Here is a 115343-nt window from a genome sequence, read left to right as displayed (position 1 = left end):
TGCCCCCGTCATCCCGGCGCGCTTTTGGCCGGGATCCACGAAACCCGCTGGAGTGCAGCAGGTGTGGATCCCGGCCAAAAGCATGCCGGGATGACGAAGGTGTCATGCCGGTATGGCGGAGGGCGCTACGTCGGGATGACGAAGGTGTCGTGCCGGAGTGGCGGAGGGTGTCAGACGCGGGCGCGAATGAACTTGTAGACCAGCAGGATGATGACCGCGCCGACGATCGCACCGAGGAAGGTGTGCTGGACGGGCGGGTGCACGCTGAATTTGTGGTCGCCGAAGAGCATGCTGCCCAGGGTGCCGCCGACGTAACCGCCGACAATGCCGAGCAGAATCGTGCCGATCCAGCCGAAATCTTCCTTACCGGGTACGAGGAGGCGGGCGATGGCTCCGGCGATGAGGCCGATAATGATCATGGCGATAATGCCCATGGCGTGCTCCTAGACCTTGCGGGGTGTCGCGAACTCGACGGTAGCAAAGCAAACCAGACCGGAGAGCGTGTCGCATTACATCAGCGCGTCAGGTGGGCGAACAGCCGGTTCCGGACAGCCCCGCGCGATGCCGGACCGGTTGCGCTCCGAGCGCTTTCGGCCCACGCAAAGCCGCTGTCCCAGAACAGGTGTCACCCATGGCCCGCGATGTCGCGGACCTCACCGCCGCGCTACTTCGCCGTGCGTACCTTCTCGACGGCGGCGGTGAAGAATTTTTCGAAGGCGGTCTGGTCCGGGACGCCGGACAGGGCGGCGGATCGGGCGGTTACGGTGAGTCCGCGCAGAGTGGCCCAGCCCTGGAATGCGGTGCGGGTCATGGGGGCGGCGCCGGGTAGGACCGAGGTGCTGGTGGCGCGGTAGGCCACCGAATCTACGCCGTTCAAGGCGGGCAGCTTTTCCATATCGACCGTGGTGTTCACCTGTTTGCCGTCGACGGTGCTGGTCGAGGTCAGGTGCGCGCATTTGGTATTGGTGTCCATCATGAGATTCAGGTCCAGGGTCTTGGCCGAGACGAATTCGATGTAGACGTCCATATCCGCGGTCGCGGCGGCGGCGATGGCGGAGTCACCGAGCAGATCATTGGTGAGCGCCGCCAGATCCACCTGCGGCCCACGGCATTCCGGCGGTGTCACCGTGGAGTTGGCCATGATGTCGCCGAGATCGGTGACGCTGGAGCGCAGTTTGTCCGGCGGAAGGTCCAGCGGTTTGGTGCCCGCCGGGAACTCCGCCGCGGTCAGCACCAGCTGATCGCGCGGCGTACTCGGTTGCGGGGCGCCGGAAACGGCCTTCGAATCGGTGCTCTTCCCGCAACCGGCGGTGACCAGCACCGCGCACGTCACCACTGAAATCCATACTCCCTTGGTCGTCACGCGCAACAGCATGCCAGGAGGTCCCAGGAAAAGGGGGACGTGCCCGGTATGTGAGGGTCGGCCCGTCAGATGTGAACGGGGAAGGCCGCCAGGTCATTCTGGGTCAGCACCGGCAGGTGCGCGATCTCCTCATCCGCGATCGCGAGCTTCAGGCCAGGGAAGCGCTCGAAGAGCGCGGGCAGGCCGACGGCCGCCTCCAGTCGCGCGAGCGCCGCGCCCGGGCAGATATGCGGACCGTAGCCGAAGGAGATATTGCGGCTCGCGGTCGGACGGGTGATGTCGTACTCGTCGGCATCCTCCCCGTGCACCGCGGTATCGCGGCCCACGGCCCGGTAGGAGATCACCACGCCCTCGCCCTTCTCGATCACGGTGTCGCCCACCGCGATATCCTCGGTCGCGAAGCGCATGAGCAGATGCGTCACCGGCCCGTCATAGCGCAGGGTCTCCTCGATGGCCTGCTTCCACGACACATCACCCGAGCGCAGCCGATCCAACTGTTCGGGGCGGGAGAGCAAGGCGCGCACCGTATTCACGATCAGGCTGACCGTGGTCTCGTGGCCCGCGGCGACCAGCGCCTTGAGATTGCCGACCACCTCCTCCTCGGTGAGCGGGTCGCCGCCCTCATCGGCCAGGATGAGCGCACTGGTGAGATCGTCACCCGGGGCCGCGGTCTTGCGGCGCACCATCTCGGTGAAGTACGCGTCCAGCGCGTCGATGACCCGCAACCGCTCATCCTGCGGGGTCATCATGGAGAAGAACTTCTTGTACCAGTCCAGCAGCATGGGCTGATCCGCGCGCTCCACACCCATGAGCTCGCTGATCACCCCCATGGGCAGCGGATAGGCGAAAACCTGCTTCAGATCGACGATCTCGCCCTCGCGTCCGGCGGCCTCGAGATTGTCGAGCAGCTCCGCGGTGAGCGCCTCGATGAAGGGCCGCAGCGCCTCCAACCGGCGCGCCGTCAGCGCCTGGGTGGTCTTGATCCGCAGTCGCCGATGCTCGGCCCCGTCCACGGTGAACATGGAGCGGCCCGCGTCGATCATGCCGATCAGCGGCCACTGCCGCGTCACCGCGCCCGAGTTCCACAGGCCCCAGGCGTTGATGTCCTTGACCAGGCGCGTATCGGTGAGCAGCTGCCGGGCCAGCGCGTGTTCGGTGACGGTCCAGGCTGGTACGCCGAGCAATTCGATGCGGGTGAGCGGTCCGGCCTCACGCAGGCGTGCGGTCTCCCCGGCCAGATCGGCGACCATCGGATCGATGGGCATGGCATGTGGGCAAGTCACTGGAAACCTCCGACGGCGCGAACTGGGCTGAAATGAACTGGCAGCGAAGCCATTCCATGCATGAAGGGAGACGGTCGGCGCATCAGGTTCTGCGCGGGCACGCTCAGGTCGATATCGGGCAGCCGGTCCAGCAGCACCTCGATGCCGGTCCTGGCGATGATCTCGGCGATCTGCTGCGCCGGGAACGGGCAGCGGTACTCGCCGTGACTGAAGGCGAAGTGCGCGTTGTTGCCGGTGTGCACGGACTCCGAAACATGCTGGCGCACATGCGGATCGGTATTCGCCGCGGCCAATCCCAGCAGCAGCAGGTCACCGGCGCGAATCACCTTGTCCGCCAAGCGGGTGTCGCGCGCCGCCCAGCGTCCGGCCAGAATCGAGGTGGGGCTCTCCTCCCACAGCACCTCGTTCATGGCCTGGCTGATACTGCGCCGCCCGCCACCGAGCGCGGCGGCGAAGCGATCATCGGTGAGCATGAGCCGCACCGAGTTTCCGAGCCAGTCACAGGTCGTCAAATGCCCGGCGGCGGTGATCGCCATCAGGTCGTTGACGTATTCCTCATCGGTGAACGGGGCCGGATAGGCCAGCATGCGCGAGACCAGATCATCGCCCGGCACGGCCTTCTTGAGCGCGACCAGGCGCTGCATATGACCCATGAATTGCAGATGCGCCGCCTGCGCGTCCGCACCGCCGTCGGCCATCACCTTCATGGACCAGGCCAGGTGCGGGCCGTCCGCATCGGCGAAGCCCAGCAGGGCGGCCAGGGCCAGCACCGGCAGCGGTTCGGCGAACTCGGCCATCAGATCGGCGCTGCCGCGCCCGCAGAACGCGTCGATCAGCCGATCCGCCAAATTCTCACAGACCCTGCGTAATTCGAACGGATCCACCGACTCCAGCGCGGGCTCCACCATGGCCAGATGGCGGCGATGCTCCGCACCCGCGGTGAAGTAGATGGACGGCATGGGCTGGCCCACCATGGGCAGCAGCGGCCAGTCGTCCGGAATGCTGCCCCACTGGTTCCACAGGCTCACATCGCGCGGGAACAGTTCGGGATTGTTGGTGACCTGATGCATCTCCCGATAGCCGACCACGAGCCACGCGGGCACACCGCCGGGCAGCTCGACCGCGACCACCGCACCGTGTTCGCGCCGCATCTCGTTGTACAGGTGATGCGGATCGGTGTGAAAGCGCGGGCCGCTCAGCGGAACCACTCCCGGCCGCACCGGGCACTGCTGTTGCTCGGGCGAGGTCATCAGACGGTCTCCGGGGTGTAGAGGTATTCGACCAGGGCGATCAGCACCTGCTTGCACGAATCACGGTGCCGGGCATCGCAATCGATGAGCGGGACGTGCGAATCCAGATCCAGCGCGTCGCGCACCTCATGCGGGCGGAAGGCCGCGCCGAAGTTGTTGCACGCCACGATGAACGGGGTGCCCTGATGTTCGAGACGGTCGATCGCGTACCAGGAGTCGGAGATTCGGCGCTGATCGACCAGCACGATCGCGCCGAGCGCACCGGTGAAGAGGCGATCCCACAGGAACCAGAAGCGCTCCTGCCCGGGTGCGCCGAACAGATACAGCACATGTTCGGTATCGATGGTGATGCGGCCGAAGTCGAAGGCGACCGTGGTGGTCGTCTTACCGGGCGCACCCGTCGGATCGTCGACGCCGTAACCCACCTGGGTCATGGTGGCCTCGGTGTCCAGCGGCCGGATCTCGCTGACCGCGCGCACCATGGTGGTCTTGCCGACGCCGAAACCGCCGACGATGACGATCTTCAGACCGGTGTGGGCGGAGGCGTGCAGGGGCGCGTCGGCGCGGGACGGCCGAGGATCATAGGTTGCGGAGTCCAACGAGCACCTTCTCCAGGGTGGTGGTGTCGGGCAGCGAATGCCATTGCGAGGCGGGGTTGTGCCGCGGATGCCGCACGGTGATCTTGCCCGCGTGCAGCAGGTCCGACAGCAGAATGGTGGCGATGCCGACCGGTAGTCGCAGCTCCGCCGCGATCTCCACCACGGCGGTGGGGGAGCGGCAGATCTCCAGGATCGCGGCATGCTCGGATTGCATGCCCGGCGCCGGATCGCATTCGCTCACCACGAGAGTGACCAGATCGAAGGCGTCCGAATCCGGTCGGCTGCGGCCGCCGGTCAGCGTGTACAGCCGATCCGGATCCTCGTCTGGCCTGGTCACGACACGCTCGCTCCCCGGGTATCGCGCACCCGCGGCTGCGCGGCCAGGTGCTCGCCGAGCTGCTCGACCAGTTCGCGCATATTGTGCCCGACCAGTCCGGCATCGGCGTCCTCGGCGGCGACCACCGCGATATGCGCGCCGACGCCCGCCTCGACGATGAACAGGATGCCGCCGTAGAACTCGGTCATGGACTGGCGCACCCCACCCCGGCCGTCACCGAACTCCACCGATGCGCCGTGCGAAAGACTCTGCATCCCAGCGGCTATCGCGGCCAGCTGATCGGCGCTGTCATTGCCCAACTCGGAGGTGTGGCAGATCTTCAGCCCGTCCCCCGACAGCAGCAGGGCATGCCTGGCGCGCGGGGTACGGGTGAGCAGCTGCTCTAGCAGCCAGCCCAGCTGTGTCGCGGACGGGATCATTTATCGCTCTCCAAGGCCGAAGGATTGGCGGCGCCGGCGTCCTCACGCCCACTGACCGCCCGTTGAAAAGCCCCCATGGCCGCCGGTGAAACCGGCCGCGCCACCCCGCCTGCCGGAATGTCCGGCGCGGCAAGCCCTTCCGGATGCACTGCCGCCAAGGTCTTGCCCCGCTGCCGCTTGGGCAGCCGGGTTTCGGCGGGCGGCGCCACCGCGTCGATTCGATTCGCATCGACCAGGCGATCGGCCAAAACCGCTGTGCTGCCGGAGAACCCGGTGGTGGTATCGGAGTGCTGCCGATCCTGTCCGTCGGTGCCGGAACGGGTATCGGCCGTACTCGCGATTGGCGGGGTGCCGGGGGACGTCGGCATCGCGGTGGGCTGATCGATCCCGAACGATACGGGCTTGCTGGATTCGGTTGCGCCGGCGGTGCTTTCCGCACCGGGAACCGCGGGTGTAGGGGATTCGGTGAACGCGACTACCGACGTTGTGCCGGAATAGATCTCGGCGCGGCGGGGGAGCGGACCGGTGGGGGTGGGATCGGCACCGGCGAGGCTCACGCGGGTGGGAGCGGTATGGGTGATGTCGACGGTGAGCAGGGCCGGGGCGGTATCGGAACGGCCCGCGGTGTTCGCCGGAGCCGGGGACGCGCCGGGGGTGAGTTCGGCGGGTGAGCGAGCGGGCAGCGAGACCGAACCGAGTGCGCCCGGGGTGCAGTCTATCCGGGTGGTGAGTTCGCGGGGCACGACCACGACCACCGCGGTGCCGCCGATGGCGGAGGGGCGGTAGGAGACGGTGAGTTCGTGCTTGCGCGCCAGATAACCGACCACGGCCAGGCCCAGCCGGGTGCCCGAGAGCGAGGAGAGATCGGAGATGCCGGGCGCATCGCCGCTCGAACCGGAAGCGCCGCTCGAACCGGAGGCGTGCGGGCCGCCGCCGAACCCCGCGGCATTGCCGCCCTTGCCGGAGACCGTCAATTCGGCTCGGCGCAAGGCGGATTCGCTCATGACCAGGCCGCTGTCCTCGATGGTGATCACAACGCCCGCGGGGACCTCGGCGGCGTAGACGTGCACCTCGGTGGTGGGCGGGGAGAAGTTGCAGGCATTGTCGAGTAGTTCGGCGAGCGCGTGCATGACCCCCTCGGCCGCGTGCCCGGCGATGGCGATCTCGGTGACCGCGCGCAGTCGCACCCGCTGATAGCCCGCGACTCGGCCCATGGCGCCGCGCAGAATCGATTCCATCGCAATGGGTTTGGCCCAGCGCCGCCCGGAGCGCGCACCACTGAGCACCGCGATGCTGTCCGCGAGCCGTCCGGCCTGTGCGGTGCGGTGATCGAGTTCGAGCAGATCGGCCAGCACTTTGGGATCGGCGTGCCGATGCTCCATCTCGCGCAGCTCCGCCAGCATGGAGGTACTCATGGCCTGCATGCGCCCGGCCGCGCCGGCGAAGGCCGCCATGGCCGCCGCGCGCCGATTCTCACTCTCCTTGGCCGCCCGCGCCTTGTCGGCGCTCTCCCGGGTGAGCGCCTGAATTCGCTGCTGCCCCTCCGCGAGTCGCGCCTCGGCCTCGGTGATGATGGCCGCGGTCCGCGCCTCGGCCTGCCCGGCGCGGGTCGCGCCCTCGCGCCGCGCCAGCTCGACCTGCGAGCGGTAGTGCACCGCCGCGGTGATCGCGGCGCAGAGCAGCACCGCCGCGATGCCGCCGCCGATCGCCACCCCGATTCGCGCATTGCCGGGCGTCGCGAAAACCGCGCCGCCCACCGCCAGCGCGGCTATCGCGACGCAGCCCGCCAGCGCCCCGAACGGTAGCCGCGCACCGGTGGCGGGATTCGACTCGCCACCCCTGGGATTCGATGACTCCGACAAGCTTTGCACTTCCGAACGCACGTGCACCGAGACGAACGCCCCGGTGCGACCGCATCCACTCGCGCGCAGCGCATGCCAAATATGCGCACCGGCAAGCGGATTCGGATCTAGCGGACGAGCATATGCGTCCGGCATGGCGCGCGCTACCCGAGCGCGGCCCACCCGGCAACGCGGCATCCCGGCAGTTGGGACGCCCGTCGATTGACCGTAATCGGTTGTACAGAGTCAGTTTTCGATTCGCTCCGGAGTCGTCCGCATATGCGTACTCGCCAGTAGGGAGCCGAGCGCGAAGGCGAATACCGATCAAGCAAGGTATGAACCGAAGTCAAGAACGCCTGTCTCGAAATGAATCAGATAGCCATGGGTTGTCTCGCCGGGAAATCCGGTGATCCGCCGGATGCTCGATTCCGCTCGCGGCGAACTCCGCCCGTGGGCCTTGACCTCAACCCTTGTCGAGGTTGGAGGGTGGGAACCGGCAGTCCTACGAATCGGCAAGAGAGGCAAGGCGATGCGCGCAGTGGAGGCCAAGGCGTTCGGGGAACCCGACGTGCTGGCGGTTACGGAGATCGCGGACCCGGTCGCCGGGGCCGGGGAGGTGGTGGTCGCGGTGGCCGCCGCCGATGTGATGTTCCTGGACACGCTGCTGCGCAGCGGTCGCGGCAGGGACTACTTCCCGGTGCGGCCGCCCTTCGTGCCGGGCGGTGCGGTCTCGGGAATCGTGAAATCGGCCGGCCCCGGCGTCGACACCGCATGGATCGGGCGACGGGTCGCCACCCCGACCGCGGCCAGTGGAATCGGTTCGGGGACGCCGACGGGCGGATACGCGGAGAAGGTCCTGGCCAAGGTCGACGCCCTGGCTGCCGTGCCGGACGCATTGAGCCTGGAACAGGCCGTGGCGCTGGTCCACGACGGTCGCACCGCACTCGCGGTCGCGGACCGGGCGAATCTGACATCGGGGGAGTGGGTGCTGATCACCGCCGCCGCGGGCGGACTGGGCACCCTGCTCATCCAACTCGCCCGATCGGCGGGCGCGCGGGTCATCGCCGCTGCCCGCGGTGAGGCGAAACTCGCACTCGCGCAACGACTCGGGGCCGAGGCCGTCGTCGACTACTCCGAGGACGGCTGGGTCGGGAAGGTGCGCGAGCGGACCGGCGGCGTGCAGGCGGTCCTGGACGGTGCGGGCGGTGATATCGGCCGGGACAGCCTCGGGGCCATGGCGTCCGGCGGCCGTCTCATCGGATATGGCAACGCGGCAGGCGGATTCGCCGCTATCGATGTGGAAGCCGCAGCGGCACAGGATATTACGGTCATCACACTGTTCGAGATCACCTCCGAGGCCACCGACTGGAGTGCGCTGCACGACCGCGCGCAGACCGAAGCCGCCAGCGGTCGCCTCGAAGTCGTGATCGGCCAGCGCTTCGCCCTCGCCGATGCCGCCGCCGCGCATACCGCCATCGAATCCCGGGCGGCGGCCGGGCGCACCATCCTCACCGTCTGACCGCCGCCGCGCCCGCACTGCCGCGCGGTCGGCGTATCGGGTGCGCCGCGCCGGGAATCGCGGGCGAGCTGACAGGCGGGCGGGGCTCGGCGCGGAGGTTGGCAATGGGCAACTGGACAGCGCTGATCGGTGCCATGGCGGCCGGGGCGTGCCTGTGTTCGGCGCCGGCGGTCGCGCGGGAACCCAAGCCTGAGCAGCCGGGGCGGCATGCCCAGCTGCCCGCGCGCATCTCGATCTCGCTGCGGTCGGTGGTGCCGGGCATCAAATGGGGCACCGAGAACGAGACGCGAGCGCGGGGCGGTCTCTCCCTCGCCAAGCTCTACCTCGCCGACTACGCGCTGCGGCACGGTGACGGGTCGGCGGAGGGCGTCCCCGGGCCGCCGCGGAAGTGACCTGGCACACGGCCCTTGCCCTCGAATAGTTTTAGTTTCACAATCGTTGTGTGAATACAACGGTTGGCGAGCTCGGCAAAGAGCGCAAGACGATCATCCTGATCACCTGCTGTCTCAGCTTGCTGATCTCCTCCATGGACGCGACCATCGTGAACGTCGCCATTCCGACGATTCGCACCGATCTCGCCGCGCCGCTCACCCGGTTGCAGTGGATCGTCGACATCTACACCCTCACCCTGGCCAGCCTGCTCATGCTCTCGGGCGCGCTGGCCGACCGCTTCGGCCGTAAACGCCTCTTCCGCATCGGCCTGTTCGTCTTCGCCCTCGGCTCACTGCTGTGCAGTGTCGCGCCCACCATCGAATTCCTCATCGGCGCACGGTTTTTGCAGGCCATCGGCGGTTCCATGCTGAATCCCGTTGCCATGTCCATCATTACCACCGTCTTCACCGGGCGGATGGAACGCGCACGCGCCGTGGGTGTCTGGGGCGCGGTGGTCGGCATCTCGACGGCGATGGGCCCGCTGGTCGGCGGTGTGTTGATCGATTCGCTCGGCTGGCAGTCGGTGTTCTGGATCAATCTCCCGATCGTCGCGATCGCGCTCGTGCTGACGACCCTGTTCGTACCCGAGTCCAAGTCACAGCATCCGCGCGGAATGGATTGGGCCGGACAGCTTTTGGCCATCGCCTTCATGTTCACCCTGGTCTTCGGGCTGATCGAGCACAAACCGATCATCTTCGTGCTGACCGCCGCCGCGCTCGCGGCCTTCCTCCGGCATGAGAGCCGGCATCCGACGCCCTTCATCGATCTGCGCTTCTTCCGCAGCTTCCCGTTCGCCTCGGCCACCCTGACCGCCGTCTGCGCCTTCGCGGCGCTGGGCGCGTTCCTATTCGACGTCTCGCTGTATCTGCAAGGGACTCGGCACTTCTCGGCCGTGCACACCGGCCTGCTCTACCTGCCGATGGCCCTGGGCATGCTGGTCTTCTCGCCGATCTCGGGCCGATTGGTCGGCCGCTACGGCACCCGGCCGTCGCTGCTCGTGGCGGGCGTGTTCATGACCGCGGCGGCGGTCGGTCTCACCCGGATGGCGCCGGACACCGCCGTCTGGCAGCTGGTCGTGCTCTTCGCGCTGTTCGGCATCGGCTTCGGCATGGTCAATGCCCCCATCACCACCGCGGCCGTCAGCGGGATGCCGCTGGATCGCGCGGGCGCGGCCTCGGCGGTCGCCTCCACCAGCCGTCAGGTCGGGGTGAGTCTCGGTGTGGCACTGTGCGGTGCGCTCACCGGGGCGGGGCTGTGGTGGACCATTGCCGCGCTCGCGCTCGCCATCCCCATGCTCGGTGTAGCGGCGAATACCCCGTGGGCGTACCGTACCCGCGATCGTGTCGCACCCCTGCTCGAACAGAAGGTCCCCGCCCATGTCTGAGGTACCCACCCCCGATGAGGTCTGGGGGCAGCTCACCCACCTGGTGATGGACAGCCGGGATGGCTGGCGGCGCGCGATCGTCGAGCGAACCGGATTGCCATTCAGCAGATTTCGCGTCATGAAGCGGTTGCTGCCCGGCCCGATCTCGGTCAAACAGCTCGCGGTCGCGGCCACCATGGACGCACCCGCCGCCACCGTCACCATCAATGATCTGGAGGAGCGCGGGCTGGTGGTGCGCGAGGTCGATCCGAATAATCGGCGAACCAAACTGGTCTCGCTCACCGCGGCCGGGCGGGAACTCATTCTGGACGCGCTCGCCACGCCCGATCCCGCGCCCGCCGCGGTCGCCGCTCTCACCCCGGCCGAACTGCGCACACTCGCGGAGTTGCTGCGCAAGCTCGAGGAGTGACTCCACGCCGCGCGCCCCGGCCCGTAGGGTGGGGCGGGTGCGTAACCGACACGGAAAAGCAATGGCGGCCATCTGCGGTGCACTACTGATCGCGGCGGGGGGAACCGGAGCGGCGGCGACGCCCGCGCAACCCAGGGCGGAATGGCCCGCGCTGCCGGTCTTTCCGATCGCCGAGCGGACGGTGGTGCTCGATCCCGGCCATAACGGCGGTACCGCCGGGCACCTCGATGAGATCAACGCCCAGGTCCCCGATGGCCGCGGGGGTACGAAGGCGTGCAACACCACCGGCACCAATGCCGCCGACGGCTATTCCGAGCACGAATTCAACTTCGATGTGGCGCTGCGCATGCGGGATCTGCTCAGCGCGCGCGGGCTTCGCGTGGTGATGAGTCGCGACAACGACACCGGGGTCGGACCGTGCGTCGACGAGCGCGGAACGCTCGGACAGCGGGTGGGCGCGGCGGCCGTGGTCTCCATTCACGCCGATGGCGCGCCCGCGGGTGCGCACGGCTTCCACGTGGCGTACTCCTCGCCCGCGGTGAATGATTCGCAGGGTGAGCCGTCCAGCCGATTGGCGAGCACGCTGCGCGACGGATTGGTCGGCGCGGGCTTCACCACGTCGACCTACGTCGGTTCGAACGGTCTGAACCCGCGTGCCGATCTCGCCGGGTTGAATCTCGCCGAGCGTCCGGCGGCACTGGTCGAATGCGGCAACATGCGCGATCCGGACGATGCCGCCGTGCTCGAATCCCCCGATGGCCGTGCCCGATTGGCGACGGCGCTCACCAATGCCGTCCTGGCGTACCTCGGCTAGCGCGAGGATCGTTCCCGGCTAGCACAGCCGCCCGCGCGACTCGCGGCGCGGGGTGTGTCAGTGCCCGGTTTGCCCTGAGTACATTGTCCACGACTATTCGGCCAATTCCGGGGAACCGGACACACGGGTTCCGGGGAGGATTCTCTTGACCACGACCCAGGCGCAGCCACGTTCGCGATTCGCGGCCTGGCTGCTGGAGGACGCGGGGGAGCAACACTCCCAAATTCCCGGACCCATGGCCAAGCGCGCGCCCAAAGAGCATCAGCATTCCTGGTGGAAGGTGATGTGCCTGACGGGTGTCGACTATTTCTCGACGCTCGGCTATCAACCCGGCATCGCGGCGCTGGCCGCGGGCGTGCTGTCACCGCTCGCCACGCTGGTGCTGGTGGCGCTGACCCTGTTGGGTGCGCTACCGGTGTATCGCCGGGTGGCCAAGGAGAGCCCGCACGGCGGCGGCTCCATCGCCATGCTCGCCAAATTCCTGCCGAACTGGTGGGGCAAGATTCTGATTCTGGTGCTGCTGGGCTTCGCGGCGACCGACTTCACCATCACCATGACGCTCTCCGCGGCCGACGGCGCGGCGCATATCGTCGAGAATCCGCTGATGCCCGAGGTGCTGCACGGGCACAATATGATCATCACGCTGGTGCTGCTGGCCCTGCTGGCCGCGGTATTCCTCAAGGGGTTCAGCGAGGCGATCAGCATCGCGGTGGTGCTGGTCGGGGTCTACCTCTCGCTGAATCTGGTTGTCGCCGTGGTCGGTGTGGCGCAGGTGATCACGCACGGGTCCATGGTGACCGACTGGACGCACGCGCTGACGGCGCAGCACGGCAATCCGATCGCCATGATCGGCGTCGCGCTGCTGGTGTTCCCGAAACTCGCGCTGGGCATGTCGGGATTCGAGACCGGTGTTGCGGTCATGCCGCAGATCAAGGGCTGCCCGGAGGACACCGAGGAGTATCCGCGCATGCGGATCATCGGCGCGCGCAAACTGCTCACCACCGCGGCGTTGATCATGAGCGGCTTCCTCATCGTGTCGAGCTTCATCACCACCATCCTGATTCCGGAGAAGGCGTTCGAGGTCGGCGGTCCGGCCAATGGGCGCGCGCTGGCGTACCTGGCGCATGAGCATCTGGGCAATGCCTTCGGCACCGTGTACGACATCAGCACCATCGCCATCCTGTGGTTCGCGGGCGCGTCGGCCATGGCGGGCCTGTTGAATCTGGTGCCGCGGTATCTGCCGCGCTTCGGCATGGCGCCGGAGTGGGCGCGCCAGATCCGGCCGCTGGTACTGGTTTTCGCGACGGTGTCCTTCGGTATCACCTGGTACTTCGATGCCAGCGTCGATGCGCAGGGCGCGGCGTACGCGACCGGTGTGCTGGTGCTCATCACCTCCGCCGCGGTCGCGGTGACGCTCTCGGCGGCGCGTCAGCAGCAGCGGTCGCGGGTGATCGGTTTCAGCGTGGTGACGCTGATTCTGATCTACACCACCATCGACAATGTGATCGAGAAGCCCGAGGGCGCGCAGCTGGCCCTGCTGTTCGTCATCGCGACGCTGGTCGTCTCGTTCGCCTCGCGCTTCCGCCGCGCCTTCGAATTGCGTGCTGTCACAGTCACCTTCGATGAGAAGGCGGCCGCCATGATCGATTCGCTGGCCGCGCGCGGTGAGGTCCGAATCGTGACGCACGACATCGACAAGCGCGAGCCGCAGGAGTACGCGGAGAAGGAAGCCGATCAACGCCGGGAAAGCCATATCCCCGATGCGGAACCCATTCTGTTCCTCGAGGTGATCGTCAAGGACCCGTCGGAATTCAGCACCGAACTGCTCGTCACCGAATTGGAGATCGGCAAGTACCACATTCTGTCGGTCGAGGCAGCCGCGGTGCCCAACTGCATCGCCGCCATCCTGCTGGCGATTCGCGACCGCACCGGCGCGCCCCCGCACGTGTATTTCGAATGGACCGAAGGCAATCCGCTCACCAATCTGGTGCGCTTCATGTTCTTCGGTGAGGGCGAAGTGGCCCCGGTGACCCGGGAAATCCTGCGCCGCGCCGTCCCACGCCGGTCCCAGCGCCCGCACGTGCACGTGGACAGCTGACTTCAGCGCGGGTGGCCGGTCTCCTCGCGGAAGATGCGCAGGCCCTCGCCGATTTTGCCCGCGGCGTTCTCGAGTTGTTCGGGGGTCATGTACTTCCCGAAGGCGGCGGCGTCGAGCAGCTGGTGCCGCACCTGCTCGAGGTTCATCGTCGCCCAGTCGAGGCGAGACAGTTCCGGCATGGGACGGGAGATTACCTCGAGTCGAACCTTTGTTCGATACCGAGCGGTCTTTCGTCGGAATCAGGCGCGCAGGGACTCGATGCGCTGGCGTAGGTGATCGAGGAGCTTGTCCGGATCGTCGAAGTCGGCGGGGTTGATCGGGTCGCCGAAATGAATGGTGACCTGCTGACGGCGGTCGAATTTCGGGCCGTCGCCGCGGAGCCGGCGCATGGGGAGCACGCGATCGGTGCCGGTGGTGCCGACCGGGATGATCGGAACACCGGTCGCCAGAGCCAGTTTCGCGACACCCGGCTTGTACGGTTCATTCTCCCCGGGGGCGACCAGGCGGCCCTCCGGATAGATGATCAGCACGCCGCCGTGCCGGAGAATCCGCTCGGCCTGTGAGAGCGCCGACGCACCGGAGTCATTGTCCTTGCGCACCACCGGAATCTGGCCCAGACGCCGCACCAGCCAGCCGACCACCGGCCAGGACCACAGCTCGGCCATGGCGATGGCGACGGCGCGGCGGCGCAGCGCGCCCCAGAGAAAGACCGCGTCCAGCATGGAGATGTGATTGCTCGCGATGATGACCGGACCGGTCGCCGGGACCAACCCCCGGCCCAGCACGGTGACGTGCACGAAGTTCGACCAGGCCAGCGTGCGCAGAATGCGCCGTACGAAATGCGTGACCACCCAGGCGCGCTTGCCCAGACCCTTGGGCCGCAGTCCCGAATCCATTATCTACCCCCGCACTCGATTGTCCGCGAACGGATTCCATCCTTGTCGCCGGTCCAGGAGCACGAAACCGGGTAACTACTCAGCCGTGCAGGCGGATGATTGCCTGCACCGAACACAACCTCCATGAGAGAGCGAGGCGGAATGTCGTTCGCGGCACTCCCGGCGACGGCGGCCTGGTCGCACCGGGATACACGATCGGGCTTCGAGGTCGTCTACTTCGAACGACTCGATGACGGCGGTCTTCGAATAGACGGCTGCACCACCGCGCTCGACGAGGACGGTACCTGGTTCGTCGAATACAGCATTACGGTCGCCGCCGATTGGCATACCCGGGCCGCGCGGGTGACCGGGCGATCGTGGTCCGGGCGGCGCGAGGTGGTGCTCGAATCCACCGGGATCGGGCATTGGCTGGTGGATGGGAAACCCGCGCAGCGGCTCAATGGATGCCTGGATGTGGATTTGGAGTCCTCGGCATTGACCAATGCGCTGCCGATTCATCGGATGGATCCGCCGGTCGGCACCCGGGTGGCGACGCCCGCGGCGTATGTCCGCGCGAGCGACCTGTCGGTGCACCGGCTCGAACAGCAGTATCAGCGAACCGCGGACACCAATGGGCATTACCGCTATGAGTACCTCGCTCCGGCCTTCGATTTCACCAGCCAATTGATCTATGACGAGGCCGGATTGGTACTGGAATACCCGGGCATCGCGACGCGGGCGGGTTGATCTCGCCGGTGATGTCGAGAACTGTCGATCGGCTCCGTCCCAGGGATAGCGAGCGGAGGGACCGCTCGGCAGCCTCGAAGGAGCGATCACCATGGAGCAGAGCCGGATCACCTAGATTCTGAACCGTCCGAACAGCCGGGAGCTGCTGGCCCGGGATGTCACCCGGCTGGCGTACGTGGCCACCGACGGCACCCCGCGCCGCATCCCCATCTCGTTCGTCTGGATTGGTGCGCAGATCGTGCTGTGCACCACCAAGAACGCGCCGAAACTGCCTGCGCTGCGCGAGAATCCGGCGGTCGCCCGCACCATCGGCACCGAGGTGCATCCGCCCGAGATCCTGCTCATTCGCGGCACCGTCGAACTGGATGAGGTCGACGGGATTCCGGACGAGTACCTCCAGATCAACGGCGGCTACCAGATGACACCCGAACAGCGGGTGGAGTGGGAGGCCGAGGTGCGTTCGCTCTACTACGGCATGGTGCGCATTGTCGTCACCCCGACCTGGGTGAAGCTCATCGACTTCGAGGAGACCTTGCCGTCGGCGTGGGAGGAACTGGTCCGGGAGCGGGCCGAACGCCAGAACGCGTGATCGCTCAGGAGCGGCGGGCCAGGACTTGGACGGCGCGGAGTCTGCCGTCGGCGAGGGCGGTGGTGAGGTTCTTCAGTTTGTCGGGGAAGTTGGGATTGAAGACGTGCAGGCCGAGAGGGTTGGGCGGCATGGCGATAATGGCCCGCATGGTGGTGGCGGCCTGGTCGGTGAGATCGTTCCACTGATCGATCTCGAAGCCGGATTCGGTGATGAGAGAACGTAGTCGGCTCTGATCGACCAGGTGGCCGAGGGCGGGGACATCGGCCCAGGGGAGTGGATACTCGGGGTCCGGTCCGCCGGTGGTGATATCCCACATGGCCAGTTGCCCACCGTCTTTCAGCACGCGGCGGGCCTCACGGTAGAGGCGCGGTTTATCGGCGATGTTCATCTGCACGTGCTGGCTGAAGAGGACGTCGTAACCGGCGTCGGCGAACGGCAGCGCGGTGACGTCACCCTGGTGGACGGTGATTCGATCATCGAGTCCGACAAGGTGATTGAGCCATCGCGAGGTGTGGCAGTAGTCCTCGGTGAGATCGACAGCCGTCACTCGGCATCCGAATCGCTCGGCGAGATACCGTGCCGTGCCGCCGATTCCGCTTCCGGCGTCGAGGACCTCGGCATCGGCGTCGATATTGGTGAGATCCGCGAGTTGGACCGTCGCGAAGCGGCCCATGGTGTGGAAGTCCTCGACGAGCATGAGATCCGCCGGGCGCAGATCGTTCAGGTCCTTACCCGCTGCTACGAGAGCGTCCTCGATATTGCGGCGGGAGTTCCCGTTCGAGTACTGAATCACGCTGTCGCTCAACATATTCCCGGGATCTACCGTTCCATCGATCTGCCCTGTGGTCGGCACTCGATTCCGAGCCATCGGATTTCCTTCCGCATCGATAGCGATCCGTGAAACCAGCAAAGTGACCGCTGGTCACATCAAGTGTGTGCGCGAATGTGACCGCTGTCAACACCGCGGCCCGCATATGCCATCCTTGACCCCATGAGCCCAGCCGATGCTTCGCCGGATCGCCGCAGGACCTATCACCACGGCTCCCTGCGCACGGCCCTCATCGACGCGGGCGTCGCCCTGGCTCGCGAAGGTGGTCCGGACAGCGTCGTCCTTCGTGAGGCGGCCCGCATCGCGGGCGTGTCCCACTCCGCGGCCTACCGTCACTTCGCCGACCGCGAAGCCCTGCTGGCGGAAGTCTCTCGTCACGCGCGCGCCGAACTCGCCGCTCAGATGCGCCGAGGCATCGACGCGGCCCCCGAACCCCTGACGCGATTGGGCGCGGTGGGCACCGCCTATGTCACGTTCGCGCTGGCCAACCCCGGTCTGTTTCGCACCGCCTTCTACGCGCATCCCGTCGCGTCGTCCGAAAAGCAAGACACCCCAATGGATTCCGCCCGGGAAGAGCCCTTCGACATTCTCGGACAAGTGCTGGACGAGGCCCAGTCCACCGGTCTACTGGACCCGAATCGCAGGCCCGGCGCCGCGATCGCCGCCTGGTCGGCCGTGCACGGACTCGCGGGGCTGCTGATCGACGGACCGCTCCCCACCGCGCGGGCGGATGTCGATTTCGCTCTCGCGCAGGTCCTCGAGTTGGTGGCTCGCGGTCTGCTGCGACCGCCCGCGTAGCGCTCAGCCGCGGCGCGATGGGGTCAGTGCCGGGGCGACCCAGGTCGTCAGGTACGCGCGCAGTTCCGCGCCGCTGCGCGGTGGCCGTCCGGGGTCGATGACGAATGACTGCACAATCCGCAGCATGTGCTCGGCGAGTTGATCCAGCTCGTCGATACCGGCGGCGGACCAGTCGACGGCGTAGCGATTGAGCATCGAACGGCCGAATTCCAGTGCGGTGTCCGAGGTTACGCCCGCGGAGAAGGCGCTCGCGCGCCCCGGCGCCAGCAGCAGACCGAGGTATTTCTCGTGTGGCAGGCGTTCCAGGGTGTAGGCGATGCCCTCCACGACGGCTGTTGCCGGATCGCGGATCTCGCTCAAATGCGCGGCGAGGACATCCAGGAAATGCCCGGTCTGTGCGATGGACGTCGCGGTCAAAAGCGCTTCCGCACTGGGGAAGTAGCGATACACCGTCTGCCGGGTGACTCCCAGATCGCGGGCCACCTCGGCAATGCCGAAGTCGCTACCCGAGCGGTCGATCGCCCGTCGTGCGGCGGCCAGAATCCGATCGACGGCCTCCGCATCGTCCGAGGGTGCGGCCCCCGACCAGCCATGCGTGCGCACCGAATCACTCCTTCGCCTCCAACGGTCGCCGCCGAGGTTACCCCGCACCCTTGACCATACACCCATGCCTAGATGTATGGTCTGACAATGACGACCACCCCGCCGCGCCCCAAACAACTGGACTCACCCGTCCTGCCGAAGATCTTCAAATACGTTGGCAGAGCACAGGTGTGGATCTACCGCCGCACCGGTGGACGCATCGGCGGTAAATGGCGCATCGGCGCGGGCTTCCGCAAACCGGTCCCCACCCTCCTGCTCGAGCACCGCGGCCGGAAATCCGGCACCGTCTACACCACCCCGCTGCTCTACATCACCGACGGCGCCGACACCATCATCGTCGCCTCCCAGGGCGGACTCCCCGCAAATCCCCAGTGGTACAACAACCTTCGCGCCCACCCCAACACCCGAATCCAAATCCGCCGCGACATCCACGAAGTCCACGCGATCACCGCCAACCCCCAGGACCGCGCCCGCCTCTGGCCCCAACTCGTCGCCGCCTACGCCGACTTCGACACCTACCAAGCCTGGGCCGACCGGGAAATCCCAGTCGTCATCCTGCGCCCCCGCAACCCCGCCGATCGCGCATAACCCGCGCCGGTACTGCACGCTGGAGCCATGACCTCGGTGACGATTCGCAAGGCGCGCGGCTCGGACGATACGGCCCTGGCCGATCTCTACCGGCACACGTGGTCTCCCCAATCCGAAATCGTTCCGCGTCCGCCGCGCGGCAGCAGCTTCTTCGGTGAGGCCGGCTCGCCCGAGCACTATCTGGTGGCGGAGCTGGATTCCGAGGTCGTCGGCTACCTCCGTCTGGTCCAGCCGATCCCGGTCCCGAGCGCCGCCCACGTCCGCACGATCCAGGGCCTCGCGGTCGCCCAATCCGCGCGCGGTCGCGGCGTGGGTCGGGCCCTGCTCGACCAGGCGGTACTGGAAACCAAAAGCCAGGGCGGCACCCGCCTGACCCTGCGGGCGGGTAATGGGGGTCCCCGGGGCATCTGCCCGATACCGCTCGGGGACCCCTGCCTGGCAGCGTGATTGGAGTTCAATCACCAATCCGGAGGAGTCAGTACTCGATGCGAAATCTGCGTAGCTCTGTGACGGTCACGATCGCGCTGGCTGCCGTCGGCGCGGCCTGGAACGCCCCCGCCGCGTCCGCCGACATCGGAATCCAGGTCTATATCGACAGCGGCGTCATCGGCACCGGCTACGGCACCGGTTGCACCTACAGCGTCATCGGCAACGGCACCGACCCCGATGCCATGAGCTTCTACGACAACGGCCTCCGCTTCGCCGTCACCCCGGGTGGCAAAACAACGCAGGTGGCGCAGTGGACGCCGACCACGCCCGGCACCCACGAGATCCGAATCACGCAGAGCTTCGACTCCAACACCGTCGTGCTCACCGTCGGCACCGGCATCAACGCCGGCAGCTTCTGCCAGGCAATCTAGGGTTTCGTCGACATGGCGGTCGAGGTATCGAACTCGACGCGATTCCGAATGACCGCCGAACACCGATAATTTCAGCTGAGTGAAATTATCGGTGTATCGAAACCGGCCGATCCCGCCAGTTCTTACAAGCACCACGCCGGATCCGCCGATCCCGGCATCGGGACCGTGAAACAGATACCCACGGACCCGTCCACCGGTTCGACACGCGGGTCGCCGGCGGACGCGGCCGACGCCCCGATCCCGGTCGGCGACAAGGCAACTGCGGTCAGGGCTGTCGAACCTACGATTCTCGCGATCACGGTCATCAACTCCCGCTCATCAACTCCCGCTCCGTGAGATCGAATCTGAAATGACTGTCCCTCTCACGGTAGGCATCCCACCCCTGCACGCATGACCATCCCGGCTGGCCCGGATAGGAGTCGCCACTCGACAGTGCGCATGCCGAGGTCGGTGGATCGCAAGCCGAATGTGCGGGATTACCGCTGATCAGAAGGGAGAGATGGTGGGGCGGGCGGGGCTCGAACCCGCGACCAATGGATTATGAGTCCACGGCTCTAACCGACTGAGCTACCGCCCCGGGCCGCAGGGTGAAGCTGCGGGCCTCGCGATGCTACCTCGACCCTGTGGGGGATGCCTAGTTGGGGGCTACGGTGTCGTAGCTTTGGGTCGGAATCCCCCGTGGCGACGGGTCGGCAGGGGGTGGTTTGACCGAATTGGCCTCGGGGAGATGGGGTTCCGTCAGCGGGCGTAGTGGGTGGCGATCTTGTTGAGTTCCAGCTGGTAGTAGAGGATGCCCAGGCCGAAGACGAAGTTCAGGAGGAAGGCCACTGCCGGGTTGCAGGTGGGCTCGAGGCCTGCGGCCTCTTGGGATTGGTTGATGCGGGTGCCGGTGCGCCAGAAGCTGATGATGGCGGCGATGCCTGTCCAGGACAGGAAGATCATGACCAATAATGGGCCCGCTACCGGGGCTTCGGGGTCGCGGCGGAGTTCGGCCATTTCCTTGTGGATCTTGTAGTACCAGACGAAGAAGTAGATGCCGAGGGTGATCAGGGGCCAGACCAGCCAGACCAGGACGGGGTTGCGCTCTTCGATGGGGGTGGCCACCTGGGTGGGGTTCATGTGGATCCTGTTGGTGTCGAGGTGAATTCGGGCCCGGGTAGCCGGGGTGAGGCGACCGTAATGGTGGCTTCGTGATCAGATCGTGAAGCGAATAGGCTGGCGTTAACCACTCGGCTGGAGGGAATCATGGCGAATCTGTTCGTGAACGTGCTTCGTGGACATCAGTTCCTCTATGAGAAGAGCGGCGGGCTGGTGGGGCATCGGCTGCTGTTCGGGAATCCGACGCTGCTGCTGCGCACGGTGGGGCGCAAGACGGGGCAGCCGCGGACCTCGGCGCTGACCTATGCCACCGAGGGCAAGGATTATCTGGTGACGGCCTCCAATGGCGGCTCGTCGCGGCCGCCGGGGTGGCTGGCGAATGTGAAGGCCAAGCCGGACTGTGAGATTCAGGTGGGGACCAGGAAGATTCCGGTCACCGCGCGGGCCACCTATCCGGACGATCCGGACTATGCGCGCCGGTTCGCATTGGTCGACAAGGTCAATAAGGGGCGGTACACGGAGTATCAGGAGAAGACCTCTCGGCAGATTGCCGTGGTCGTGCTCAGCCCCAGGTAGAAGCGGGTGAACCGCGGTCGGGACGGTGAACGCCCTGGCGCGGTGAGTTGGACATCCGAGCTAAGACTCGGCTATCCTCGGTGCCGAGGGGAGTACTTCCCAAGAATCATTCCGGTCAGTACGGATCGCGCCGTCGTGATCCCCGGGTGATCGCCCAGGGCTGTGTAGGTCGAACTGCACGGGTGAAGGAGACCTCAGGCGGTTTTTCCTGCCCGAGGAGGTCCCTGTGAGTACTGATCTAGCTGTCCTGGCGAGCCCCGCCGCCATCGAATCCGTTGGTACGCCCTGGTTGTGGGCTGGAACCATCGGCGTGGTGCTGGCGCTGCTGGTGCTCGACTTCGCCATCACCCGTCGCCCGCACGAGGTTTCCATGCGCGAGGCGATCGGCTGGACGGTCTTCTACATCGCGCTGCCGGTCGCCTTCGGCATCTTTCTGTGGACGCGCAATGGCACGAATACCGGCATGGAATTCTTCACTGGATATTTGCTGGAGAAATCGCTCTCGGTCGATAATCTCTTCGTCTTCATGCTGCTGCTGTCCGCCTTCGCGGTCCCGGCGGCGCTGGCCCAGCGCGTGCTGCTCTACGGCATCGCCGGTGCGCTGGTGCTGCGCGGCATCTTCATCGCGCTCGGCGCGGCGGCCCTGGCGACCCTCGACTGGGCGTTCCTGCTCTTCGGACTGATCCTGCTGATCACCGCCGTGAAACTGCTGGCCGACGCCGCGGGCGGACACGACCAGGAGGTCGACGTCTCGAATATGAAGTCGGTCAAACTGCTGCGCAGGTTCATGCCGGTGACCGACGACTACCGCGGCACCAAGATGACCGTCCGGGAGGCCGGGCGCCGGGCTCTCACCCCGTTGGCGCTGGTCGTCGCCGCGGTCATGGCCACCGACCTGGTCTTCGCCGTCGACTCGGTGCCCGCCGTCTACGGCGTCACCGGTGATCCGTTCCTGGTGTTCGCCACCAACGCCTTCGCGCTACTCGGTTTGCGCGCACTGTATTTCGTCTTGCACGCGGCGCTCTCGCGACTGGTGCACCTGGCGTACGGGCTGGCCGCCATCCTCGCCTTCATCGGCGTGAAACTGGTGCTGCACTGGGCGCACGGCGTCTGGAGCGGTGTGCCGACCATCCCGACGGTCGCCTCGCTCGTGGTGATCGTGGTGGTGCTGGCGACGGTCACGTTCACCAGCCTGCGCGCGACCCGCGGTCGGAGCGGCGACGAGATCGAACCCGTCAACTGAGCGGGATCCCCCCAGAACCGAGGCCATGTCCCCGAACATCCTTCCGACGTACCGTGAATCATGATGCTGCAACGTTTCCGGCCGATCGGTGTCGACAGGATCAACCGCGTGGTCGACGAATTGGTGCTTCCCGAGGCCGTGTACAAGACCTGCCCGTGGCAGCCCCGCGAACTGGTGGAAACCGGGCTGCGGCAATGGCTTCGCTGCTGCGGCGCGGCCATGCGGGACGGACAGGTGATCGGTATGCCGTCCTTCGCGGTCGATGAGGCCTGGCACGGACTCATCCTGTGCACCGTGCGGTATCAGCGCTTCTGCGATGCCGCGTACGGCCGCTTCCTGCACCACTTCCCGGCCGGTGAGGGCTCGGGCGATCCGAAGGACCCCATGGTCGATCAGCTCGGCCGCACCGTGGTCGCCTGGGCGATGGTGGCGCGGCCGGATGAGGAATGCGTGCTGTGGGATCTGGATGCGGTTGTGGGAGTGGATGATCCGTGGGGCATCGCCCGGGATCGGGTCGATCTCATCGAAACGGCGCTGCGGGCCCAAGCCTGAAACCCGCAGCGCCGCACTCGGAGTGAGCGGTGGCGCTCAGCTGCCGCCGCCTCCGCCGCAACCGCCTCCGCCGCCGCAACCACCGCCTCCGCCGCAGCCCCCGCCGCCGCAGCCGCCATGGCCGTGCCCACCCCCGCCACAGCCCCCACCGCCGTCGTAGTACGTCGGGCTGCTCGAACCGCCGGCGAGGCCGTGGCGATAACTCGAACGGTGATTGCGCGGCCGCCGCGTCTCGATCTCCGCGGTGCGGCTCAACCGGACGAACACCCCGGTCGCCCCCACGAGCGCCAGGAAGATCACCAAAACGATAAGAGCGTCCATTGCGAGTCGCCATCCTCCCCGGTGTGAATCGTTGTAGCTGAAAGCTACTGCGATGCGCGAGAATTCGCCATACCTAGCAATTCGGGGAATGAGAATGGGTGTGAAAACCTCCGGAAGTGGGTACCGGCAATTCTGGTAGTGATACGAAAAACGCCCCTCGCGTATATCCGCGAGGGGCGCTTGCTTATTTCGTGTTACGTGAGCTTCACGCGCGCCGCGAAGAACCGCGCCACGGCCGGGGCGAACCGGTTGAAGCGGTACTGCAGCCACGCCTCGGGCGTCACCGGAACCACGTCCCGATCCTGCTCAACGGCCTTGAGGATCTGCGCGGCGACCTTCTCCGGCCCGTATCGGCGCGCGGCGTACAGCTTGTCGAAACGCTGCTGCTTGGCGGCCTCCTCCTCGGCCGAGACGCCCGAGAACCGGGTGGTGGCGACAATATTCGTATGCACGATTCCCGGGCAGATGGTATGCACGCCAATTCCCTTGCCGGACAGTTCGGCCCGCAGGCAATCGGAGAACATGAAGACCGCCGACTTACTCGTCGAATACGCCGAGAATCCGCGCTGCGGCGTATAAGCCGCCATCGAGGACAGATTCACGATATGCCCGCCGAGCCCGCGATCGGCCATGGCCTTTCCGAAGGCACGGCAGCCGTTGATCACGCCGTAGAGATTGATATTGAGCACGCGATCGAACTCCGCCGCCGGCGTGTCGAAGAAATCGCCCGCCTGCCCGATCCCCGCATTGTTGATCAGGATGTCCGGCACCCCGTGCGCGGCGATCACCGTCGCGGCGTGTTCGGTGACGGCCGCCTCGGAGGAGACGTCCAGCTGATACGCGTGTGCCGTACCCCCTTCGCGCGCAATGAGTTCCGCGGTCTCCTTGGCCGAATCGAGGTTGATGTCCGAGAGCACCACCTCCGCGCCCTGCCGGGCGAAGGCCAGTGCGGTCTCGCGCCCGATACCGCTGCCGCCACCGGTGATCACCAGCAGCTGATCCTCGAAACTCCGCTGCTCCCTGCCGACTTCGGCCCGCCGCAGCGCCCGCGAGGTCTCCCCGGTGCGCAGTGCGTCGATGAGCTCGACGGTCGAGGTCGCGAGCAGTTCCGGATGCGAGAACGGCAGCCAGTGCCCGCCGCCGACCTCACGCCGATACAGGTTGGGCGCCCACTCCTGAGTGTCGGCATAGGGTGCGGGCCGCACCGCCACATCGCGCCGCGCGATGATCAACTGCACCGGCACGTCGGTGCGCCGCTCACGCGGACCCGTCACGCGCTGCAGGATATTCGCGCGGTAGATCCGCATCCCGTCGAAGAAGTCGCGGCGGAATTCCGGACCGAATTTGATGTTCTCGGGCGAGGTGTCGTTCATCAGCCCGACGAACCGCGACCACACCTTCTCGGTGCCCAGCGGGCGCAGCAGTACGCGCGGCAGCACCGGGGTCATGAACAGCCCGGTGTAGGTCGAGGACAGCAACTGGGTGAACGGCCCCCACAGCTTGCCGCGCGCGACATTCTTCTGCATCCACGCGCCCATATGATCCAGGTTCGGACCCGAGACCGAGGTGAAAGACGCTATGCGCGAAGCGGCTTGGGGTTCACACACCGCCTCCCACATCTCCACCGAACCCCAGTCGTGTGCCAGCACGTGCACGGGCGCGTCGGGGCTCACGGCCGCGGCGACGGCGAAGAAATCGGCGGCGAAATGTTCCAGCCGGTAGTCCTCGGTGCGATCGGTGCGGGTGGAGCGACCGTGCCCGCGGGTGTCGTAGGTGACGACGTGGAAGCGGTCGCCCAGCAGCGGCACGACCCGATCCCAGAGGTGATTGTCATCGGGCCAGCCGTGCACCAGCACAATGGTTTCCGCTGACGGCTCACCGTATTCGTAGACGGCGATATCGAATTCGCCACTGCGGACGATCCGCTCGGAGGCGGGAATGATGGTCTCGGTCACGATCTTCTCCATGGGGCTAGAGGATGGAGCCGCGGGGCGGTCAGAGGTCCAGCACCAAACGGTCGCCGGTGCAACGGGATACGCAGATGAGCATGTCGCCCGCGGCCCGCTCGGAATCGGTGAGTACGGTGTCCCGGTGCTCGACCGCACTGCCGAGCGTTCGCACCTTGCAGGTGCGGCAGAAGCCCTGGCGGCACGAGTACGGGCTGTCCGGACGGACTTTCAGCACTTCCTCGAGCACCGACTTGTCCGCGGGCACATCGATGATCTCGCCGGTGCGGGCCAGCTCCACCTGGAAGGCGGCGCCGTTCACCACCGGCGGCGGTGAGAAGCGCTCGGAATACATTTCCACGCCGGGCATCTCGCGCACGGTATCGGCGATCGCCTGGGTCATGACGACCGGCCCGCAGCAGTAGATCGAGGTGTCGGCGCCGACCCCGGCCAGCAGATCGGCCGCGGTGGGCAGCCCGTGTTCGTCATCGGTGCGCACGGTGACGCGCGATCCGAACGATTCCACCTCCGCCAGAAAGGGAATGGCGTCCCGGCTGCGCCCGGCATAGGTCATGGTCCAGTCCACGCCGAGTCGATGCGCCATCCGCACCATAGGCAGAATCGGCGTGATGCCGATACCGCCGGCCACGAAATGCACTCGGGCGGCGGAGGATCCGTAACCGGGGAGCACGAACGGGAACGCGTTGCGCGGCCCGCGCACCGTCACCGGCGTGCCCACGGTCAGCGCTTCGTGCACCTCCAGGGAACCGCCGCCACCATTCGGTATGCGGCGCACCGCGATTCGATACGCGTGCCGATCGGCCGGATCACCGCAGAGCGAGTACTGCCGCACGCGCCCGGACGGCAATTCCAGATCCAGATGCGCACCGGGACGCCACACCGGCAGCGCGCGCCCGTCCGGTGCGGTGAACATCAGGCTGATCACATCGGTGTCGTGCGCCTCCACCCGGCGCTCGACCAGCATCAGCGGAATCCGACGATCGTCGACCGGTGCTGGCGGCCGCTTCCGGTTCACGAAAGTGGTCCAGCGCAAACGGGATTCGGCGATCAGGTCCAAGACCCGGGTCGCCCGGTCGGAGCGCGCCTTTCCGTACAGATCCGGTGGCGGCTCGACGGGCACGGGCCGAATGAGGTTCATCTCGGGCTCGCGAACGGCGGTCACGACGCCATGATCCGCGCCGCCGGGGACTGCGCCAGGTAGGCCAGGGCCTGTGCGGTGGAGCCGACCGGTTCGGGCGAGTAGCCGGGCTTGAAGGTGGACAGCGCGCTGATCAGCAGCGATGGAATGCCGGGCACCGAACCCCGCCACATGGCCGCGAAGATCCGCCCGACCAGCATGGGATACCGGTGATTGGGCAGTGTCGGATCCTGATGGACCAGATACTTGGTCCCGCGCAGCAGCAGTGCGATGAAGATCGGGAACACGATCAGCATGAGCGCCCCGCGCCGCAGATAGCCGACCCCGAAGTACTCGGCCACATCGTGCGCGACCATGCGGTGCTCGACCTCTTCGGCCCCGTGCCAGCGGAACAGATCCAGCATCTGCGGGTCGGCGTCGAACTTCTCCAGATCGGCATTGAGAATCCAGTCGCCGAGGAAGGCGAAGAAATGCTCGAGCGTCGCGATCACGCCGAGGCGTTCGACCAGCACCTGCTGCTGGGCCGCGGCGGTCGGCATATCGCGGTGTCCCAGGGTCTTGCGGAAGAGGAATTCCGCCTGTCGCACAAAGGGTTCCACATCGATGCCGTGCGCGGCGAGCACCTGTTCGAGCGCGCCGTTATGGCTCTCGGCGTGCATGGACTCCTGGCCGATGAAGCCGATCATGGCCTCGCGCAGCTTCTCATCGCGCACCAGTTCCAGGGCTTCGCCGTAGGTGACCAGGAACATGCGCTCGCCCTCGGGCAGCAGCATGCTCAGCGCGTTCAGGACATGGGAGGCGATCGGTTCCGCGGTCATCCACACGGGGGCGGTCCGCGACCAGTCGAACTGCACATTTCGGGCGTGCAGGGCTACCTCACCGGGTTCGGTCACCTCGCGGCGCGCCAGCTTCGGAAGTAGCTTCATCGATACTCCTGGTTCGTTCCAATGACACAGCTTCATGGCGTCGACGGCGGGTCCAGCAGACCGCGGCCACTTTTGCTGCGTGAGCGTAGCAATATTCTACGCATATATGGAACCCACGGTTACAGCTAAAAACGCGACCGTGGTGCCGCGAGGGTCAGTGCACCGTAGCGAGGTGTTCGCCGTAGAAGAGCATCAGGCCCACACCTGCGGATATGCCGCCCAGCAGCCAGAAACGGATGATCACGGCGGTTTCCGGCCAGGCGCTGAGCTCGAAATGATGATGGAACGGGGCCATTTTGAACAGGCGGGTGCGGGTGGTGCGGAAGACCGCGATCTGCAGGGCCACCGAGAGGATCTCGGCGACGAAGAGCGCGCCGATGACCGCCATCAGCAGTTCGGTGCGGGTGGTGATGGAGATGCCCGCGATCAGGCCGCCCAGCGCCAGCGAACCGGTATCGCCCATGAAGATCTTGGCGGGATTGGCATTCCACCACAGGAAGCCGATACAGGCCGCCGCGCCCGAGGCGCACACCAGGGCCAGATCCAGCGGATCGCGGACCGAATAGCAGGCCGGGCCGGGCTTGATCGAACAGGCGTTGGTGTACTGCCAGAGCGTGACGATCACGTACGCGCCGAGCGCCAGCGCCATGGAACCTGCGGCCAGACCGTCCAGTCCGTCGGTGATATTGACGGCGTTCGACCACGCCACCACGAGGAATACCGCGAAGATCAGGAAGACGATCACGCTGAAGTACAGGAAGTTGTAGTCGCGGACATACGACAGATGACGGCTCGCCGGAGTCAGACCGGAATTGTTCGGAAAGCGCAGTGCCAGTACGCCGAAGACCACCGCCGCGGTGACCTGCCCGAGGTACTTGCCCTTGGCGGTGAGGCCGAGATTGCGGCGCTTGCTCAGCTTGATGTAGTCGTCCAGGAACCCGACGACGCCCAGCGCGGTGGCCAGGCCGAGCACCAGCAGGCCCGAGACCGTCAAACCCTCTGCGTCATAGCGGATTCCGATCAGATGTGAGCCCAGATATCCGGCCCACATGCCGACGATGATGGCGATACCGCCCATGGTCGGGGTGCCGCGCTTGGCCTGATGACTGGCCGGGCCGTCGGACCGGATCTCCTGTCCGACATTCCTTTTCGCGAACAGCCTGATCAGCAACGGTGTCAAGGTGATCGACACCGCCAGCGCGATCATCACCGCGAAAAGAATCTGCCTCATCTGACCACCTCATGCTGCCGAACGTTCGCCTTGACGCTATCGCCAGCCCCTATCACGGTTCACAACTGGGTTCGGCTCACCGGATGGTCATGGGGTATTTGCTGGAAAGACGCTCGATCAGAGCACCGCCTGCGTCTGGGTGACCTTGGCGACGAGTTTGCCCGCGTCATCGCGGATCTCGGTCTCCACCACGATGAAGCTGCGGCCCGCGTGCAGCGGTCGCGCCGTCGCGGTGGCATGACCTGAGCGCACACCGCGCAGGAAATTCGTCTTCGACTCCACCGTCGTGGTGCCCTGCTTGCCCTCGGGCAGATTCAGGAACGCGCAGACCGCGCCGGTGGAATCGGCCAGCGCCATCAGGACGCCGCCGTGCAGGCCGCCGCCCAGCGTGCACAGCGATTCGTCCCAGGCGAGCCGGGCACGCACCTGCTCCGCTCCGTGTTCGAGCACCTCGATGCCGAGCCGGTCGGCGAACGGCATGGTGCTGAAGAGTTTGGCGCCGATCGGGTCGACGGGGAATTCAGTCATGGAAGCTACTGTGCCCGAACCCCGTCCGCCCGTCGATTACCTCGCGGGTAATGCGCACTCCGCGGATCTCTCCGCGATCGGATGGATTCCGCCCGTGCGGTTCTGCCAGACTCGGCGGGTGCGGGTAGGTGTGCTGGGGCCGGTGGAGGTTTGGACCGAGGAGGGGGCCTCGGTTGAGATCGGCGGCGTCCGGGTGCGCATGCTGCTGGCCAGACTCGCGCTGGAGGCCGGGGGAGCGGTGCCGGTCGAGGCGCTCATCGACGGGCTGTGGGGTGCGGAGCCACCCGCCGAGGCGGCGGGCGCACTACAGGCATTGGTGTCGCGACTGCGGCGCGCGCTGCGCGGGGTGGGGACCGTCGAACTGACCGCGGGCGGGTATCGGCTGCCCGATGTCGAGGTGGATGCGGCGCGGTTCGAGGAGCTTCGCACGCGCGGGCGGCGCGAACTCGCGGCCGGGCGCGCCGATACCGCCTCGGCCGTGCTGGCGGAGGCGCTCGGATTGTGGCGCGGATCGGTGCTCGGTGATGTGCGGGACGCACCCTACGCGCAGGCGGTGGCGGCGCGGCTGGAGGATATGCGGGCCTCGGTCGTGGAGGATCGATTCGCCGCCGAACTCCAATTGGGGCGATACGCGGAGATTCTCGTGGATCTCGAGGTGGCCGGCGTCGAACATCCGCTCGGTGAGCGGTTGGCTGCGCTGCGCATGCGCGCCCTGGCCGCCGCCGGACGGCAGTCCGACGCCCTCGCGGTGTACGAGGATATGCGCGAGCGACTCGGTGAGGAGCTCGGTATCGACCCCTCGGCCGAACTCCGCGAAACACACCTCGCGCTGCTGCGCGGTGAGCTCGAAAGTCCGGTCGCCCGAAGGGAACCCGTCGGGAGCGCGTTACCCGCGCGGCTGACCAGCTTCGTGGGTCGCGACCGCGAACTCGAGACGGTGGCCCGGCTGCTCGCGGACTCCCGGCTGGTGACGATTGTCGGACCGGGCGGGGCGGGCAAGACCAGGCTGTCGCTCGAAGCCATGTCCCGATACGAGGGCGGCCCGGTATTCTTCGTACCGCTCGCCGAGATCGGCACGCCCGATCGGCTCGCCGATGCCGTCGCCGGTGCGCTGGACAGTGCCGACGGGCTCCCCGCCGAGAAGTCCGACCGCCTGGCCGAACTGCTGGATGTCGGTGCGGCGGTTCTGGTTCTGGACAATTGCGAACACCTCATCGCCGCCGCGGCCGAACTCGCCGACCATCTGCTGGACCGATTGCCGCGGCTGCGCATTCTCGCCACCGGTCGCGAACCGCTCGCCATCACCGGTGAGGCGCTCTGTCATCTCGGCCCGCTGGCCGTTCCCCCCGCGGCGACCGAATCCGCTGTGGCACAGCGCTCTCCGGCGGTGCGACTGTTCCTGGACCGCGCCGCCGCGGTGCGACCCGGCTTCGAGCTGGACGATCGCACGACCGGGCCGGTGGTGGAGATCTGCCGCCAACTCGACGGCATCCCACTGGCTTTGGAGTTGGCCGCCGCGAAACTCCGGTCCATGACCGTGGATCAGATCGCGCGCCGCCTCGACGACCGGTTCCGCCTGCTCACCTCCGGCAGCCGCACCGCGCTGCCCCGCCAGCGCACGCTGCTCGCCCTCGTCGAATGGAGCTGGGACCTGCTCGAGGACGCCGAGCGCGTGCTGGCGCGCCGACTCTCGATATTCCCCGGCGGTGCGACAATCGAAGCGCTGGAAGCCATCTGCGCCGATGATCTGCTCCCGGCCGCCGATATCGTCTACGTCCTGGGCGCGCTGGTCGAGAAGTCGCTGGTGCAGGTCGCCGACGGCGATCAGCCCCGGTATCGGATGCTCGAGACCATTCGGGCCTTCGCCGCCGAACGGCTCACGGCGTCCAGCGACGATCTCGAAGATGGTTTCATCCACCACCATCTGATTCTCGCCGAACGACTCGAACCCCTGCTGCGCACCGGCGAACAGCTCAGCGCCATAGCTATTTTCGATGCCGAACACGCCAATATGGCTGCCGCGCTGCGCATGGTGCCCGGCCCCGCTCCGCGAGCGGTGCGCGCTGCGTCGGTCGATCGCGGGGCGGCGGTGCCCGCGGATCCCGCGCGCATCGTCGCGGACGCGCGGCGGGCGAGCCGGTTCGCGCGAGCCATGTTCTGGTACTGGGGAATTCGGGGGATGAGCAGTCAGTTCGAGACCGCCATCGCCGGGGTGCTGCGATTCGGGGACGCGCTACCGGAGGACGCGCTGGCCGCGTTCCGGGTGATCCAGTTGATGGCCGGTGCGCCCGGGGACGAATCGGTTCCGGTGCCCGAGCTGATCGCGGAGTGCGCGCGCACGGGCGCGCTGGAATTCCATCCCGCACTGCCGTTGTGGACCTCGTTGCTGGCATTCCAGGTCGGCGATGAGCAGCTGGGGGAGCGGCAACTGGAATGGGCGCTGGAGTACCCGGATCCGTGGTTGCGGGCGAGTGCGCATCTCGCCCGGGATCTGGCCCTGACCGGGCGCGGTGAATTGCTCGCCGGTGCCGCCGAACGCCGGGAAGCGTTGCGCGACTTCGAAATCGCCGGTGACCGCTGGGGGTTGGGCATGGCCCTGATCGCGGTCGGCCGTGATCACTCGCTGCGCGGCGCGCATCAGGAGGCGATGGCGGCCTTCGGGCGCGCGGTGGTCATCGCCTCCGAACTCGGGCTGGAGGACGATGTGGTGACCAGCCGGGCCGAACTCACCCGCGAGCGCATGCGCAGCGATGACCTGGCCGGAGCCGAATCCGATATCCGGGCCGCGCAACGGCTCGCCGAAGACCTCGGTTACACCCGCATGAGCGCCGAAATTGGCTTCAGCCTGGCCGAATTACACCGCCGCACAGGCGATGTGGCACAGGCGGACCGCGATCTCGAACTGCTCGAACAGCGCATCCGCCGCCTCCCGATCCCCGAGGGCATCGTCCTGAACCGAATCGCCGTGGCCCGCATGGCCGATCGCCTCGCCGACGGCTCCGCCGCCGCGGCCCGCGCACTGCTCCCCGAAGTGATCGACGGCTCCTTCGTCTACGGGGACGTGGCGGCGGTGGCCCAGGCCCTCGCCCGGGCCGCCGAACTACTGGCCGAACTCCTACTGCTGGAAGGCGATCCGACCGGCTCCGCCGCCGCCCTCGGCATGAGCGCGGTAGTCCGCGGCGCCTTCGACGATGGCGAACCCGAACTCCGCGACCTCATCGCCGATCTGGTGACCAGCCTCGGTGAAGAGGGCTTCCGCGCCGCCTACCTCGCCGGTTCCGACCTCCCCCGCGACGAGGCCCTCGCCCGCCTGCGCGCCGCACTGCCGGGCGACTGAGCGTCCGCGCCCCGGGGCGACGCCGCCACCTGCGACGTCTCGGCCGGAACGCATTCATCCCGTCGCGGTTTTGGCCGGGATCCACCCAGAACTGTTGCGGCGCTGCGGGTGTGGATCCCGGCCGAAAACCTACCGGGATGACGGGGAGGTCTCCTCCGTCAGCCCGGTAGGTTTTCGTTGGTGCTCAGACTCGGGTGAAGAGGCGGCCTGCGAGGTCGAGGCCGATGATCGTGCCGGAGTCGTCGCGGCTGAAGTAGCCGCGCTGGCCCTTGAAAGAGCCCTCGGTGATGATGTACTCGTCGCCTTCGCCGGGGAGCAGGCCGAAGGGGAACGGCGGATGGTCCTGGGGGAGTTCGGTTTCGGCGGCGGCGCGGATCTCGGGCTTGATCTTGCACTCGAGCGACAGACCGGCGGCGCCGGCGATGACGGTCATGGTCATGGCGTCGATATCGTAGGTGCCGAGCAGTTCCCCGGCGCGGGCCGGATCGTAGGCGACGGGCTCGGGATCCTTGTCGACGACGCCCAGGTAGTGCTCCAGCGCCCAGCGCACGATCGCCACATTGGACGGAATGCCGTCGGGGCTGGCATTGGACATGACCGAGATGGCGAAATTCCGCTCGGGCACCAGCAGCAGCTCGGCGAACTGGCCGAAGGCCGAACCGCCGTGGCCCACGGTGCGCACACCATCGACCTCGCGCAGGAACCAGCACAGGCCCAGCGCGTCACCGAGAGTGCTGGCCTTCAATTCCACGGTCGGCTGCTGGGTCAGCTTCAGCCACGCCTCGGGCAGCACCGTCTCCCCGCTCTCGGCCGTGCCGTCGCCGAGATGGAAACGGGCCCAGCGCAATTGCTCCGCCACCGAGGAGGAGATGCCGCCGCCGGGATTGTTGGCGCGGGTCCCGTTCCAGGAACGGATCACCGACAGCTCCCCGTCCTCGCCGCGCTCATGGCCGACCGAGAAGCGGCGGGTCATGATCTCATTGCGCAGATAGCCGGTGGTGGTCATACCCAACGGGGCCAGCACCCGGGTGCGGATCACCTGCTCGAAACTCTGCCCGGTGACCTTCTCGACGACCCGGCCCAGCAGATTGAATCCGGCCTGGCTGTAGGAGGCGCGCACACCGGGAGCGCCGATGAGCGGAATCTCGGCCAGCTTGGCGACGAAATCCGCCAGTGCCGTATCGCCCTCGCCGGTGTCGTTGATGAGGTTCCAGTCGATGCCGGCGGTGTGGTTGAGCAGCTGCTTCACCGTGATGGCGGCGGCATGCGCCGGATCGGTGAGGGTGAGTTCGGGCACGTAGGTGCGCACCGGCGCGTCCAGGTCGATCCGGCCCTCGGCGACCAGCTGCATGATGGCGGTCACGGTGAAGGTCTTGCTGACCGACCCGACGGTGAACAGCGTGTCCTTGTCCACCGGCACCGGGTTCTCGATACTCGTGACGCCGTGCGCGGCGAAGATCTCCCTACCGTCGACCCAGATGCCGACGGTGATGCCGGGAATGCCGAACTTGGTGGCGGTGGCCTCGACGAATTCCCGCAGCGCGATCTCAGACATTTCGGTTTCTCCCTGTCCTTCGGTGAGCGGCTCGTGGCGGTCGCTCATCCGGTCTGGAATCAGATTGCCGGGGTCCGCTGACAGTCGGCCGACAGTGCGCTGACAGTCCCGACGGCCGCCGCTGACAGAGGTCAAGCGGGCTCTCTCAGCGGGCGATCAGGTTCGGGCCAGCAAATGCACAGTGAACTAGGGCAGGGTGAAACCCTTCCAGAAAGAACCATTTTTCTACAGAGGAGATCATCCGCGTGCGCCTGTCGAAGACCTGGGGGAGCGCGGTTATCGCGTTGACCGCTACTGTCCTGCTACCCATTGTCGCGGGCACCGCCTCCGCCGATTCCCCCGCCGTGGTCAGCCCCTCGGGCACCTCCCCGGATGGTTCCAAGGTCGTCGAAAGCACCGCGACCGATGCCCGCACGCTCACACTCCAGGTCTACTCGGCCGCCATGGACAAGAACATCGAGGTCGACGTCCAGCGCCCGGCGGACACCTCCGCCCCGGCCCCGGTGCTCTACCTGCTCAATGGCGCGGGCGGCGGCGAGGACTCCGCGACCTGGCAGCGCCAGACCGATGCGCTGAACTTCCTCGCCGATAAGAACGTCACTGTGGTGCAGCCGGTGGGCGGTGGCTTCAGCTACTACACCGACTGGCGCGAACCCGATCCGAAACTGGGCGTGAACAAGTGGAAGACCTTCCTCACCGAGGAACTGCCGTCGCTCATCGACCGGGCGCTGAACACCAACGGGCGCAATGCCATTGCCGGGCTCTCCATGGCGGGCACCTCGGTGCTGCAACTGCCCATCGCCGCGCCGGGGCTCTACCAATCGGTGGCCTCGTACAGCGGCTGCGCGCAGATCAGCGATCCCATCGGCTGGAACTTCGTCAATACCGTGGTGGCCGCGGGCGGTGGCGATGCGGCGAATATGTATGGCCCGCAAGGTGATCCGATGTGGGCGGCGAACGATCCCTATGTGCACGCCGATCAACTGCGCGGAGTGAACCTGTACATCTCCAGCGGCTCGGGCCTGCCCGGTCCGTGGGACACCCTCGACGGTCCGCACACCCTGCCCGGCTGGGGCGGTCTGGTCAATCAGGTCGGACTCGGCGGTGCGCTCGAGGCCGCGACCAACTACTGCTCGCATAATCTGCAGGCGAAATTGGGTCAGCTCGGCATTCCGGCCACCTTCAACTTCACTCCGACCGGTACGCACTCCTGGGGTTACTGGCAGGATGACCTGAAGAATTCCTGGCCGGTGCTGGCGGCCGGACTCGGATTGCCCGCCTGACCGGAGTTCTTCGCACACAAAGAAACCGGCTCGCCTCCAAGGGGATGTGGAGGCGAACCGGTTCTTTCGTCCGCTATCGGCCGAGCTCGAAATTCGGGTAGCCGTTCTCGCGCTCGTCATCGCAGAAGCGGCGGTAATTGCCGAATCCGCCGATGTACGGCATGAATACGCGCTTCTTACCCTCCACATTCGCGCCCATGTACCAGGAGTTGGCCTTCACGAACAGCGTGCCCTCGGCGACCTCCATCAGGTGATCGGTCCACTTGGCCGCGGCCTCGGCGCGCGCCTCGACCTGCCGAATCCCCAGTGCGCGGCAGTGCTCGATCAGCGCGAGCACCCAGTCCAGCTGCTGTTCGGAATGCAGCACCATATTCGCCATCACCGACGGGGTGCCGACGCTGTTGATGCTGAACATATTCGGGAAACCGTGAATGCCGAAGCCCAGATAGGTGACCGGGCCGTCCGCCCAGGTATCGCGCAGCCGGGTATTGCGCGCGCCCCGGATGTCGATGCGCAGCAGCGCACCGGTCATGGCGTCGAAACCGGTGGCGTAGACCAGGGTGTCGATCTCGATGAACTTGTCCGCGGTGCGAACACCGGTCGGAGTGATCTCCTCGATGGGTTCGCGGCGCAGATTCACCAGCGACACATTCGGGCGATTGAACATCTCGTAGTAGCCCGAATCGGTGCAGATGCGCTTGGTGCCGATCGGATGGTCATCGGGAATGAGATCCGCTGCCACATCCGGACTTTCGACCTTGGCGCGAATCTTGGCGACCGCGAACTCGCGCACGATCTCATTGGCGGCCATATCGCTGTTCTGATCCGGGAACACCTTGTTGAAGAGCACGCCGCCGCCATTCCAGCGATCCTCCATGGCAGCCTCGCGCTCCTGCGCGCTCAGCTCCAGGGCCTTGGTCTGAATGCTGGGGTGCGGGGTGGCGGCCGGGGCGTAATAGGACTTCTCCCGGCGCTGCCGGTAGGTGGCGCGGATCTGGGTCTGCTCTTCGTCGGTCCACGGCCGATTCGGCATCGGCACACTGAAATTGGGGGAGCGCTGGAAGACGTTGAGCGCCTGCGCTTCCCGGGCGATGATGGGGGAGACCTGAATCCCCGAGGAACCGGTGCCGATGACGCCGACCCGCTTACCCGCGAAGGACACGCCTTCCTCGGGCCAGCGAGCGGTGAAAAGCTCTTCGCCCGCAAAGGTTTCCACGCCCGGGATATTCGGCTTGATCGGCGCGGAGAGGCAGCCGGTGGCGAAAACCACGAAGCGGGAACGGAATTCCTCGCCCGAGGCGGTGGTCAGCGTCCAGATCGCGGTGTCGTCGTCGAAGCGGGCCGCGGTGACGGTCTGCTCGAAGCGGTAGCGCCGCTTGAGGTCGAAGCGGTCGGCCACATGATTGATGTAGGCCAGGATCTCCGGCTGGGCGGCGAAACGCTCGGTCCAGGTCCAGCTCTGCTGCAACTCCTCGTCGAACGAGTAGGAGTAGTCGACGCTCTCCACATCGCAGCGCGCGCCCGGGTAGCGGTTCCAGAACCAGGTTCCGCCGACATCCTCGCCGGCCTCCAGGCCCAGCACATTCAGTCCGGCGCGGGCCGCCCGATGGACACCGTAGAGCCCGGCGAATCCCGCGCCGATGATGATCACATCGTATTGACCGGTCTGCTCCGCGCTGGCATGCATGCGTGCCCTCTCGACTTCGTCTAGAACTATTTCGACTAGGCATATCGTCAAGTGCGCAGCGGCAGGTCGCGAGAGTACGTCCCACTGACCAGGAGAACGCTCCCGTCATCCCGGTACGCGGACGGCCGGGATCTCCGTCGGAGGGTGAATTATTCGTGCGTGGGTTCGCCGGTGACCACATGATCGGCGTGGTTCAGGCCCTCGCGCACCAGGCGCGCCAAATGCCCGTCCCGAATGCGGTAGATGATGCGGCGACCATCGCGCCGGGTCTCCACCAGTCCGGTGAACCGCAGTTTGGCCAGATGCTGGCTGACCGCCGTCCGGGATGCGCCGCACGCCCGGGTGAGCGCGCTGACATCGGCCTCACCGGCTGCGAGAATCCAGAGGATATGCAGCCGAGTCGGATCCGAGAGCATGCGGAAGGTCGCGGTGGCGGCGTCCAGGCGAGCCTGATCCGGATCGATGCGGTGGGCGAGACTGGGCGCGGCGATCGAGGGCGCCTTCGCCTCGCGCTTGCTCGCCACCCTTCACCCTCCTGCGGTCACCACTTCGCCGCCCACCGGTATGGACGCGGGCCACACCCGCGCGGCCGTCGTAGCAGCCAGTGTAGCTATCACCGCGAGGGTGACCGCCGTGATCGACAACCCTGCCAATGCGCCGAGCACCCCGGCGATCGGATAGGTGAGCAGGAAACACGCGTGGGAGAGCGAGAACTGCGCGGTGAAAACCGCGGTGCGCGAAGCGGAATCCGATTCGGCGCGGAGCAGGCGCGATGACGGCGTGGTGATCATCGAGACGCCCGCGCCGAGCGCCATCCAGGTCAGGGCGAGCAGTGCGCCGCCCTCGGCCGGGGTGAGCCCGCTCCAGGTCTGCGCCCTCGCGCCCGCCGGTGCGGTCATCGCGGGAATCAGCGCCGCCAGCGCGAGCGCGAGCGGCAGTACGCGGCATCCGGTCAGCATGATTTGGCGATCGGAGAGTTCCGCCAGCGCCCGCGGCAGTGCCAGGGCCACCACCATGGAACCGAATCCGAAGCAGCCCAGGGCCAGCGCCACCTCGGTATTCGAGCCGCCGAGCCGCTCGCGCACGTAGACGACGGTGTTCACCAGCACCAGTGCGGTCGCGGCCGCCACAACCAGATTCATGGCCAGGAGGCCGCGCAATACCGGGCGGTTCAGCATGAGGCGCGCGCCCCGGGTGATCCGCGCCCGCAACGGGCCGGAGCCGTCATCGGTGAGACGGGGCAGGCGGGCGCGCCACACCATGGTCGCCGACACCACGAAACCCGCTGCGGTGCCGGGGAACAGCGAGTGATAGCTGATGACCGTCAGCGCGGCCGCGGCCAGGATCGGGCTCAGCAGGGATTCCATGTCGTAGGCCAGACGCGACAGCGAGAGGGCGCGGGTGTACTGCCGCTCATCCGGCAGGACGGTGGGGATCACCGACTGGAACGCGGGGGTGAAGGTCGCCGAGGCCGATTGCAGTAGCGCGATCAGCAGGTAGATCTCCCAGGTGCGCGTGACGAACGGCAGCAGCAGTGCGATGACCACCCGGATCGCATCGGCCGAGACGAGGAGCGCGGTGCGCGGCACCTGTGCGGTGAGGGCCGAAATCACCGGTGCGACAACCACATACGCGATCATCTTGACCGCGAGGGCGGTGCCCAGCACCACGCCCGCGTGCGCGCCCGCCAGATCGTAGGCGAGCAGTCCCAGTGCCACCGTGAGCAGGCCGGTGCCGATCAGTGCGACCACCTGTGCGGTGAAGAGTCGCCGGAATCGACGGTCTCGCAGGGCATCGAGCATGCGGTCGAGTATAAGACATTAGGTGCGCAGCTGTGCACATAATGTCCGGTTGGCGACGGTGGACCGCTATCCTCGCCGGTATGTGGAGGAACCTTGCGGTCGGTACTGCCGCGGTTTCGGCACTACTGCTGACGGGCTGCGCACACCGAGACAGCGACGCACCCGCCGCCACGCTCGAGGTGAGCGCGCTGCCGGTGGTCTCGGCCACCGCCACCCTCGGCGCCGAACCGCCGCCCAGCACCGAAATGCCCGGCGCGGACCCGGCTGCCTCGCTCGCGCCCTGCGGGGATATCGGAACGGCCGCAACGGTTCCCGACTGTCTCCTGCGATCCCACGATCCCGCCGGACTCGCCTTCGAAGTCCGGCACACCGGCAGTCGCGCGCACGTGGTCACCACCGTCACCGTGCTCGACGACGGACATCGCGTGCGCCAGACCATTGTCGAACCCGATACCGATGCCTCCGGAACCGTTCCGAAACTTCGCGACCTGGACAATGACGGCCGCGATGAGCTGATCATCCCGCTGGCGCTGACCACCGCCAATGCTCGTTACGCCATCTACCACGTCACCGGCGACGCCCTGGACTACCACCGCGCCGGTGAACTCTCCGGGGTCGGCATGGATACCTCGGCCGCCAACTACGTTCTGGTCTCGGCCCGCATCGGTTACGCCAGCTGGGATATCCAATTCTGGACATTCGTCGCCGACAAACTCCAGCCCCTGCTCACCGCCCAGGTGCGCCCGATTGCCGACGGCACCGGTAAGGTCGCAGGAACCACTTGCGCCGCAACGGATTCCGGTGGCCTCAACACCATGGGCCTCACTCCGGAAGACGCCACCCAGCAATTCTGCGCCGAACCCGCGGTGCAACGCCTCCGTCGCAACTGACCCCCGTCATCCGGGCGGAAACCGCTCCGTCATCCCTGACGCAGCCGACCCCCGTCATCCCGGTGGAAACCGCCCCCGTCATCCCGGCGCGCTTTTGGCCGGGATCCACCTCGGCCCGTGTGGATCCCGGCCAAAAACATGCCGGGATGACGGAGGGATGCGTCGCGATAGCGAGGGTGAGTTGTCTCGGGTATCAGGGGCCTCCTGCCGTGGGCGGGGGTGAATCCGGGGAGTCTCCGGGGGATTCCGGATACCGCGCCGCACGGCGATCGCCGAGGATTGAGTCAGGTCATCGGCCGGTGCCGGGGTGAACCGGCCGGGTGACGGTCCCTCGACAGCGTGGTCGGGGATTGCGCAATGGGGCGCACCGGGAGCGGTCAGATATTGGCACCCTTCGCGCGATTGCAGGCGCGGCACAGGATTTGGAGGTTGGCGGCGCTGGTCGCACCACCGCGGCTGAGCGGGATGATGTGGTCGAATTCGAGATAGTGGCTGTCGCCGCACTCGACGCATTTACCGCCGTCGCGCTGCCAGACCTGGGCCTTGATCTCCTGCGAGATACTGCGCGTGTCCCGGCGGCCGGGGGACAGCGCCAGGCGTTTGGCCACCCGCAGCGCACCCTCCATGGTGGCCGCCACATGATCGGGATCGGCGACCTCGAAGACCGCGCCACCGCGCGCCGAGGTGGCCGACACCGCCACGCGACCGCTCGTGGTGGTCACCGAAACCACTCGTGCCCAGGGCATTTCGGTGCCGGTGTCCGGGCCGGTGAAGCGCAGCTTCTTATTGCTGCAAATGAGGCGGCCCTCGGTGAGCTTGGGGCCGCGCGCCAGTTGACGAATATGAATGGCGGGGACATTCAGGTGCAGCTGCTCGGCCGGATCCAGGTGCAGTCCGGTCGCGCCCAGGATCGGCAGCTCACCGCCGCGCAGCCGAGTCAGCATGCGGCCGCGGCCCATTCGGCGGCGCAGATCCTCGATGAGCGGGCCGTCCAGCGCGAGCGCGGTGATCGCGGCATCGAATTCGTCCATCTCGGACTGTTCGATACTGCCGTCCGCGAACGCGAATGCCACCAGCCGCTCCACATGGTCGTGCGCCAGCGGTTTCAACGCCCCGGCACCGGCCGCGGCGTCAATTCGCTGATAGCGCAGCGCCGTCCACAGCCCCTCCCAGTCGTCGCCGCGCGGACCGCCCGTGCGCAGCACCCGTTCGGCCCGCCCGCGCCAGCCCGACAGATACGCCTCGATCTCCTCGGTGCAGTCGCGGCACAGTGCGGGGCCGCCGAACAAGCGCCAGCGCCGGGACCGCCCGCAGCGCGAACAATGCCGGGCGTCGCCGGACACCGCCGGCCGTGTCGTGGCCGTCCACGCCTGACCATCCCACCAGCGCAGGCCCGGCCCCTCGGGATCCGGATGCCAGTCCGGCCGTTCCGGATTGGGCGGTAGCATCGGCGCGGGAGGGGGTACGGGCCGCTCCACCTCGCCCGGATCGTCCACGCGGACGCCGAATTCGGTGACGATCCCGGCCAGGCCGCTCGCCCAACCCTGTCCGACCGCCCGGAAACGCCATCCGCTCTCGCGCCGATAGAACTCACCGAACATCATGGCGCGCACCGGCTCCGCCTCGGCGATCTCGAACCAGGCGACGGGTCGATTGTGGTCGAAGACCGTGAGAATCAGACCCTGCACCGCGGCGAAGGAATCGGGCACCGACCCGGTCACCACAATCCGCTCGACCTCGGATTCGGTGCGCGGGAGTGAGACCGAGAGTCTGGCCGTGCCCGGATCCGGCTCCGGATCCAAGGTCACGGCCTGGGACACGTGCCGGGGCGCGTTGAAGAAGACGAAATCGCGATCCGAGCGCACCCGCCCGCCGTCGGACAGCAGCAAGGCGTGCGCATCCACCTCATGATCGGACTGCCACGAAAGGACAACCGTCAGAAGCGATGTCGGTACCGGCGCATGACCACCCCTGGTGAGTTTCATTGTGATCGAACTATGCCACGCACCCCCGACACCCTCCGCGCCGCCGGAAAATACCCGGTGCGTGGCAGGATTTACGCGGCCCCGAAGCTGCGGCACAGTGGAATCATGACAATACCAAAGGGGCCGGGCCGCCAGCCCCCACGCGGTAAACCGCAAACCCCGCGCGTGCCCACGCCCGGTGAGATCCTCGCCGCCGCCCAGGCCGCCGTCGTCGCCGCGCAGGCCGCCGCCGGTGACGCCTTCGACTCCGCCCAACTCACCGCCACCCAGGCCTTCGATACCGCCGTCCGGCTGCCTCCGGCCTCCATGCAGCTGGCCGCCCAACTCCCCGACCTCATCGAGAACCTCACCGTCGCGGTCGAACGCCTCAACTCCACCATCGACCGCCTCGACCGCACCCTGACCCTGGCCGAACCGGCCCTCATCGCCTACGACAAACTGCTCACCCGCCTGGAAACCCTCTCCGCGGCGGGCGGGGAAGCCGTCTCCCGCCTGGAGAAACTCCCCGGCCTCTCCCTCCTGGGCCGCCTCACCGGCCTCACCCGCGAAGACCCCGACCCCGAACCACCCCCGTCGAGGCCGCGCAGGATCAAATAGCCGCACGGCATTCAGGGAGTGACACCTGCACGCGCTCCCGGCAGGTAATGGCCCCCGCTCCCGGTGTGCGAGTGGCCGAGAACCCGGGATGTGCGCAACGAGCGATGTCATTGCGCTCCGGGAGGGACGAGGGACGCCGTGGTTACGGGGTTGGCGAAGGGATTTGGCGGCGGGTGTCGGGGGCCTTGTTCGAGGTGTCAGGCGGAGGGGAGGGGGGTCCTCGGGGGGAGGGTGAGGCCGGGGAGGGCGCGGAGGGCGGTGGCTGCCTTCCAGAGCATTTCCTGGTATTCGGCGTGTGGGTCGGAGTCCAGGACGATTGCGCCGCCCGCGCCTACACGCCAGGAACCGTTGTGGCGCACCGCCGTTCGGATGACGATATTCAGGTCGGCGGTACCGCCCAGGCCGAGGAAGCCGATGGTGCCGGAGTAGATGCCGCGCGCCTCGGTTTCGAGACCGTCGATGATCTCCATGGTGCGCAGCTTCGGCGCGCCCGTCATGGAGCCGCCGGGGAAGCAGGCGCGCAGGACATCGATGATGTCCAGGTGCGGGCGCAGGGTGCCGCGGACGGTCGAAACCAGTTGGTGCAGAGTCGTATACGTCTCCACCGCCATGAGTTTGGGGACGTGTACCGAGCCGATTTCGCAGACCCGGCCCAGATCATTGCGGAGCAGATCGACGATCATGAGGTTCTCCGCGCGCGTCTTCGGATCGAGCGCCAATTCCCGCGCCAGCCGCTCATCCTCGGCCGAGGTGTGCCCGCGCGGCGCGGTGCCCTTGATCGGCTTGCTCTCCACCGTCCGCGCCCGATCCAGCTTGAGGAACCGCTCGGGGGAGGCCGAGGCCACCTCCACCTCCTCGAAGCGCAGAAAAGCCGCGTAGGGGGCCGGATTACAGCGGCGCAGCGTCCGATAGACACTCAGCCCGTCACTCGCGGCGGGGAGATACGCGCTGTCGGTGATACAGATTTCATACGATTCCCCCGCGAGCAATTGCGCCCGAGCCTCTTCCACATCGGCGAGATAGCGTGCCCGCCCCCGGGTCAGCAGCGGAGCGACCATGCTCTCATCGGTCCGTAACTCGAGATCCGGCGGATTCTCCCAGGTCGGCAGCCCGTCCAGCGTCGCGCGCGTCATGGCCAGCCAATCCCGTGCGGCGGCAATGGAATCCGCTTCGGTGGCGGAAGAATCCGCTGTCGATTCGGCCAGGGCCAGTAGATGGGTGCGTCCCGCTTCGTGGTCGACCACGATCAGTCGATCGGCGAAGAGCCACTGTGCGTCCGGGGTCGGTGCGCGGTGCGCGACCCGCGCCCCGCAGTCGGCCTTCATCTCGTAGCCGAGGTATCCCACGTATCCGCCGACGAAATCGAAGGGCACCTCGGGGAATTCGATCCGTCTGCGGCCCAGTTCGGCGGATAGGTAGTCGAGCACACCGCCCGCCACGTTGCGGTGCCCGGCGGCCGATTCGACCTGCACCTCGCCCGAACCCACTCGGTAGCGGACGATTTCGGCCAGCGGACCGGACGCGTCACCCAGGAAGGAGAACCGGTCCAGCCCCGGCTCCACGTGCTCACTGTCCAGCCAGAATGCCGTGCGCGAGTCGCGGTACAGCCGGTCGAACACCGCCTCCGCGTCGACGGCCCGGTCGAGCACTATCTGCTCGATGCGGTAATGAATTGTGGCAGAGGGGATTTGAGCGCGACTGTCCTCGCTGCCGCTGCCGTTGCCGCTGCCGTTGCCGCTGCCGCTGCCGCTGCCGCTGCCGCTGCCGCTGCCGAGGGCGGTGTCGCTGTCGCTGCCGTTGCCGAGGGCGGTGTCGCTGTCGCTGTCGCTGTCGCTGCCGCTGCCGGTGTCGAGGACGCTGCCGGTGCCGGTGCCGGTGCCGGTGCCGGTGCCGAGGACGGTGTCGGTGCGGGTGTCGGCGGCGAGGACGGTGTCGGTGCGGGTGTCGGTGGCGAGGGTTGTGGTCGTGGTGGTGGAGCTGGAGTCGAGTTCAGGAGCAGGGCGGGAGCTTTGGCGCGGCGCGCTTTCAGGGGTCGCATGTCGGGTCGTCCCCGCGCGCGAGTCAGGCGGTTCGACGCCACCGGGTGTGTGCACGAACACATCTCGCCGCTCACCGGCGCGCCGCTGATGCGCCCGGGTGAGATCCGAGAAATTGCGCAGCAGCAGTGCGCCGTACTCACTCGAAATCGATTCGGGGTGGAACTGCACGCCCCACTGCGGCCGATCGCGATGCCGAACGCCCATGATCACGCCGTCCGGGGCGGTCGCGGTGACCTCGAGCATCGCGGGCAATGGCCTTGTGGCGCACAGTGAGTGGTAGCGCACGGCCGTGAAGTCCCGCGGCACATCGGCGAACAATTCGCGCCCATCGTGGGCTATCCGATCCGGGTATCCGTGCCGGGCGCGGGGAGTGGCGGTCACCGTACCGCCCGCCGCGATCACCAGGCCCTGATGTCCCAGGCAGACACCCAGCAGCGGCAGTGCCGAATCCGCGATAGCCGCCGCCGAGATGCCGAAATCGCGCGGGATGTCCGGCCTGCCGGGCCCGGGCGAGATGACGATATTGTCGAACCGCTCGAGCCCCAGCTCCGCGAGGTTCGCGACCTCGTCATTGCGCACGACGACCGGCTCCACCCCGTTGACCTGACTGATCAGCTGATACAGGTTGTAGGTGAACGAGTCGTAGTTGTCGATCAGCAGCGTGCGCATTTGGCTGGCAACTTTACGCCACGCCCACCCGCGCCCCCGGCCTCGACCTGCGTGAACGAGGTCACCACCACTTCTGCGGGCATATGCCTTCAGTTGTCCTGGACGGTTACGGCACAATGTGGGGCATGTCAGAAGTGCAGCCGGTCGGCGTGGATCGCGACCTCGTCGACTTCGCGGTCGTCGGGAAGTGGATGGATGAGCAGGGCTTGCCCGGCGGTGACTTCGAGGAGGTGAAACCCCTCGGCGGCGGCACCCAGAACATCATGCTGCGCTTCACCCGCGGCGGGCGCGACTATGTGCTGCGGCGCGGGCCCAAACATCTGCGGGCCGCCAGCAATAATGTCATCCGCCGCGAATCCCGCATTCTCGAAGCCCTCGCCGGCACCGGCGTGCGCGCACCCCGGGTGATCGCGGCCGGGGCCGACGAATCGCTCATCGGGGCCAACTTCTATCTCATGGAACCGATCATCGGCTTCAATCCACAGAACGAACTCCCCCCGCTGCACGCGGGCCAGCCGGAGATCCGTCGCCAGATGGGGCTCTCTGCCGTGGAGGCCATCGCCCGGCTCGGCTCGCTCGACCACGAGGCGCTCGGACTCGCGGATTACGGTAAGCCGGAAGGCTTCCTGGAGCGTCAGGTGCCGCGCTGGCTCAAGGAACTCGACTCGTACAGCGTCAACGAGGGCTATGCCGGACCCGAGATCCCGGGCGTCGACCGCGTCGGCGACTGGCTGGACCGTAATCGCCCCGCGCAGTGGCGGCCCGGCATCCTGCACGGCGACTGCCACCTCGCCAACATGATGTTCTCCTATGACGGTCCACAGGTCGCCGCCATGGTCGACTGGGAAATGTCCACCATCGGCGATCCGCTGCTGGATCTGGGCTGGCAGATCGCCACCCGCCCCGAACCCGGCACCACCGGCGCGGCGCTGATCGGTACGCTCGGCGCGGTCGGCGGGCTGCCCACCGCCGCGGAGATGACCGAGCACTACGGCAAATTCTCCGACCGCGATCTGAGCAATGTCACCTGGTATACGGTGCTGGCCTGCTTCAAACTCGGCATCGTCCTGGAGGGCACGTATGCCCGCGCGTCGGCGGGCAAGGCGCCCAAGCAGGTTGGCGATTTCCTGCACGCCATCACCTTGGAGCTGTTCGAGAAGGCGCACCGGTTGATGGAGTGAGCCCGGCCGCGCGCCCATCGTGGGCGGAGTCGCGGACCTGTCGCGATCTCGACGTGCCACGGCAGGATGTTGGTGGCCGATAATCTCGCGCCACGATAGGTTACCGATATGCCGATCGTGCCCGATGCCAAAGACTGGACCTGGGTGCTGGAACGCACCTGCGACGAATGCGGATTCGACCCCAGCGCCACCGCGTTCGAGTCGATTCCCGCGCGGGTGCGCGCCAGCGCCGCCGTGCTGACTGCCGCCCTCGATGATCCGAATGCCACTGTGCGCCCGGATGATTCGACCTGGTCGGCCCTGGAGTACGCCGCGCACGTCCGCGATGTCTGCCGGATCTTCGAGCATCGCCTCGATATCGCCCGCACCGGTTCGCCCCGCCCCGGACCGGTGATCGGCGGCTACGACACCGCGGTCACCCTCGACGATTCCGGTATCCCCATGTTCGCCAACTGGGATCAGGACGAGACCGCCCTCGCCGAGAACTACGCGGCACAGAACACCGCGCAGGTCGCCGCCGACCTGCGCGACGCCGCCGAAACCACCGCGCGCGCATACGAATCGGTCTCGGTGGCCGAGTTGAAGCGCCCGGCCAAGCGCAGCAACGGTTCGGTCTTCACCGTCGAGACCCTCGGCAGGTACTTCCTGCACGACGTCGTGCACCACGCCCACGACGTCGAGAACCGCAGCACCACAACGGCTTAGCGGTCACGCCGCCGGTTCCTGCTGGGTCGTGCAATGGATGCCGCCGCCTCCGGCGGCGATGGCATCGATATTCAGCTGCACGACTTCGCGATCCGGGAACAGGCGGCGCAGGGTGTTCGCGGCGGCGGTATCGCGCGGGGCATCGCCGAACTGCGGGGCGATCACACCGCCATTGCAGAGATAGAAGTTGATGTAGCCGGCCGCGAAATCCGCGTCCACCCACTCCGAGCGGATGGTGTCCGGGCCCTCGATGATCTCCAGGTGCAGGGGGCGGCCGTGCTGATCGGTGGCCTCCTGCAGGATCTCCTGATGGGTGCGGGTGACCTCGTAGTCGAAGGCGTCCGGATCGTTCTCCAATCCGGCCACCACCACACCGGGCCGGGCGAAGCGGGCATAGAAATCGGTGTGACCGTCGGTGATATCGCGTCCGGCGACGCCGGGCAGCCAGATGATCTTCTCGATGCCGAGCAGGCGCTCCAGTTCCTGCTCTACCTCCGGCCTGGTCCAGCCCGGATTCCGATTGTCGTTCAGCACACAGCTTTCGGTGATGATCGCCAGGCCCGCGCCGTCCACCTCGATACCGCCGCCCTCCAGGACGAGTTCGGTGTGCACCGCCTCCGCACCCGCCCGCGCGGTCACGAAACTGGCCGCCAGGGAATCCTCGGTGTGCTCCTGCTTATCGCCCCAGCCATTGAAATTGAAGTCGATACCCGCCTGCGCACCGGATTCGTCGACCACGAAGACCGGGCCGCAATCGCGCAGCCACAGATCATCCAGGGGTGCCTCGTACAGGCTGATATCCGGGCCGACCAGGGCGCGCGCCACCGCGAGTTCCGCGGGCCGCACCAGCATGGAGACGGGTTCGAAACGCGCGATGGCGCGGGCGATATCGGCCAGGGCGCGCTGGGCCAGGGGTAGCAGGTCCGCGGTCCAGACCTGTTCGCCGGCCCCGAACGCCATCCAGGTGCGCTGGTGCGGGCTGCCTTCCTCAGGCATCCGGTATCGCTGCATCGAACGACTCCTGACCTCGTCGGCACCCGCGACAAGTGCGGGCAAACCATTGGCGAATACGAGGTTAGCGGGTGTGCGGGGCGGTTCCGGGGAGGAACGCGGTCATACGCCGCGGCGCAGCGCCTCGCGTAGATTGCGGGAGCGGACATCATCCAGCACCGCCATACCCAGGCGATTCATCGTGTAGCCGAAGCCCAGTCCCGTTGCGGGATCGGCGAATCCGAAGGAGCCGCCGTAACCGGTGGTGCCGTAGGCGCGCGCGTCGGTGCCGAAACGGAAACCACCGCAGGACTTTCGGAAACCGAGGTGATAGCGGCTCGGGGTGAGCAGGACCAGATCGTCGGCGGGGACGTCTCGGGCGGTATCGGCGGATGCCAAGCGGTCCAACAGCTCCGCGTCGACGGGGAGTTCCCCGGTTCTGCCCGCGGCCGCGCCGTAGACGCGCGCCAGCGAGCGGGCGGTGCCCACACCGCCGGCGGCCGGGCTCTCCACCTCCAGGAATTCGCGGCGGGCGGCCCGGGCGGGCGCGCCGACCTGCGGAGAGTTCAAGGCGCGGAAGGAGAGTCCGCGCTTGGCGTACAGCTGAACGCCGATACGCAGCGGGAGATCGCGCTCATAGCGCAGGATATCCAGGCCCTCGGTGGCCGAGAGGGTGGCGACGCGATCCAGTGAAACCGCTTCCGGCAGGCCGATATAGAAGTCCAGGCCGAGCGGTGCGGCGAAATCCTCGGCGAATACCCGGCCGAGGGTGCGGTGTTCGGGATCGACCCGGCGGATGAGTTCGCCCTGATACAGCCCGGCCGTGATCGGGTGGTAGCCGTGCCGAGTTCCCGGTCGCCACAGGGGTTTCTGAGCCGCCAGAATGGTCGCGAGTCCGTCGAGATCCGCCATATCGCGCAGCCGGACCGGCCGGTCCAGCGCCGCCAGACCCGCCTGATGGTCCAGCAGTTGGCGGACGGTGATCGATTCCTTGCCATTGGCCGCGAACTCCGGCCAGTACCGCGCCACCGGGGCCTCGTAGTCCAGCAATCCCCGGGAAACCGCCGCCGCCACCACGAATGCCGTCATGCCCTTGGTACAGGACCACACCGGGGCCATGGTGTCCCGCTCCCACGGCAGCCGCCGCTTGCGATCGCGGCGGCCCGCCCACAGATCCACCACCGGCCGGTCCCCGTCGAAAACGGCGACCGCCGCCCCGATCTCGCCGTGCTCGGCGAAATTCCGCCGGAAAGCATCCGCGACCGCCCCGAACCCGCTGTCCACCTCACCGTGGACCGTGACCTGCTCACTCATGGTGGAACCGATCGTAGCCGGGGCGGTCGAGCGCGGTTATGCCTGCTCGATCGGGTGCTTGGTGATGAAATCGAGAACCGCCTCATACCAGGGCGCGGGATTCTCCAGCATGACGACATGACCGCCGTCGAGTTCCCGATACTCGGCCCCCGGGATGGCCGCGGCCTGGCGGCGCGCACCCGACGGATCGACGAGCAGATCACCGGTGAGGCCGATGACGAGGGTGGGTACGGTGATGCGCGGCAGATCCGCGGTGATGTCGATGGTGCTGATCAGCGCGGCCTGCGCCGCCGTACCGCCGGGGATGTTCGCGGCGGTCTGTGTCAGCGCCTCCGAAAGCTGTTCGGGGGACATGGAATTCACGAAATCGGCGGTGAAACCCGCCAGCAGCACGATGTGCGCGAACAGTTCTCGATCGTTGGCGGCCAGCGCGCGCTGCCACAGCTCGATATTCAGGCGGGTGCGGTTGTCGGGCCGATCGAATCCGGCGGTGAGGACCAGCCCGCGCACCCGCTCGGGATGCCGGATCGCCGCGCGCACGGCCACCGTGGTGCCGAGTGAATATCCGACGATCGTGAAGTGTTCCGCCCCAACCGCATCCGCCTCCGCGACCAGGGCGTCGGCCAGCGCGTCGAGTTCCAGATGAGTGTCATCGGCCGGATAGTCGGGTCCGATCACGGTGTGCCGCTCCGCGAGCAGCGGAATCAGCCCGCCGAAGTTGGCCTGGATACCGCCGCCCGCGCCATGGGCGAGCAGTACTGCGGGGCCGGAACCGGTGACTGTGGTGGAGAGCGAAATGTTCGTCATGCCGGTGACGTTAGGGATTCACATGGATGTGAAGGTCAATCCGCTGTGCGGGAGGTCACAATGCTGATCGGTGAATTGTCGCGTGCCACCGGCGTCGCGCCCCGGCTGCTGCGCTACTACGAAGAGCAGGGACTGTTGATCCCGCACCGTGATTCGAACGGCTACCGCACCTACGGCGACCAGGCCCCCGCCCGCGTGCACCGCATCCGCGAACTCCTCGACGCCGGCCTGTCCACCCGCGCCATCCGCGAACTCCTCCCGTGCGCCACCGATACCGGCTTCCAGCACTGCGACCACTCCCGAAAAGTCGTCCAGGACGGCCTCACCCGCCTCGACACCCAAATAGCCGACCTCCAGCACCAGCGCGCCCTCCTCGCTCGCCAAGAAGCCGCAGTCCTGGCCGCCCCTTACGAATCCTGACGCCCCACTCTGGACGTGCGCCCACCGGGAGCTCGAGTCACCAACCACGCCGTATCCCGTACATGACGCATCCCGCGTCGCAACGACCCCCGAAATGCCCGCGCCACACGCCAATACACATCTGGGCATGCGTTCATGGGGTGCTGGTGAAGGGATATTCGGCGTGTCCGCGGCATGAGTACCCCGTGATCGCACGTGCAGGGTCTCGGGGTGTGCGTTCTGTAGGTGACCACGGCCATCCAGCTGGGAGGGCGAAGAGTTCGCATGCCCGGTACGAAGCGTCGCGGGTCGATTGCTGACTGGTGTGGTATCGCCCGGAGTGCCGGGGTGTGGTGCGAGAAACCAGTCCGCGAGCCGGTAGCGTTGCCGGACGTGCCTGGATTTCCTTCGATTACCGCTTCGTTGCTGCGGACCAAGCCTGTCGAACAGCTCACCTCCGAGGGTGAGCACACGGCCCTGCGGCGCAGTATGGGGCTCGTTCCGCTGATCTCGCTGTCGGTGGGCGCGACGCTCGGGACCGGCATCTTCGTGGTGCTGGGGGAGGCCGCGCCGCTGGCCGGGCCCGCCGTGGTCATCTCGTTCGCCATCGCGGCGCTCGCGGCGCTGTTCTCGGCGCTGTCGTACGCCGAACTCGCGGGGGCGGTGCCGGTCTCCGGATCGGCGTACTCCTATACCTATGCGACGCTCGGTGAGATCATCGCCTGGGTCTGCGGGTGGTGCCTGCTGCTCGAATACGGGGTTTCGGTGGCCGCCGTCGCGGTGGGGTGGGGCGCGTATCTGAACGAGTTCCTCGGCTCGACCGTCGGGTGGCGGATTCCCGATGCGCTGGCCTCCGCGCCCAGCGACGGCGGAATCATCAATCTGCCTGCGGCCGTGGTCGTTCTGATCGCGACGGCGGTGCTGCTGGGCGGGATTCGGGAGAGCGCCCGGGTCACCACCGGCACCACGCTGATCAAGATCGCGGTGCTGATCTTCTTCGTCGCGGTCGCGGTGACCGCGTTCAAATCCGGCAACCTGCGCCCGTTCGCGCCCGAGGGCGTGGCCGGAATCGGGTCCGCGGCATCGATGGTCTTCTTCTCGTTCATCGGCTTCGACGCCGCCTCCACCGCGGGTGAGGAGGCGAAGAATCCGCAGCGGGATCTACCGCGCGCCATCATCATCTCGCTGGGCATCGTGACGCTCATGTATGTGCTGGTCGCATTGACCGCGGTCGCCGCAGTCGGCGTCGACGGTGTCAGCTCGTCCGGCGCGTCACTGGCGACCGTGCTGGATCAGGTCACCGGAAAGAGCTGGCCCGCAACGATTCTCGCTGCCGGTGCGGTGATCGCCATCGCCTCGGTGGTACTCACCGTACTGTACGGGCAGACCCGGATCCTGGTCGCCATGTCCCGTGACGGCCTGATGCCCAGGGTGCTGTCCAAGGTCGGCGCCAAGCGGGTGCCGACCACCAACACCCTCCTCGTCGGTGGTGTGGTCGCGGTGCTGTCCGCGCTGATCCCGCTGGGCGAGCTGGTCAATGCCACCAATATCGGCACCCTGGTCTCCTTCGGCCTGGTGAATATCGGCGTGCTTGTGCTGCGCCGCACCAAACCCGATCTGCCGCGCACCTTCCGGACGCTTGTCCCACTCGTTCCGGTGCTCGGCGTCGGCATGTGCCTCTGGCTGCTCTGGCATCTGCCCGGCGTGACCTGGCTGGCCTTCACGCTGTGGTCCGCGGTCGGCCTGATCGTGTACTTCGCCTACGGCCGCCGCCGCTCCGCGTTGAATCGGCCCCGGCCGGCAGCGGTCACCCTGGACTCGTAGGCTCGTGACCGTGCGAGCGCTGGAGCAGATTCGAGAGTGGCCGGTCCCCAATACCGCGGCGGGGGTCGTGGTCCGGGGTAAGGGCGTCCAGGACACCGAGGGTGATGTCGATCGGGTGTATCGCCTCGCCTCGGTGACCAAACCCCTTGTGGCATACGCGGTTCTGGTCGCCGTCGAGGAGGGCGCGATCGAACTGGATCAACCCGCCGGTCCGCTCGGCGCCACCGTGCGGCACCTGCTCGCGCACACCTCCGGACTGGCCTTCGATTCCACCGAGGTGCTGGCCGAACCGGGTGCGCGGCGCATCTACTCCAGTGCCGGATTCGAGGTGCTGGCCGAGTTCGTCGCCGGGCAAACCGGTATCCCGTTCGAACGCTATCTGCACGAGGCGGTTTTCGAGCCGCTGGGCATGGAATCGTCCGTGCTCGCCGGGCCCGCCGGACATGCGGCCAGTTCGTCGGTCGCAGATCTCCTGCGGTTCGCCGAAGAATTGCTGAATCCCACCTGCGTTACCGCGGAATTGCTCGGTGAAGCAAGCACAGTGCAGTTCCCGGGACGCAATGGTGTACTTCCCGGCTACGGGTCACAGCGCCCCAACGACTGGGGTCTGGGTTTCGAAATTCGTGATCACAAAGCCCCGCACTGGACCGGCGGCGCGAATTCCGCGCGGACCTATGGGCACTTCGGGCAATCGGGTACTTTTCTCTGGGTTGATCCGGAAGTCGGCATGGCGTGTCTCGCGCTGGCGGACGAAAATTTCGGAGACTGGGCGCGCGCGGCGTGGCCTACCCTCAGCGATGCCGTGATCGCGGAGTTTGCGTAGAAACACGACACGGGCAATAAGTAACACACGTAACTCCGAGCACTCCAGTAAACTCGGGCAACGCTGGCTGGAGCGGGTCGTTGGGGAAGACGTCCCCGTCGAAGCCGGAGGTGTTAGTGGTGCGCGGAACGAGTCAGTTCTCCGACGCGACGTCTGGTGTCGTATACATTCATTCGTCGCCGGCGGCGCTGTGCCCGCATATCGAATGGACCCTCACCTCCACCCTCAAAGCACCCGCGAAACTGCGTTGGACCGCCCAACCCGCGGCCCCCGGAAATTTGCGGGCGACCACCGATTGGTACGGGCCAGTCGGTACCGGCGGACGATTAGCTGGAGCATTGCGTGATTGGCCGGTACTGGCCTTCGAAGTCACCGAGGACGCCAGCGAGGGAGTCGACGGCGAACGCTACAGCTTCGTACCCGGCCTCGGCCTCTGGCATGGCGCGACCAGCGCCAGCGGGGATGTCATGGTCGGCGAGATGCGATTGCGCTCGATAGTCGCCGAGGCGCGCGCCAATGGTCGCGGCTCCGCCAATGACATTGCCGCCGAGATCGATCGCGCACTCGGCACGGCATGGGACGATGCCCTGGAGCCCTTCCGCCTGGGCGGCGAGGGTGCGGAAGTCACCTGGTTGCGTCGCGACGTCGGCTGACGAAGTCCCGCGATTCGCTCCGACCTGGTGAAGTCCGATCCGGTAGTCAATCGGTCTGTGCGAAAAGGAGATCTTTGTGCGGGGAATTCAAGGTCCGCTGACCCTGGCGGTCTGCGCCGCGACCGTGCTCGCGGTGGCGGCATGCGGTAACAACGATACGGCCGATGCCGCCGCAACCAGCGCCTCCCGGCCGAGCGCCACCCCGGCGGCGGCCTCCCAGGCGCTTCCCGGCCAGGAAGCGGTCCCCTGCGGCACCGGCCCGGACGGACTCGCGGTCGTCACCCTCACCGCGAAGGGAACGGACTTCTGCGCGACCGCGGTTCAGGTCGCCACCACCTACACCCGGGAGCGGGCCAAGAAGGCGGACGGTGACCTCGCCATCGAGGTGGCCGATATGCGCTGGGTCTGCGGTGTGCGCCAGGGGGATCCGAATCCCTTCCAGGAGTGCGCCAGCCAGAACGAATCGGCCGACAAGGTCCGACTGCTCTCGTAATCCGCGGTCTTCGCATACTCCTTCGCGAAAACGCATTGTGCGCGATGAACTTCGCGGCCCGCCGCCTCGTAATGCTCTGGGTGGCGATATGACACACGTCAGCTCCGGATGAGGCCGAACGACCACGCGGGGTGCGCCGCCGCCACACGCACCCCGGTCCTCGGTCCCGGCCCTGACGCGGCACGCGAGGGAGCGGCACTGTGACGACAGCTGGAATCGATATCGAGGGACTGCGCGCCATAATCGACGGCGCGGTGATCACGCCGAAGGACGCCGAATACGATGTGGCGCGGCAGATTTGGAGCGGATGCTTCGATCGCCGCCCCGCGGTGATCGTGCAGCCCGCCTCGGCGGCGGGGGTGGCGCGGGCGCTGTTGCACGCGCGCAGGCACGGGTTGGATGTGACCGTGCGCGGTGGCGGGCACAATTACGCGGGGCATGCGGTCGCCGATGACGCCATGCTCATCGACCTCGGTGCGCTGGACGGCATCACCGTCGATCCGGTGGGCAAGACCGCCACGGTCGGCGGGGGAGCCACCTGGGCGCAGGTCGACGCCGCCACCGCCGCGCACGCGCTCGCGGTCACCGGCGGATTCATCAGCGATACCGGTGTCGGCGGCCTCACCCTGGGCGGTGGCATGGGCTGGCTCACCTCGCTGTTCGGATTATCTTGTGACAGTGTGATTTCCGCGCACGTCGTCACCGCCGACGGACATATCGTCACCGCCTCGGCCGCGGAGAACGCCGATCTGCACTGGGCCTTGCGCGGTGGCGGCGGCAATTTCGGCATCGTCACCGAATTCACCTTCGCCCTGCATGATCTGCCCCCGCTGGGTCAGCTCACCATGCTCTACTGGACCCCGCCGGACGCCCCGGCCGGTCTGGCCGCCGGGGCCGCCTGCCTGCGCGAGCTGCCCGAGGGCTATAGCGGCGCGATCCTCGCGGTCAGCGCCCCGCCGCTGCCGTTCGTTCCGCAGGAGTACCAGGGCCGGCCCGGATTCGTCACCGCCGTCATAGGTTTCGGCACCGCCGAAGAGCTCGCCGAGGTGGTCGCACCCCTGCGCGCCGCCGCGCCCGCACCCGCATGGGATCTGGTGACTCCCATCCCGTACACCGCACTCCAGCAGATGTTCGATGATGCCGCACCGCGCGGGTTGCCCGCCTACGAAAAGTCGCTCTACATAGACGATCTCAATGACGAGGTGATCGCCGAACTGGTGCACCGCTTTCCGCGACGGCACTCGCCGCTCACCATCGCGCCGATCTTCCCGCTGCGCGGACGATATGCCGAGATCCCGGATGCGGCAACGGCATTCGGTGGTTCCCGGCAACCCTGCTGGGCGATCAATCTGAGCGCCCTGTGCACCGATCCGTCCGACTTCGACGCCGAACGCGCCTGGGTCCGCGACACCTGGGAGGCCCTGCTCCCGCACGCTCGCTCCGATGCCGGGTACATCAACTTCCTGGTCGACGACGATCAGCAGCGCATTCGGGATACCTACGGCGACAAGTACTCTCGCCTGGCCGCCCTCAAGGCCATCTGGGATCCGGACAACGTGCTGCGTCATAATGCGAATATCCGCCCCGCCTGAGCGACCCGGAATGTGAAAGCGGGCGGTCTCTTGTGGAGACCGCCCGCCTTCGATGTGCCGCGTATTTACTGCTTCCCCTGTAATCCCCTACAGCGGAATGTTCTTCAGGTGACTCGGCCGGGCCGGAGCCGCGGCCAGTGCGGCGGCGATGATCGACCGGGTCTTGGCCGGATCGATGACCTCGTCCACCACGCCGATCGCCACGGCGCGCTCGACGCCGCCCGCGATCTGCTCATGCTCGACGGTGAGGCGCTCGATGAGAGCCTCACGCTCCTGTTCGGGAGCGGCGGCAATGGCCTTCTTGTGCAGGATGCCGACCGCGGCCTTGGCGCCCATGACGGCGACCTCGGACTCGGGCCAGGCGTACACCGCTGTGGCGCCGAGGGATCGGGCATTCATGGCGATGTACGCGCCACCGTAAATCTTGCGTGTGACCAGGGTGACACGCGGGACGCGGGCCTCGGCGAAGGCGTGCAGCAGCTTCGCGCCGCGGCGCACCACGCCCTCCCACTCCATGCTGACACCGGGCAGGTAGCCCGGAACATCGGTGACCACGACCAGCGGAATGCCGAAGGAGTTGCACAGGCGCACGAAACGCGCTGCCTTCTCGGCACTTTCGGAGTTCAGGCAGCCGCCCATGCGGATCGGGTTATTGGCCAGCACGCCGACGGTGCGCCCGCCGAGCCGACCCAGACCGGTCACGATCGAGCGCGCGTAACCGCCCTGCAATTCCTCGAAAGTGCTTTCGCCGTCGACATTGTCGAGCAGCTCGTGCACGATCGGCTTGACGTCATAGGCGCGCTTGGCCGAGGCGGGCAGCATGGCCTTGAGGTCCACATCGCCGTGCGCGGCGGCGACCAGATCGAATTCGCCCTGCTCGGCGAACATGGAGATCAGGCGACGACCGCGCTGCATGGCATCGGCCTCGTCATGGGCCACGATATGGCAGACACCGGACTTCTTGCCGTGCGTGACCGGCCCGCCCAGAGTCGCCATATCCACGTTCTCACCGGTGACGCTGCGCACCACGTCCGGTCCGGTGACGAAGACACGGCCCTCGGGGGCCATGATCACGATATCGGTCAGTGCCGGACCGTACGCCGCACCACCGGCGGCGAAACCGAGCACCACGGAGATCTGCGGAACCAGGCCGGACGCGCGGACCATGGCCTCGAAGACCAGTCCGACCGCGTGCAATGCCTCGACACCCTCGGCCAGTCGGGCGCCGCCCGAATGCCAGAGTCCGACAACGGGAATCTTGGAGTCGATGGCGGTATCGATCGCATCGACAATGTGCTTGCAACCCTCCACGCCCATGGCGCCGCCCATGACGGTGGCGTCGGAGCAGTAGGCCACGGTGCGGACGCCGTCGACCTCGCCGATGGCGGCGAGCACGCCGGACTTGTCGCGCGGGTGCAGCGGAAGCACGGTGCCCGGGTCGAAGAAGCGCTGCAACCGGCCCAGTGGATCACGGGGATCGGTCGCGGTGTCAGCGTGAGCAGGGGCCATGATGGTCATCGCAAACTCTCCTCTTGATTAAGGAAGTGCGGTCGCCTGAGAGCGGCTGCGAAAATGTCGAAGTCCCGGGGGGATTCGGATGCGGGATCGCGTTTTCCGAATCCCCCCGGGACCGCCTGTCTTACGAACCGGCGCTGATGCCGAACCGAATCAACGGCTCAGCAGTGCGTCAGTACCGGCCGAAGGCGAGCGCGACATTGTGCCCACCGAAACCGAAAGAGTTGTTGATCGCGTACTCGATGTCCTGACGGCGAGCTTCACCGTGCACGACATCCAGATCGATCTCCGGATCCTGGTTCTCCAGGTTCAGCGTCGGGGGGACGATGCCGTCCCGAATGCTGAGAACCGTGAGCACCGACTCGAGCGCGCCGACGGCGCCGATCGAGTGGCCCAGGGCGGACTTGGGTGCGTAGACCGACGCATGCTGAACGCCTGCGTAGTGAATCGCGTTCTTCTCCGCGGTGTCACCGATGGGGGTGGCAGTCGCGTGCGCGTTGACGTGGGTGATGTCCTTCGCGGACAGGCCCGCCGTCTGCATTGCGCGCTGCATGGCCCGACCGGCGCCCGTGCCCTCCGGATCCGGCGCCACCAGGTGGTAGCCGTCCGAAGTGATCCCCGCGCCCATGAGCCGGGCGTGGATGGTGGCGCCACGAGCCTTGGCGTGCTCCTCGGTCTCGATGACCATGAGCGCACCCGCTTCGCCGAAGACGAAGCCGTCGCGATCCTTGTCGAAGGGTCGCGAAGCACCCTTCGGATCGTCATTGCGAGTGGACATCGCACGCATCATCGAGAAGGCCGCGATCGGCACCGAATCGATGAAACCTTCGACGCCACCGGTGACGACGATATCGGCGTCACCCATGACGATCATCCGCCACGCGTTGGCGATGGCCTCCGAACCCGACGAGCACGCCGAGACCGGAGTGATCACTCCTGCCCGGGCCTTGAGCTCGAGACCCACAACGGCGGAAGGACCGTTCGGCATGACCATCTGAACAGCCAGCGGCGAAATCTTGCGGTAGCCACCGTTCTTCAGCTTGTCCACCGAATCGATGAGAGCATCGCCGCCACCGAGGCCGGTGCCGATGGCCACGCCGAGGCGCAGCGGATCGACCTCGGGGGTGCCGGCGTTCTTCCAGACCTCGCGACCGAGGACGGTCGCCAGTCGCTCGACATACGCCATACGGCGGATCTCGACACGGCTCAGCAGAGTATCCGGGGACACCTTCAGATGCCCGCCGATACGGACCGGAAGGTCGTACTCCTCGATGAAGTCATCCTCGAGAACGTCAATGCCGCTCTCGCCGTTGAGGAGTCCCTTCCACGTCGCATCGACGTCACCAGCGATCGACGTGGTCGCCGCCATGCTGGTCACGACGACGTTGGGGAAGTTCCCGTTCAAGGTGGAAGGAGTGGTCACGGTTGCGGTCCTACTCGCTTCCGAACTTGGACTTGAGCTCCGCAGCGGCGTCGGCGTTCTCGGCCTCGAGCTTCTGGATGTAGGAGACGGCGTCGCCGACGGTCTTCAGGCTGGCAAGGTCCTCATCGGGGATCTTGACGCCGTACTTGTCCTCGGTCTGAACGGCGATCTCGACCATCGACAGCGAGTCGATGTCCAGGTCGTCGACGAAGGACTTCTCGATGGTCACCTCGGAGGGCTCGATACCGGTCACCTCTTCGATGATCTTGCCGAGCTCTTCGACGATCTGTTCCTGGGTCAGAGCGGCCACTGTGGTGGCTCCCTTCATATTCGGTAGTTGGGGTCGGATGGTGTTCTTCGTGCTTGCGATCCGAGTGCGCCGTCGCCGTTGACGGTGCGGGACCGCGAGTCAAGCTAGCCCGTGATCAAAAGTTCGGCCAGCGCGGGGAGGTCCGCGGGGGTCTTCAGCGCCAGATTCGGGGTGCCCTTGAGCTCCCGCTTGGCGATGCCGACCAGGGTTCCGGCCGGTGGCAGCTCTGCCACCGCGGAAACACCCGCCGCGCGAACGGTTTCGGTGCACAGATCCCAGCGCACGGGGCGGGTGACCTGAGCAGCGAGCTTGTCGACCGCATCCTGGCCGGAGACGACCGGCTTACCGTCGAAGTTCGACAGCAGGGTCCGAATCGGCTCGCCCGGAGTGATCTTGGCGATGGCCGCTGCCACGGCGTCCTGGGCGGGTGCCATGAACGCGGTGTGGAAAGCGCCCGCGACCGGAAGAGCTCGGACGCGCGCCTTTTCGGGCGGGTTGCTCGCGAGTTCCGCGAGCGCGTCCAGCTTACCGGCCGCCACGATCTGACCCACCGCGTTGCGGTTGGCCGGGATCAGGCCGAGTTCGTCGAGTCGAGCGAGCACGACGGCTTCGTCACCGCCGAGCACCGCGGACATACCGGTCGGCTCGAGCGCGCACGCCCTGGCCATCTCCGCACCGCGGAGAGCGGCCAGTGCCACCGCGTCATCGGGGGAGATGACTCCGGCGATGGCCGCGGCCGCGAGCTCGCCGACCGAATGTCCGGCGACGATGGTATCCGCGGTCAGTGAATCCGTGGGGATTTCCGCGAATGCCAGAAGCGCCGCCGCGACGACCAGTGGCTGAGTCACCGCGGTATCGGTGATCTCCTCCGCGGTCGCGGTGGTACCCAACCGCAGCAGGTCCAGTCCCGAGGCCTTCGACCACAACGCGATTCGATCGGCCGCGCCGGGCAGTTCGAGCCAAGGGGTGAGCATGCCGGGTGTCTGAGAGCCCTGTCCTGGGGCGAACACTGCGATCACGCCTCTAAGAGAACACCGTGGTGGCGCTCGCACGAGATGTCGGCGCGAATGAAGCTTGGCGGGGTCTTTTGTGAGGTGTCTACAAAAGGGCACGTGGGTTGTTCGGATCGTCCGATTCGCCGAAGGCGTTACATGCCGACTTACGCATCTGTGACGGGGGTTGCATCTGGGGCGGAAGTGGACGATTCGTTACGGGTTCGAGTCAGCCGACCTATCGTGGACGCGATTCGTAACACGTAGGCGTCGCGCGGGTTCATCGGATCCCGGCCCGTGATATCGGCGATTCGCTTCAACCGGTAGCGGACGGTATTTGGATGAACGAACAGTTGGCGAGCACAGGTCTCGACGGCTCCGCCGCAGTCCAGGTAGGCGTCCAAGGTATTGGACAGCTCGCCCGCAGCGGCGGCCAACGGTAACACAAGCAGTTCGTTGAGGGCATTTACGGCGGCACGGTCGCCCAGCAGTGCGCGTTCGGGCAGCAATTCGGTCGCGTGCACCGGGCGTGGCGCGCTGCGCCAGCCGACCACGGCCTCCATTCCCGCCATCGCCTCGACCGAACTTATATGTGCGGCCGAGAGCGTGCGGGTGGTCGGGCCGATCACCACCGGGCCATCGGAGAAAGCCTCGCTGAGCAGGTCGGCGAGGAATGGCGAGGGGTACATGGTGTCGCCCAGATGGCCGCTGACGACCATCACCAGGCGTGAGCCCTGCACCACGGCCAGGGCATTGCGGCCGTGCCGGGCGGCCACCGAATGCACCGAACCGACCACGGCCACTTGATCTTTGGGGGGCGTGCCGACCAGCACCGTGGCCGGGGCGGTGGCATCCCAATTGAGGGTCGCGGCGCGGGACAGCATTTCGGGGCCGGTATCGCCGCGCACCACCGCGTCCACGACCAGCGCTTCCAGCCGGGTATCCCAGGCGCCACGCGATTCCGCGGCGCTGGCGTACACCGAGGCGGCCGCGAAGCCGAGCTCCCGCCCGTATCGCAGCACCGCCTCGGTCAACGCCACCAGCTGCCGGTCATTGCGCGCCAGCGCGGGCAGCCACTGTTCGAAGAACTCCATGGCCACCCGGACCATGTCCACGGTCTGGCGCAGCGTCAGCCGCCGCGCCAGATCGTCCGGGATGACCTGGAAAGCGTCCAGGCTGAACCTGATATCGCTCTCCGGGTCCTGCAGCCATTCCAGGAAGTTCACCACCGCCGTCTGCACCAGCATCTGGACCCCGGCGCGTTGCGCCGCATCCAGATTGGCGAAGAACGGCAACCGCTCCTGCATCGAGGACACCGCCTCGGTGGATAGCCGCCCCGAGAACTGTTTGACGCGCTTGAGCAGCGTGTCGGGGAGTGGATCTCGGGTCTGCCGGTTCGGCGAGAGTGCGCCGGTCGGAAGGTAGACCTCGTGTTCGGAGGAGCCCTCGTTGATCCGGCGCGGTCTCGGCGGTTTGCGTTCCACGGGGTTAATCGTGCGTTATGCGTCGCCACCTTCACTACCGGGTGCCGCCTTCGGCGCGGCGTTCACATCGTCGATGCGGTATTTGGCGGCCGCCTCGACCAGTTTGGCGCGGTCGATGCTGCCCGCCTCGGCGAGCCCGGAAAGGGCCGCTACCACGATCGATGCCGCGTCCACATTGAAGACGCGGCGCGCCGCGGGACGGGTGTCGGAGAAACCGAAACCGTCGGTGCCGAGCGAGATGAACGTACCGGGGACCCACTGGCGGATCTGGTCCGGAACCGCGCGCATCCAGTCCGAGGCGGCCACGAACGGACCCTGCGCCTGCGACAGCGCCTGGGTGACGTACGGCTGACCGGGATCGGTGTCCGGATGGCGCAGCTTCTGAATCTCCTTGGCGAGGGCTTCCTTTCGGAGCTCACCCCAGGAGGTCACCGACCAGACATCGGCCTGCACGCCCCACTCCTGGGCAAGCATCTCCTGTGCGCGCAGGCCGTCGGGCATGGTGACGCCCGAGACCAGGATCTGTGCGCGGACCGCCCCCTCGCCACCGCGCTTGTAGAGATAGATGCCCTTGAGCAGGCCCTCCACATCGAGGTTCTCCGGCTCGGCCGGCTGCGACTGCGGCTCGTTGTACAGGGTGATGTAGTAGAAGATGTCCTCGCCGCCGAAGTCGTGATGCTCCGAACGGGCCTCGGGATCGGTGCCCGGCAGGGCCTCCTGATATCCCGTGCTGCCGACCCCGCCGCCGTACATGCGGCGCAGGCCGTCGCGCACGATATGGGCGATCTCGAAGGCGAAGGCCGGGTCGTACGGGACACACGCCGGGTTGGTCGAGGCCAGCAGCAGCGAGTGACCGTCGTTGTGCTGCAGGCCCTCTCCGGTCAGCGTGGTTCGCCCGGCGGTTGCTCCGAGGACGAATCCGCGTGCCATCTGATCCGCGGCGGCCCAGAGACCGTCACCGGTGCGCTGGAAACCGAACATCGAATAGAAGATGTAGAGCGGGATCATCGGCTCGCCGTGCGTGCTGTACGAGGTGCCGACCGCGGTGAACGACGCGGTCGATCCGGCCTCGTTGATGCCCTCGTGCAGAATCTGGCCGATGCTCGACTCTTTGTAGGCAAGCATCAACTCGGCGTCGACCGATGTGTACAACTGGCCGTTGCGGTTGTAGATCTTCAATGAAGGGAACCACGAGTCCATACCGAAGGTGCGGGCCTCGTCCGGGATGATCGGCACAATGCGCTTGCCGATTTCCTTATCCCGCAACAGCTCCTTCATCAGGCGCACGAAGGCCATGGTGGTGGCCACGCTCTGCTTGCCCGAGCCCTTGCGGACCGAACGGTAGGCCTCATCACCCGGAAGTTGCAGAGGCTTTGCTGCGGTACGCCTCTCGGGCACGAAACCACCCAGCTGCTTACGGCGGCCCATCATGTACTGGATCTCCGGCGCGTCCATACCGGGGTGGTAGTACGGCGGCAGATAGGGATTGGCCTCGAGCTGCTCATCGGTGATCGGAATGCGCTGCACATCGCGGAACGACTTGAGATCGTCCAGCGTCATCTTCTTCATCTGGTGCGTGGCATTGCGCGCCTCGAAGTGCTTGCCCAGGCCGTAACCCTTGATGGTCTTGGCGATGATGACCGTCGGCTGTCCCTTGTGCGCCATGGCCGCCGCGTACGCCGCGTAGATCTTGCGGTAGTCGTGGCCGCCGCGCTTGAGGTTCCAGACCTGACTGTCGGACAGGCCCTTCACCAGCTCCTTGGTGCGCGGATCGCGACCGAAGAAGTGTTCGCGCACGTACGCGCCGTCATTGGCCTTGTATGTCTGGTAGTCGCCGTCGGGGGTGCTGTTCATCAGGTTGACCAGCGCGCCATCGCGATCGGCCTGCAGCAGGGCGTCCCACTCGCGGCCCCACACCACCTTGATGACATTCCAGCCCGCGCCGCGGAAGAACGACTCCAGTTCCTGGATGATCTTGCCGTTACCGCGCACCGGGCCGTCCAGGCGCTGCAGGTTGGCGTTGATGACGAAGGTCAGATTGTCCAGGCCCTCGTTCGCCGCGACCTGGATGAGGCCGCGTGATTCCGGCTCGTCCATCTCGCCGTCGCCGAGGAACGCCCACACATGCTGATCGGAGGTGTCCTTGATACCGCGATCGTGCAGGTAGTGATTGAAACGCGCCTGGTAGATGGCGTTCATCGGGCCCAGACCCATGGAGACCGTGGGGAATTCCCAGAAGTCCGGCATGAGCCGCGGATGCGGGTAGGACGACAGGCCCGCGCCCGGACCGCCATGGGAGTACTCCTGGCGGAAGCCGTCCAGCTGATCCTCGGTGAGGCGGCCCTCGAGGAACGCGCGCGCGTAGATGCCGGGGGAGGCGTGGCCCTGGATGTAGATCTGGTCGCCGCCGCCCGGATGGTCCTTACCGCGGAAGAAGTGGTTGAAACCCACCTCGTAGAGGGCGGCCGACGACGCGTACGTCGAGATATGGCCGCCGACACCGATTCCGGGCCGCTGGGCGCGGTGCACCATGACCGCGGCGTTCCAGCGGATGTAGGCGCGGAAGCGGCGTTCGGTCTCCTCGTCGCCGGGGAACCAGGGCTCGTTCTCGGTGGGGATGGTGTTGACGTAATCCGTCGAAGTCAGCGACGGGATCGCGACGTGGCGTTCACCGGCGCGCTCCAGCATTCGCAGCATGAGGTAGCGGGCGCGGCCGGGTCCCTCCCGCTCGAGCATTTCGTCGAAGCTGTCCAGCCATTCGCTGGTCTCTTCCGGATCAATGTCCGGAAGGTATGACGCCACCCCCTCGCGGATCACTCGGACCCGGCCCCCCGCCGGGCGATTTCGTGCCGTGCCGTTTGTGGGACTCGACGAAGGGTTGGGGTGCATCAGGTCGGTCAAGACGATTGCTCCTCGTACACAGGGTGGGACATCTGATAGGCGTCATTCACCCGGGTAGCCGCCGGTTGTCGGCATACCCGTAACGATTGGTTTGGGGCGCACCTCACATCCTTGTGCATGGTGCGTCCCAGGTCATCATGTCAGCAGCGAATCCAGTACGGTTCTCCAGGGAACCGGCTGAGGCAGGAACGGGGAGACGATGAAGCTGCTGAACCCGCGTGGGTTCGGATTGGCGAGCGCGACCGTGGCGGTGGGTCTAGGGCTCGTTATCGCAGGTTGCGCCAATACTGTCGACGGTACTCCGACGGTGAACCAGGCCGAGGCGACCTCGTACAAGGCCGAGGCGGCGACCTCTTCATCGGCTGCCGCGGCGTCGAAAGCGGCCGCCGCGCAAGCCAAGGCGATCACCGACAATTGCGATCCGTTCCGCTCGACCACGGGCACCGCTGTGGATCGCTACAACGATTTCGTGGACGCGCACGACGGGCAGGCCGCCGACCAGGCGGACAGGCGGGACGGTGCGGCCAATGCTTTGGACGATGCGGCACATACGGTCGAGACGCGGGTGAACGCGTCCGGTTCGGATCTGCCCGCGGATCTCGCGCAGAAGTTCACCGACTACATCGCGGCGGCGCGCGGACTCGCCGCGGAGGTCCGCAAAATGGGGAACAACTCGTCGGTGGGGCCGTTGAATGACGCAAGTCACAAGGTCAACGATGCTTTGAACGCGGTCCGGAACGCCTGTCCCACGCGGTGATTCGGTTCGGTCCCGGCGGCGATTCGCTGATTTCGCGCCGGGGTTCCGGGGCGGGCGCGGAGTCTCACATACGACATTTAGGGTGCGAATTCGGCCGATCAGCTTGCGCTCGGGGCCATAACCATGTTCGCTTGCACCTACCTATTGTCTGGAGTTGAGGAGGACGCCACCGTGGTCGCCGCGGCGGACGCGCAGAACTACGCTCAGAAGCTTGGCATTACTCACGGAATGGTGATTCAGGAACTGGGCTGGGACGACGATACCGACGACGACCTGCGGGCCGCCGTTGAAGAGGCCATCGGGTCGGAAATGCTCGACGAAGACACCGATGAGGTCGTCGACGTCGTGCTCTTGTGGTGGCGGGAGGGTGACGGCGACCTGGTCGACGAACTCCTCAATGTCATCACACCCTTGGCCGATGACGGCATCGTCTGGGTCTTGACACCCAAGACCGGGCACAGCGGCCATGTCGATCCGGCGGAAATCGCCGAATCAGCATCGCCGGCGGGCCTTACCCAGACCTCGTCGATCAGCCTCGGTGACTGGTCCGGCAGCCGCCTGGTGCAGCCCAAGACGCCCTCGAAGCAGCGCTGACCAGCGTCTTCGCTAAGGTTTTCGGAGGACGGCGTATCACGTGATGTGGTGCGCCGTCCTCGAATGCCCGGACAAGATGGAGGTTTCGCATGCCACTAGAGGTCGGCACGGTCGCACCCAACTTCACCCTCAAGGACCAGAACAACCAGGAAGTCTCGCTCTCGGACTACCGCGGTGAGAAGAACGTCCTGGTCGTCTTCTACCCCCTCGCCTTCACCGGCATCTGCCAAGGCGAGCTCTGCAAGGTCCGGGACGAACTCCCCAAGTTCCAGAACGACAACGCCGAAATCCTGGCCATCTCGGTGGGCCCCCCGCCCACCCACAAAATCTGGGCCGCCGAACAGGGCTACACCTTCCCCCTGCTCTCCGACTTCTGGCCGCACGGCGAAGTCGCCACCCGCTACGGCGTCTTCAACGAAAAATCCGGCTACCCCAACCGCGGCACCTTCGTCATCGACAAAGACGGAATCATCCGCTTCGCCGAAATGAACGGCCCCGGAGAAGCCCGTGACCAGCAGGCTTGGGAGAAAGCGCTCGCCGCGCTAGATTCATAACCCGTTGCCCCGGATTTCCGATCCGGAAGGTGACACCGACCCCGGCCTCCGCCGGGCGACTCGGGCGTATAGCTCAGTGGTAGAGCACTGGTTTTACACACCAGCGGTCGGGGGTTCGAAACCCTCTGCGCCCACCACCGAAAACCCAGGTCTTGCCTGGGTTTTCGTGTATCAGCTCCGATCTTAGAAGCAGCTTGTGGTGGCATTCGTGTAGCAGTCATCGTTAACTCTGTACTAGCTGAGTGAGGATTCTGGTGCATCGGACTACCTCCGTCTTAAGTACCGCTACGTCCACTGGTACTGCGTCGACTGATACGGCGCTGGGGTGGCAGCAGTGGCTGACGATAGGCATCCCGATCGCCGTGGCATTCGTTGCTCTTGGTGGCATTATCTGGACGGCCCATCGCCCCGCGGTCAAGGAGGACGAGAAGTGGCGGCGGGAGACTGTCATCCCGCTGTTGTCCCGTGCTCGAACTTTCACGGCTGATGCGAGAGGTCGCCTTGGAGACGAAGCCGACGATGAAGACGTCTCCGCGTCACTTCTTCCGTCGAGGGCCAGCGGCTAGGTTGGCGACCGGCGATCGTGCGACAGAGTGTCGACAGCTTTCGGATTCTGGTGTCGTAGAGATGCGTCAGTGTGAGCTGCGTCTGTCTCTAGTAGCGAACAGTGGAGTGAAGGAAGCGATAGGTGTGCTCACCATGCGGCATGATCAGCTCCGGGGCCATGTCTGGAAAGACATCGCGACCGAGTGGGATCAGATGGTGAGCGGGTTTCCGCTCTACAGACCGTATGCCGACGTGGTGGCTGCCGAGCAAGACCTTCGTTTGATACCCCCCGACACGCAGACCGACCTGCGGTGATGGAGCAGGTAAGTAAGAGAGTCTGCGTGTCGGGGGAAAACGGTAGGTAGGTAAAGGATTTCAGGGAGTAAAGAGAAGTGGTTACGTTGGGTAATGAGCGTTGCTGTTGAGTAGGTGGTGGCGTTCGGTGACGTGGGGTGCGTACGTGACGGTGGCGTAGTCGGATGCGGTCCGGAGCGCTGGCGCGGTAGTGGCGTCCGGTGCGAGAAGTTGAGTCGAGGCGGGCGCGTCCGGCGAGATGGGTTGCGTTTGCCGGTCCGGTGCTGGGGTGGGTCCGGAGGTGCTGTGCGGCTGGAGGATTCTCTGGGCGCGGGCCGCATTGTGCGGGACCGCCCCTCCGAGATGCAAGGGGTCCGCGCCAGGCACGGTCGAATTCCCGACGCGCGCCGGGCGCTGATCCTCCAGTGCGGCGAGGAAATTCGACCGTGCACGCATTGGCGCGTCCCCTTGCATTCGGTACTGCGGCCCCTGGGCAGGCGTTGAGGGCGGGCCGCAGGGGGCCTGCCCCACGAGAGCGCGGCGCGCGCCCAGGGAATCCACGCTCTCGCGGGTCTCCCATTCCCGTTGACACGTACGTGTCAAACCGTTGGGCCGCCCGATTGACACGTACGTGTCAAAGCTCCCGGAAGGAACCCGGAGACCATGACCGACTCCGACACCATCACTGGTCTACTTGTCACCGCGGTGGAAAACACCTGGGCCGCCATCCGATCCCACCATCCCGACGTACCCGACGTGGTGCTCACCGTGGGGGCCGGATCGACTGGCGGCAGTGACTTGACCCTGGGGCACTTCGCGCCGAATCGATGGGTCCGCGGCGAGTACGAGCTACATGAGCTGTTCGTCGGCGGGGAAGGGCTTCAGCGCGGCGCGGTCGACGTGCTCGGCACTCTGCTACACGAGGCCGCCCACGGTAACGCCGAGATGCGTGAGATCAAGGACACAAGCCGCCAGGGTCGCTGGCACAACGAGCGATATCGCGAGCTCGCCGAAGAAGTCAGGCTCACCGTTGCGCATCACGACAAGATCGGGTGGTCGGTTACTACCGTCCCCGGCTCGACGCGCGACCGCTACGGCGACGAGCTGGAAGAACTGGCATTCGCGCTGGACGCCGCGAACCGGAACGACGCGGTGGACGGAAGTCCAACAACAACGGGCTGTCTGTCGAATGTGACTGTGGACGGAAGATCCGGGTCTCGCAGAGCGTCTACGACGCTGGACCGATCTACTGCGGTCTGTGTGATGGGTGCTTCTCGTCAGCCGACGTGTAGCAGCGGCCTGCCCGGATGGCGAAAATAAGGTGGTCGCGAGAACTATCGCTGAAATTGCTTGGGACGCTGACTATTTGGAACCTCCGGATGTTGCACGAACCACTCCTGCATGTGTCTTACTGCGCGAACTTCAAAAGGACTGACGTAGCGCTGAAGCGAGTACACGAAATTGGCGGTGATCCATCCGACGACAAAGACTTGGCCGACGAGAATGAGACTTCCGGCAATGCCCGAGCCGCCGTAGGCGGCGGCACCGGTTACGAGCCCAGCCGATCCGGCTACGGTGTTCGAAGATGGGCTGGCTTTCCGGGCCTGGACCTGTTTGAAGGCGACGTAGTGGCTCCATGAGATGCCCGCAATCACAAGGAGCAGCAGCACGATCCGGGGCCATGAGCTTGCCTTGTCGATGATCGTTGCCACAACGGCACAAATGAAGACGATCGACAGTAGCAGCAGGAGCCCGAGCGCAATCGAAATCAGTGCCCGCTTCGTCCAGTATCCGAAACCTCGTTCGTACCAGGACTGTCCGAACAACGGGATCGACGGGATCGGCGGTTGAATATTGGTGGTGTGATTGGTCATCCGAAGACTCCATGCCAGAGTTTGGACGTTACTTTGGTTGTGGCATCCCAGGCACCGGTACCCAGATCTTTGATGTCATGTCCAGTGTTGGAGAACATGTTTCCCGTGCCGTGCACGACACCGCTGATAACTCCGCGGTCATGGATGTCTTCGGCCCAGTGTTCATGGAATCCCTCGTAGAAGACATCGCCGACGCCGACGACCACACCGCCTGCGACGACTGCCGTTGCCCACACGGGTGCACTCACGACGCCAGCGGCGGATAACGCGGCTGCTCCGGCCACGACGCCAGCACCGGCCGCGAGACCTGCTGCGGCAGCGCCATAGTCGTATGCGCGGGCGGAGGTGGGGTTCTGGCCCTTCTGAATGTCGTCTTGGGCTTGAAGTTCGGCGACCACGCCGGATGCCGCGACATCGACGACCGGGATCTCCTTCAAGAAGTTAAGCCCTTTCGGGGTGACCTTCTCAAGTGCGGGGATCAGTTTGTCGGCGTCTTTGATTTTGATGTTGAGGACGTCGGATAAAGGAGCTTCGCCCTTTCCGGCTTCAGCTGCCGACAGCTTCGATTCCAGCTGTGTTAGGTCCTTGGTGGCGTCGAATGTGGCGGTAAAGCGGGGGTCGTCGAACGGGATCTGCTCACCCTTGAGGCGGTATTCGTCGTGCGCCTTGGTGTAGTCCTTGAAAGCCTGGTCCAGATCGGCATCAGCGGCCTTGATCTTGTCTGGCAGCTTATTTGCCCATTCACTGTTCTTCTCGTTGGGTATGACGTACAGGCCCCGGATATAGTCGGCTAGGGTGACGCGCTTGTCCCAGCTGAAATCGCTTTCATTGCCGGTAGGTTTGATCAGGTTGATTGCACCGGTGAATTCCTTGGCCGCTTGTAGTCGAAATCCCTGGGCAAGCTTGATCGCGGCGTTGTAGGTGCTGGTGTAGTCGGTTTGGGCTTGGCGAGCGTCCTTGGCTGCTTGAGAATCGGGATCACCGGTGATGACGAGGGTCCCCGGTTTGCCGTCGTCGCCGATCTGCGCGCCCTTCTGCTGGGCCTCGTGCGCGGCGTTAACTAGGTCGGCCTCGATCTTCTCCAAGTTGTCACCCAGATCGCCGAGAATCTTCCCGCAGTTGCTATTGACCGTGGCCAATGCGCCGACCTGAATCGAGGTCTCGGTCCACGCCTTGCGGAATGAATCTGCCGCGCCACCGGTCCAGCCGACATCACCGACGACCGTATCAACCTTGGAGCTCAAAGCTTTGACGACGGGATCGGTCGAATCCGTAGCGGATTTCATTGCCGTGCCCATGGCCTGAAGGCCGCCGAGATCGCCACCGATCCAGCTCATCCGGCACTCCTTCCCGCTGGTTAGTCCAGATCTTTGGTGAGATCGTCGAAGAGTTTGCGATTGTCGATGTCGTGACGCTCGTAAGAATCCCGAGCATACGCGAGCTTTTCTGCATGGATCTGAATGGCTCGAACCATCTGGTGATGAAGGATCTCCAGCAATTCGAGACCGCCTTTCATCGCCTCGTTCAGTACCGCATCGCCGGAATCCACTGCGGCGGGAAGGAACCCGGGCACCAGCCCTTCGTAAGTTGTGGCCTCGTCGCCGAAGGTCTTCGCCATCGACTTCAAGTCATCGAGGATGACCTCGAATCCAGCACTCATGCGCGGATGTCCCCTCTCATGGGCTCGGGTTCCTCTATGCCGTTCTGATAGAACTCCAGCTGCTTGAGTCGATCGCTGGTCCACCAGGTGCGGCAGGTCTTCGGCAGAGGATCAAGCACGACCGAGATGGCCGCTGTGCCGAGCAATTCGGGTAGCGCCACTGAGGGAACCATCACCCACGGCTGGTGCCGCCCCAACCGTTCGATCAACCGCTCGACAGTCGAGAAGACGATCGCGACAGGATCCCCAGAGACTTCCGCACTGAGTTCGATTGAAATGCCGCCATCATCCAACCGCGGATGTACCGGGACTACGACAACTGCGGGAAGTCCGACTCCGATTTTCGTCGGCGGTTCCACCTCGTTGGGCTTGACCGGACGTGGGGCCGGTGTCGGCTCGTCATCCCAGTCGTCATCAAAGTTGCCAAAGTTGGAGTAATGAATCACCATCGCGCTGCGCACCCCCTGGGACCCCCGATATCAACTTGCAATAACGTATCAAGCGACCAGTTTGCAAACAATCTCCCGGGACAGGCTGAGGATCGGATCGTCGATCACCACTGCCCCTGAACTCACGTGCGTGCGCCGCCGTGTGGATCTGGAGCGTCCATGATGCTGGTCTGGTCTACTGCGATCCTGTGACAGTCCCCCTTTCGTCGGGGGCTGATCATGTAGCAGCAAGGAGCCCAGATGTAGCAAAACATGTTGCAGACAGGTGTCCGCACATGGGTTCTCGAGTCCATTGGTGTCCGATCCAAGACACCATGACGTACCTTGACCTGCATGAGGAAATGGTTGACGACCGGCAGGTCATAGCCGCAGGCAGGCTGGTTTGGTCAAACTGGTTTTACACACCAGCGGTCGGGGGTTCGAAACCCTCTGCGCCCACTCCGAACCGGCAGGTACCTCCGGGTATCTGCCGGGTTTTCTTTGTCGGCGCTCATCGGCCGCACAGGGGTATTGCCGCGCGCACCAGCGCTGCCTGGTGGAGTGGATCGCTGTGGTGGGTGCTGATTGTGGTCGCTACGCTGCCCAGGAGCTGGGTGGGGCAGTCGGGGCTTGCCAATGTGGCTTGGGTATCGGCCATTTCGGTGATGATCTCGGTGTTGAGGTGGTCGATTATCGGGCGGATGGTGGGAAGGTCCATGGCGGGTGGGGGTGCGGGGTTGTAGTGCCATTGCAGGACCAGTCCGCGTTGGATGAGTTTGCTGGCTTCGATTTGGCTTTGGAAGACCTGTCGGACCCAGGGTTCGGGGAGGTCGTGGGTGGTACCCAATTCGGCCATCGCGTCGCCGATCTGGGCTTCGCGGGTGGGGTCGTCGATGACCGGTTCGCTGCCGTCGCGCGATGCGGTGGCCCATTTCGCGGCTGCTACCGTATCGGCGGTGTCGAGGCGGTCGGCCAGCAGATCCGTCAGTCGGTTCAGGGACTCGGGTTGCCCGGCGGGGGAGGGTCCGGCATTGCCGGAACCGGTGAGCAGCACCAGCGCTGAGGCTGCTGCCACGGCTAAGGCTTTCATCACGCTCGCTCCTGCGCTCGTTCAACCTGGGTGATCGATTCGTGCCGATGCGATATCTCTGGTCCGAGTATGCCAAGGGTGTCGTCGGTGATCTGGTTTCACTTCGGGCACCGCCGCCGAGGTCATTGAGTAGCCTGTGCGCGTGCGCTTTTCGACTCGGATGATGCCGTCGCTGATCATGGCCGTGGTGGGTGGGCTGTTCGCCTCCGGGGTTGTCGGACCTGCGGCCGCCGCGGAGCCGGAGTTGTCGCGGTTGCTCACCGTGGTGCAGTCGGGCGTGTTGCGGGTGTGCACGACCGGTGATTACCCGCCCTACACCCTGCGCGATGCGGAGGGTGCGTACACGGGTGTCGACATCACCCTCGCCACCGATCTCGCGGCGACTCTGCACGCTGTGCCGCAATGGATTCCGACCACCTGGTCGACCCTGGCCGAGGATTTCGTCGCGCGGTGCGACCTGGCCGTCGGTGGTATCTCCGACACCGCCGACCGCCGCCGCGTCGCCGACTTCTCGGTTCCGATCGCCACCGACGGCAAGACGCCGGTCACCCGCCGCGGCGATGGTGACGCCTACTCGACCATCGCGGATATCAATCGGCCGGGTGTCCGCGTCATAGTCAATCCCGGTGGCACCAACGAGAAGTTCGCCCGCGCCAACTTCCCCGACGCCCAGTTGATCGTCTGGCCGGACAACCTCACCATCTACGACCAGCTCGAGCAGGGCACCGCCGACGTCTTCGTCACCGATTCGGTCGAAGGCCGCTACCGAAACCGCACCCACCCGGCCCTACAGGTCCTGCACCCCGACCACCCCTTCGACTCCGCCACCAAGGTCTACCTGCTGCCCCGCGGTGACCTGGCCTTCAACACGGTCGTCAACGCTTGGCTGGACGTACAGATCAGCACCGGCAGATCGGCTCAGCTGCTGGACAGTTGGCTCGGCTGAGTCGATCATCGCGGCGCGATCGGCCTGGCACTTCTTGATGAGACTTCTTGGGAAGCAAGGCATTCTGGGGTTATGACACGGGCCTAAGGTTCGGATCAGGTGCGGCGCGCGGTGCCGGGTGCGTTGCCGTACAGCACGGCGAAAGCGGCGATCGAAGGGCTGACCCGGGCGCTGGCGGTCGAGTACGGGCGGCACGGAATTCGGGTGAATGCCCTCGCGCCGGGTTCGGTTGTGACGGAACGGTTCACCGAATATCTGGCTGCGCTCACCCCTGAGGCCGCGACGCTGGTCGAGCGGGAGATTGCCGCGCTGCATCCGATGGGCCGGGCCGCCATGAGTGATGAAATCGCCTCGGTTGTCGAGTTTCTGCTCTCCGCGCAGAGCGGTTTCGTCAATGGTGCGACCCTGCCGGTCGATTGTGCCGCGCGGCCCTGGGCCTCGATCCGGAAGCGCGCTGAGGCCACCACCGTTATCAGGCGGCTAGTCGGCGGAGAGTACACCGGGTCGGAAGGGTTCGACTCCGATCGTGTGGTGCACCCGATCGGCTTCGATCAGCACCGCGAGTCGCCGCTCGCCGGGGATCAGCCATGGGAACTTCTCCACCGATAGATACTTCCGCGCCAGCCGATCCATGATCGCGACCGCTTCGGTGCCCTCGATATATCCGACGGCCCGGCCCCGAATCTCTATGCGGTCGTAGGCGTTCTCGGTGTCGAAGCAGGATAGTGAGAGCCGCGGGTCTCGACTCAGATTCTCCTGTTTCACCCGCCCCACCGAGGTATTGACCACGATGTACTCCACCCCGTCGACGGTTTCCAACCCCACCCACATGGGCGTCAACTGCGGACTGCCGTCCGCGTTCACCGTCCCCATCGTCCAGAACCGCGCCTCGCTCAACCACCGCCGAGTCTCTTTGTCCAGCACTGTCATTACGCCCTGCTCTCACTTCCTCGCACGGGTTGGACAACTTATGGTGACCGACAGTCGACGGTCACGGCTACATTCGTGAGCTGTTGTGGCGAGTTGAGTGGGCGGGGCGACGGTCGACCTGCCCGATGGCGGGCCGCGTAACTGGCTTATGCGATTCGGCGTCGATCAGTAGTCGAGGGCGTGCTCGGGCTGGCATACCTCCAAAGGTGAGGGGAGGTAGCGGATTATCGCGTCGAGGAGGGAGAGCTCATCGTTGGCGTGCGGTGCGCCGCAGAGGATGGGGACGACATCGCCGATGCGGGTGAGCGACCGGATGCGCTGCTGCACCTGCTCCAGGGGGATATCGCGGAGCGCGTGGAAGGCGTTCGAATCCGGGGTGTCCTGCTCCATCACCGTTTTGATCAGCAGCCGATAGCGCTGTTCGGCGAGTTCCCAATGGGGGCCGTAGATTTCGGCGGCCAGCGGTTCGAGCGCCCAGAGGGGCAGCAGGTCGATGACGCCTTCGAAGCCGGTGCCCTGCCCGAGGGGGAGGTGCAGGGTGAGCGGAACCGCCCCGCGTGTGTCGGCGATCGACCGCACGCAGCCGTCGAAGTCGGCGGCGGGATGGTCGAGCGCGTCGATCAGGCATAACCGGGCGACCTGATGATCGTCGGCTATCCGTAGCATGGCCTCGAGTTGCGGGTCGTGTGGCCGCCCCGCGTGTGCCAGCGCGATGACACCGTCGGCCACCCGTATCGACCGTTCCAGCTCGCCCGCCGGAGCGTGCCCGGAGAGCTCCGCTATGCGAATGGTGTGCTCGACTCGCGCTGTCGACCAATGGATTTCGCCGCTGCCGACCGTCCCGGCCGACCGCCGCAGCCGCCGGCTCAGCCGCGTCGTCGCCTCGGGATCGCCGATAATCGTGACATTGCGGATCGACTGCGGGTCAATGGCTTTGGTGCCCATCGTGCTGTGGTACTCCAGATCGACTCGGGGGCGTCGTCGCATCCCCAATTCGTTCTCACGGTACTCGCGGCGGTGGAGCACCGGAACGGAATTCCGCCCCAAAGTAGAACGTGTTCCTATACCGTCGGGGCTGTGCAGAAAGAACAACGCCCGGCCGTGGCCGACTGGTTCACTGCGGAGGACGGCGAGGCGCGTCTGAAGGGAACCCGGTGCACCAGCTGTGGCACACCGTATTTTCCGAAGAACACGCTCGCCTGTCGGAATCCGTACTGTGAGGGTCCGAAGGACGGGTCTGAGCTCGTCGACTACCTGTTTTCCACGCGTGGCCGGATCTGGTCCTACGCCGATGCCAGGTACAAGCCGCCCGCGCCCTATGTCTCGGCCGATCCGTTCGTGCCGTATGTCGTTGCGGCCGTGGAACTAGAGGTCGAGAAGATGGTGATTCTCGGGCAGGTCGTGCGCGGTCTCACCGTCGACGATCTGGCCGTCGGAATGCCGGTCGAGCTGACCGTCGGTGTGCTGTACGAGGACGACGAAGCTGAGCACACGGTGTGGATGTGGAGGCCGGTCAATGACTGAATCGAATCGCGATATCGCCGTCCTCGGCGCGGGTATGCATCCGTGGGGTAAGTGGGGGCGCAACTTCGTCGAATACGGACTGGTCGCGGCGCGTGCGGCGCTGGCCGATGCCGGGATCGACCACCGCGATGTCGGCTATATCGCGGGCGCGGACACCATCCGTAATGGCTACCCGGGCTTCGTAGCCGGTGCGACCTTCGCGCAGGCGCTGGGTTGGTCGGGTGCGCGCATTTCGAGCAGCTACGCGGCGTGCGCTTCCGGTGCACAGGCCATCGCGAACGCTCGGGCGCAGATCCTGGCGGGTTTGACCGATGTGGCGCTGGTAATCGGCGCGGACACCACCCCGAAGGGTTTCTTCCAGCCCGTCGGCGGTGAGCGCCGCGATGATCCGGACTGGTTGCGCTTCCATCTGCTCGGCGCGACCAACCCCATCTATTTCGCGCTGTACGCCCGCCGCCGGATGGCCCTGCACGGCGCAACCCTCGACGACTTCGCCGCGGTCAAGGTGAAGAATGCCCGGCACGGCTTGAACAACCCGAATGCCCGCTACCGCAAAGAGGTTTCGGCCGAGGAGATCGCCGCCTCGGCCATCGTCTCGGATCCGCTGCGCCTGCTCGACATCTGCGCCACCAGTGACGGTGGCGCCGCGGTCGTGCTGACCTCGATGGAGTACGCCCGCAAGCACGGCATCGCCGACCCGGTCCGCATCAGCGCCCTGTCGACGGTGACCCCGACCTTCCCCAAGACCGTGGTCGACCTGCCGGACTTCTCGACCGATTCCGCCGTGGCCGTCGAGCCCCAGCCGAGCACATTCCGCTCGGCCATCGCGCAGGCCGCGTACGAGGAAGCCGGCATCGGCCCCGAGGACCTGTCCCTCGCGGAGGTCTACGACCTGTCCACCGCACTGGAATTGGACTGGTACGAGGACATCGGCCTCTGCGAGGTAGGCGGCGCGGAGCAGCTGTTGCGCAGCGGCGCGACAACTTTGGGCGGCCGCCTCCCGGTCAACCCCAGCGGCGGCCTGGCCTGCTTCGGCGAGGCCATCCCCGCCCAGGCCATCGCCCAGATCTGCGAACTCACCTGGCAGCTTCGCGGCCGGGCCGACGGCCGCCAAGTGGAGAACGCCCGCGTCGGAATCGCCGTCAACCAGGGCCTCTTCGGCCACGGCTCGGCCACCATCGTCACCCGCTGACCAAACGGACCGCCAGCTCCGCCTCCGAAAACCCGGGCCATACCTGGGTTTTCGGGTGTCGGCCGCGGTCGCAACACTGATTCCCGAAACGTGTTGGGCGTGTTCCCGATATCCGGGGCAGGATGCGAAGTGGGTCTATGAGTGGGAGGCCCGGATGGGTCCCGAGTCGAAGGCTGGGTGCTGATGAACCTCGATGTCGCAACGACTCGGTCAGCGCCCATGGCAGTTGAACAGGCAATACACATTGTCCTGCCCGGGTGCGTCGTTCTACCTGCCACCGAACTGTCGGGGTTCAACGGCCACCCGATTATTCAATGGTCGGGCGGTATCACCGAGCGTTTGCTCCACAGTCCTGCACCGATGCCGGATCGTCCGACATTGGCGCTGTGGGAGGCGTGGCCTGCCGATATGGAGCAGGCACCCCCGCCGCAGCCGCTACATATCGTGGGCTTTGCCTCAACAGCAGGGTGGCGCCACGCAATGCGTGCCGCCACGGAGCTGCGCGGGTTCGGCGACACATTTGTCGTAGTGACGCACAGACCGTCGCCACTGCGGTTGACAGAGGCGGACGTAGCGGGCGTCCACGTCGTCATGGCCGGTGAGACCGCTGGGGAGATTCTCGTTCGCGGCCAACGGATCCGGCGGGAACCGCAGCAGCGGATGGTCGCCACTCGATACTGGGAGGAACGTCTGTACGCGCATGCGCTGCGAATGGGAATGCTCACCCGGTGACGTTTGAAGGCTCGCTCCTGACCCACTCGGCCAGGGACTTCTTCGCCCTCCAGGTTTCGTCGCATTCCGTGCGGATGGTGTTGCTGTGTCCGCATGCCTCGAGGCATCTTCGTGTCCAGGCCGACGGTCCCGATACGCCTGCCCTGATCACGCCTGCAAGTTCTTGCCCGATGGCGGACAGGGCTGCCACGGAGTGCTGGAAAGCTGCTCCGCTCGGATCGACGTGGTTGGCAATCCAAGTGAGGTTGTTGCCGTTGCAGTAGTGACAGTCGCACCGCCAGGCATCCAGGGTTGGGTCGACGCGGAAGGCGTTCTCGAAGCGTCTATTGAGGTAGTAACCGAGCAATGCCGGAATCAGGAATGACAACTGGGGTTCCCGTCCGAAGCTATTGTCGGCCTTCGGATAGAAGTGACGATATGTTGACGTCACGCCAATCGCCGCGGCAGCGGCCCCGTAGGCCAGCGCGCCCAAAGCTGCTGTGTCGCTGCGCAACAGAAGTACCGGAGTATCTGCCCGGAGGATTTCGACGAGGCCGGATACAGCTCCGCGCCGGTCGAAGGGATCGGCTTCGTCCTCGATCATCAGAGCGACGGGTACGCCGTACTTGTCGATAGCGTCCCGCAATGTCGAAGCATCCTCGGTCAACCACGAAGATGCGACCGGCAAGGCGGCGATTACGTGATCTCCCATTCGCCCGGCAGCGGACAGGATGGCTATGGGTCCTGTCGTGTCCGACGCGGCGCAGTAGCCGGAATCGGTCATTGCCCAGGGCAATCGGTGGTGCCGTTGGAAGGTGATCCAGTCCTGCGTAGGTTGCTGGTCGGCGGGCTTCCGCGTACTGCCGGTGTAGAGATTCGCATCAACCAGGACGTCGGCGAGCGGCGCACGCTTTTGTGTGAAGTGGATGGCCGCCGCACATTCCGTGTAGCGCTTCCGGCGTGAGCGTCGTCGGCTGTTTGCCGAGTACACGACTCCGACGCCGGTGGTGTGCGCCAACGATGCCGTCGCGTCCTGCCGGCCGCAATCGGCTTGAACGAGGAGATCTGTCCGGAGTCCAGGCAGGCTACGGACAGAAATTTGGCGTAGTGGACCTATATTTGCCTCGGTCATAATGCCACCGCACTCTCAGGTCCCCCGAACCATCGAATCTATTATGCAACATCTGGTCGTGCTCAGATACGTTGTTGGCCACCAGAGTTCGAGATAGTCCTCATGGAAAGGCTTGCAGCACATCGATAGTGAACTACCGCTTGTCTATCCTTGTGGTTCTCCGCGATTGAGTAAACCGACCGGTCGAGGTCCCGTCGTGGCTCGGGCGACCCCATCGGGCGCTCGCTGACCAGCTGTACCCCTCGGTGGTTGTTCCCGTGGCGTGACGTGTCGGCGACAACGGTCGACATCACGGGTGATGAGGAACCGGAACAGATTCGGTGACAACTGCTCGAAGCCCGCCGCATAGTCGCCGAACGACGAAAGGCCAAAGGTTGAGCTAGCCATACCGGCCGCTGTGGTCGGATCCGATCCTCGAGGAGTTGGAGTGTTGTGAGGCACGCAAACTCATCACTGGCAACCCTACGAGGGAACGTTCGGCCTTCCGGACCCCTACGGCGAACATGTTTGGCTGCGGCTGTCGTTGGAAATGCCGGTGCGATCGTGACCGACAATGCGCGTCACTTTCCCAGATCCGAAGTGCCGGAACAGATTCAGATTCTCAAACCGGCCGGGTTCGCGGCCGATACGGTGTCCGTCTGGTCCGATGCGGCGTCGCAGGCCATCGAGGCGATGACAGGCCGCTATCGCAACCCTTCGCGGACAATCGAGGAGGGGCTCGAGCTGCTGGGTGCACTGAATCCGTCCTCGGTATGCTCGGCGCGATGGTGTGATTTCGGGGGTGTGAGTCGGGATGGATGAGTCGACCGGGCGGGTGTTCGCGGGGCGGGCCGCTATTGCGCATTTGGTGCCTTCGCCGTGGGATCGGGGGAGGTTCGTGGATGCACTGGGCGAGTGGCGGGGGCGGCCTATCGAGTTGATGGCGGTGGAGGCCGATGCGCTGCCGGGGGTGTGGGGGCCGGTGCGGGGGACGCCGTGCGGGTTGTGGCTCGATACCGTGGCGGCCGATGTGATCGCCTACGCGGCGGGGACCACGGATTTCCATGTGGATCAGATCATCGCGCATGAGGCGGGGCATATGGTGCTCGATCATGATGCGGGGGCCGACGGATTGACGGGGTTGGCGGAGTTGCTGCCGGATGTGGATCTCGCGACGATTCGGCGAGTGCTGCGGCGGTCGGAGTTCGCCGACCATCAGGAGGATGAGGCGGAGCTGTTCGCGGATCTGCTGCTGTCGAGTACGTCGCGGTGGCGGGCCAGTCGGCCGATGCGGTCGTTCTGGGGTGATCAGTGACCTCCTCCGCTCCGGCGCTCATCGCGTGGACGATTCTCGGGTTCAGCACGATTGCCGTGCTGTTCCGGTTGCGATGGTTGTTCGACAGGCCGAGTGAGCGGCTGGTCACCTGCGGGCTGCTGCTGGGCACCGCGTCCGGACTGCTGCGTGAGCGGGCGGTACAGGACGCGCTCTCGGACGTCCTGGATATCGGATTGACCAGACAGTTGTCGACCGTGGTCATGGTGCTGACCTTCGTACCGCTGTGCCTGCTGGCGGTGTCCTGGTCCGAGCGCTGGTCCGGGCATTCGGTGCGCAGTACCCGATACGTCTGGGCCGCGGGATACGCCTCGGCGACGCTCATGCTGCTGGCCGGTGCGCATGCCAGATCCCTCGGCCAATACATCGATCGCACGCGGGGCTGGCAAACCCCGCTCTATTTCGCGTTCTTCTCCCTGTGGTGCGGATTCACCGGAACCCTGATGGCCGCCACCAGCATTCGCGAATTGCGCGCCGGTGGTCTGCGCCCGCTGCACCGCCTCACCTATCTGACCATTACGGTGATCGGGCTCTGGGCGCTGGAGGAGGCGGTCTCGATCTTCGTCAGCTCGGTCTGCGCCGCGAGCGGCACCGGGCCCGCCTTCGTCGAATTCCGTTTCCGGGCAAATGAGAACAACTACGTCTACCTACTGGCGGGCGGTGCGGCGGTGGCCGCGGGCGGGGTGGTGGCCGAACTCGCGCGCAGGTTGCGCATCGATCCGGCCTCGCGCGCGGTGCGGCAGCTGCACCCGCTGTGGGCGGATCTGGTCGACGCCTGCCCCGAGATCCCGCGTCCGCGCGTGGAGACGACCATGCCCCCGCGCCGCCGGGTGCATCGCATGACCGTCGAGATTCGCGATTGCCTGCTGGTGCTGGGCCGTTTCGCCGAGCCCGTTTCCGCCGAGGGTCCGGCGGCCGAAGCCGAGCAGATCGCGAATGCCCTGCACCGCAAGCGATCCGGCGCGGATCCCGGCCCTTATCGGCGGTTGCAGGTTTCCGCCCCCGGCCGCGATATCGTCGACGAGACGCGTGCGCTGCGCCGGATAGCCGATCACTGGGCCGCCCCAGCTCCCCACTACGCCAGCTCCCTATCGGACGGAGACAACGCACGATGACCATCACCACGCCGAATTCGGGCCGGATCAGCGCCAAGGATCGGGTGCTGCCGCATCCGCCGTACCGCCTGCCGGTACTCGGCGATGTCTGGGATCTGCATGTCACCGACTCCAGCCAGTGGGGTATGCGCGGTGCGCAGAAATACGGGGATATCTACGAGCGCGATATCTTCGGCGCGCGGGTGACGTATGTGAGCTCACCGGAGCTGCTGCGCGAGATCAACGACGACGCCAAATGGGCGAAGTTCCTGGGCATTCCGATTCGCGATCTGCGCACGGTGGCGCGCGACGGCCTGTTCACCGCACACAACAGCGAGCCGAATTGGGCCAGGGCGCACGCGATTCTGGCCCCGTCGTTCACCGCGCCCGCCATGCGCGGCTATCACGCCACCATGCGCGAGTGCGCGGCGGAGCTGATCGAGCATTGGGACGGCCGCGCCGGGGAGTGGATCGATATCCCCGGTGACACCAATAAGGTCGCCCTGGAGGTGATCGGCCGCACCGGTTTCGGCTATTCCTTCGATTCGTTCGACCGCACCGATGAGCATCCGATCGTGGCCGCAATGCTGCGCGCGCTCACCTATATCAATCGCGCCGCGTATTCGCATCCGGTGGTGGAGCGCACCGTATTTCGCGCACAGCGCGCCCAGCACCTGAGAGATATCGCGTTCGTCAACCGCGAGGTCGACGCGATCATCGCCCGACGGCAGGGCCAGGGTCCGGGCGGACACGAGGACCTGCTCGAGCGCATGCTCACCGTGGCCGATCCGGAGACCGGCGAGTCCCTGGACGCGCAGAACATCCGCCATCAGATCCTGACCTTCCTGGCCGCCGGACACGAAACATCCGCCGGGGTAATGGCTTTCGCGCTGCACTACCTCTCGGTCAACCCCGAGATCGCCGACCGCGCCCGCGCGGAGATCGACCAGATCTGGACGGGCGAGGAGCTGCACTTCGAGGAGGTCGCCAAGCTGCGCTATGTGCGCCGCATTGTCGACGAATCACTGCGCCTGTGGCCTACCGCGCCCGGCTATTTCCGAAAAGCCAACGCGGACACCATGCTCGGCGGTGAGTACCCCTTCGAGAAGGGCGAGTGGGTCTTCATCGTGCTGCTGCAACTGCACCGGCATCGGCTGTGGGGCGATGATCCCGAAGCCTTCGATCCCGATCGCTTTCTGCCCGAACGTGTTCGGGCCAGGCACCCGGAGCTGTACCGGCCCTTCGGCGTGGGCATGCGCGCCTGCATCGGCCGTCAGTTCGCGTACCACGAGATCGTGCTCGTCCTGGCCACGATTCTGCGCAACTACGATCTGGAACCCGATCCGAACTATCGGCTGAAGGTCAAGGAGACGATCACGCTGAAGCCGGATCAGTTGCGGCTCAAGGTGACTCGCCGCCCGGCTGTCGGCGGGCACGCAGCGCCTCGGTGAGCGCCTGTCGGTCCGAGGTCGCGGGCCGCCCGCGCAGGCGTACCCGCCGCACCCCGGACTCGCGCAGGGCGCGCAACAGGTCCAGCTGTACGTAGGTGTCGATCACGCGCTGCTCCCGGCCGGAATCGGTCAGGAACCACGGTGCCTGGTTGAAGTGTTCGGCGAGCGCGGTGAGCAGTGGCTCGGACGCGGTGTCGATATCGCCGCGGCGCAGCGCGGACAGATCGGCCGCGGTCGTCGCTATCCCCCGATCACGCAGCGCGGCCGCGATCAGCTCGGGTGTGGGCTCACCTTCGTCGGGACCGTGCAGGGCGCGAAAGAGGATGTCGACGCGCTGCGCCAGTGACAGGCTCATGCGCCCTCGCCGAATCGGGCTTCGAAACGCTGACGGGTCGATTCGTCCAGGTCGACGCGCATACCCGCGAGCCATCGGCGGTACAGGGCTTCCTCCTCATTGTCCCGGGCCGGGTCGATCGGCCGGTCCAGATACGGTCCCAGAATCGTCACCAGCGGTCCGAGCGCACCACCGCGGCGTCGATTCGCCTCCAGCAGTTGGGTGACATAGCGCGCGTACAGCGGTTGGATGGCCGCGTCCAGGCGTCGTGCCGCCGTCGACATGGCGGGTGTCCCGGTCTCCGCGAGATCGCCGACTTCCCTTGCGGCCGTGATCAATTCGGTAATCGTCTCGGCGTCCACATAGACCCCGGGCGGTCCGGAGATGATTCCGGTGCGCTCCTTGAGTGGGGTGGGATTGCCGCCGGCGAAGTAGACGTTCTCCGCCGATCCGGCGGTCCAATCCAATCCGACATTGATTCTGCGCAGTGTCTTGGGCGTCAGCCCGCGGGCCTCACCGCGCTCGATCTTGAGCATGGTGGGTTCGGTCGGGCCGCCGCGCAGATGCACCTGTCGGCGGGATCGGTGCAGCGCGCCCATGCGGGCGACCACGACGTCGGCGAGTCGCCGTGCTGACGCGTCATCGGTCGCTTCGGTCACCGCCATCCGAAGAATAGTAGTACGAAAATCCTTTGCCCACGAGCTGGTTTCCCGGCGGGATCTCCGGGTATCGCCTTGCTCGGAGCGTTATATTTTCGTACTATTTTCGTATCCTGATGTGGGCTGCGACGCGGCGGATCGGGTGTGGGTGATCGGCCACGGAGGGGGCGGCCGATCACCCACCGTGACCGCGGGTGTGCTCCACGGCTCACCGGGGGGTAGGGGCGGTTTGAGAGAATGCGGCGCTGACTAGCATCGATTCACGTACAGATCGAGGCGACCCCGAGGACTTGTGTTGACTACCGACTCTCTTGACCGCTGGAATGCCCACGAGGCATCCGCGGAGGCGATGATTCCGATCATCGGAAGGCTGTACCGCGACAAGGGGGTCACCATCCTCCTGCACAGCCGCTCGCTGGTGAACAAATCGGTGATCAGCATTCTGCGCACGCACCGCTTCGCCCGGCAGATCGAGGGCGAGGAGCTCTCCATCGAGGAGACGCTGCCCTTCCTCGAGGCGCTCACCACGTTGGATCTGGGACCGTCCAAGATCGATCTGGGCCGGCTGGTCATGGCGTATCGCATTGATACGCGCGGACTTTCGATTCCCGAGTTCACCGCCGCCGTGCTCTCCGACATCACCGGTGACAACAAGGCCGAACCGCAGGGACCGCGCGATGTGGTGCTCTACGGCTTCGGGCGCATCGGCCGTCTGGTCGCTCGACTGCTGATCGAGAAGACCGGCTCGGGCAATGGCCTGAATCTGCGCGCGGTGGTGGTGCGCAGGGGCGGCGCGGATGATCTGACCAAGCGCGCCTCGCTGCTGCGCCGGGATTCGGTGCACGGGCAGTTCAACGGCACCATCAAGGTCGATGCCGAGAATGACGCGATCATCGCCAACGGCAATGTCATCAAGTTCATCTACAGCGATGATCCCAAGACGATCGACTACACCGCGTACGGGATCGACAATGCGATCCTGATCGACAACACCGGCAAATGGCGTGACCGCCAAGGGCTTTCGCAGCATCTGCGGCCCGGTATCGGGAAGGTCGTGCTCACCGCGCCCGGTAAGGGTGATGTGCCGAATATCGTGCACGGGGTGAATCATCTGGCGCTGGATCTGTCCGAGCGGATCGTCTCCTGCGCCTCGTGCACCACCAATGCCATTGTGCCGCCGCTGAAGGCGATGGATGACGAGTACGGCATCACCCGCGGCCATGTGGAGACGGTGCACTCGTTCACCAATGATCAGAACCTGCTGGACAATTACCATCCGGCCGATCGCCGCGGTCGCTCCGCGCCGTTCAATCTGGTGCTCACCGAGACCGGCGCCGCCTCCGCGGTCGCCAAGGCCATGCCGGACTTCAAGGCCAAGATCACCGGAAACTCGATTCGCGTTCCCACCCCGGATGTTTCGGTCGCGATCCTGAACCTGCAACTGCGACGTGAGGTCACCAAGGCCGAGGTGCTGGACTACCTGCGGCAGATGTCGCTTTCGGGCCCGCTGAGCCGCAATCTCGACTACACCGCCGCCACCGATGTGGTCTCCAGCGATTTCATCGGCTCGCGCGCCGCCTCCATCGTCGATGCCAATGCCACCATCGTCGACGGTGACACCGCGATCCTGTATCTCTGGTACGACAACGAATTCGGCTACTCCTGCCAGGTGGTGCGCACCGTGCAATACATCTCCGGTATCGAGTACCCGACCTACCCGCACCTGGGCGCACAGGATGCCGCCGAGGCGCTCGCCCCGGTCGCCGGATAGGTTCGTCGCCGATCGGATTCGACCCCGGCGGTGCGCTACATTCTCTCGGGGCCGCGGCATGATTCGGGTGCCGGGCCCGAGTGCGGCGGGGAGGATATTCGTGGGATTGCGGGCGGGGGAGGTTTTCTCGGGGTTCGCCATCGAGCGGCTGCTCGGATCCGGCGGGATGGGAGCGGTGTATCTGGCGCGGCATCCGCGGTTGCGGCGGGCGGTGGCGCTGAAGGTGCTGGCGGATACGTTCACGCTGGATCCCAAGGCGCGCAACGCGTTCGAGCGGGAGGCGACGCTCGCCGCCGGATTGGATCATCCGAATATCGTTGCGGTGTATGACCGGAGTGCGGTGGACGATGCCGCGCTGTGGCTGGCCATGCGCTATATCGACGGTGGGGATGCGGCGGGGCTGTTGGACAGGTCTCCGTCGGGGCTCGAGCCGGTGCGGGCGGTGCGGTTGGTCGCCGATGCGGCGCATGCGCTGGATTACGCGCACGGGCGCGGTGTGCTGCATCGGGATGTGAAGCCCGCCAACCTGTTGATCGAGAATGATGCGCGGGCGGGGGAACGGGCGGTGCTCACCGATTTCGGGATCGCGCGAACCCTGGACGACACGGTCACGCTCTCCGGCATCGCCGCCACCTTCGCCTACGCCGCCCCCGAACGCTTCGGGGAGACGGCCGCCGATCATCGGGCGGATATCTATTCGCTGGGCTGCACGCTGTTTCAACTGTTGACGGGGCAGCCGCCGTTCGTGCGGCGCGATCAGGCCGCGGTGATCGGCGCGCATCTGGCCGCGCCGCCGCCCTCGCCGCGAGCGTTGCGGGCCGACCTGCCCGCGGAATTGGATGCGGTGATCGCCACCGCGCTGGCCAAATCCCCGGGGGATCGGTACCCGACGTGCACCGCGCTCGCCGAGGCGGCGGCGCGGGCGCTCCCGGCCGCCGCCGTCACGGTGCGACTGGAAAAGCCACAGCCGGTGGAGGTTTCGAACCGGCCGCCCGAGGGCGCGCCGGTGGTCGATACGGCGGCGTCCGATACGCCACCCCGACGAGTCGAGCCCGGCCCGGAGCGGGTCGCCGCCCCGTTGCCGGGACTCGAGCCCGGTCCGGCACCGATGACAGCTGGTGCGGTGGGACGTGAGCCTGGTCCGGCCCCGGTGATCGCTGGTGCGGTGGGACGTGAGCCTGGTCCGGCCCCGGTGATCGCTGGTGCGGTGGGACGTGAGCCCGGTCCGGCCCCGATGATCTCCGGCGCGCCGCGACCCGAGCCCGGTCACCCCTCTTTGCCGCGGGGCGGTGTCTCGACCGGTCGACGCCGGGTGGCGGTGGTGGCCGGGGTGCTGGTGACCGGTATCGGTGTGGCGGTGGGCGGGACGCTGGCGCTGCGCGGCGGTGCGGAGTCGCCCGCCTCGACGCCCGGGGCTGATACCTCGTCCGCCGTTGTGTCACAGCAGGTTACGGTGACCGCCACGCCGATTCAGGTCAATCGGGAGGCGACCTCGATACCGCCGCCGGTGGACACTCCACCGGCGGATAGCGCCGAGCCGTCCGTCGAACAACCGCGGTACACCGCTCCGCCCGTCACCCGGGCGCAGAGTCCCGCCGCCCAGGTTCCGGTGGCCCCGCCGGTGGTGCCGCAGACGCGGGCGCATCAGTTCGGGGAATGAAACAGCCTGTGTCAACCGGCATTCGAGGTGCAGATGGTGTCCAGCACGAATGCCGGTTGGACCACACCGCCGAGGGTCGGCATCGACTGGGTGGTGTCCACGCCGAACTTCTTGCGCGCGTCGGCTTCCGCGGCCGCGGGGGTGGGGCCGTTGCCGGACATGTACCAGGGCGCGGAGCCGAATACCGTTTGGGAGTCGCGTTCGACCACCACACCGCACTCATTGTGAATGCGCGTCGCGATGGAGCAGGTGCCGGTCGCGTTCTGGTTCCGGCACGCCTCCAGCGCGGCCTGGTCCGCGGCGTACTGGGTCGGATAGTCGAACGCCTCGCCGACGCGAAAGCCGCCGACGGCGATCGCGCCGTACAGGTCACCGGCCGCGTGCGCGGTGCCGAGGCCGAGCATGCCGCCGGCCGAAACCAGCGTGACCGCGGCGTATTTGATCATTCGAGACATATGCGCGATCCTCATCGGGCGTTCGCGGTGCAGGCGGTGTCCTTGATGAACGGGCTGGTGCGCATCGAACTGCCCCAGAAGATCCCGATCAGGGTGCCGCCCAGCCAACTCGACTGCGGCACCTGTGAGATCGCCATCTGCTCGGCGTCGGCGGCATTGGCGCCGGTGCCGTAGTAGTAGATCGGCTGATTGCCCCACATACCGACCGAACCCCATTCGGCCACCGAACCGCAATCGTTCTGGAGCCGCAATTTGACCGTGCACCAGGTCTTTCCACCGCACATTTCGATGGCGGCGGCATCCGCGGCGTCCTGGGTCGGATAGTCCACCGCGTGGGCGACCGTATTGATGCCCGCGGCGAATGCCCCGTACAGGTTTCCGCTCGCGTGCGCGGTGCCGCCTCCCGCGGCGACCAGTGCACCCGCGGCCGGAATAACCATGGCCAGCGCGGACTTTCCCAACAATGTCATGCAATCAACCCCCGAGAGGAACAGCGATACCGGGGCATCATCGCGGCAATCGGGCCGACTGTCCAGCCTGATTCACCCGCCGGTTGCGTGTGTTGTCGTGAATTGTCCCCCCTGTTTCTGGGACCTTTTGCCGCGCAAGGGGTTTTCGTATGTTGGTAGGCCGTCCGATGATGAGGAGAAGGAAATGATCGGTGCGCGGTACTGGGTGCGGTGGCTGGTGGAGCAGGGTGCGCCGAGGTACGGGATCAGATTGCAGACACTGCGCGACGATCCGCTCGCCGAGCTGATGGGTAGCGTTGCCGGACTGCGGGATCCGTTCCCTCCCATCGAGAAACTGCGCGCCCGAGGTCGCCTGGTATCGAGTCCGATCGCCTGGGGCACAGCGGATTACGAGATCTGCCGGTCGATTCTGCGGGACGGCGATTGGGGCGTATACGGGATCACCGGATTCGAGCGCACGGGGGTGGTACGCAAGATCGCCGACAGCGCGCCGATTCCGCCCAATCCGGTGGAGAAGCCGTCCATGCTGCTGAGTGATCCGCCGGAGCACACGCGATTGCGCAAATCGGTGTCGAAGGCATTCACGCCCAGGGCCGTCGGCCGGCTCCGGGATCGGGTGGAGTCGGTGACCGCGGAATTGCTCGACGCGCTGCCCGCGGACGGATCGGCCGATCTGATCCACGATTTCGCCGCGCAGGTGCCGATCGCCATCATCTCCGAAATGCTGGGCTTCCCGGACGAATCCCGGGGCACCTTCCTGGCCTGGGGAGATGTGGTGAGCCCGATGCTGGATATCGGAATCTCCTGGCCGCAGTGGCGCAATGCCGTGGTCTCCATGCGCGGTATGGACGGCTACCTCGACGAGCACATCGCCCGGCTGCGCGCCGAGCCGCGCGGGGACATTCTGAGCAGCCTGGTCGCGGCCGGTGATCTCACCGATGGTGAACTCAAATCCGCGGCGACCCTGCTCATGGGCGCGGGCTTCGAGACGGCGGTGAATCTCATCGGAAACGGTGTGGTGCACCTGCTGTCCAATCCCGAGCAGTTGGCGCTGCTGCGTGCCGAGCCGGAGCTGTGGCCCAATGCGGTGGAGGAGATGCTGCGCTTCGAGGCCCCGATTCAGGCGGCGGCGCGACTGGCCCTGTCCGACACCGAGATCGCGGGGGTGAAGTTGAAGAAGGGCAGCCTGGTGGTGATGTCGCTGGGCGGCGCGAATCGGGATCCGGGGGTGTTCGAGAATCCGAATGTCTTCGATGTCACCCGCTCGAATGCCAAAGACCACCTGTCGTTTTCGAGCGGCATCCACGCCTGCCTGGGCGCGAGCCTGGCGCGGATGGAGGGCATCCACGCGCTGCGTGCGCTCTTCGAGCGCTTCCCGGATCTGGCGCTCACCGCCGACCCGGTCCGGCGTCCGCTGTTCACCCTGCGCGGGTACTCCAGCATGCCCGCGCGGCTGGGGCAGCGCGCTCCCGTGGTCAGCGCATGAAAAACGGGGCCCGGCAACGGATTCGATGCCGGGCCCCGCAACGTCCGACCACCTCAGGGCTGTGCCATGTCCAGCAGCCAGTTGTGCAGCCATACCGTCGCGGTCGCACCATTGCCGTCCACCACATACCGCGGATACGACTGGTGCACACCGGAGGTGAGGAACTGCTGCACCTGCCGCGTCCATTGCTCACCGGACGGATTGTCCGGCGGCGCGGACATAATGGCCGACCAGCCCGGCAACAAGGCTTCGCCGAGAATCGACTGCATGGTCAGCGCGTAATTGCCGATCTGCAAGGGATCCGGCGCGGACAGCTGGGTCATGAATCCGGCGAAGCGCCCGGCGAGGTCATCCACCGGCACCGAACAGTACAGATCCCCCGCGGCGCAGAAGGTGCGCACATTCGGCGTGAGCCAGCCGAATCCGCCGATCCGCGCCCCGCCCGCACCCGTGCCCGGCACCGGCGGCCCGACCAGCGCATCGGTGGGGGAGCGGCGCGGATCCGAGATCAGTCCGACCCCGACCACCCGGTCGGGCGGCACCACGCCGTGCCCCGTCCCGATCTCGGCGGCCAGATCACCGGCCGCGTCCGCGCCTTGGCTGTATCCGATCAGCGCGAATCGCGTTGCGCCGCACCGGGCCGCCATATCCGCGATCAGGGCGCGGGCATTGGCGATGCCCTCGCGTTTGGAGCGGCCGTACACCTCGCCCTCCCAGGGCAGGGCGGTCGCCGCGTACCCCACGTAGTCGGTCCGCACGTTTCCGGGTAGCCCCCGGGTAACGATGGAGAGCATGCCGGTGGGATGGGAATCGTCGCGGGTGGTTTCCCAGGTGCCGGGCACGGCGACCACATTCAAATCCGGGCAGCCGGGCGCGGCGCCCGCCTCCGGGGTTCCGATGGACAGCAATCCTGTCGCGACAGCCACGGTCGACGCGGCTGCGGCGCATACCATCTTCAAAGCCTGTGTTGTTCCAAAGGACAAGGCGCATCACTCCTTGCTCGGACCGTTCGTTGTTGGCGGATCTGCCCCGCATTCACGGGTTGGCAACACTTCGGCATGCGCACCCGCCCCTGTCGATGGTCCGGTCGGCGCTGACGAATTGCCGGCATGCGGAGGGCGCGCGGGCCGAACATACCAAGAAACCGGCCAGTTCGGACGGCGCATGCTGATTGATTGCCCGAATTCGCTTGCCCGCCATCTCACCGACCGGCGGGCCTTGTCGCGACATTCGGTTCACAGCCATGACACGCCGCGCGCACCGGCGCATCCGATCCGGCACCTACGGGTGAATTGTCCTGTCCCTCAGGAGACCCCGAGGGCCGCCGCGAACATCGGCCAGGACAGGTGCAGATCCTGCTCCCAGTAGTGCCAGGTATGCGATCCGGCGGCCCGGTACTCGACCTGCGCGGGAATGCTCAACTCGGCCAGGCGATCGGCGAGGCGATGGGTGCAGGAGTTGGTGGCGGCCTCGATGAGCCCGCCCAGCACCATCTGATTGGCCTTGGACGCCACCTGCCCCACCGAGTACGGCGGCAGAATCGCCTCGGCCTCACCCGGCAGGCCGGTGGCGCTGGAGAGATAGATTGCCTTGCCGCGCAGCCGTTCCGCATTCAGGATCGCATCGTGATCGCGCCAGTCCGGATCATCGTCGGCGCCCCACATATTCTTCGGGCTCGCGCCCGCGCGGGCCAGCACCAGGTCGATATAGGTGCGGCCGAAGGAATCGGTCGTGGAGGCGCAGCCGCTGAAGGATCCGACGGCGCGGTAGAGATCGGGGGCGGTGCCGGCCATGTAGAGCACCGAGGTCGCCGACATCGATACTCCGGCGATGGCATTGACGCCCGAGGTGTGCAGTTGCGCGTCGATGATCGGCGGCAGCTCACGCGTCAGGAAGGTCTCCCACCGATTGCGGCCGAGCTTGGGATCATCGCGCTGCCAATCGGTGTAGTACGAGAACGCGCCCACCGCCGGGGTCACCACGTTCACATTCTTCTCACCGAGGAACTGCACGATATCGGTCTGGTTGTACCAGCTGGCCAAATCCTCGCCGCCGCCCGCGCCATTGAGCAGGTACAGCGTGGGCCGGGGCACGCCGGTGTCGAAGGCGGTCAGGATCTGCAGCGGGATAATGCGATCCATCGCCGCGGAGTAGACGTAGAAGACCTGCTGGCGCTGTCCTTCGCGGTCGATGTGATCCAGCCGGGCCGCGGCTTCGGCGTGGGCGGTGCCCGCGGAGCCTGGCAGACCCGACATCAACGACAGGGCGAGGGCGGCGGCTGCGATGAGCCCCGCGGATTTACGCACGAGCAAGGAGATTGGTCCTCGGAAACTATTGGCGGATACCGGAATTCCGGATGCTACCCGGACCGTGGCCGGGCGGGGATACCGCACCGGCCACGGGAGGTGATCAGCTGCCGATCAGGTTCTTGAGCACACCGCTGAGAATGTCGGTGACCGAACCGGTGGAGCTGAGCTGGCCGTCGGAGGAGCCGAGGCCGTTATTGCTCAGGCTGCCCTGGACCGACTCGCCCGGGTTGGCATTGCGCGCGGTGAAGCACGCGGTCAGGTTGGGGAAGCTGGCGCCTACGCCGACGGTGCCGGCGACGCCGATACCACCGCTGGTGACCATCTGACCGGTCTTGACGCTGGCGGGCACGTTGTAGGTGATCTTCATCGTGACCGGGTTACCGGAATTGACGAACCAGCCGGTGCTGGTGACCTTCCAGCCACCGCCATTCGGCTCGGGGGTCACTTCCTCTTCCTTCTGACCACCGATGGCGTGGTATGCGGTAATGGTGGTCTTGATGGGCGCCGCGAAACCGGTCGGCGGGTAATCGGTAATGGTGTTGACGTACGGGTTACCAATGCTCGTGGTGCCCACGACAATGGTGTACGTGACCGTGGTGCCGACGCCGATGGAGCCGGAGCTGGCGGTCTTGTCGTACACGTGCGTGATACCGACGGTGCTGATGTCCTGCTTGGTGTCGTGGCTCGACACCGCGCAGGTGGAGGTGTCGGCGCTCGCGACACCGGTGCCGAGCGCGACGCCCGCGCCCGCGACGAGCAAAGCGGAGGCCGCGAATCCGGCGGCCAATCGTGAAGTCTGAAGCATGTTTCCTTCCAGCGGTACCGGTGGTGCCGGAACCAATTCCTCATCGACGAGCGGCCCGCACCCATTAACCGGTGTCAGGCCGCCTGGCAGATGAGTTAACCCGATAGTTGGACGATCGTCCAGGGTTTCTGGAAAACTTCTGAAAATATGTCATGTCACTTCGTTCGGTCTGTTGAGAATTCACGATTAGAGACATGAAAATAGGCAGTATTCAACGAATCTCATGGTACTAGAACGTGTTCTCGTTTCGGGCCGTTTCGAGCGAACACGCAGCTCGGCGCGGGTGAGCGAGTGGCTCGCCGACTCGGTCCGGACATGGGGGAGGCCCCGGGGTCTAGCCTGCCCCGGGGCCTCGGTGTCCGCCATCTGCAACACGCCGACACGTTCAAGAACGGATTGAATGTGAAATTAGCCTAGCGCTCTGCGATTGAGCTACGGCCCATTGGAGGCTGGGCCGGCAGGAGTTGAACCTGCAACCTCTAGGTCCCGATCCGTTCCCTCGATTCGGCGTCGGCGAAAATGCTGAAGCTGGAGCGATAACGTGAGTTTGACGGCGCGGTGCCTCTGCCGATTGGGCTATCCCGCCGCGAGTGGCGGGAGGAGGATTCGAACCCCCACTGTGCCGCTGTGCCGATCACATTGAACTTCTGATTCAGCTTGCGCTCATGCGCGGCAATGACATTAGCCGGTACGCGGGTGGTCAGCCAAACAGATATCCGAAGATCTCCTCGCCCGGTTTGCGCTGGGTGATCTCGGCGTTGTTGGCTTCCTCGCGCGCGAACTTCACTGCCTGCTGGTGCTTTTCGACGCGATCGGTGAGATCGTTGACCCGCTTGGCGGGCAGCGCGCCGGAGAACTTGATGGGTGAGCTCGGAAAAGTGCGGGACTTGATCCCCTTCTCCACGGCGACAATCTGATTCAAACGCGTCATTCGGGCACTGTCTTGGCGATCACGCCGGCCCGGCTATCCGTTTTCGGACCGCCGTGAGCGCGGCCGCGGCGACTTCGGCTGGCGCAGGGCCGATTTCGATGGCGATGATGTGCTCGTCAGGGGTCGGGGGCTCCAGGGTGTCGAGTTGGGAGTCCAGTAGGCCCGGTGGCATGAAGTGATCCTTGCGGGCGGTGACGCGGGCGCGCAGTTCCTCGCGGGTGCCGCTCAGGAGCAGGAAGGTGATATCGCCGGAGCGGCCGATTGTGGCGTGGCGCAAGGTATCTCGGTAGGAGTGTTTGAGGGCCGAGCAGGTGACCAAGCCGGAGCGGCCGGTGGCGAGATGGTCCGCCATCCAGGCGGCGATGGCCGCCAGCCAGGGTTGGCGGTCAATGTCGGTGAGCGGTTGTCCGGCGGCCATTTTGGCGACATTGGCGGGCGGGTGCAGATCATCGCCCTCGAGCAGATCCCAGCCCAGTTCGTCCGCGAGCATGGCCGCCACCGTCGACTTCCCGGATCCGGAGACGCCCATGACTACGACGATATGCGGGTCACCCACCGACATGAAACCTCCTGGACGTGTCATCTTTCGAGGTCGACCCTACTGCGGGGCTGTTCCTCGCTAGCATTGTGCGGGTGATCACACGCGTGGGGTATGGGGCTTTCGGCTTGGTGGCGATGGCCGCGTGCGCGCTGCTGAGCGGCTGCGGTCCGTCGACCGATGAACATGCGGGGCATTCGTCCTCGGCATCGCCCTCGGTGACATCGGCGCCGCCGCAGCCGGGTTCGTCGGCGGCGGTCACCACGACGGGCGCACCCGCGGGGACGAGTGTGCCCGGCACCGGTGCTCCCGGCGCGAATGTCACGGTGGGGGAGGTGCCCGGAAATCCGAATGCCGCCAAGGCGGTTCAGCCCTGGGTGCGGGATCTGGTCGGCGGTGATATCGAACAGCTGGTGCGCAAGTGCTGGACCATCGAACCGCAGCATGTCCGGAGCATGTATGCCGATAGGGACGGGATTCTCGCGGCGGTCGCACAGCCCGGAATCGACGGGCAGTTCGCCGTCATCTGGAAGGGGCCGGTGCAGACCGTCAGTGTGAAGCGCAGCGAGATCGCCTCCGGATACGCCTGTCCGCGCGTGGCTCCGGCCGGTGCCAGCAGTACCTTCAACGAGGCGGATGCGCGATACACCGTGCAGCGGTACCTGTCCCGGTGGACCGGCAATCCGGTCGACAAGGAAGATGTCGAGGGCAAGTACCCGCTCGTGTGCGCCGGATCGGTGCTGGCGAACAATCCCGGAAGGCTCACCGGGACAACCGCGTTCGGTCAGCTGACCTCGAAAGGCTCCGGCATCTCCGATGTGGATGTGTCGGTGCCGGTGACGAATTCGTCCGGCGCCACGCAGCCGATGGTGTTCAAGACGACCATCGGCCCCGAGGGTTACTGCATCAACGACATCAACTGAGCGCCGCCGCTCCGCCTTCCCGGGACACCCGGGTCAATTCGACTGTCGCCGAACGAAGTTCACCGATCGAATCGATGGGTGCGAGATAGCCGACGCGAGTGACGGCGATACCGCGCGGGGTGGTGACACGCAGGTCCAGGCCGTAGCGGTCGGCGCGCTCGCACACCGCGGCGGTGGCGTCGGGATAGCCGCCGCGCGCCTTTGCCATATCCAGCAGCGCGTCGGCGTGATCGTCATTGAGGTGCGTGATGGCGCGACCGGCCACCGAGACAATCGGATCGGGAGTCGCTGCCGCGTACTCGGTCTCGGTGGCGGAGTCCATACGACCGTAGCCGCCGACCCAGCGCACGCGCTCCACGCGCAACACCCAGACGGTGAAATCGCTGAAGTCGATGCAGTACTCGGCCGAGGGCACCGCGGCCAGATGCGCCTCACGCGCGGCGGCCGCCTCGTCGCCCCGCGGTTGTTCGACCCGTCCGGCCAGGGTCACCCGGGTACCGGCCAGCGGATCGGATGGCAGATCGGGGGTGACGATCGAGAGGCTGGCGCGCGGATCACCGGTGAGATTGCGCCCGTGCTCGGCCAGCCGCGACACGCACAGCACCGGTTGGCCATCGAGCAGCCCGTAGGTGACGAAGGACGCCCACGGTGCGCCGTCGGTGCTCAGTGAGGCCAGCGTCGCGGTATTCGTCGCCGCCACAACACTTCTGGCCTCCTCCGCCGGAGTCGGACGCCGCGCGTTCACGACCTCGGTCAGTGGCTGCGGGGTCGAAGGGGCATCACCGGGATCACCGTGGTCGAGAGGCACAAGCACAGGCTACGCGCCGACCGCACCCGCGCCACCCCGGGATCCGGCCTCGGCCTGGCCATCGCGCACGACATCGTCACCGCGCACGGCGGCACCGTCTTCGCCGCGAATCACCCCGGTGGCGGCGCCGAAGTCGGCTTCGAGCTGCCCGCGAGGCATTGACCGTCACCGCTCCCGCGCTGGGTGGCGATTCGGCGGTGGGGTAGAAAAGGACAGGCGTTCCGCACGTTTCCGGGGTGCCGCCGACGAACCCGGTTCGTGCGGCCACGCAACTACATCTGTCGAATGGAGAGAGGCTGTTTCATGGCGACCTCTACAGCGCGCGCCCAGATCGGCGTCACCGGCCTGGCGGTCATGGGTAGCAATATCGCCCGCAATTTCGCACGCAACGGGTACACCGTCGCGCTGCACAACCGCAGTATCGCGAAGACCGACGCGCTGCTCGCCGAGCACGGCGGCGACGGCGATTTCGTGCGCACCGAGACCGTCGAGGAGTTCGTGGCCGCGCTGGAGAAGCCGCGCCGCGTCCTGATCATGGTGAAGGCGGGTGAGGCCACCGACGCCGTCATCGAGGAGCTCGCCGCGGCCATGGAGCCGGGCGACATCATTATCGACGGCGGTAACGCGCTGTACACCGACACCATTCGCCGCGAGGCCGCCATGGCCGCGCGCGGACTGAACTTCGTCGGCGCGGGCATCTCCGGTGGTGAGGAGGGCGCGCTCAACGGCCCCGCCATCATGCCCGGCGGTCCGAAGGAATCCTACGAATCGCTCGGCCCGATGCTGGAATCCATTGCGGCACAGGTCGATGGCGTGCCCTGCTGCACGCATATCGGACCCGACGGCTCCGGCCACTTCGTGAAGATGGTGCACAACGGCATCGAGTACGCCGATATGCAGCTCATCGGCGAGGCGTACAACCTGTTCCGCGACGCCCTCGGCTTCGATGCCAAGCAGATCGCGGATGTGTTCACCGATTGGAACTCCGGTGACCTGGAGTCCTACCTGGTGGAGATCACCGCCGAGGTGCTCAACCAGGTCGACGCCAAGACCGGCAAGCCGCTGGTCGATGTGATCGTCGACGCGGCCGAGCAGAAGGGCACCGGCCGCTGGACGGTCAAGTCCGCGCTCGATCTCGGGGTGCCGGTGACCGGTATCGCCGAGGCCGTCTTCGCCCGCGCCTTGTCCGGTTCGCGCGCCCAGCGCAAGGCCGCGCAGGGGCTGGCCTCGGGTCAGCTCTCCGAGAAGCCCACGGACGTCGCGGAATTCACCGAGGCGATCCGGCAGGCGCTGTACGCCTCCAAGATCGTCGCGTACGCGCAGGGCTTCGATCAGATCGAAGCCGGTAGCGCCGAATACAACTGGGATCTGCATCCCGGCGACCTGGCCACCATCTGGCGTGGTGGCTGCATCATCCGGGCGCGGTTTCTGAACCGCATCAAGGAGGCGTACGACGCCGACCCGAACCTGCCCAGCCTGATCCTGGCCCCGTACTTCCGCGAGGCCATCGAGACCGCCATCGACAGCTGGCGGCGTGTGGTCGCGACCGCGACGCTGCTCGGAATTCCGGTGCCCGCCTTCGCATCCTCGCTGTCGTACTACGACGCCCTGCGCGCTGAGCGCCTCCCGGCCGCTCTCACCCAGGGGCAGCGCGACTTCTTCGGTGCGCACACCTACGAGCGCATCGACGGTCCGGGTAAGTTCCACACGCTCTGGAGCGGTGACCGCAGCGAAGTCGAGGCGTAGCCGACGTCATTTCAAGACGTAGCGATCAGGCGCGGTCACGAAAGCTGTGACCGCGCCTTCGTCGTCCCAGCACCTCCTTGGCGGGCGTTCCATGCACTCTTCCCGTCCGTGACGCTCGTTTTTTGCCCGTATCCGGTGCTGTGACCAGGTTCGTTGCCGATCCGATAAATCTCTGTTCTAAATGTGCCATTGACAACTGGCGCATTGGTGGATGATTCTCATGGCATGACGAGAACAGGGTCAATGGCGACCTTCGGATCGGCGGTGGTACCCGTATCGGCCTCGCGACAGGCGAGGCTGGCGGCATCGGCGTCGGTGGTCGGACTGCGACGAATCAATGGGGTGCTGCCACCGAATCGGGTGGGCATCGCGGCGGGGCGAGGGCTGATCGCCGGGGTGATGGCGGCCTTCGGGCCGGTACTGCCGGGCACCCGGGTCACGCCGGTGCGCTCGGGCGCGGTACGCGGCGAATGGGTTCGCGCGGCCGGGGTCGCCCAGGGCGAACGGGCCATCTACTACATTCACGGCAGCGGATACGTGGTGTGCTCGGCGCGCACGCATCGCGGGCTGGCCTCGCGGCTGTCCAAATCGACCGGGCTGCCGGTCTTCCTGATCGACTATCGGCTCGCGCCCGAGCATCGGTTCCCGGCGGCGGCCGACGATGTCGAGGCCGGATACCGCTGGCTGCTCGACAATGGCTATCGCGCAGCGGATCTGGTGATCGGCGGGGATTCCGCGGGCGGGCATCTGGCGCTGGATCTGCTGCTGCAGAATCTGCGCGGGGATATCGCGCAGCCCGCCGGGGTTTTCATGTACTCGCCGGTCATGGATCTCACGCTCACCCTGGCCGAAGAGCGCGATCGGCGGCTGGCCGATCCCATGGCTCCGGCTCCGGTCGGGCGGCGGCTCATCGAGCTGTATACCGAAGGGCAGCACGCGGATTCACCACGGCTGCGACTGACCATCCCGCCCGGTGCCGCGCTGCCGCGACTGCTGGTGCAGGCCAGTGCGGGGGAGATGCTCGCCGACGACGCGGTGCACCTGCGCGATATGGCCCGTGCGGCCGGAGTGGATTGCGAGCTCGAGCTCTGGCCCGGCCGCATCCACGTCTTCCAGGCCCTGCCGCTGCTGGTTCCTGAAGCGGCACAGGCGCTTCGGCGCACCCGGCAGTTCATTCACGCCGCGTTGGACGACGCGCGAACCCCGAAAGCGAGCTGAGATGGGAATTCTCGACGGTGTGCTGCCGGTCCTGGGACCGCGCCGGACACATAATGCGAAGGCCGTGGTCACGGGCGCCGGAAGCGGCATCGGCCGGGCCTTCGCGCTCGAAATCGCCGCGCGCGGTGGGGAAGTGCTCTGTGCCGATATCGACAAGGATCGCGCCGATGAGACGGTCAAGCTGATCCAGCGCACGCACGGCCGCCCGGCGCACGCGGTGTTCTGTGACGTCTCCCGGCGCGAGGATGTCGAAAGCCTGGCCGCGCAGGCCGAACTCGTCTTCGGCGGACCGCCGACCCTGGTGATCAACAACGCCGGTGTCGGCATCGGCGGAAAGCCGGTGGGCGGCATCGGTTTCGACGACTGGCAGTGGGCGCTGGGCATCAACCTGTGGGGTGTGGTGCACGGCTGTGAGCTCTTCGCGCCGCAGCTGCGCGCGGCCGGGCGGGGCGGGATCATCAATGTCGCCTCGGCGGCCGGGTTCGCCGCCGCACCGGGCATGGCGGTCTACAACGTCTCCAAGGCCGGGGTCATGTCCCTGTCGGAGACCCTGGCCGCCGAACTCTCCGGCAGCGGGGTCGCGGTGACCGTGCTCTGCCCGACCTTCGTCAAGACCAATGTGGTGCGCGACGGCCGAATCGGTTCGGCCTCATCGCGTCTGGCGGATGAGCTGATGCGCCGGACCGGTTTCTCGCCCGAACGGGTCGCCCGCACCACCCTCGATGCCCACGACCACGGCCGCCTCTATGTGCTGCCGCAGCTGGACGCGCATGCGGTCTGGCTGCTCAAGCGGCACTTCCCGGCCCTCTACACCCATGCCCTCGGCGTGCTGAATCGCGTTCTCCCGCAGAACGATTCGGAGACCGCCGCACTGAAGACAGGAGTCTGACATGTCCTTCGACTTCGACAATATGCTCGGCAAGATCGCGTCCAAGCAGTGGGCGCTGGCCGATATCGAGTGGGACGCACCGGGAGCCGAACTCATCGACCCGGAACTGCACGCCAAACTCAAGCCGTTCATGGCCGATCTCATGTGGATCGAGAACGTCGGCGCACGCGGTTTCGCGGCAATGGCGCAGAAGGCTCCCACCGAGACGCTCAAGCAGATCTACAAGTACTTCCACGCCGAGGAACAGCGGCACGCCAATGCCGAACTGGCCCTGATGCGCCGGTGGGGCATGCTCGACGGGGACGAGATCCCGGAGCCGAATATCAATGTCAAACTGGTGATCGACTTCCTGGACAAGCATGCCGACGATATGTCGCTCTCATTCCTGGGCACCGTGATCCCCATGCTCGAGGTGGCCTTGGACGGCGCGCTGATCAAATTCATCACCGATGAGATCAGCGATCCGGTCGCGCAGGAGGTTTTCAAGCGGATCAACTCGGACGAATCCCGGCACCTGGCAACCGATTACGCGGTGATGGAGCTGCTCGGGCATTCCACCGCGCGCAAGCTCGCCATCGATCTGGTGGGCGGCTGGGCCAAACCGTCGTTCATCGTGGGCGTGCTCAGCTATGTGCCGCTGCTGAACAAGATGCGCGACAATATCGTCGAGATGGGCGTGGACGAGGAGAAGCTCTACGCCGCCATGCGCCGGTTCCGTTCTGTGGGCGAGCGCGCGCCGATCGCCAATCGCGTGCCCATGTACCGGATCGTGAAAATGCACGCCAACTGGGTGATCAATCGCGATCACCCGTATCACCTGTTCGCCGACGCCATGGTGAAGGTGACCTCGCGGATTCCCGAACGCTTCCTCGGACCCCAGCCCACCTGGTCCAAGGAACTCACCTACGAGCCCGTCGCATGAGCGCCGCGGTCAAGCCATTGGACGTGGCGATCATCGGTGCGGGATTCGCGGGTATCGGCGCGGCTATTCGACTGCGGCAGAAGGGAATCACCGACTTCGCGATCTTCGAGCGGGACAGTCGCGTCGGTGGCACCTGGCGGGACAACACCTATCCCGGTGCGGCCTGCGATATTCCGTCGCGGCTGTACTCGTACGGCTTCGCCCCCAATCCGGATTGGTCGCACACCTACTCCGGGAGCGGGGAGATCCTCGGCTATATCGAATCCATGGTGGCCGAGTTCGGGATCGCGCCGAGTATCCGCTTCGACCACACGGTGACCGGACTGGCCTTCGACGAGATGAGCGGGCTGTGGGAGCTCTCCTTCGCTCGCGGACGGCGAAAGGTCAAGGCGCGCACCGTGGTTGTGGCCTCCGGGCCGCTGTCCAATGCCAGCCTGCCGAAGATTCCGGGCATCGAGACCTACGAGGGCCACAAGATCCACAGTGCCCGCTGGGATCACGACTACGACTTCACCGGTAAGAAGGTGGCCGTGGTCGGCACCGGAGCCAGTGCGGTGCAGATCATTCCGGAGTTGGTGAAGACCGCGGCCTCGGTCAAGGTCTTCCAGCGCACCCCCGGCTGGGTGCTGCCTCGGGTGAATCGGCGCACCGCCGCCCGGACCAGGCAGCTGTACCGGCAGGCCCCGATCACCCAGAAGCTGGCGCGCGACGCCTGGTTCTGGGGGCACGAATCGGTGGCGCTCGGTGTGGTGTGGAATACCCCGCTGACCCGGGTGGTGGAGCGGGTTGCCCTGTTGCACTTGCGATCCCAGGTGAGCGATCCGTGGCTGCGCCGTCAGCTCACCCCGGATTTCCGGGCCGGATGCAAGCGACTGCTGATCAGCAATGACTACTACCCGGCATTGCAGGCCGACAATTGCAAGCTGGTCACCTGGCCGATCGCACAACTGTCCCCGCACGGCATCCGCACCGCCGAGGGTATCGAGCACCGGTTCGACGCCATCGTCTTCGCCACCGGATTCGATATCTCCAAGGCGGGCGCGCCGATTCCGATCACCGGGCGTGACGGTCGCGTGCTCGGAGACGAATGGAGCAGGGGCGCATACGCTTTCAAGAGTGTGGCGGTGGAGGGCTATCCGAATCTGTTCCTGACCTTCGGACCCAATTCCGGGCCGGGGCACAATTCGGCGCTGGTCTACATGGAAGCGCAGATCGAGTACCTGACCGATGCCATCGGCCTGCTGCTCGACCGCGATCTGCGCATGCTCGAGGTGCGCCGCGACCGGCAGGACTCGTACAACGCGCGGATTCAACAGCGACTGCGCTCCACCACCTGGAACTCCGGTTGCAGCAGCTGGTATCTCACCGAGGACGGGTTCAACGCCACCATGTATCCGGGCTTCGGCACCCAGTTCGTCAAGCAGCTGGCCCGGGTGGAGGCGCGCGACTACGTCCTCACACCCCGGGACGCGGCGGGCACCGTGAGTGCCGACCACGGAATCTCCGTCTCGCTCGGCTAATGTCGACACGACGTGCGCAGCCCATGCCCTCGGTGCTCACCCGCACCGTGGCATGGGCGATGCCTTCCCTGCGAGGGCCCAGCGCCGATCGGCGACCGCGAGACAGGGAGGGCGAGACCAGGATGGCGGAGTACCGCATCGACGATCTCGCCCGCGCCGCCGGGACCACCACCCGCAATGTGCGCGCCTATCAGGAGCGCGGCCTGCTCACCGCGCCCACCCGGCGTGTCGGGCGCGCGCTCATCTACGACGATTCGCATCTGGCCCGGCTCAAGATCATCGACGCGCTGCTGCAACGCGGTTTCACCACCGCGCATATCGGCGATTTCATCACCAGCTGGGAGACCGGCAAGGACCTCACCGAAGTCCTCGGCCTCCAACAGGCGGTCACCGCGACGTGGGGCAAACCCGAAGAGCCGCTGGAAGTTCCGCGTGAACTCCTGGACACCTTCCTCGGCGGCGGCGACGTCTCCCCGGTCACCGGCGACGAACTCGACCGCCTCGCGGATCTGGGCCTGGCCCGCGTGCACGAGGAGACCGTCGAATTCACCCAGCCCGAACTGCTGGGCATTTTCGCCGACCTGCACGGCTACGGCTACAACCTCACCGGCCTCATCGACGTCTACGCCGCCGTGGTGGAGCGTGTGGAGGACATAGCCAGCCGCATGGTCGTCGCGGCGAAGGATCAGATAGTCGCCGAACACGGCCCCGGCTGGCTCCCCGACACCGACGCCGAAGTAGCCGCCACCGCCAAAATGCTCAACCACCTCCGCGAACTCGGCGTCACCGCGGTCCAGAACTCCCTCGCCCAAGCCCTCGACCGAGTCCTGCACTCCGAACTTGGCGCCTACCTCGAATCCGCCGCCGAACAACGCACACCCCGCCCGGCCCAGGACTGAGCGAAGTCCTCGTCGGCCCCCGGATGGGTAAGCCCCGTCATCCCGGCGCGTTTTGGCCGGGATCCACGCAATCGGATGATGCGCCGCGGGTGTGGATTCAGCCAAAAGCATGTCGGGATGACGGGGGATTCGTGCCGGGAGAGCGGGAGGATTCGTGCTGTGATCGCGGAGCGCGGGGCTGGGCGCGTGCGGGTTCGGTAGCCGAGCGAAGTAGTTGGTACGTTGGCGCGGTGAGCCGAGTGAGTGAGATGACCTGGAGTGATGACGCCGCTGTCGGCGATCGGGTGGCTATGCCCGCTTACTTTTTGCCGCTCGGGGCTGTCGGGGGTGGGTACGAGCGGTATCTGGCTACCGAGTCCACGGTGAGTGTGTGGGCGCACACCATGCAGCACGGTGCGCCGCCTTCGGCATTGCTGGCTCGGGCGGTGGAGCGGTGTGCGCCGCGCGAGGGTATGCGGGTTACGCGGCTGACCATGGAGATTCTCGGGCCGATTCCGGTGGCGGAGATCGATGTGCGGGCGTGGGTGGAGCGGCCCGGCAAGCGGATCGAATTGGTAGCGGCCGAGCTCGCCGCGTTGCTGCCCGATGGGGCGCGGCGGGTGGTCGCCAAGGCCAGTGCGTGGCGGATCGCCACCACCGATACCGCCGCGGTGGCGCTGGCGGCAGACGCTCCGCTACCGCCGGTTCCGCCTTCGGCGCAGGTCGGCTGGGACGTTCCGGAGGGCTGGGATGTCGGCTATGTGCGCACCGTCGATATTCGCGCGCTGCCGGATTCCGGTGGGGCGCGCCATGTTTGGGTGCGCTCGCACAGCGAAGTGGTGGACGGTGAGCCGGTGACGCCGCTGGGCAGCGTCTTCGCGGTCGCCGATATCGCCAATGGGATCGGCGCGCAGCTTGATCCGGCGCAGTACACGTTCCTCAACACCGACCTCACCGTCGATCTGTTCCGCCTCCCGGTCTCCGACTGGATCGGGCTGTCGGTCGCCACCTCCATCGGCCCGGACGGCGTCGGCATGTGCTCCACCGTCCTGCATGACGAGCGGGGGCCGATCGGCCGCGCCCTCCAGATCCTCGAGGTGCGCGCCCGCGACCGACCGGCTTCGGCCGGGTAGCACGGGCCAGGTTGCGTCTGTGGGCTTGGGCCCTGGCATGGGGAGTTCGCTCCTGCGCCACCGACGTTCGCCCATCCCAAGCCCCGGGTGCTGCCGCCCCGGCTGATTCCGTCGGCCGGGCCATGCGGGTCGGCGCGCCCCGGGGCGGTCCGTCTTCGCGGCGGTAAGGTCTGTGCCGCTACTGATCGCCCGGGCGTGTTCGTCGACGGCGTGGTGTTTGCGCTGGCCCGGGCCGGGTAGTCGGAACTTTGCGAGGTTCGGACTGGAGGTCGGGATGACTGAGGTGGCGGGTCGGGTGGTGCGGACTTTGGTGCCGGCGCGGATCGATCGGCTGCCGTGGTCCAGATTCCATACCCGGTTGGTGGTGGCGCTCGGGGTGGCCTGGGTGCTGGACGGGCTGGAGATCACCGTCGCCAGCGCGGTCGCCGATACCCTGACCAAACCCGAGACACTCGGAATGTCCTCGGCGGCGGTCGGATTGATCGCCACGGTCTACCTGGCCGGTGAGGTCGTCGGGGCGCTGCTGTTCGGGCATCTCTCGGATCGGCTGGGGCGGCGCAATCTGTTCATGGTGACGCTGGCGATCTATCTGATCGGCAGCGGTCTCACCGCGCTCACGCTCGGCAATGGCGCGGGCTGGGTGGCCTTCCTGTACATCACGCGATTCATCGCCGGTATGGGCATCGGCGGTGAATACGCGGCCATCAATTCCGCCATCGACGAACTGATTCCGGCGCGCTATCGCGGGCGGGTGGATATCGCGGTCAATGGAACCTATTGGGCCGGAGCCATTATCGGCACCATCGGCACCTATATTCTGCTCAATCAGATGAGCCTGTCCATCGGCTGGCGGCTCGGTTTCCTCATCGGTCCGGTGCTCGGACTGGTCGTGCTGCTGGTCCGGCGGCATCTGCCGGAGAGCCCGCGCTGGCAGATCATGCACGGTCGCGCGGAGGCCGCCGAGCAGTCCATCGAGGAGATCGAACACGAGGTCGAGGCCGCCGGGAAAACCCTTCCGCCGGTGGACGAATCGAAGGCCATGGAGGTCAAGCCCGCCACCCAGATCGGTTTCTTGGCTTTGACCAGGGTGCTCTTCCGCGAATATCCGCAGCGCTCCATTCTGGGCGCATCGCTGATGATCAGCCAGTCCTTCCTCTACAACTCCATCTTCTTCACGTACACGCTCGTGCTGGGCAAGTTCTACGGCGTCCCCTCCGAATCCACGCCGATCTATCTGATCGCCTTCGCGGTCGGAAATCTGGTGGGCCCGCTCACCATCGGACATCTCTTCGACACCCTCGGCCGGCGCACCATGATCTCGGGCACCTATCTGCTCGCCGGTGTGCTGCTGGCGATTTCGGCGGGCCTGTTCTACGCCGACGTGCTCAATGCCGTCACCCAGACGATCTGCTGGTGCGTCATATTCTTCTTCGCCTCGGCGGGTGCGAGCGCCGCTTATCTCACCGTGAGCGAGATCTTCCCGCTCGAGGTCCGCGCCAAGGCGATCGCCGTATTCTTCGCCATCGCACAGTGTTTCGGCGCGCTCGGCCCGGTCATCTACGGCGCGCTCATCGGTGACGGCTCACATCCCGGGCGGCTCTGTCTCGGCTATCTGCTCGGTGCGGCCGTCATGATCGCGGGCGGGCTGATCGCGCGCGCCCTGGCCGTCGACGCCGAGGGCCGCTCGCTGGAGGATATCGCCCTGCCGCTGGCCGCGACCGGCCGCCGCGGCCGCACCCGTGCCGAGGGAGCGGGCTCACCCTTCTCGACCTAGCACACCGGGGTTCGGCGGGGGCTTGGAGGTTACTGGGGATCGCCATGGAGGTTACCGGGAGAATCGCTCAGGCCATCGGATAAATGCTTGCAGGGCAGTACTTTTCGAATTGTCCTCATCAGACACCGAGGGATCACGCACTGTTCGAAAGGTAATCCGAATGCTTCTTGCTCTTCTGTTCGCGGGGCTGTGCACAGGTAGCGCCATTGCCTCGGGAGCAGCCGGTAGCGCTGCGGCGACGGTGGGCAATATCTGAGTCGCCGCGGTTGTAACCGCACGAAGGAACGCCGGTAGCGGAAGTAGGGATCCGCTACCGATTTTTCGTCTGCGGCGGGCGTCCCCGCGGCGGCAGTGATCGGCTGGTTAACCCCGCTGGTTTCCGCTGGTCGGAGGGTTCGGGGGTGCCCAAGGAAATGGGGGCGGGGGGATTGGGCGAATCGGGGTGGTGGGGGCTCGGAGGTTTGTACACTTCCGCTGGAGTGAATAGCGAACACTTCAGTTCATGATTCGAGGGTCCCCATGAAACCTTGTGCCCCACTCCGATCCACCGTTCGCGCCATCGCGACCGCGGCCGGCGCCGTTCTGCTGATCGGCGGGGCGGTGGCCTGCGGGAGTGACAGCGAATCGGGCGGATCGCCGAGTCCGACGACGACCACCGCGACGGTCGCGCCGGTGACCAGCGCCGCACCCGTGACCACCGCGCCGGTGGCGCCCGCACCCGCATCGACGCAGGCGCCCGCGCCGACCGAAGCGCCCGCTGTACAGCCGATCGAGCCCGCGCAGCCGCCCGCCCCGCAACCCACCGCACCCAAACCGGTGCAGCAGGAGCCCGCGCAGACCGTGCAGAAGCCCGCGCCGCCGACCCTGGACGTGCCCGGATTCGAACCGCGCGCCGGGTACTGAGGAGCTGAAACGTGTTCGGTAGGAGTGGGATATGGGCGTGCGCGGTCGCCCTGGTGGTGGCCGCGACGATCAGCGGATCCGGGGTCGCGGGGGCCGACCCCGCGCCCGCGGGCAAAGAGCTTGTGGTGCTGGGTGATTCATTCACCGCCAATAAGTGGGACTTCCTCTCCGAGGAGGTCAAATGCGTGCACGGTGAGACCTCCTGGCCCGCGCAACTGGTTCAGCTGATGCGGACCGACGACTATATGGACGCCTCCTGTCCGGGCGCCTCCATCGACACCCCGCCCGGCTACACCCTCGCCATGGAGGCACAGAAGGCCGATAAGGCAGGGGCTTTCGGGCCGAACACCAAACTGGTGACGTTGCAGATCGGGCTGAACGACCGGTGGGGCGCCACCGACATGATCATGTGGTGGTCGCTGCAGAAATGTATTTTCGATCTGATCGACGGATGCGGGCCGGAGGCGGCCGAACAGGGGCGGATGACCGACTACCGGGGCGTCTCCGGTGCGATGTTCGCGCAGCGGATCAGCAATGTGGTGACCTACATCAAGTACTACGCACCCAATGCCCGCATCGTGCTGGTCGGGTATCCGGAGCTGTTCCCGTCCGGACAGGACAGCGTGTGCATCAGCCTCTTCGGGATCGCACCGTTCATTCAGCCGCGCGGGCGGGCGGCGATCGAATACCTCGATCGCATCGACCGGGCCCAGCGCGAGGCGGCTTCGCTGCTCGGCATCGACTTCCTCGACACCCGGACCCCGACCCTCGGCCACGGATTGTGTTCCGCGGACCCGTGGTTGAACGGGGTGCTGGACTATCGCACCGATATCGGTGGATTGCCCTTCCACCCCTCCGCGCACGGTGACGCGGTCGTCGCGAACGCCGCCTACGAGCGGTACGGCCGATGACGACGACCGGAATCGAGCTGACCGAGGGCGATCCCGGTCAAAAACATGCCGTAATGACGGGTGGGCACGCGGGAATGGCGGGTGCGGATGCCGGGATGGCGGGTGCGGCGACCGTGCTGGACGCGCCCGTGGTCCCGGAAAGTGTTGCGGCGCGGGCGAATCGGGAACGGCCCGCACTGCCGTCGCTGACCGGGGCGCGCTGGTGGGCGGCGTGCGCGGTATTCCTGGTGCACGCGCTGGTCTTCCTGCCGGTGTATCCGTTCCAGAAGTCGGAGCTGTTCCGGACCATCCACCAGTGGATTCCCATGCAATTGGGCGCGGGGGGTGTGACGTTCTTCTTCGTCCTGTCCGGATTCATCATCTACTGGTCGTTCCGGCCCGGGGCCTCGGTGCGCGGGTTCTACCGGCGGCGGGTGCTCAAGATCTATCCGACCCATCTGCTGGGTGCGGCGGCATTCATTGTGGCGGCGGGGGTTCCGCTGCACCGGCTCGTGGTCTGGGCCCCGAACGCACTGCTCATCCACACCTGGGTGCCCAAGTGGACCATGGTCGGCGGGCTGAATGTGCCGTCCTGGTCGCTCGCCGCCGAGGTGCTGTTCTATCTCAGTTTTCCGTTGGCGCTCCCGCTGATTCGGCGGATTCCGACCCGGCGGCTGCTGTTGGCCATGGGTGTGATCGTGCTCTTCGTGCTCGCCCTGCACACCGCCTACTACCTGTGGGTGCCCGGCCCCAAGGGCATCGCGAACATCTTCGTGCCCCGGCTGGTTCCGGGTGACACCTCGCCGTACTACGAACTGCACTCCTCACCGGCGTGGTTCGCACAGCCGAATATCCCGGTCTCCCCGTCGTATTGGCTGAGCTACACCTTCCCGGCCTCCCGCCTGCCGGAGTTCTACCTCGGCGTGCTGGCCGCGCGCATGGTGCTCGAAGGCCGCTGGCGCAATACGCGATTGGCGATTCCGCTGCTGGTGCTCGCACTCTCGTATGCCGCGACCTGGCTGGTGCCGGTCAACTACAAGATGTCGGCCGTCATGCTCGCGCCCATGACAGCGGTCGTGGCCACCCTCGGCGCACGGGATATGCACGGCATCAAGGGAATCACCTCGCATCCGCGCCTGGTATGGCTGGGCAATATCACCTTCGCGTTCTACCTGGTACAGCTACCGGTGATGGTGGTGATCACCCGATATCTCATCGGCGGCAGACAATTCGGCATTCTCGGCTGGGCCGGATTCTCCCTGCTGAGCCTGGTGGCCTCGCTCGCCCTCGGCGCGCTGCTCTACCACCTGGTGGACGTCCCCGTCATGCGCCGGTTCGCCGGGCGGTCCCGGGCCGAACCGAAGTCGGTGCGCGCCGGTTGATCTCATGCGGCCGGTGCCGCATCCACCGGCCGGGCTCTCAGCGGCGAGGCACGCCGATCATGGGCAGAATGGTGCGCCGGGCGAACTCGCGGGCGGCCTGTTCGTCGCCGAGCGGGATCAGCCCCTCCGGGGTGAGCGCCAGTGATTGCCCCAGCCGGGCAAGGACTTCCGCGGCCAGATCGGCGTCGAAATCCGGCACGCTGCCCGATTCCTGTAGCGCGCGCAGCTTTTCGGCCAGGTAGGTGCGGCCCACCGCGAGCACCGGTCCGGCATCGGTGGTGAGCCGGGGCAGGATCACATCCGGTTCGGTGCGCAGGAGTCGTTGCAGCAGTTTGTTATTGGCCAGATTGGTGATGAAGGCGACGAAGATCTCGACCATTTGCTCCTCCCCGGCCTCACCATTGTGCGAGACCTGCCGCACCCGCGCGTCGATCTCGGCGATGAACTGCTGCGCCTCGCGCACGCTCACCGCCTCGACCAGATCGTTCTTGGATTCGAAGCGGCGGTACAGCGTCGCCGGGCTGATACCCGCGCGACGCGCTATCTCTCCCATACTGGTTCGCTTGATTCCGAAGTCCAGGAAGGCCGAGAGCGCGCTCTCCAACAGCTGTTCGCCTTCTGCGCGCGGCTTCTCGAGAATGCGCTGCAGGATGGCGGGCACGGACGGCATCGAGTCTCCAGTCGAGTCGGTTGGCATCCGCGACGCTGCGGTGACGACGGCCATGGCGGAAAAGGTCAACCCGCATTATCGCATCGCGGTGCGCGCGTACCGGCCCCGCCGTGCACCTACTGTCCGGTTACTGGACGTTGAGCGCCGCCATCTCGCGTTCTATCGCGTTCGCGGCGAAATCGATTCCATTGGAACGCAATTCGTGAACTCGACGCTGTAGCGCCTCGATACCCCCCGGCTCGCCCGCGATATCGGCGACGCTGATCCGCCGTCGGTGCATACCGTTCTGCTCGTACGACACCGTATGAAACCTCCTGCTAGCCCTGAGCACGCACCCGGCAAGCGACGGCACAGCCCGGGCCGCCGGGAACGCTTCGCCGAATGCTAACAGCGGTTCGATATGGTCGCTTGTTCAGTGTGGCTGTTCTCACACGACACCCGTTCTCAGACCTCTTGACCATCGCGGTGCAGGCTCGTGTTGTGTAGGTAGACCGCGGCATTGAGCCGAATCCGATCCAGCTCGGCTTCGCCCAGCTCACGCCGCACCTTGCCCGGAACGCCCGCCACCAGCGAACGCGGCGGAATCCGCGCGCCCTCCGGAATCAGCGCGTTCGCCGCGATCAGACTCCCCGCCCCGATCACCGCGCCATTGAGCACCGTCGCACCCATCCCCACCAGCACATCGTCCCCGATGGTGCAGCCGTGCAGAATCGCGTTGTGCCCCACCGAGACTCCCGCGCCCACCGTGCAGGCGAAACCCGGATCGGCGTGCAGCACGCAGCCGTCCTGGATATTGGTGCCCTTGCCGACGGTGATGTCCTCCAGATCCCCGCGCAGCACCGCCGAGTACCACACGCTCACATCGGCTTCCAGCCGCACCCGGCCGATCACGGTGGCATTGGGCGCGATCCACGCGCTCTGGTCGATCTGCGGCGCGTTATCACCCAGCTGAATCCTCATAGGGGGAACTTATCGTCCATATCGTTGCGGCTGGCATCGGCCCGTGGTTGGGAGAGGTGATGCCTGATTTCGTAGGTTCGGGGTAACTCCGGGGGCACGCCCAGAACATGTGGGGCACCCGACCGCCGCTGCGGGTGCTGATCCCGTGTGGCACTTAGCCGGCCGCTGAAGTTTCGGGGAGGCGGGACTGTCGGAACAGTGATCGGTGGGTCGCAGGGCTGGTGCCGAGCTGGCGATGGAAGTGGTGACGCAGGTTCACCGCGGTGCCCAGACCCGACTCGGCGGCAATGCGCTCCATAGTCTCGTCGGTGGACTCCAGCAACAGGCGAGCATGGTCCAGGCGTTGTTGCAGCAACCACTGCTGCGGGCTGGAGCCTGTGCGGTCGCGGAAGCGGCGGGTGAAGGTGCGGCGCGACATGAGTGCGGTGCGCGCCCAGGTGTCGAGGTCGACGGGTTCGTCGAGATGGGTTCGCGCCCAGACCATGGCGTGCTCGATCGGATCGTCGTCGACGGCCTCGGGGACCGCGACCGGAATGTACTGCGCCTGGGAGCCGCTGCGATGCGGTGCCAGCACCAGGGCGCGCGCCAATTCGGTGGCGCGCCGGCTGCCCAGATCGCTGCGCACCAGGTGCAGGCAGCAGTCCAGGGCGGCGGCCACCCCGGCGGAGGTGATCAGATCGCCGTGGTCGGACCAGAGCGAATCGGCGCGTACGCGCACGGCCGGATAGGCGCGGGCCAATTCGGCGGCGGCCGACCAGTGCGTGGTGATCTCGCGGCCGTCGGCCAAACCGCTGGCGGCCACCGCCCAGGAACCCAGGCAGAGGCCGACTATGCGGGAACCATTGGCGTGCGCGCGATGCAGGGCCGCGCGGGTCGGCTCGGTCAGCGCCCGATGCCGCTGCCAGCTCGGAATGATCACCGTCTCGGCGCGCTCGAGGGTGTCCAGCCCGTGCTGCACGATGATGTCGAATCCCGCCGGGGTACTGAGGATTCCGGGCTCCTCGGCACAGACATCCACCAGGTACGGCGCCTCACCGCCCGCGCCGACCCGGCCGAACACCAGGCTCGGCACCGACAGGTGGAACGGACTGATCTGATCGAACGCCAGCACGGCAACGGAGCGCATGGCCCGATCTTATCGATACCCGGCCTTCGGGCCACTGTTGCGCCCTCGTGCGCTGCGCCAAGCTCTAACCCATGACGAACACGATCGAAAGCACCACCGCCACCATCGAAATCCTGCACATCGGCGGACCCACCGTGCGCTTGCGCTACGGCAATCTGACCTGGCTGACCGATCCCACGTTCGACGCGCCCGGCGACTACCCCGGGCCGATCACCCTGCACAAGCTGACCGGACCGGCCATCCCGGTCGAACAGGTCGGGGCGGTCGACGCGGTCCTGCTCTCGCACGATCAGCACGCCGACAATCTGGATAACTCCGGGCGCGAATTCCTGTCGACCGTGGCGCGGACGCTCTCCACCCCCGATGCCGCGGCGCGTATGGAAGGCGTTGAGGGCCTGGCGAATTGGGAGTCCGTACGGATCGGTGACGTCACCGTCACCGGTGTGCCCGCACTGCACGGTCCCGAGGGCGCGCAGGCGCTCTCCGGTGTGGTCACCGGCTTCATCCTGCAGGGCGACGGCCTGCCCACCGTCTACGTCTCCGGCGACAACGCCTCGGTGGATCTGGTGCGGCAGATCGCCGATCGGATCGGGCGCATCGATGTGGCCATCCTGTTCGTGGGCGCGGCCAATGTGGACCGCTTCGGCGACAGCGACGTCACCCTGAACGGTCGTAGCGCGGTCCGCGCCGCCGCGGCCCTCGGCGATGCGGTCATCGTCCCGGTGCACGGCGAAGGCTGGGGGCACTTCTCCGAATCCCTCGACTACCTCGCCCGCAATTTCGAGTACGCGGGCCGCAGTGCTCAACTCCGCATCCCCACCCCGGGCGAGACCCTGACCCTCGCCACCCGCTAGTGCCCGCCACCGCTGGTGCCTACCTCGCCATCCGCTAGTGCCCGTTACTGCTAGTGCCCATCCGGTCACCCGTTAGTGCTGCCAGCGTCAGTGCCTATCCCGCCACCAGTTAGTGCCAACCCCCGTCATCCCGGCATGCTTGTGGCCGGGATCCACACCCCGCAGCCGCATTCGGAAGATGTTGCGCCCGTTCCGCGAACGAGCGCAGCATTTTCATTCCCGGCCGGTGACCGCCGGATCGATTGCGGAAGTCCGGTCGTGGCGGTCGTGGCGTGGAAGCAGCCGGTGGGACACGATGGCGGTATGCAAATTGGGGTTCCGAAGGAAGTCAAGGAGCAGGAGTTCCGGGTGGCGCTCACCCCCGCCGGTGCGGGCGAGCTGGTGCGCGGTGGGCACCGGGTGCTGATCGAGGCCGGGGCGGGCATCGGATCGGGTTTCTCCGATGCCGACTACCTCGGCGCCGGGGCGCGCACCCTGCCCACCGCGGACGAGGTCTGGAGCACCGCGGACCTGATATTGAAGGTGAAAGAACCCATCGCCCAGGAGTATTCGCGCATGCGCGCCGGCCAGGTGCTCTTCACCTTCCTGCATCTCGCGGCCTCCCGGGATTGCACCGAGGCGATCCTCGGCTCGGGTATCACCGCCATCGCCTATGAGACGGTGCGCGCCGCAGACGGCTCACTGCCGCTGCTGGCGCCCATGAGCGAGGTCGCGGGCAAGCTCGGCACCCAGGTCGGGGCGCATCAGCTGATGTCGCCGCAGGGCGGGGAGGGCGTCCTGCTCGGCGGGGTGCCAGGGGTGCGACCCGCCGATGTGCTGGTGCTCGGCGGCGGTGTCGCGGGCACCAGCGCGGCGAGCGTTGCGGTGGGCATGGGTGCGCGAGTTACGGTGCTGGACACCAATATCGCGCGACTGCGTGAACTCGACGCGCGGTTCGGCGGGCGGATCACCACCATCGGATCCAATGCCGCGGAGGTCGAGAAGACAGTTCCCGCAGCCGATCTGGTGATCGGGTCGGTGCTGGTGCCGGGTGCGCGAGCGCCGAAGCTGGTGCCGGACAGTCTGGTCGCGCTGATGCGGCCGGGGTCGGTGCTGGTGGACATCGCCATCGACCAGGGTGGTTGCTTTCAGAGTTCACACCCGACTACCCACGCGAAACCCACTTTCCCGGTGGCGAATTCGCTCTTCTACTGCGTGGCGAATATGCCGGGCGCGGTACCGCACACCTCGACGGTGGCGCTCACCAATGCCACCCTGCCGTACGTCCTCGCCATCGCGGATCTTGGCTGGCGCGCCGCCTGCGATGCCGATCACGGTCTGGCCCAGGGGCTCACCGCCGATGCTGGCAAGCTCTACTCCTCGGAGGTCGCCGCCGCGCACGGACTGCATCCCGTGGGTAACTGAACGAACGGGCCCGCACTCGAATATGATTGCGGGCCCGACTTTTTCGCCTATTCGGCGGCTTTCTCGCCGAGCAGCCAATCCGGGTCGCCGTCCTCGGGGAGGTTGTGCAACTTATCCGGGTTGCGGACGACATCGATATTGGTGATGCGGCCCTCGTCGATGGTGAACGAGAAGACGCCGGTGTTCTTACCGTCGAAGACCACCAGTCCGGGGCGGCCGTTGACAATGACCGAACGGCCCCACGCGCCACCGACCTCGCCCGCGAAACGCAGGAAACCGAGCAGCGTCTCGGCGACCGTGCTCGCACCGTGCAGCGGATCCCGGAAGGCATTGACCTTGCCGCCGCCGTCGGAGGTGAAGGTGACATTGGAATCCAGCACGCCCAGCAGGGCGCTCAGATCGCCGGAGCGCCAGGCCACAGCGAACGCCGACACCACCTTCTCGTGCTCGTCCGGGCTGGCCGGGAAGCGCGGGGTGCCGGACTCCACATGCTTGCGAGCGCGAGAGGCCAACTGCCGCACCGCCGCCGGGGTGCGGCCGACCACATCGGCGACCTCCGGACCGGTCATGCCGAAGACATCCTGGAGGACGAAGGCCGTGCGCTCGGCGGGGGAGAGGGACTCCAGCACCACCAGCAGCGCGGTCGTCACGCGCTCATCCTGCGAGAGGCGGTCGGCGGGATCATCCCAGGTGGTGATCTCCGGCTCCGGCAGCCACTCGCCGACATACTGTTCGCGCCGCGCCCGCGCCGATCCGAGGTGATCCAGGGCGAGCCGACCCGTCACGGTGGTCAGCCAAGCGCGCAGATTCTCGATCTCGGCCCCGTCCGGGCTGGTCTCGTAATACCGCTGCAACCGCAGCCAGGCGTCCTGCACCACATCGTCGGCATCGCTCAAACTGCCCAGCGTGCTGTACGCGACCCGCCGCAGATAACTCCGATGCTCCTCGAACCGCCGCGCCAACTCCGCCTGATCCGGTACCCCGTGCCGTTCGTCGCTCATTCCTCACCATTTTTCATTAGGCCCATCCGGGCGACCCTCACGAAACAGACGGAACAGACCTCAACACTGTGACATTCGCCCGGTGCGGCACGGTCGCCCGGTGCGGGGCAGCTGGTTCGCATCAGCCTCGGACGACCGCGATCACCGCGGCGGCCACGACGCTCGCGAGCTGTACGGCCTCCGAGAGGTGTACGGCGCGGCGCAGGTCCGCGACGCGTGGGGACGGGCCGTCGCCGAGGGTCGGGCGCATCTCTATGCCGTGCCGGTACTCGGTGCGGCCGCCGAGCCGCACGCCGAGCGCACCGGCCATGGAGGCTTCGGCCACACCGGCATTCGGGCTCGGATGTTTGCGGGCATCGCGTCGCCAC

Annotated in this window: 115 protein-coding genes, 2 tRNA genes and 2 pseudogenes (1 of these 119 running past the window's edge); 61 read left to right on the top strand and 58 right to left on the bottom strand. The window is 66.3% G+C overall.

What is annotated here, in order from left to right; genetic code table 11:
• Positions 1-94, top strand: the end of a protein-coding gene (locus tag NA10_RS38620; RefSeq protein WP_067567414.1) for a class I SAM-dependent methyltransferase. 353 nt of this gene lie to the left of the window's left edge; 94 of the gene's 447 nt are visible here — the last part of the coding sequence; its start codon lies beyond the left edge, outside the window; its stop codon occupies positions 92-94.
• 76 nt (positions 95-170) lie between these two features.
• On the opposite strand, the gene NA10_RS12360 is transcribed toward NA10_RS38620, so the two are convergent.
• The 8 genes from NA10_RS12360 to NA10_RS12325 form a co-directional block, all read right to left on the bottom strand.
• Positions 171-434 carry a GlsB/YeaQ/YmgE family stress response membrane protein gene (locus tag NA10_RS12360; RefSeq protein ID WP_067567411.1) on the bottom strand — a complete coding sequence of 88 codons (264 nt, stop codon included), beginning with the start codon at positions 432-434 and terminating at the stop codon, positions 171-173.
• Between the two features lie 230 nt (positions 435-664).
• Entirely contained in the window at positions 665-1363 is a 699-nt protein-coding gene (locus NA10_RS12355) for a hypothetical protein (protein WP_157556431.1), read from the bottom strand.
• A gap of 65 nt (positions 1364-1428) precedes the next feature.
• Positions 1429-2628, bottom strand: coding sequence for a cytochrome P450 family protein (locus tag NA10_RS12350; RefSeq protein ID WP_067567405.1), 1200 nt, complete (start codon positions 2626-2628; stop codon positions 1429-1431).
• Between the two features lie 14 nt (positions 2629-2642).
• Positions 2643-3896: a cytochrome P450 family protein gene (locus NA10_RS12345; RefSeq protein WP_067567402.1), complete on the bottom strand. Its 1254-nt coding sequence runs from the start codon at positions 3894-3896 to the stop codon at positions 2643-2645.
• On the bottom strand, positions 3896-4495 hold the full coding sequence (locus NA10_RS12340) for a GTP-binding protein (protein WP_067567399.1): 600 nt from the start codon (positions 4493-4495) through the stop codon (positions 3896-3898). Before NA10_RS12340 ends, NA10_RS12345 begins: the two co-directional genes overlap by 1 nt.
• Positions 4476-4832: a DUF742 domain-containing protein gene (locus NA10_RS12335; RefSeq protein WP_067567395.1), complete on the bottom strand. Its 357-nt coding sequence runs from the start codon at positions 4830-4832 to the stop codon at positions 4476-4478. Before NA10_RS12335 ends, NA10_RS12340 begins: the two co-directional genes overlap by 20 nt.
• Positions 4829-5251: a roadblock/LC7 domain-containing protein gene (locus tag NA10_RS12330; protein WP_067567392.1), complete on the bottom strand. Its 423-nt coding sequence runs from the start codon at positions 5249-5251 to the stop codon at positions 4829-4831. Before NA10_RS12330 ends, NA10_RS12335 begins: the two co-directional genes overlap by 4 nt.
• On the bottom strand, positions 5248-7113 hold the full coding sequence (locus NA10_RS12325; RefSeq protein WP_067567390.1) for an ATP-binding protein: 1866 nt from the start codon (positions 7111-7113) through the stop codon (positions 5248-5250). The genes NA10_RS12330 and NA10_RS12325 overlap by 4 nt, the downstream gene beginning before the upstream one ends.
• Before the next feature lie 508 nt (positions 7114-7621).
• Between NA10_RS12325 and NA10_RS12320 the strand changes: the two genes are divergently transcribed.
• From NA10_RS12320 to NA10_RS12295, 6 genes are all read left to right on the top strand, one after another.
• Positions 7622-8611, top strand: coding sequence for a zinc-binding dehydrogenase (locus NA10_RS12320; protein ID WP_067567387.1), 990 nt, complete (start codon positions 7622-7624; stop codon positions 8609-8611).
• 104 nt (positions 8612-8715) lie between these two features.
• Positions 8716-9003 carry a hypothetical protein gene (locus NA10_RS12315; RefSeq protein WP_067567384.1) on the top strand — a complete coding sequence of 96 codons (288 nt, stop codon included), beginning with the start codon at positions 8716-8718 and terminating at the stop codon, positions 9001-9003.
• A gap of 50 nt (positions 9004-9053) precedes the next feature.
• The gene (locus tag NA10_RS12310; RefSeq protein WP_067567381.1) at positions 9054-10427 is read left to right on the top strand and encodes an MFS transporter; all 1374 of its coding nucleotides are present in this window, start codon (positions 9054-9056) and stop codon (positions 10425-10427) included.
• Entirely contained in the window at positions 10420-10836 is a 417-nt protein-coding gene (locus tag NA10_RS12305) for a MarR family winged helix-turn-helix transcriptional regulator (RefSeq protein WP_067567378.1), read from the top strand. The genes NA10_RS12310 and NA10_RS12305 overlap by 8 nt, the downstream gene beginning before the upstream one ends.
• 37 nt (positions 10837-10873) lie before the next feature.
• On the top strand, positions 10874-11650 hold the full coding sequence (locus NA10_RS12300; RefSeq protein WP_245677163.1) for an N-acetylmuramoyl-L-alanine amidase: 777 nt from the start codon (positions 10874-10876) through the stop codon (positions 11648-11650).
• A gap of 235 nt (positions 11651-11885) precedes the next feature.
• Positions 11886-13748 (top strand): amino acid transporter, encoded by a 1863-nt coding sequence (locus tag NA10_RS12295; RefSeq protein ID WP_245677166.1) that lies wholly within the window; start codon positions 11886-11888, stop codon positions 13746-13748.
• 2 nt (positions 13749-13750) lie between these two features.
• Here the strand turns inward: NA10_RS12295 and NA10_RS36660 are convergent, their stop codons facing one another.
• Both NA10_RS36660 and NA10_RS12290 read right to left on the bottom strand, forming a co-directional pair.
• On the bottom strand, positions 13751-13927 hold the full coding sequence (locus NA10_RS36660) for a DUF6374 family protein (protein ID WP_157556429.1): 177 nt from the start codon (positions 13925-13927) through the stop codon (positions 13751-13753).
• Between the two features lie 60 nt (positions 13928-13987).
• Positions 13988-14644 carry a lysophospholipid acyltransferase family protein gene (locus NA10_RS12290; protein WP_067567373.1) on the bottom strand — a complete coding sequence of 219 codons (657 nt, stop codon included), beginning with the start codon at positions 14642-14644 and terminating at the stop codon, positions 13988-13990.
• Between the two features lie 123 nt (positions 14645-14767).
• On the opposite strand from NA10_RS12290, the gene NA10_RS12285 reads away from it, so the two are divergent.
• Positions 14768-15370: a putative glycolipid-binding domain-containing protein gene (locus tag NA10_RS12285; RefSeq protein ID WP_245677162.1), complete on the top strand. Its 603-nt coding sequence runs from the start codon at positions 14768-14770 to the stop codon at positions 15368-15370.
• Positions 15371-15545: 175 nt separating this feature from the next.
• A complete protein-coding gene (locus tag NA10_RS12280; RefSeq protein ID WP_245677161.1) occupies positions 15546-15959 on the top strand; it encodes a pyridoxamine 5-phosphate oxidase in 414 nt (137 codons plus the stop codon).
• Positions 15960-15963: 4 nt separating this feature from the next.
• Here NA10_RS12280 and NA10_RS12275 read toward each other — a convergent pair whose 3' ends face one another.
• A complete protein-coding gene (locus NA10_RS12275; protein WP_067567364.1) occupies positions 15964-16767 on the bottom strand; it encodes a class I SAM-dependent methyltransferase in 804 nt (267 codons plus the stop codon).
• 183 nt (positions 16768-16950) lie between these two features.
• Here NA10_RS12275 and NA10_RS12270 point away from each other — a divergent pair, with 183 nt between their 5' ends.
• Positions 16951-17586 carry a TetR/AcrR family transcriptional regulator gene (locus NA10_RS12270; protein ID WP_067567361.1) on the top strand — a complete coding sequence of 212 codons (636 nt, stop codon included), beginning with the start codon at positions 16951-16953 and terminating at the stop codon, positions 17584-17586.
• Between the two features lie 3 nt (positions 17587-17589).
• On the opposite strand, the gene NA10_RS12265 is transcribed toward NA10_RS12270, so the two are convergent.
• Positions 17590-18189, bottom strand: coding sequence for a TetR/AcrR family transcriptional regulator (locus tag NA10_RS12265; RefSeq protein ID WP_067567358.1), 600 nt, complete (start codon positions 18187-18189; stop codon positions 17590-17592).
• A gap of 87 nt (positions 18190-18276) precedes the next feature.
• Between NA10_RS12265 and NA10_RS12260 the strand changes: the two genes are divergently transcribed.
• From NA10_RS12260 to NA10_RS12250, 3 genes are read left to right on the top strand one after another with little or no spacing between them, the layout of a single operon-like run.
• Positions 18277-18777: a nitroreductase family deazaflavin-dependent oxidoreductase gene (locus NA10_RS12260; RefSeq protein ID WP_067567355.1), complete on the top strand. Its 501-nt coding sequence runs from the start codon at positions 18277-18279 to the stop codon at positions 18775-18777.
• Positions 18778-18804: 27 nt separating this feature from the next.
• On the top strand, positions 18805-19224 hold the full coding sequence (locus NA10_RS12255) for a GNAT family N-acetyltransferase (protein ID WP_067567352.1): 420 nt from the start codon (positions 18805-18807) through the stop codon (positions 19222-19224).
• A 38-nt stretch (positions 19225-19262) separates the two neighbouring features.
• A complete protein-coding gene (locus tag NA10_RS12250; protein ID WP_157556425.1) occupies positions 19263-19637 on the top strand; it encodes a hypothetical protein in 375 nt (124 codons plus the stop codon).
• A gap of 500 nt (positions 19638-20137) precedes the next feature.
• On the opposite strand, the gene NA10_RS12240 is transcribed toward NA10_RS12250, so the two are convergent.
• Positions 20138-20214, bottom strand: a tRNA-Ile gene (locus NA10_RS12240).
• Positions 20215-20375: 161 nt separating this feature from the next.
• Positions 20376-20756: a DUF4234 domain-containing protein gene (locus NA10_RS12235; RefSeq protein WP_067567342.1), complete on the bottom strand. Its 381-nt coding sequence runs from the start codon at positions 20754-20756 to the stop codon at positions 20376-20378.
• A gap of 126 nt (positions 20757-20882) precedes the next feature.
• Here NA10_RS12235 and NA10_RS12230 point away from each other — a divergent pair, with 126 nt between their 5' ends.
• The 3 genes from NA10_RS12230 (at position 20883) to NA10_RS12220 (ending at position 23106) form a co-directional block, all read left to right on the top strand.
• Positions 20883-21311, top strand: coding sequence for a nitroreductase family deazaflavin-dependent oxidoreductase (locus NA10_RS12230; RefSeq protein ID WP_067567339.1), 429 nt, complete (start codon positions 20883-20885; stop codon positions 21309-21311).
• A gap of 226 nt (positions 21312-21537) precedes the next feature.
• On the top strand, positions 21538-22554 hold the full coding sequence (locus NA10_RS12225; RefSeq protein ID WP_067567336.1) for a TerC/Alx family metal homeostasis membrane protein: 1017 nt from the start codon (positions 21538-21540) through the stop codon (positions 22552-22554).
• Between the two features lie 60 nt (positions 22555-22614).
• Positions 22615-23106 carry a UCP032817 domain-containing protein gene (locus NA10_RS12220; RefSeq protein WP_067567333.1) on the top strand — a complete coding sequence of 164 codons (492 nt, stop codon included), beginning with the start codon at positions 22615-22617 and terminating at the stop codon, positions 23104-23106.
• A 515-nt stretch (positions 23107-23621) separates the two neighbouring features.
• On the opposite strand, the gene NA10_RS12215 is transcribed toward NA10_RS12220, so the two are convergent.
• The 5 genes from NA10_RS12215 to NA10_RS12195 all read right to left on the bottom strand — a co-directional run bounded on the left by NA10_RS12215 (position 23622) and on the right by NA10_RS12195 (position 29217).
• Complete coding sequence (locus tag NA10_RS12215) at positions 23622-25382, bottom strand: SDR family oxidoreductase (RefSeq protein ID WP_373862363.1); 1761 nt, start codon at positions 25380-25382, stop codon at positions 23622-23624.
• A gap of 40 nt (positions 25383-25422) precedes the next feature.
• Positions 25423-26532 carry a PDR/VanB family oxidoreductase gene (locus NA10_RS12210; protein WP_067567550.1) on the bottom strand — a complete coding sequence of 370 codons (1110 nt, stop codon included), beginning with the start codon at positions 26530-26532 and terminating at the stop codon, positions 25423-25425.
• A 20-nt stretch (positions 26533-26552) separates the two neighbouring features.
• Entirely contained in the window at positions 26553-27458 is a 906-nt protein-coding gene (locus tag NA10_RS12205) for a metal-dependent hydrolase (RefSeq protein ID WP_067567327.1), read from the bottom strand.
• A 154-nt stretch (positions 27459-27612) separates the two neighbouring features.
• A complete protein-coding gene (mraY, locus tag NA10_RS12200; RefSeq protein ID WP_067567325.1) occupies positions 27613-28689 on the bottom strand; it encodes a phospho-N-acetylmuramoyl-pentapeptide-transferase in 1077 nt (358 codons plus the stop codon).
• A 117-nt stretch (positions 28690-28806) separates the two neighbouring features.
• Positions 28807-29217, bottom strand: a complete 411-nt coding sequence (locus tag NA10_RS12195; RefSeq protein WP_067567322.1) for a PaaI family thioesterase — start codon at positions 29215-29217, stop codon at positions 28807-28809.
• On the opposite strand from NA10_RS12195, the gene NA10_RS12190 reads away from it, so the two are divergent.
• A complete protein-coding gene (locus NA10_RS12190) occupies positions 29216-32554 on the top strand; it encodes an ATP-binding protein (RefSeq protein WP_218021502.1) in 3339 nt (1112 codons plus the stop codon). The genes NA10_RS12195 and NA10_RS12190 overlap by 2 nt on opposite strands.
• A gap of 184 nt (positions 32555-32738) precedes the next feature.
• Here the strand turns inward: NA10_RS12190 and NA10_RS12185 are convergent, their stop codons facing one another.
• Entirely contained in the window at positions 32739-34109 is a 1371-nt protein-coding gene (locus tag NA10_RS12185) for a serine hydrolase domain-containing protein (RefSeq protein WP_067567544.1), read from the bottom strand.
• 239 nt (positions 34110-34348) lie between these two features.
• On the opposite strand from NA10_RS12185, the gene NA10_RS12180 reads away from it, so the two are divergent.
• Entirely contained in the window at positions 34349-35392 is a 1044-nt protein-coding gene (locus NA10_RS12180; protein WP_084514556.1) for an alpha/beta hydrolase, read from the top strand.
• A gap of 73 nt (positions 35393-35465) precedes the next feature.
• Here the strand turns inward: NA10_RS12180 and NA10_RS12175 are convergent, their stop codons facing one another.
• The 3 genes from NA10_RS12175 to NA10_RS12165 all read right to left on the bottom strand — a co-directional run bounded on the left by NA10_RS12175 (position 35466) and on the right by NA10_RS12165 (position 38881).
• Positions 35466-37079 (bottom strand): flavin-containing monooxygenase, encoded by a 1614-nt coding sequence (locus NA10_RS12175; RefSeq protein WP_067567319.1) that lies wholly within the window; start codon positions 37077-37079, stop codon positions 35466-35468.
• 149 nt (positions 37080-37228) lie between these two features.
• On the bottom strand, positions 37229-37603 hold the full coding sequence (locus NA10_RS12170) for an ArsR/SmtB family transcription factor (RefSeq protein ID WP_067567316.1): 375 nt from the start codon (positions 37601-37603) through the stop codon (positions 37229-37231).
• 3 nt (positions 37604-37606) lie between these two features.
• Positions 37607-38881 carry an MFS transporter gene (locus NA10_RS12165; protein ID WP_067567313.1) on the bottom strand — a complete coding sequence of 425 codons (1275 nt, stop codon included), beginning with the start codon at positions 38879-38881 and terminating at the stop codon, positions 37607-37609.
• Positions 38882-38961: 80 nt separating this feature from the next.
• Between NA10_RS12165 and NA10_RS12160 the strand changes: the two genes are divergently transcribed.
• Positions 38962-39771 (top strand): hypothetical protein, encoded by an 810-nt coding sequence (locus NA10_RS12160; RefSeq protein WP_157556423.1) that lies wholly within the window; start codon positions 38962-38964, stop codon positions 39769-39771.
• A 377-nt stretch (positions 39772-40148) separates the two neighbouring features.
• Here NA10_RS12160 and NA10_RS12155 read toward each other — a convergent pair whose 3' ends face one another.
• On the bottom strand, positions 40149-41756 hold the full coding sequence (locus tag NA10_RS12155; RefSeq protein ID WP_067567307.1) for a TerD family protein: 1608 nt from the start codon (positions 41754-41756) through the stop codon (positions 40149-40151).
• A gap of 105 nt (positions 41757-41861) precedes the next feature.
• Here NA10_RS12155 and NA10_RS12150 point away from each other — a divergent pair, with 105 nt between their 5' ends.
• Positions 41862-42353: a hypothetical protein gene (locus tag NA10_RS12150; RefSeq protein WP_067567537.1), complete on the top strand. Its 492-nt coding sequence runs from the start codon at positions 41862-41864 to the stop codon at positions 42351-42353.
• A gap of 197 nt (positions 42354-42550) precedes the next feature.
• Here the strand turns inward: NA10_RS12150 and pabB are convergent, their stop codons facing one another.
• Positions 42551-45061 carry an aminodeoxychorismate synthase component I gene (pabB, locus tag NA10_RS35510; RefSeq protein WP_157556421.1) on the bottom strand — a complete coding sequence of 837 codons (2511 nt, stop codon included), beginning with the start codon at positions 45059-45061 and terminating at the stop codon, positions 42551-42553.
• Between the two features lie 116 nt (positions 45062-45177).
• Here pabB and NA10_RS12140 point away from each other — a divergent pair, with 116 nt between their 5' ends.
• Both NA10_RS12140 and NA10_RS12135 read left to right on the top strand, forming a co-directional pair.
• Positions 45178-46242, top strand: coding sequence for a phosphotransferase family protein (locus NA10_RS12140; protein ID WP_084514555.1), 1065 nt, complete (start codon positions 45178-45180; stop codon positions 46240-46242).
• A 108-nt stretch (positions 46243-46350) separates the two neighbouring features.
• Complete coding sequence (locus tag NA10_RS12135; protein WP_067567301.1) at positions 46351-46947, top strand: DinB family protein; 597 nt, start codon at positions 46351-46353, stop codon at positions 46945-46947.
• Between the two features lie 3 nt (positions 46948-46950).
• Here the strand turns inward: NA10_RS12135 and NA10_RS12130 are convergent.
• From NA10_RS12130 to NA10_RS12120, 3 genes and pseudogenes are all read right to left on the bottom strand, one after another.
• Positions 46951-47949, bottom strand: a pseudogene (locus tag NA10_RS12130) (agmatine deiminase family protein); the annotation flags it as partial.
• A 111-nt stretch (positions 47950-48060) separates the two neighbouring features.
• Positions 48061-49251 (bottom strand): serine hydrolase domain-containing protein, encoded by a 1191-nt coding sequence (locus NA10_RS12125; protein ID WP_067567295.1) that lies wholly within the window; start codon positions 49249-49251, stop codon positions 48061-48063.
• Positions 49252-49287: 36 nt separating this feature from the next.
• Positions 49288-50058 carry an alpha/beta fold hydrolase gene (locus NA10_RS12120; RefSeq protein WP_067567292.1) on the bottom strand — a complete coding sequence of 257 codons (771 nt, stop codon included), beginning with the start codon at positions 50056-50058 and terminating at the stop codon, positions 49288-49290.
• Between the two features lie 45 nt (positions 50059-50103).
• Here NA10_RS12120 and NA10_RS12115 point away from each other — a divergent pair, with 45 nt between their 5' ends.
• The 6 genes from NA10_RS12115 (at position 50104) to NA10_RS12090 (ending at position 55842) form a co-directional block, all read left to right on the top strand.
• On the top strand, positions 50104-50478 hold the full coding sequence (locus NA10_RS12115; protein ID WP_245677160.1) for a MerR family transcriptional regulator: 375 nt from the start codon (positions 50104-50106) through the stop codon (positions 50476-50478).
• Between the two features lie 372 nt (positions 50479-50850).
• A complete protein-coding gene (locus NA10_RS12110; protein WP_373862362.1) occupies positions 50851-52281 on the top strand; it encodes an amino acid permease in 1431 nt (476 codons plus the stop codon).
• A gap of 10 nt (positions 52282-52291) precedes the next feature.
• On the top strand, positions 52292-53104 hold the full coding sequence (locus NA10_RS12105) for a serine hydrolase domain-containing protein (protein ID WP_067567532.1): 813 nt from the start codon (positions 52292-52294) through the stop codon (positions 53102-53104).
• Between the two features lie 119 nt (positions 53105-53223).
• Positions 53224-53757, top strand: coding sequence for a DUF3145 domain-containing protein (locus NA10_RS12100; protein WP_067567529.1), 534 nt, complete (start codon positions 53224-53226; stop codon positions 53755-53757).
• 76 nt (positions 53758-53833) lie between these two features.
• Positions 53834-54250 (top strand): hypothetical protein, encoded by a 417-nt coding sequence (locus NA10_RS12095; RefSeq protein ID WP_067567286.1) that lies wholly within the window; start codon positions 53834-53836, stop codon positions 54248-54250.
• A gap of 200 nt (positions 54251-54450) precedes the next feature.
• Positions 54451-55842: an FAD-binding oxidoreductase gene (locus tag NA10_RS12090; protein ID WP_067567283.1), complete on the top strand. Its 1392-nt coding sequence runs from the start codon at positions 54451-54453 to the stop codon at positions 55840-55842.
• 87 nt (positions 55843-55929) lie between these two features.
• Here NA10_RS12090 and NA10_RS12085 read toward each other — a convergent pair whose 3' ends face one another.
• The 6 genes from NA10_RS12085 to aceE all read right to left on the bottom strand — a co-directional run bounded on the left by NA10_RS12085 (position 55930) and on the right by aceE (position 64455).
• Positions 55930-57360, bottom strand: a complete 1431-nt coding sequence (locus tag NA10_RS12085) for an acyl-CoA carboxylase subunit beta (protein ID WP_067567280.1) — start codon at positions 57358-57360, stop codon at positions 55930-55932.
• 169 nt (positions 57361-57529) lie between these two features.
• Entirely contained in the window at positions 57530-58780 is a 1251-nt protein-coding gene (locus NA10_RS12080; RefSeq protein ID WP_067567277.1) for a KasA/KasB family beta-ketoacyl-ACP synthase, read from the bottom strand.
• A 10-nt stretch (positions 58781-58790) separates the two neighbouring features.
• Entirely contained in the window at positions 58791-59108 is a 318-nt protein-coding gene (acpM, locus tag NA10_RS12075; protein ID WP_067567274.1) for a meromycolate extension acyl carrier protein AcpM, read from the bottom strand.
• An 86-nt stretch (positions 59109-59194) separates the two neighbouring features.
• Complete coding sequence (locus tag NA10_RS12070) at positions 59195-60109, bottom strand: ACP S-malonyltransferase (RefSeq protein ID WP_067567271.1); 915 nt, start codon at positions 60107-60109, stop codon at positions 59195-59197.
• 140 nt (positions 60110-60249) lie between these two features.
• Positions 60250-61536, bottom strand: coding sequence for a PucR family transcriptional regulator (locus tag NA10_RS12065; RefSeq protein ID WP_245677164.1), 1287 nt, complete (start codon positions 61534-61536; stop codon positions 60250-60252).
• 45 nt (positions 61537-61581) lie between these two features.
• A complete protein-coding gene (aceE, locus tag NA10_RS12060) occupies positions 61582-64455 on the bottom strand; it encodes a pyruvate dehydrogenase (acetyl-transferring), homodimeric type (protein WP_067567526.1) in 2874 nt (957 codons plus the stop codon).
• Positions 64456-64666: 211 nt separating this feature from the next.
• Between aceE and NA10_RS12055 the strand changes: the two genes are divergently transcribed.
• The 6 genes from NA10_RS12055 (at position 64667) to NA10_RS12025 (ending at position 68532) form a co-directional block, all read left to right on the top strand.
• Positions 64667-65224: an Rv2240c family protein gene (locus NA10_RS12055; protein WP_067567266.1), complete on the top strand. Its 558-nt coding sequence runs from the start codon at positions 64667-64669 to the stop codon at positions 65222-65224.
• A gap of 171 nt (positions 65225-65395) precedes the next feature.
• Positions 65396-65818, top strand: coding sequence for a DUF3052 domain-containing protein (locus NA10_RS12050; RefSeq protein WP_067567523.1), 423 nt, complete (start codon positions 65396-65398; stop codon positions 65816-65818).
• Positions 65819-65907: 89 nt separating this feature from the next.
• Positions 65908-66372 (top strand): peroxiredoxin, encoded by a 465-nt coding sequence (locus tag NA10_RS12045; protein WP_067567263.1) that lies wholly within the window; start codon positions 65908-65910, stop codon positions 66370-66372.
• Between the two features lie 62 nt (positions 66373-66434).
• Positions 66435-66509 (top strand) — tRNA-Val (locus tag NA10_RS12040).
• Between the two features lie 553 nt (positions 66510-67062).
• Positions 67063-67233 carry a hypothetical protein gene (locus NA10_RS12030; RefSeq protein ID WP_157556419.1) on the top strand — a complete coding sequence of 57 codons (171 nt, stop codon included), beginning with the start codon at positions 67063-67065 and terminating at the stop codon, positions 67231-67233.
• A gap of 642 nt (positions 67234-67875) precedes the next feature.
• A complete protein-coding gene (locus tag NA10_RS12025; RefSeq protein ID WP_218021501.1) occupies positions 67876-68532 on the top strand; it encodes a hypothetical protein in 657 nt (218 codons plus the stop codon).
• Positions 68533-68546: 14 nt separating this feature from the next.
• Here the strand turns inward: NA10_RS12025 and NA10_RS12020 are convergent, their stop codons facing one another.
• From NA10_RS12020 to NA10_RS12000, 5 genes are all read right to left on the bottom strand, one after another.
• Positions 68547-69086: a hypothetical protein gene (locus NA10_RS12020; RefSeq protein ID WP_157556417.1), complete on the bottom strand. Its 540-nt coding sequence runs from the start codon at positions 69084-69086 to the stop codon at positions 68547-68549.
• Positions 69083-70423 carry a WXG100 family type VII secretion target gene (locus NA10_RS12015; protein WP_067567251.1) on the bottom strand — a complete coding sequence of 447 codons (1341 nt, stop codon included), beginning with the start codon at positions 70421-70423 and terminating at the stop codon, positions 69083-69085. Before NA10_RS12015 ends, NA10_RS12020 begins: the two co-directional genes overlap by 4 nt.
• A 20-nt stretch (positions 70424-70443) precedes the next feature.
• Positions 70444-70746, bottom strand: coding sequence for a DUF6317 family protein (locus tag NA10_RS12010; protein WP_067567248.1), 303 nt, complete (start codon positions 70744-70746; stop codon positions 70444-70446).
• Positions 70743-71207: an SAV_915 family protein gene (locus NA10_RS12005; protein WP_157556415.1), complete on the bottom strand. Its 465-nt coding sequence runs from the start codon at positions 71205-71207 to the stop codon at positions 70743-70745. Before NA10_RS12005 ends, NA10_RS12010 begins: the two co-directional genes overlap by 4 nt.
• 478 nt (positions 71208-71685) lie before the next feature.
• Positions 71686-72264 carry a chorismate mutase gene (locus NA10_RS12000; RefSeq protein WP_067567242.1) on the bottom strand — a complete coding sequence of 193 codons (579 nt, stop codon included), beginning with the start codon at positions 72262-72264 and terminating at the stop codon, positions 71686-71688.
• Positions 72265-72406: 142 nt separating this feature from the next.
• On the opposite strand from NA10_RS12000, the gene NA10_RS11995 reads away from it, so the two are divergent.
• Entirely contained in the window at positions 72407-73210 is an 804-nt protein-coding gene (locus NA10_RS11995; protein ID WP_157556413.1) for a transporter substrate-binding domain-containing protein, read from the top strand.
• A 99-nt stretch (positions 73211-73309) separates the two neighbouring features.
• Positions 73310-73618, top strand: a pseudogene (locus tag NA10_RS39490) (SDR family NAD(P)-dependent oxidoreductase); the annotation flags it as partial.
• 72 nt (positions 73619-73690) lie between these two features.
• On the opposite strand, the gene NA10_RS39485 reads toward NA10_RS39490, so the two are convergent.
• Positions 73691-74083, bottom strand: a complete 393-nt coding sequence (locus tag NA10_RS39485; RefSeq protein WP_444980059.1) for a TIGR03618 family F420-dependent PPOX class oxidoreductase — start codon at positions 74081-74083, stop codon at positions 73691-73693.
• 222 nt (positions 74084-74305) lie between these two features.
• Complete coding sequence (locus tag NA10_RS11980) at positions 74306-75085, bottom strand: GTP-binding protein (protein ID WP_067567232.1); 780 nt, start codon at positions 75083-75085, stop codon at positions 74306-74308.
• 132 nt (positions 75086-75217) lie between these two features.
• Between NA10_RS11980 and NA10_RS11975 the strand changes: the two genes are divergently transcribed.
• The 3 genes from NA10_RS11975 (at position 75218) to NA10_RS37525 (ending at position 77588) form a co-directional block, all read left to right on the top strand.
• Entirely contained in the window at positions 75218-75664 is a 447-nt protein-coding gene (locus tag NA10_RS11975) for a Zn-ribbon domain-containing OB-fold protein (protein WP_067567229.1), read from the top strand.
• Positions 75657-76856: a lipid-transfer protein gene (locus tag NA10_RS11970; protein WP_067567226.1), complete on the top strand. Its 1200-nt coding sequence runs from the start codon at positions 75657-75659 to the stop codon at positions 76854-76856. The genes NA10_RS11975 and NA10_RS11970 overlap by 8 nt, the downstream gene beginning before the upstream one ends.
• 183 nt (positions 76857-77039) lie before the next feature.
• Positions 77040-77588 carry a hypothetical protein gene (locus NA10_RS37525; RefSeq protein WP_067567222.1) on the top strand — a complete coding sequence of 183 codons (549 nt, stop codon included), beginning with the start codon at positions 77040-77042 and terminating at the stop codon, positions 77586-77588.
• On the opposite strand, the gene NA10_RS11960 is transcribed toward NA10_RS37525, so the two are convergent.
• On the bottom strand, positions 77578-78585 hold the full coding sequence (locus NA10_RS11960) for a hypothetical protein (protein WP_157556411.1): 1008 nt from the start codon (positions 78583-78585) through the stop codon (positions 77578-77580). The genes NA10_RS37525 and NA10_RS11960 overlap by 11 nt on opposite strands.
• A gap of 657 nt (positions 78586-79242) precedes the next feature.
• Between NA10_RS11960 and NA10_RS11955 the strand changes: the two genes are divergently transcribed.
• The 4 genes from NA10_RS11955 (at position 79243) to NA10_RS11940 (ending at position 82556) form a co-directional block, all read left to right on the top strand.
• Positions 79243-79500: a hypothetical protein gene (locus NA10_RS11955; RefSeq protein WP_157556409.1), complete on the top strand. Its 258-nt coding sequence runs from the start codon at positions 79243-79245 to the stop codon at positions 79498-79500.
• Positions 79501-79576: 76 nt separating this feature from the next.
• On the top strand, positions 79577-79993 hold the full coding sequence (locus NA10_RS35500; protein ID WP_245677159.1) for a hypothetical protein: 417 nt from the start codon (positions 79577-79579) through the stop codon (positions 79991-79993).
• Positions 79990-81126, top strand: coding sequence for an MAB_1171c family putative transporter (locus NA10_RS11945; RefSeq protein ID WP_067567214.1), 1137 nt, complete (start codon positions 79990-79992; stop codon positions 81124-81126). Before NA10_RS35500 ends, NA10_RS11945 begins: the two co-directional genes overlap by 4 nt.
• Positions 81123-82556, top strand: coding sequence for a cytochrome P450 (locus tag NA10_RS11940; RefSeq protein WP_067567213.1), 1434 nt, complete (start codon positions 81123-81125; stop codon positions 82554-82556). The genes NA10_RS11945 and NA10_RS11940 overlap by 4 nt, the downstream gene beginning before the upstream one ends.
• Here the strand turns inward: NA10_RS11940 and NA10_RS11935 are convergent.
• Entirely contained in the window at positions 82507-82911 is a 405-nt protein-coding gene (locus NA10_RS11935; protein ID WP_067567212.1) for a hypothetical protein, read from the bottom strand. The genes NA10_RS11940 and NA10_RS11935 overlap by 50 nt on opposite strands.
• Positions 82908-83555, bottom strand: a complete 648-nt coding sequence (locus NA10_RS11930) for a hypothetical protein (protein ID WP_067567211.1) — start codon at positions 83553-83555, stop codon at positions 82908-82910. Before NA10_RS11930 ends, NA10_RS11935 begins: the two co-directional genes overlap by 4 nt.
• 289 nt (positions 83556-83844) lie before the next feature.
• On the opposite strand from NA10_RS11930, the gene NA10_RS11925 reads away from it, so the two are divergent.
• Positions 83845-85320, top strand: coding sequence for a glyceraldehyde-3-phosphate dehydrogenase (locus tag NA10_RS11925; RefSeq protein ID WP_067567516.1), 1476 nt, complete (start codon positions 83845-83847; stop codon positions 85318-85320).
• A 100-nt stretch (positions 85321-85420) separates the two neighbouring features.
• Positions 85421-86980 carry a serine/threonine-protein kinase gene (locus tag NA10_RS11920; protein ID WP_067567210.1) on the top strand — a complete coding sequence of 520 codons (1560 nt, stop codon included), beginning with the start codon at positions 85421-85423 and terminating at the stop codon, positions 86978-86980.
• A gap of 11 nt (positions 86981-86991) precedes the next feature.
• On the opposite strand, the gene NA10_RS35495 is transcribed toward NA10_RS11920, so the two are convergent.
• Positions 86992-87435 carry a DUF4189 domain-containing protein gene (locus NA10_RS35495; protein ID WP_169812567.1) on the bottom strand — a complete coding sequence of 148 codons (444 nt, stop codon included), beginning with the start codon at positions 87433-87435 and terminating at the stop codon, positions 86992-86994.
• Positions 87436-87446: 11 nt separating this feature from the next.
• Positions 87447-87905 carry a DUF4189 domain-containing protein gene (locus NA10_RS11910; protein WP_067567208.1) on the bottom strand — a complete coding sequence of 153 codons (459 nt, stop codon included), beginning with the start codon at positions 87903-87905 and terminating at the stop codon, positions 87447-87449.
• Positions 87906-88092: 187 nt separating this feature from the next.
• Between NA10_RS11910 and NA10_RS11905 the strand changes: the two genes are divergently transcribed.
• Positions 88093-89391 carry a cytochrome P450 gene (locus NA10_RS11905; RefSeq protein WP_157556444.1) on the top strand — a complete coding sequence of 433 codons (1299 nt, stop codon included), beginning with the start codon at positions 88093-88095 and terminating at the stop codon, positions 89389-89391.
• A gap of 53 nt (positions 89392-89444) precedes the next feature.
• On the opposite strand, the gene NA10_RS11900 is transcribed toward NA10_RS11905, so the two are convergent.
• The 5 genes from NA10_RS11900 to NA10_RS11880 all read right to left on the bottom strand — a co-directional run bounded on the left by NA10_RS11900 (position 89445) and on the right by NA10_RS11880 (position 93998).
• Positions 89445-90344 carry a cutinase family protein gene (locus NA10_RS11900; protein WP_067567206.1) on the bottom strand — a complete coding sequence of 300 codons (900 nt, stop codon included), beginning with the start codon at positions 90342-90344 and terminating at the stop codon, positions 89445-89447.
• Between the two features lie 351 nt (positions 90345-90695).
• Positions 90696-91646, bottom strand: coding sequence for an alpha/beta hydrolase (locus tag NA10_RS11895; protein ID WP_067567513.1), 951 nt, complete (start codon positions 91644-91646; stop codon positions 90696-90698).
• Positions 91647-91800: 154 nt separating this feature from the next.
• On the bottom strand, positions 91801-92505 hold the full coding sequence (locus tag NA10_RS11890) for a hypothetical protein (protein ID WP_067567204.1): 705 nt from the start codon (positions 92503-92505) through the stop codon (positions 91801-91803).
• Between the two features lie 700 nt (positions 92506-93205).
• On the bottom strand, positions 93206-93436 hold the full coding sequence (locus NA10_RS11885; RefSeq protein WP_067567202.1) for a DUF7873 family protein: 231 nt from the start codon (positions 93434-93436) through the stop codon (positions 93206-93208).
• 19 nt (positions 93437-93455) lie between these two features.
• Positions 93456-93998: a gluconokinase gene (locus tag NA10_RS11880; RefSeq protein ID WP_157556405.1), complete on the bottom strand. Its 543-nt coding sequence runs from the start codon at positions 93996-93998 to the stop codon at positions 93456-93458.
• 71 nt (positions 93999-94069) lie between these two features.
• On the opposite strand from NA10_RS11880, the gene NA10_RS11875 reads away from it, so the two are divergent.
• Complete coding sequence (locus NA10_RS11875) at positions 94070-94897, top strand: hypothetical protein (RefSeq protein WP_157556403.1); 828 nt, start codon at positions 94070-94072, stop codon at positions 94895-94897.
• Here the strand turns inward: NA10_RS11875 and NA10_RS11870 are convergent.
• Complete coding sequence (locus tag NA10_RS11870) at positions 94890-95705, bottom strand: HugZ family pyridoxamine 5'-phosphate oxidase (protein WP_067567198.1); 816 nt, start codon at positions 95703-95705, stop codon at positions 94890-94892. The two genes, NA10_RS11875 and NA10_RS11870, sit on opposite strands and share 8 nt — an antisense overlap.
• Here NA10_RS11870 and NA10_RS39145 point away from each other — a divergent pair.
• The 12 genes from NA10_RS39145 to NA10_RS11810 all read left to right on the top strand — a co-directional run bounded on the left by NA10_RS39145 (position 95691) and on the right by NA10_RS11810 (position 108960).
• Positions 95691-95867 carry an ATP-binding protein gene (locus NA10_RS39145; RefSeq protein ID WP_281180168.1) on the top strand — a complete coding sequence of 59 codons (177 nt, stop codon included), beginning with the start codon at positions 95691-95693 and terminating at the stop codon, positions 95865-95867. The two genes, NA10_RS11870 and NA10_RS39145, sit on opposite strands and share 15 nt — an antisense overlap.
• 141 nt (positions 95868-96008) lie before the next feature.
• Positions 96009-97451, top strand: coding sequence for an NADP-dependent phosphogluconate dehydrogenase (gene gnd / locus NA10_RS11865; protein ID WP_067567196.1), 1443 nt, complete (start codon positions 96009-96011; stop codon positions 97449-97451).
• A gap of 225 nt (positions 97452-97676) precedes the next feature.
• Complete coding sequence (locus tag NA10_RS11860; protein WP_245677156.1) at positions 97677-98669, top strand: alpha/beta hydrolase; 993 nt, start codon at positions 97677-97679, stop codon at positions 98667-98669.
• A 1-nt stretch (position 98670) separates the two neighbouring features.
• Positions 98671-99558: an SDR family NAD(P)-dependent oxidoreductase gene (locus tag NA10_RS11855; RefSeq protein ID WP_067567192.1), complete on the top strand. Its 888-nt coding sequence runs from the start codon at positions 98671-98673 to the stop codon at positions 99556-99558.
• Between the two features lies 1 nt (position 99559).
• Positions 99560-100480, top strand: coding sequence for a ferritin family protein (locus tag NA10_RS11850; RefSeq protein ID WP_067567190.1), 921 nt, complete (start codon positions 99560-99562; stop codon positions 100478-100480).
• Positions 100477-102000: a flavin-containing monooxygenase gene (locus NA10_RS11845; RefSeq protein ID WP_067567188.1), complete on the top strand. Its 1524-nt coding sequence runs from the start codon at positions 100477-100479 to the stop codon at positions 101998-102000. Before NA10_RS11850 ends, NA10_RS11845 begins: the two co-directional genes overlap by 4 nt.
• A complete protein-coding gene (locus NA10_RS11840; protein ID WP_307188387.1) occupies positions 102000-102899 on the top strand; it encodes a MerR family transcriptional regulator in 900 nt (299 codons plus the stop codon). The genes NA10_RS11845 and NA10_RS11840 overlap by 1 nt, the downstream gene beginning before the upstream one ends.
• A gap of 284 nt (positions 102900-103183) precedes the next feature.
• Positions 103184-104011, top strand: a complete 828-nt coding sequence (locus NA10_RS11835) for a thioesterase family protein (protein ID WP_067567509.1) — start codon at positions 103184-103186, stop codon at positions 104009-104011.
• 274 nt (positions 104012-104285) lie between these two features.
• Complete coding sequence (locus tag NA10_RS11830) at positions 104286-105785, top strand: MFS transporter (protein WP_067567184.1); 1500 nt, start codon at positions 104286-104288, stop codon at positions 105783-105785.
• A gap of 519 nt (positions 105786-106304) precedes the next feature.
• Complete coding sequence (locus NA10_RS36650) at positions 106305-106688, top strand: hypothetical protein (RefSeq protein WP_157556401.1); 384 nt, start codon at positions 106305-106307, stop codon at positions 106686-106688.
• Between the two features lie 11 nt (positions 106689-106699).
• Entirely contained in the window at positions 106700-107599 is a 900-nt protein-coding gene (locus NA10_RS11815; protein ID WP_084514549.1) for an SGNH/GDSL hydrolase family protein, read from the top strand.
• Positions 107596-108960: an acyltransferase family protein gene (locus NA10_RS11810; RefSeq protein WP_245677155.1), complete on the top strand. Its 1365-nt coding sequence runs from the start codon at positions 107596-107598 to the stop codon at positions 108958-108960. The genes NA10_RS11815 and NA10_RS11810 overlap by 4 nt, the downstream gene beginning before the upstream one ends.
• Before the next feature lie 37 nt (positions 108961-108997).
• Here the strand turns inward: NA10_RS11810 and NA10_RS11805 are convergent, their stop codons facing one another.
• The 4 genes from NA10_RS11805 to NA10_RS11795 form a co-directional block, all read right to left on the bottom strand.
• A complete protein-coding gene (locus tag NA10_RS11805) occupies positions 108998-109630 on the bottom strand; it encodes a TetR/AcrR family transcriptional regulator (RefSeq protein ID WP_084514548.1) in 633 nt (210 codons plus the stop codon).
• 127 nt (positions 109631-109757) lie between these two features.
• On the bottom strand, positions 109758-109931 hold the full coding sequence (locus NA10_RS37520) for a hypothetical protein (RefSeq protein ID WP_169812566.1): 174 nt from the start codon (positions 109929-109931) through the stop codon (positions 109758-109760).
• Positions 109932-110074: 143 nt separating this feature from the next.
• A complete protein-coding gene (locus tag NA10_RS11800) occupies positions 110075-110590 on the bottom strand; it encodes a gamma carbonic anhydrase family protein (protein ID WP_067567176.1) in 516 nt (171 codons plus the stop codon).
• Between the two features lie 154 nt (positions 110591-110744).
• On the bottom strand, positions 110745-111716 hold the full coding sequence (locus NA10_RS11795) for a GlxA family transcriptional regulator (protein WP_067567174.1): 972 nt from the start codon (positions 111714-111716) through the stop codon (positions 110745-110747).
• 71 nt (positions 111717-111787) lie between these two features.
• Between NA10_RS11795 and NA10_RS11790 the strand changes: the two genes are divergently transcribed.
• Positions 111788-112570 carry an MBL fold metallo-hydrolase gene (locus tag NA10_RS11790; RefSeq protein ID WP_067567172.1) on the top strand — a complete coding sequence of 261 codons (783 nt, stop codon included), beginning with the start codon at positions 111788-111790 and terminating at the stop codon, positions 112568-112570.
• Positions 112571-112873: 303 nt separating this feature from the next.
• Positions 112874-113974: an alanine dehydrogenase gene (gene ald, locus NA10_RS11785; protein ID WP_067567501.1), complete on the top strand. Its 1101-nt coding sequence runs from the start codon at positions 112874-112876 to the stop codon at positions 113972-113974.
• A 47-nt stretch (positions 113975-114021) separates the two neighbouring features.
• Here the strand turns inward: ald and sigJ are convergent, their stop codons facing one another.
• The gene (gene sigJ, locus NA10_RS11780) at positions 114022-114975 is read right to left on the bottom strand and encodes an RNA polymerase sigma factor SigJ (RefSeq protein WP_067567170.1); all 954 of its coding nucleotides are present in this window, start codon (positions 114973-114975) and stop codon (positions 114022-114024) included.
• Positions 114976-115096: 121 nt separating this feature from the next.
• Positions 115097-115343, bottom strand: a 247-nt coding sequence (locus NA10_RS11775; protein ID WP_174562506.1) for a cobalamin biosynthesis protein, incomplete at its 5' end; no start/stop codon positions are given.

Origin of the sequence: Nocardia acidivorans NBRC 108247 (genome assembly GCF_001625085.1) — a bacterium.
Lineage (GTDB): Bacteria > Actinomycetota > Actinomycetes > Mycobacteriales > Mycobacteriaceae > Nocardia > Nocardia acidivorans.
The sequence above is the reverse complement of the archived record's forward strand: the minus strand, read 5'-3'. Positions and strand labels throughout refer to the sequence as shown.

Coding starts and splice junctions, on each gene's coding strand:
- NA10_RS12175 (WP_067567319.1), bottom strand. CDS start 37,079: ATGCATGCCAGCGCGGAGCAGACCGGTCAATACGATGTGATCATCATC.
- NA10_RS12140 (WP_084514555.1), top strand. CDS start 45,178: ATGTGGGGCATGTCAGAAGTGCAGCCGGTCGGCGTGGATCGCGACCTC.
- NA10_RS35495 (WP_169812567.1), bottom strand. CDS start 87,435: ATGTCTCGAATGATCAAATACGCCGCGGTCACGCTGGTTTCGGCCGGC.
- NA10_RS12000 (WP_067567242.1), bottom strand. CDS start 72,264: ATGAAAGCCTTAGCCGTGGCAGCAGCCTCAGCGCTGGTGCTGCTCACC.
- NA10_RS11935 (WP_067567212.1), bottom strand. CDS start 82,911: ATGAGCCTGTCACTGGCGCAGCGCGTCGACATCCTCTTTCGCGCCCTG.
- NA10_RS11795 (WP_067567174.1), bottom strand. CDS start 111,716: ATGCGCTCCGTTGCCGTGCTGGCGTTCGATCAGATCAGTCCGTTCCAC.
- NA10_RS12055 (WP_067567266.1), top strand. CDS start 64,667: ATGAAGCTGCTGAACCCGCGTGGGTTCGGATTGGCGAGCGCGACCGTG.
- NA10_RS11845 (WP_067567188.1), top strand. CDS start 100,477: ATGAGCGCCGCGGTCAAGCCATTGGACGTGGCGATCATCGGTGCGGGA.
- NA10_RS12190 (WP_218021502.1), top strand. CDS start 29,216: ATGGAAGCTACTGTGCCCGAACCCCGTCCGCCCGTCGATTACCTCGCG.
- NA10_RS12205 (WP_067567327.1), bottom strand. CDS start 27,458: ATGAAGCTACTTCCGAAGCTGGCGCGCCGCGAGGTGACCGAACCCGGT.
- NA10_RS11800 (WP_067567176.1), bottom strand. CDS start 110,590: ATGAGGATTCAGCTGGGTGATAACGCGCCGCAGATCGACCAGAGCGCG.
- NA10_RS12295 (WP_245677166.1), top strand. CDS start 11,886: ATGGCCAAGCGCGCGCCCAAAGAGCATCAGCATTCCTGGTGGAAGGTG.
- NA10_RS12260 (WP_067567355.1), top strand. CDS start 18,277: ATGACGACCACCCCGCCGCGCCCCAAACAACTGGACTCACCCGTCCTG.
- NA10_RS12125 (WP_067567295.1), bottom strand. CDS start 49,251: ATGAGTGAGCAGGTCACGGTCCACGGTGAGGTGGACAGCGGGTTCGGG.
- NA10_RS12255 (WP_067567352.1), top strand. CDS start 18,805: ATGACCTCGGTGACGATTCGCAAGGCGCGCGGCTCGGACGATACGGCC.
- NA10_RS39485 (WP_444980059.1), bottom strand. CDS start 74,083: ATGGGGACGGTGAACGCGGACGGCAGTCCGCAGTTGACGCCCATGTGG.
- NA10_RS11910 (WP_067567208.1), bottom strand. CDS start 87,905: ATGACATTGTTGGGAAAGTCCGCGCTGGCCATGGTTATTCCGGCCGCG.
- gnd (WP_067567196.1), top strand. CDS start 96,009: ATGGCGACCTCTACAGCGCGCGCCCAGATCGGCGTCACCGGCCTGGCG.
- ald (WP_067567501.1), top strand. CDS start 112,874: ATGCAAATTGGGGTTCCGAAGGAAGTCAAGGAGCAGGAGTTCCGGGTG.
- NA10_RS12345 (WP_067567402.1), bottom strand. CDS start 3,896: ATGACCTCGCCCGAGCAACAGCAGTGCCCGGTGCGGCCGGGAGTGGTT.
- NA10_RS11890 (WP_067567204.1), bottom strand. CDS start 92,505: ATGCTTCAGACTTCACGATTGGCCGCCGGATTCGCGGCCTCCGCTTTG.
- NA10_RS11790 (WP_067567172.1), top strand. CDS start 111,788: ATGACGAACACGATCGAAAGCACCACCGCCACCATCGAAATCCTGCAC.
- NA10_RS12230 (WP_067567339.1), top strand. CDS start 20,883: ATGGCGAATCTGTTCGTGAACGTGCTTCGTGGACATCAGTTCCTCTAT.
- NA10_RS12160 (WP_157556423.1), top strand. CDS start 38,962: ATGTGGAGGAACCTTGCGGTCGGTACTGCCGCGGTTTCGGCACTACTG.
- NA10_RS12270 (WP_067567361.1), top strand. CDS start 16,951: ATGAGCCCAGCCGATGCTTCGCCGGATCGCCGCAGGACCTATCACCAC.
- NA10_RS12045 (WP_067567263.1), top strand. CDS start 65,908: ATGCCACTAGAGGTCGGCACGGTCGCACCCAACTTCACCCTCAAGGAC.
- NA10_RS12150 (WP_067567537.1), top strand. CDS start 41,862: ATGACAATACCAAAGGGGCCGGGCCGCCAGCCCCCACGCGGTAAACCG.
- acpM (WP_067567274.1), bottom strand. CDS start 59,108: ATGAAGGGAGCCACCACAGTGGCCGCTCTGACCCAGGAACAGATCGTC.
- NA10_RS12330 (WP_067567392.1), bottom strand. CDS start 5,251: ATGATCCCGTCCGCGACACAGCTGGGCTGGCTGCTAGAGCAGCTGCTC.
- NA10_RS11810 (WP_245677155.1), top strand. CDS start 107,596: ATGACGACGACCGGAATCGAGCTGACCGAGGGCGATCCCGGTCAAAAA.
- NA10_RS12315 (WP_067567384.1), top strand. CDS start 8,716: ATGGGCAACTGGACAGCGCTGATCGGTGCCATGGCGGCCGGGGCGTGC.
- NA10_RS12025 (WP_218021501.1), top strand. CDS start 67,876: ATGACCGACTCCGACACCATCACTGGTCTACTTGTCACCGCGGTGGAA.
- pabB (WP_157556421.1), bottom strand. CDS start 45,061: ATGCGCACGCTGCTGATCGACAACTACGACTCGTTCACCTACAACCTG.
- NA10_RS12220 (WP_067567333.1), top strand. CDS start 22,615: ATGATGCTGCAACGTTTCCGGCCGATCGGTGTCGACAGGATCAACCGC.
- sigJ (WP_067567170.1), bottom strand. CDS start 114,975: ATGAGCGACGAACGGCACGGGGTACCGGATCAGGCGGAGTTGGCGCGG.
- NA10_RS12285 (WP_245677162.1), top strand. CDS start 14,768: ATGAGAGAGCGAGGCGGAATGTCGTTCGCGGCACTCCCGGCGACGGCG.
- NA10_RS12235 (WP_067567342.1), bottom strand. CDS start 20,756: ATGAACCCCACCCAGGTGGCCACCCCCATCGAAGAGCGCAACCCCGTC.
- NA10_RS11940 (WP_067567213.1), top strand. CDS start 81,123: ATGACCATCACCACGCCGAATTCGGGCCGGATCAGCGCCAAGGATCGG.
- NA10_RS12010 (WP_067567248.1), bottom strand. CDS start 70,746: ATGAGTGCTGGATTCGAGGTCATCCTCGATGACTTGAAGTCGATGGCG.
- NA10_RS12015 (WP_067567251.1), bottom strand. CDS start 70,423: ATGAGCTGGATCGGTGGCGATCTCGGCGGCCTTCAGGCCATGGGCACG.
- NA10_RS12085 (WP_067567280.1), bottom strand. CDS start 57,360: ATGACCATCATGGCCCCTGCTCACGCTGACACCGCGACCGATCCCCGT.
- NA10_RS12350 (WP_067567405.1), bottom strand. CDS start 2,628: ATGCCCATCGATCCGATGGTCGCCGATCTGGCCGGGGAGACCGCACGC.
- NA10_RS11850 (WP_067567190.1), top strand. CDS start 99,560: ATGTCCTTCGACTTCGACAATATGCTCGGCAAGATCGCGTCCAAGCAG.
- NA10_RS11885 (WP_067567202.1), bottom strand. CDS start 93,436: ATGACGCGTTTGAATCAGATTGTCGCCGTGGAGAAGGGGATCAAGTCC.
- mraY (WP_067567325.1), bottom strand. CDS start 28,689: ATGAGGCAGATTCTTTTCGCGGTGATGATCGCGCTGGCGGTGTCGATC.
- NA10_RS11840 (WP_307188387.1), top strand. CDS start 102,000: ATGTCGACACGACGTGCGCAGCCCATGCCCTCGGTGCTCACCCGCACC.
- aceE (WP_067567526.1), bottom strand. CDS start 64,455: ATGCACCCCAACCCTTCGTCGAGTCCCACAAACGGCACGGCACGAAAT.
- NA10_RS12305 (WP_067567378.1), top strand. CDS start 10,420: ATGTCTGAGGTACCCACCCCCGATGAGGTCTGGGGGCAGCTCACCCAC.
- NA10_RS11895 (WP_067567513.1), bottom strand. CDS start 91,646: ATGTCGGGTCTGCCAGGCTCCGCGGGCACCGCCCACGCCGAAGCCGCG.
- NA10_RS12165 (WP_067567313.1), bottom strand. CDS start 38,881: ATGCTCGATGCCCTGCGAGACCGTCGATTCCGGCGACTCTTCACCGCA.
- NA10_RS12320 (WP_067567387.1), top strand. CDS start 7,622: ATGCGCGCAGTGGAGGCCAAGGCGTTCGGGGAACCCGACGTGCTGGCG.
- NA10_RS12155 (WP_067567307.1), bottom strand. CDS start 41,756: ATGAAACTCACCAGGGGTGGTCATGCGCCGGTACCGACATCGCTTCTG.
- NA10_RS12275 (WP_067567364.1), bottom strand. CDS start 16,767: ATGTTGAGCGACAGCGTGATTCAGTACTCGAACGGGAACTCCCGCCGC.
- NA10_RS12360 (WP_067567411.1), bottom strand. CDS start 434: ATGGGCATTATCGCCATGATCATTATCGGCCTCATCGCCGGAGCCATC.
- NA10_RS37525 (WP_067567222.1), top strand. CDS start 77,040: ATGAACCTCGATGTCGCAACGACTCGGTCAGCGCCCATGGCAGTTGAA.
- NA10_RS12120 (WP_067567292.1), bottom strand. CDS start 50,058: ATGACGAACATTTCGCTCTCCACCACAGTCACCGGTTCCGGCCCCGCA.
- NA10_RS36650 (WP_157556401.1), top strand. CDS start 106,305: ATGAAACCTTGTGCCCCACTCCGATCCACCGTTCGCGCCATCGCGACC.
- NA10_RS12185 (WP_067567544.1), bottom strand. CDS start 34,109: ATGTCTGAGATCGCGCTGCGGGAATTCGTCGAGGCCACCGCCACCAAG.
- NA10_RS12210 (WP_067567550.1), bottom strand. CDS start 26,532: ATGAACCTCATTCGGCCCGTGCCCGTCGAGCCGCCACCGGATCTGTAC.
- NA10_RS12020 (WP_157556417.1), bottom strand. CDS start 69,086: ATGACCAATCACACCACCAATATTCAACCGCCGATCCCGTCGATCCCG.
- NA10_RS36660 (WP_157556429.1), bottom strand. CDS start 13,927: ATGCCGGAACTGTCTCGCCTCGACTGGGCGACGATGAACCTCGAGCAG.
- NA10_RS11855 (WP_067567192.1), top strand. CDS start 98,671: ATGGGAATTCTCGACGGTGTGCTGCCGGTCCTGGGACCGCGCCGGACA.
- NA10_RS12290 (WP_067567373.1), bottom strand. CDS start 14,644: ATGGATTCGGGACTGCGGCCCAAGGGTCTGGGCAAGCGCGCCTGGGTG.
- NA10_RS11830 (WP_067567184.1), top strand. CDS start 104,286: ATGACTGAGGTGGCGGGTCGGGTGGTGCGGACTTTGGTGCCGGCGCGG.
- NA10_RS11970 (WP_067567226.1), top strand. CDS start 75,657: ATGACTGAATCGAATCGCGATATCGCCGTCCTCGGCGCGGGTATGCAT.
- NA10_RS12250 (WP_157556425.1), top strand. CDS start 19,263: ATGCGAAATCTGCGTAGCTCTGTGACGGTCACGATCGCGCTGGCTGCC.
- NA10_RS11880 (WP_157556405.1), bottom strand. CDS start 93,998: ATGTCGGTGGGTGACCCGCATATCGTCGTAGTCATGGGCGTCTCCGGA.
- NA10_RS11805 (WP_084514548.1), bottom strand. CDS start 109,630: ATGCCGTCCGTGCCCGCCATCCTGCAGCGCATTCTCGAGAAGCCGCGC.
- NA10_RS11860 (WP_245677156.1), top strand. CDS start 97,677: ATGACGAGAACAGGGTCAATGGCGACCTTCGGATCGGCGGTGGTACCC.
- NA10_RS11930 (WP_067567211.1), bottom strand. CDS start 83,555: ATGGCGGTGACCGAAGCGACCGATGACGCGTCAGCACGGCGACTCGCC.
- NA10_RS11980 (WP_067567232.1), bottom strand. CDS start 75,085: ATGGGCACCAAAGCCATTGACCCGCAGTCGATCCGCAATGTCACGATT.
- NA10_RS12135 (WP_067567301.1), top strand. CDS start 46,351: ATGCCGATCGTGCCCGATGCCAAAGACTGGACCTGGGTGCTGGAACGC.
- NA10_RS12195 (WP_067567322.1), bottom strand. CDS start 29,217: ATGACTGAATTCCCCGTCGACCCGATCGGCGCCAAACTCTTCAGCACC.
- NA10_RS11900 (WP_067567206.1), bottom strand. CDS start 90,344: ATGGTATGCGCCGCAGCCGCGTCGACCGTGGCTGTCGCGACAGGATTG.